This is a genomic window from Nocardia sp. NPDC051911, from assembly GCF_040681035.1.
GTDB classification, from domain to species: Bacteria; Actinomycetota; Actinomycetes; order Mycobacteriales; family Mycobacteriaceae; genus Nocardia; species Nocardia sichangensis.
On record NZ_JBFAXY010000023.1, the window covers coordinates 1 to 115,343 of the forward strand.

Sequence of the window (115,343 nt, forward strand, 5' to 3'; positions counted from 1 at the left end):
CAGTCGACGACGCCGCGGAAGCTCGGGCCCGAGCGACCGCCGCTGGCGACTTCGTCGCGGACGCGGCGGCCACTCGGACGCGAGCCGGGCCGCGAACGGCGGATGCTCGGTCTCGCTTCGCTCGAAAGTCGTGGTTGAGGTGGTGTGGTTCCGTCAGGAATTAGCGCGCGAATTACGTGCGCCGTGGTGGGCGTGGCGAAGATGCCGCCACACCCCCCGCTCCGGCTTTCTCGCGGCCTGCGCCGAATCGAGGGACGCCTAGCCTAGGGACCTCTTGTGGAAGTCACGGATCAGCGGGACACAGACGACCGTGTTTGTATCGATCGATCCACTGCCGAAACGGCTGGTACGACCTCAGCTGGCTGTATGGGCGGGATGTCTCGAACCAGCCCGGCCCAGCGGGGGCCGGGTCAGGCGGCGGGCAGTAGCAACTTGGTGCGGCCGGGGTGGTTCGTGGCGATCCAGCTGACGCCGAGGTCGGCGCACAATTGGACGTCGTCGGGGTCGTCGACGGTCCAGCAGTAGGTGGCGCGGCCGGCGGCGGCGGCCTTGTCGACCAGGTCGGGGTGCTCGCGCAGTGTTTTCACCGAGGGGCCGACGGCTGTGGCGCCGACGGTGGTGGCCGCCGATCCGCCCAGGTAGCGCGACGATTCGCCGAGCAGGACGGTGGGCAGCAGCGGGGCGGCGCGGCGGATGCGCCACACGGCGGTGGCCGCGAACGACATGACGACCGCGCGGGAATGATCCGCCGAGGCGGGGGTGGCGATGCCGAAGCGCTGGAGCTCGGCGAGCAGCTTGTTCTCCACCAGCGCGCCGTAGCGGACCGGGTGCTTGGTCTCGATGAACAGCTTGGTCGGCCTGCTACGCCAGTCCAGCACCAGGCTGATCAGCTCGCTGAGGGTCAGCACCGAGGCCGGATCGCCGTCGGCGCCGAAATCCAGTGCCCGCAGCTCCTCCAACGTCATCTCGCTGACCAGACCGCTGCCCGAGGAGGTCCGGTCGACGGTGCGGTCGTGCACGCACACCAGATGTCCGTCCCTGGTCAGCCGGACATCGCACTCGACGCCGTCGGCGCCCTCCTGGAGCGCCAACTCGTAGGCGGCGAGCGTGTGCTCGGGGCGCGCCGCCGAGGCGCCTCGATGCGCGACGACGAACGGCGCGCGACTGCCCTGGCTCACTTGGCCATAACCTCCTCCTGCTCACGGTCCTCAGCACCGTTGTCCTCGTGCGCGTCGGCGCCCGCCTGTGCACGTCCGCCGGGATGCACCGGCTCGATCACCGGCACCGCGGGGTCGACCGCGATCAGCCAGCGGCGCGCGGTCCGGCTGCGACCGAGTAGGTCATGCCCCTCGATCGTGCGCAACACCCAGAGGGTCAGCAACGCGACCGCGGCGGCGACCGCGTCGGTGAACGCGGTGAACAGCACCCCGTCCGCCTCGGCTTGCAACGAATCCGCGGTCCGCCACAGTAGCGCGGCCACCGTGACGAGGCCGCCGAAGACCCACGCGGCCCACCAGATCCGGACCGCCCGTCCCGTCCTGGGATCACCCTGCAATGCGGCCACTTCGCTCAGGAAGACCCCCGGCCACAGCAGGTTGACCACCGGAATCAGGCAGCCGAGCGCGAGCGCTCGCGGCGAACGCGGGTCGCGCCTGCCCGTGGCGGCGTAGGCCGAGCGCCTGATCTCGATCAGTCTTCCGACGGTGGCCGCGGCCGCCAGCAGCGCGAGCACGACCGCGAGCACTCCGGCGCCGATCACGAACGCGTCGGAGGCGAAGAGGACGGCGGGGTGGATCAGGCGCGTCCGGTTGCGCAGCAACACCCCGTAGCGCGCCAGTTCCGCGACGGCCGCGAGTCCGAAGACGACGGCGGTCGCGACGAGCAATCTGATCACCGAGTGGGTCAACTTGCCGAACGGGCGACGCGCCGCGCCGCCCGCGTGCGGTGGCGGGTCGATCAGGCCCCAGCGCGGGATCTGCGTGTACCGAGGCGTGCGGCTCGGCGGGGCCGGTCGGACGGCCGACTGCGCTCGCCGACCGCGCTGGTCGGGCTTGCGCGCCACCCAGCGGTAGTTGCGACGGTCGGCGGGCGCGTCGATCGGCCCCGGCGAGAGGAGTACGCCGCGGCAGCGCGGGCACCAGTGCATCGGCGCCCCTTGCACGGCCCAGCGCGCACCGCAGCGCGCACAAGGTTGCACCACCGTACTCACCCGCGCACCTCGTTCTTTCGTCAGTAGATCTTCGCCTCGTGGTCGCCCTCCGCGACCAGCGGGCGGCCGGCGTGCTGCCATGCCACCATGCCCCCGTTGACCTGGATGGCCTCATAGCCGATGTGCGTGAGATATTCGACCACCTGAAGCGACCGACCGCCCTGCCTGCAGATGATGTAGAGATCCGCGTCGTACTCCAGCTCGTCGATCCGGGCGGGAACGTCGACCATCGGGATGTGGATCGCGCCCGGGGCGTGTCCGAGCCGCCACTCGTCGTCCTCACGGACGTCGAGCAGGATCGATCGCGGCGTGTCGGCCGACGCGGGCGCGCTGCTGTCGAATTCGGCAGGCACGTCCTCCACCGTGACCGACGGAACGTGGGGGCTCGTCACAGATTCGATCCTGCCATGCGTGGCGGACCGCCGTGCAGTTCCATGCCAGGGGAGCGACCTCGACAGCGAGCCACGACTTCGGGTATGTTCTCCCCTCCGGAACTCGACCGCGCACCCGCCCGATGCTGGTTGTGCATAACTCGGGCGAAGTTATCCACATAATCCACAGCTCGATCCACAAGGCGCAGGTGTCGAAGGCGTTTCGCCGGATTGAACCGGCTTTCTAGCAACTGATCAGCTATCGACCTGGGGTCGTTGCGAACCCTTGGTCCGTTCTCGGCATGCTTTACCTGATCGAAGTACGGATCAGTCCCTAACGGTCGAGCGATGCGAATGGCCGATCCGGGACTCCCCTCCATACCAATCCCGGAGCGGCCATTCGTCGCCGACATCGGAACCCGCGGCCGAAGAGGGCCCGATATCTACTTGGACGGCGCCGAGGCGCATTCGGTTCCATCGAATCCAGAACGCCGCCGAAATCCCGCGATCCGGCGAAGACGATCGGTAGCCTGGGCGCATGAACGTGAGCAGGGGGCTACGCCACGGAATGGACATCGCAGGGCTCAATATCGCGTTGTCCGAGGCCACGTGCCTCGGCCTCGCGATCGACGAGGCCGCCGCAGAACTGCGACTCGACCTCGAAGTGCTGACTCTTCCCGAACGCGGAACGGCGGCGGAGGACTATCGGGTGCAGGTGACGTTCACCGGCGTGAGCCGGGTCGCCGCGTCACTGCGGACGCAGCATTGGGACGACCTGGAACCCAGGGTGCTGCCGCTGCGACTGGAAGGCCTGGACGAGGCGATCCGGAGTTTCGGCGGCGGGCGGCTGCACGGTTGGGAGTTCATCGATCTCGACGACAGCAGTTGGGCGCTGTGGAGCGAGTTGCTCAGCTTCGACACCCGCATCGGTGATCGCGAATCCGCACACGTTCTGGAGTTCTCCCAGGAGGAGGGCATCGATCCGCGCGAATTGGACGTCCGGGTGTGGTTCGACGGCATCACCGTGTACGACGCGCGGGGCAAGCAGATCCCGCTGGCGGACTTCGTCGCGGGCGGCGCGCGGTGGTGGCGGGCGCACGATGCGGGCGACCCGCGAGCCAGTCGTCCGGGAATCGCGCCGCCGCTCTGAGCGCCGAACCGTCGCGAGTGAACCGCACTTTTGGGTGCGGTTCGTCGCACCTCGGCGCTCAGGCGCCCGTGCCCACCGGGCAACTCACTCCGGTGGCGTGAACGGGGCAGTATCCCCCGGGATTCTTGGCCAGGTACTGCTGGTGATAGCCCTCGGCATAGTAGAAGGCCGCCAGCCCGGGCAGCGGCGTGATCTCCGTGGTGATCTGCCCGTATCCCGCCGCGGCCAGCCGCTTACCGTAGGACTCGGCCGTCGAGCCGACGAGGTCGGCCTGCTCGGCGCCGAAGGTGAAGACGGCCGAACGATATTGGGTGCCGCGGTCGTTTCCCTGCCGCATGCCTTGGGTGGGATCGTGGTTCTCCCAGAAGTGTTCGAGGATGCCCGCGTAGTCGATCACCGCGGGATCGAACACGACGAGCACCGCTTCCGCGTGACCCGTCCGTCCGCTGCATACCTCTTCGTAGGTGGGATTCGGCGTGTACCCGCCGACATAACCGACTGCCGTGGAGTAGACGCCGTCGAGTTCCCAGAAGCCTTTCTCCGCGCCCCAGAAGCAGCCCATCGCGACGACCGCGAGCTGGAGCCCCTCAGGAAACGGCGGGCGGATCGGGTGACCGTTGACGTAGTGGGTATCCGGCACGTCGAGCGGTTCCGCCCGGCCGGGCAGGGCTTGCTCGGGAGCGACCATGACGGGTTCGGGGAGGCTCAGGCGCCCCACTAGTTCGTCGTACCACGACATGGTTCGATGCTACGCGTGCGTTTCCAGTGGGGCCGATGTGCGTGATGTGACGGTGCGCGACCCGCTAGGTGTGAGCGGCGTCACCGGAATGCGCGAGCGTGGGCCCGAGTTGGAATCGACCGGGTGTACGAATGATGGTTGGCTGTGTCCGGAACGGGGCACAACCAGCCCGACATAGGAAGGGACAACGTGGCCGAGTACACGCTGCCAGATCTGGATTACGACTACAGCGCCCTGGAGCCCCACATCTCCGGGCAGATCAACGAGCTTCATCATTCCAAGCACCACGCCGCTTACGTCGCGGGCGCGAACACCGCACTGGAGAAGCTGGAGGCCGCTCGCGAGTCGGGCGATCACAGCGCCATCTTCCTGCACGAGAAGAACCTCGCGTTCCACCTGGGTGGGCACGTCAACCACTCCATCTGGTGGAAGAACCTCTCCCCCAACGGCGGCGACAAGCCGGTCGGCGAACTGGCCGCGGCCATCGACGACCAGTTCGGTTCGTTCGACAAGTTCCGCGCGCAGTTCACCGCCGCGGCCAACGGCCTGCAGGGTTCCGGCTGGGCGGTGCTCGGCTTCGACACCCTCGGCCAGAAGCTGCTGACCTTCCAGCTCTACGACCAGCAGGCCAACGTCCCGTTGGGCATCATCCCGCTGCTGCAGGTCGACATGTGGGAGCACGCTTTCTACCTGCAGTACAAGAACGTCAAGGCGGACTACGTCACCGCGTTCTGGAACGTCGTCAACTGGGCCGACGTGCAGGAGCGCTTCGCCAAGGCGACTTCGCAGGCCAAGGGCCTCATCTTCGGCTGAGCCTGTTCGGCACGCCGGAACCGGGTCCGCGAATCCGTCCGCCACGCGCGGCCGGATTCGCGGGCCCGTTCTGTTCTCCGGTGACGCGGACATGTTGCCGGGAACGCCACCCGCCCCGCGTGTATCCGGAGTCCCTGAGGTGGGGCGGGATCCGTCGAGTGCGCAGCCGGATTGCCCTCCTCCACGCCCCCGGCCGCCCGATTGGCACTCTTTGGTACTTGTGTGCCAGGTGACTCGTGGTTCATATTCGGGAAATCCACCCCAAAGGAACGGGCAAGGTCGCCCCCGGGTACGACAACGGGAGGCAGGAATGCGCACGAACGAACCGATCGGCATCACGCCGTTCCATTCGCGCGGGTCGCTGCGTGGCTTCTTGATTTCCGGCCGCTGGCCGGACACCACCAAGGAGTGGGCGCAGGTGCTGGTCCTAGCGGTGCGTGTGGCCACGTTACCCGGGCTGCTGACCACCTCGACGGTGTTCGGAGTCCGTGAGGACCTGCCCGACGACCCCGCCCCGGGCACGGTCGGCTTGGTGCTGGCCGAAGGGCCCGTGCTCGGCGACGAGGCCGTGGAACCCGGACGTTTCGCCGACCATGTGCCACCGGCGTTGCTGATGCTGCATCCGCCGTCCGAAACCCGCCCGACGCTGCCCGAATGCGCGGGTGCGGCCTCCGGCTGCGTCTTGCTGCCCGGCGTGCCCCACCTGGGGCTGGAACACCGTGCCGCGTGGGTCGAGGCGGAGTCGGACGGAACCGTGACCTCGCTGGTCAGCCGGGTCGGACTGGACCCGATCAGCGATCCCGACACCGCGGTTCTGGCTATGCTGCTGGCCGCGTGAGGGTAACCGAAATTCCGCACGTGGATCGCCAAACTTATTGTGCGCATTGCGATTTCGATTACAGCGGGTTGGCACGAGCGGAACGTGGCGGTAGAGTCGCAAGCAGCGAAGGGGAGTAGCCCCCAATCACACAGTCGACATACTGACCCGCCGAGCCCGCTCGGGCCGGGTCCGGCTGTGTGAACCGGCTTCCGGCCGGTGGGCGAGACCTTCGGCCTGGACAACCATTTCGTTGTCGGCCGGAGCGTCCCATATCTCCGGTCGGCAGGCCGGAGACCTTGGAGCCGCCACACATGATCGCCACCGTATTGCTCACCATCGGCGTCGTCTTCCTCGCCGAGCTCGGTGACAAGTCCCAGCTGATGGCGCTGACGTTCGCGCTGCGCTACCGCTGGTGGGTGGTGCTCGGCGGCATCGCGACAGCCTCCGCGGCGGTGCACCTGATCTCGGTCGGCATCGGCTATTTCCTCGGTGCGGCGCTGCCCACCACGGCGATCGCGCTGATCGCCGCCGTCACCTTCCTGGCCGTCGGCCTGTGGACGTTGCGCGAGCACTTCGGCACCGGCGAGCAAGACCCGGAGCCGAAGGCGCCGAAAGTGGGCGGTGCGCCGTTCTTCGTGGTGCTGTCCGCGTTCCTGCTCGCCGAGCTGGGCGATCGCACCATGTTCGCGACCGCCGCGCTGGCCACGGACTACGACTGGGTAGGCGTCTGGCTGGGCTCGACCATCGGCATGGTCGCCGCCGACGCGCTCGCCATCGCGGTGGGCATTCTGGTCGGCAAGCATCTGCCGGAGCACACGATCGGCATCGGCTCGGGCCTGCTGTTCCTCTACTTCGGCGCGGCGACCCTGCTCGGCGCGACCGCACCGGCCCTCGGCGGTGTCGCCGTCGCCGGGCTCGCGGCGCTGGTTCCCGCGCTGGCCGGTGCGGCGCTGCTGCTCACGCGGATGGCTCGCCGCTCGAGTCCAGCGCAGCCCCGTACAGTCCGCCACCCTGACGCAACAGCTCCAGCAGTGGTTCCCGCAGCGCCTGCAGACCGCTCGAGTCTCCGGCCGCGATCCGAGCGGTGACCATCGAACCGACCGCCGCGGCCAGGGCCTGACAGGCGAAACGCTGCTGGTCGGTCCGCGCGTCGAGCACGGCGGCGATCAACTCAACGAATCGCTCTTGCAGCTGGGCCCGGCGCGCGATGGCGGCCGACCCCACCGCGAAGACCTCGACCAAGAACAACCGCGCGCTGGCCGGGTAGTCCACCAGATACTGGAGATAGGCGCGCAGGATCCGATCCATCCGAGCCACGGCGTCGGTATCGGCCGCCGCGTCTTCCCTCTCGGTGGCGTCGGCGATCCGGTCGAGCAACAAATGCACCGCGCGCTGATAGGCCGCTTCGAAACAGTCTTCTTTGGAGCGGAACTGCTCGTAGAACGTCTCCCTGGACACGCAAGCCCGCTTGAGGATCGCCGCGACCGACGTTCCGATGTAACCGTTCTCGGCCATGGCCTCCGCCGTCGCGACGAGGATTCGTTCGCGCTGCGAAGCGATCACCTGCTCCCGTGGCAGGCCGTGCCTACCTCGGGGGAGGCGTGCGCTGGTGGCCGATTCGGTCATTCGGTGACTCCGGGTGTTCGGTCGAGCTGACTGGGCTGTTCCATTCTGCTCGGTCGGTTCCGCCGACTTGCCGGAAAGGGCCCGCGCCGGAAACGAGTCGCGGGAGCCGTGCAGGGCCGTTCGCCGCGTACCGGTTAGGGTGCCATTGACGAAGGGCCAACTGGCTGTCACAAACGAGAGGACCATCGTGGAGATTTCGGGTTCCGCCGCCATTGTCACCGGAGGCGCATCGGGCCTCGGCGCCGCCACCGCCAAGCGTCTCGCCGATCTCGGCGCCACCGTCTTCGGGCTGGATGTGCCGCAGTCGATCGAGCGCGCCGGCGACAACGTGCCCGCCGGGGTCACCCTCATTCCCGCCGATGTCACCAGCAACGACGAGGTCGGCGCGGCCGTCGCGCAGGTCGTCGAGTCCGGCGCCCCGCTGCGCATCGTGGTCAACTGCGCCGGTGTCGGCTGGGCGGGCCGCATCCTGTCCAAGAACGGCCCGCACGACCTGGAGCTGTTCCGCACGGTCATCACGGTCAACCTGCTCGGCACCTTCAACGTCATGCGGCTGGCCGCCGACGCGATCGCCAAGACCGACGCCGTGGACGAGTACGGCCAGCGCGGCGTCATCATCAACACCGCCTCGGTCGCCGCGTTCGAGGGGCAGATCGGTCAGATCGCCTACTCGGCGTCCAAGGGCGGCGTGCACGGTATGACGGTTCCGGCAGCGCGCGATCTGGCCCAGTTCGGCATCCGGGTGAACACCATCGCTCCCGGCATCATCGACACCCCGATGCTCGCCGGCGTCACCGAGGAGTACCGCAAAGGCCTCGAGGCGGGCGTGCCCTTCCCGTCCCGCCTCGGCCGTCCGGACGAGTACGCGCAGCTGACGCAGTACATCGTCGAGCACGACTACCTCAACGGCGAGACCATCCGCATGGACGGCGCGCTGCGCATGGCGCCGCGGTAATTCCGCTCCGCAGTCCCGGCAGCGCGTGACCCTTCACCGAAGGGTCGCGCGCTGTTCTCATTCCCCCGATTTGTGGCCGATGCCGAGGTAGGCCGTGGTGGACAACGGGCAGTGCGGCCGGTACTTCTCGGCGAGAAACGCTTTCATGACGGCGGCGCGCCGCGCCCAGACCTCCGCGCTCACGTTGTGGCGCATGAGTTCCAACGGGGCGCTGCTGCGCACCATGGTCTCCCACATCTCCTCGGGGCTGCCGAAGGTGAGCGCGATCGAATGCCGCTGGATGGACACGGCTTCGAAGCCCGCACCGCGCATCTCCGATTCGAAGACCTCCGGGTTCTCCAGGCTCAGGAAGTTCGGTTGCGGCTCCTGGATGTCCGGGTCGGCCGCGGTCAAGGCACCGAACATCATCCGCATCAGCGGCGAGTCCGCGATCGGCGCCCAGCTCGACACCACCGCCGTCCCGCCCGGCCGCAACACTCGGAACAGCTCGGCGAACCCACGAGCGCGGTCCGGGAAGAACATCAGTCCGAACATGGAGAACCCGGCGTCGAAATGGTCGGATTCGTACGGCAGTTCTTGTCCGTCACCCACTTGCGCCCGGATATTCACCAGCCCGGCGGCAGCGGCGTTCTTCGCCAAGCGCGCGATCATCGACTCCGCGAAATCGATGGCGTCGACCTGCGCCACGTGACCCGCGGCCAGCAGGCTGAGCGTGCCCGGCCCCGCCGCGACATCCACGATGCGCGATTCCGGCGAGAGCGATGCGAACTCGAGCGCCCGCGCCGAGAACGGTTGCATTATCGCGGGTGCGAACTCGTCATATCCGTCGGCGACGAGATCCCACGGCTCGGCGACGGCAAGCGGGTTTGCGGACATGTCGTGACGATCCTTTCAGGCATCCACATCTAACCGCGCCACCCGGGGGCGAACTCCCCAGTCCTGCGAATATGCCATCCCGCCCGTCACCGTAACCGAGAAATGGCCGAAACGCCGCCGACCGCACCGGCCGCGACCGGAGGACATTGCCGGTCCTCCGGTCGCGGATGGTTCAGAGAGTGCGAGTGAGCCGATCGGTGAGGATGTGGGCGAAGTGCGCCGGATCCTTGAGTTCACCGCCCTCGGCGAGCACCGCCGTGCCGAACAGCAGTTCGGCGGTTTCCGACAGCTCGGTCGCCGTGCCGGCGTCGGCCTTCTCCCGCTCGGCCGCGTACGCGTCGCGCAGGCCGGTGACCAGCGGGTGGGTCGGGTTGAGTTCCAGAATCCGCTTGCTCTCCGGCAGCGCCTGGCCCGAGGCGCGATACATCCGCTCCAGCATCGGCGTGAAGTCGAACACGTCACCGACCAGGCAAGCCGGAGAGGTGGTGAGCCGGTTGGTCAGGCGCACCTCCTTGACGTTCTCCTCCAGCGTCTTGCCCAGCCACGTGAGGACATCGGCGAAGTCCTTGTCCTGCTGCTCGCGCAGCGCCTCGGAGGCCTTCTTCTCCTCCTCGGTCTCCAGATCGACCTCGCCCTTGGCGATGGACTGGAACGCCTTGCCGTCGAATTCCGGTACGGAACCGACCCACATCTCGTCGACCGGGTCGGTCAGGATCAGCACCTCGCGGCCCTTGGCCTTGAACGCCTCCAGATGCGGGGAGCTCTCGACCTGCTGACGGGTCTCGCCGGTCATGTAGTAGATCGTGTCCTGCCCCTCGGGCATCCGCTCCACGTACTGGGCCAGCGTGGTCAGCTCGGTCTCGGAGTTCGTCGAGGCGAACGAGGAGACCTGGAGGATGGTGTCGCGGTTGTCGAAGTCCGAGAGCAGGCCCTCCTTCAGGACGCGGCCGAACTCCTTCCAGAAGGTCTGGTAGCCGGCCTGGTCCTCGGCGCCCTGCAGATCCTTGACCGTGGACAGCACCTTCTTCACCAGACGCTTGCGGATCATCTGGATCTGCCGGTCCTGCTGGAGAATCTCCCGGGAGACGTTGAGCGACAGATCCTGCGCGTCCACCACGCCCTTGACGAAGCGCAGGTACTCCGGCATCAGCTCTTCGCAGTTGTCCATGATGAACACCCGCTTGACGTAGAGCTGGACGCCGCGCTTGTGCTCGCGGGTGAACAGGTCGAACGGCGCGTGCGAGGGGATGAACAGCAGCGCCTGGTACTCGAACGTGCCCTCGGCCTTCAGCGGGATGATCTCCAGCGGATCGTCCCAGCCGTGACTGACGTGCTTGTAGAACTCCTTGTACTCCTCGTCGGAGACCTCGCTCTTGGGGCGCGTCCACAGCGCCTTCATGGAGTTGAGCGTCTGGTCCTCGAGGATCGTCTTCTCCTCGGCGGCCTCGCCTTCGCCCTCGGTGACGGTCCGCTCCACCTGCATGCGGATCGGCCAGGAGATGAAGTCGGAGTACTTCTTGACGATCTCGCGCAGCTTCCACTCCAGCGTGTAGTCGAAGAGGTGATCCTCCTCGTCCACCGGCTTGAGGTGGAGCGCGACCGACGTGCCCTGCGGGGCCTCGTCGAGTTCGGAGATCGTGTAAGTGGAGCTGCCCGCGTTCGACTCCCACCGGGTGGCGGTGGCCTCGCCCGCGCGGCGGGTGGTCAGGGTGACCTTGTCGGCCACCATGAAGGTCGAATAGAAACCGATGCCGAACTGGCCGATCAGCTCCTCGGCGGCGGCCTCGGACTTGGCCTCGTTCAGCTTCCTGCGCAGCTCGGCGGTACCGGACTTGGCGAGGGTGCCGATCAGATCGACCACCTCGGCGCGCGACATGCCGATGCCGTTGTCCCGGACGGTCAGGATCCGCTCGTCCTTGTCGACCTCCAGTTCGATGTGCAGGTCGGAGGTGTCGACGTGCAGATCCTTGTCTCGGAAGGACTCCAGCCGCAGCTTGTCCAGCGCGTCGGAGGAGTTCGAGATCAGCTCCCGCAGGAAGGTGTCCTTGTTGGAGTAGACGGAATGGATCATCAGCTCGAGCAGCTGATGGGTCTCTGCCTGGAACTCGAGTTGTTCGACGTGCTCTGTCACGGTCGCGATGGTACCGCCGTGCGCTGACTACGGAGCCGAAGGTGGGGCCGCCGCGTAACCCGCGACGGTCCCGGGCGACCGCGCATCGGGAACCTGCCGGAAATCGGCGAGACCGGCAACCTCCGCGTCGGCGCGGGTGGTCATCCATTCGCGCAGCACCTGGGTGGCGCGGACGTCGTCCTCGTTGTACTCCAGCAAACGGGTGCGCTGGGTCGCGTCGGGCGTGGCGCCGTCGTAGCCGACCGCGAGCCGGTACCAGCTCATCGACGCCTCGCCGCTCGCCTCGGGATCACGCCACGAGAACCCGGCGACCGGCGCGATCTTCTTCAACCCCTTGCCGTTCGGGCAGATGAACTGGTCGGAGACGGCTTGGAACATGTCCACCCATTGCGGTCCGTCCACGAACGCGCGCACCTGCTCCACCGTCGGCACGCCGGGCCTGCCCGCGAACCGGCGCGCCGATTCGTACAGCCACTTGTCTTCCGCCGTGCGCGAATAGCAGTACGCGGCAAATGTTCTGCCCGTCGCGGTCGCCTCGGCGCGCACCGTCATCAGCCAGGTCCAGAACTCGCCGAAAGAGCGGCCCTCGTCCTCGGTGGGCAACGGATCCCAGGTGACGAACGGGCGGTACACGCCGTTCAGCAGCGTTCCCCACAGGTACGCGCCGTACTCCTGGAAGCTCTCCAGATCGACGTCGACCTCCACATCCGCCCGCCGCACTTGCACGCTCTCGACCCGCCGCACCAGCGGGGCGCCGACGATCCACGCCCGCGCGGTGACCACGGCCTCGTCGAACGGGCCGTGCTGCCAATCCTCGGGCTCCTCACCCACCCACGCGGCGAGTTCATCGATGGTCTCGACGTTGTGCCTGCGCAGCACCTCGGCGCGGGAGCCGGGCGCCACCAGGCTGACGTCACGATGCTCGATCAGCCAGCCCTCGCAGCTCGGGCCATCGACTCCTCGCGTCCACCACGGGCACTGCCTGCACTCGGGCACCTTCGACGGGATGGTGGGCAGCTCGCCGCGCACCACCGCGATCCGGTCGGCGTAGCGGCGGTCGTAATCGGCCAGCAGCGGCGCCAGGTCGTGGACCAGGATGCGATCGAAATCGAAGCCGATGACGCCGCCGACCAGCGCGGGGCTGGCCAGGCCGTGCCGTTGCAGCATCCGGTGCAGGTGGGCGAGCCGCTGTTGGTCGCGGGGCTGCTGGCGTAGCTTGCGGTGCGGATCCGGTTGCGGGTCCCAGTGATACGGGTCCGAGGTGGTGGGGTGGAAGTCGGCGCGCTCGGGTTGACGCGGGTCGGTCACCTTGTGGTTCACCACGATGATCGGGATGTAGCCGCCGCGTTCGACGTCGCGCAGCAGGATCTCCGAACCTCCGCGCCTGCCGGTGTCCGGCTCCTGCGGTAGCAGTCCGCCCCAGATGTGCCGTGCCCCGATTTCGCACGCGCGCATCGTCGCTTCGGCGCGCTCGGCGGCGCGCAGTCCGGGATCGATCACCACCCAGGCATCGGGGTCCGCGCCGACCAGCGCGTCGCGCACTCGGGCGCGGTGTGCGACGGCGGCGTCCCGGCGCTGGCGTACGCCCGCGTCCTCGACGATCCCCGCCAATGCCTCAGGGTGCGCGGCGTCCATACGCAGGCGATGGCGGCAGCCGATCAGCGCCCTGGCATCGATGAAGGCGGCCGGCACGTCGGTGGCCCGATCCACGGCCGTTCCGTTGCGCTTGCGACCATCCCGGTCACCGATGTCCGAATCCACGCTAAGCAGTATGGTCCCTCCCCCCGACAGTGTTGAATTTCAGCGCTGTGTTGGTCTGGCCGCGACTTCGTCGCGGCGTGTTCGCGACCCCCTTGTGGCTCACGTCCGAGCGACCGCCGCTGGCGACTGCGTCGCGAACGCGGCGGCCACTCGGACGTGAGCCGGGCCGCGAACGGCGCATGCTCGGTCTCGCTTCGCTCGAAACCGGGGGTACGGTGCGCTGGGCGCGTAGGGCGGTGACCCGCACATACGCGGTACTCACATTGGCGATCGCGTCGACCCCACTGCCGAGTCGCTCGGCTGGGATGGGAATTGCCGGGCGCCGTGCGCGCGGGCCGCACTACTCTCGCAGCTGACGGCGTGGACCCGATAGGGTAACGGCAAAGCGTGTGACATGGGCGGACGGGCTTCCCCGGCGTCGTACTGCCATGGCGAACCAGCATGACGGAGGGCCTTCGATGGGGTTGTTCACGAAGCGCAAGCGGCGGCCGAGCCGCAGGGCCGAGGCGAAAGCCCTCAAGCACAAGGCCGTGATGGAGGCCAAGCTCGTCGCGAAGAACGACCGCAAAGCGCGCCGGGCCGAGGCCCGCACCCAGCGCAAGGTCGCCAAGGCGCAGATCGCGACGTTCCAGGCGGAGGAGAAGGCCGCGCTCAAGGTGGCGGCCAAGGCCGAACGCGATCCGTTCAGCGCCGGTCAGGTGAAGAAATACCTCGGGGTGGCCCGTGTGCTCATCCCGGTACTCGCTCCGCTCGCCTACCGCGGCGCGACCTTCCTGCGCGGACAGCTCGACACCCGCCGCGCCCAACAGCTCGGCGTCGGCATCGACCAGCTCGGCGACTTCACCGGACACGGCGCGAAGCTGCAGGCGCGGATCACGAATGCCGAAGCGGCGCTGACGAAGATCGGCTCGCAGGACGGCAAGGACAAGGGCGAGGCGCAGAAGTTCGTCGCCGCCACCAAGGACCGCCTCGGCAGCCTGACGGCCGCCGTGCACACCTCCGACCAGATGCCCGCCAATCGCCGCCGTTCCGTGCACGCGTCGATCTCCCACGAGCTGTCCGGGATCGAGTCGGACATTCTGGCCCGGCTCGGCGTGCGCTGAGTTTCCTCGTCCCGATGTCTCCGCACCCGATCACCGGCCACCTGCGTGGCGGCCTGGTCGGCGTGCTGGTCGGCGTGCTCGCCGTCGCCGCACACGGTGCGGCGGGTGGCGGTGCGCCGGGCTCCACCGAGCTGACGCTGCTGTTGCTGATCGCCGCCGGAGTCGGCTCGGCCGCGGGAACCGCACGAGCGTGCCCGCGCCCGTCCGTCGTGGCCGGGCTGCTCGGCGCGGGCCAGCTGCTGAGCCACGCCGCGCTGTCGGTGCTGGTCGACCACGACCATTCCGGCCCCACGGACGCCACAACGATTTCCCCGCTGCCGACCGGATGGATGCTGCTCGCGCACACCGTCGCGACGGTCGCTTGCGCGGCACTGATCATCCTCGCCGAGCGGCTTTCCGCCGCCGCCTCCGGTGCACTGCGCGTGATTCTCGCTCCGCCGCGGCGGATGCGAATCGCCGGCGCGCCGCTCTGGGCTGATCCCGGCCTACCGCCCTATCGCTGTGCTCCGCTGGGTGCGCTCGGTCCTCGCGCGCCGCCGGTGTCGGTCTGATCCTCCGACACCCATTCCTCTCGCACAGGAGACCTCAGCATGCCCAGCTCGATTTCGCGCGCCGTCACGACGACGGTCGCCACAACGGCACTCGTTCTGCTCGCGGGCGGCGCCGCCGCGGCACACGTCACGGTGGACGCGCCCGGCGCGGCGCAAGGCGGATACGCCGTCGCCACCTTCCGGGTGCCCACCGAATCGGACACCGCCAGCACCACCGCGCTCACCGTCACCCTGCCCAACCTGAAATCCGCTCGGAACGAACCGATTCCGGGATGGTCGGCCAAGGTCGAACGCAACGACAAGAAGGAGATCACCGCGATCACCTGGACCGCCGATCCCGGCGCACCGGGCATTCCGCCCGGACAGTTCCAGCGTTTCGCGCTGTCCGTCGGCCCACTGCCCGCCCTGGACTCGGTGAGCTTCCCCGCCAAGCAGACCTATTCCGACGGCAAGGTGGTCAACTGGGATCAACCGGTCCAGCAGAACGGCGACGAACCGGAACATCCGGCCCCGTCGATCACCCTGGCCGCCGCGAAAGACCACGCGGACGGGCACGCGGTGAGCAGCGAAGCCGAAGACGAAGACGCCGACCACGAGGACCAGACGGCCCGCTGGCTCGGCGGGATCGGTCTGGCCCTCGGCTTGCTCGGTGTCGCGCTCGGCGTCGGCAACGTGATCCGCGGGCGGCGCGCATGAGCCGCCGCCTCCTCGCCGCCCTCGTGGCGGGACTGTTTCTGCTCGGGTTCGGCATCGCCGCAACGGGAGTCGCCGCCGCGCACTCCGCCGCGACTGGCAGCGTCCCGGAGGACAACGCGACCGTAGACGCGGGCCCGGACCGCGCCAGCGTCACGTTCAACGAGGAACTCCAGCCCAGCTTCCCGTCGCTCACCGTCGTCGGACCGGACGGCAATCTGTGGTCCAAGGGCGATCCGGTGGTCGAGGGCAAGACGGTAAGCGTCGCCGTAGGCGAGCTGGGCCCGGTCGGCGAATACACCATCGCCTATCGGGTGACCTCGGCCGACGGCCACCCGGTCAGCGGCAAACGGCACTTCACGCTGGGCAAGCCGGGCAACGGCACGCCGGGGCCGAAGCCGAACGCGAAGGCGAACGACAGCTCGGACGGCTCGGACGGGATCCCGCTGTGGGTGTTCGTCGTCGGCGCGGTCGTGTTGTTCGGCGGCGGGCTCGCGTTCGCCTTGTTCGGCGGCAGGAGCCGCGACCAGAAGCGGTGAGCGACGTGAAGACCGGCGGCCGGGACGGCGCTCGGCGCGCCCCCGGCCGGATGCCATGGCCCGCGGTGTTGCTGACCTTCCCGGCGGGGCTGCTTGGCGTCGTACTCGCCTGGGTCCTGATCCTTCCTGGACCGCTGCCGGGGGAGGCCGTGGTCCGGGTGGTCGCCGACGGCATCGGGGCCACCGCGCTCGGGTTGGCCGCGCTGCCCAGGGTGGCGCCGCGCTCGCGGACACCATGGCGGTTGCTCGCGGTACTCGCCGGGGTTTGGGCGGTGGCCGAATTCGCCGTGCTGGTCTTCGAGGCCGCGGAGGTGGTCGGCGTTCCGGTGAGCCGACTCGGCGCCGGAGAGTTCGGCACCTATCTGGTCGACGTCAGCGGCGGGCAGGTCGGGATCGCGATCCTGGTCGGCGTCGCGACGGTGGCAGGTGGATCGGCGCTGGCCTTCCGGCGGCCCGAGTCCGCCTCCGCCGATCTGGTGCTGGTGTTCGCGGCGGTCGCGCTGGCGTTGCGGCCGATCACCGGGCACATGTCGCAACAGGCGTTCGGGTCGGTTCTCGCCGCGGTGCACGCGTTGGCGGCGGGCGCCTGGTTCGGGTTGCTGGTCGCGCTGGCGCTGGTCGTGCGGACCCGCGGCGAGTGGGCGGCCGTGCTGCCCAGGTATTCGGCGGTGGCGCTGCCCCTGGTGGCGGTCGTGGCGGTGACGGGGCTGCTCAACGGGCTGATCCGGGTCGGTGGGGTGGCTCCGTTCGTCAGCACCGGTTACGGCCGGATTCTGCTCGCCAAGACCGTGGTGCTGCTCGGCTTGCTGGCGCTCGGCTGGTGGTGGCGGCGCAGTTGGGTGCCGAAGGCGGCGGACCACCGGATGGACGCGAAGGACTCGCTGCGCCGCGCGGTAGCCGAGGTGGTCGTGATGGCGCTCGCCTTCGGCCTCGCCGCGACTCTCGCGGTAACAGCCTGAGCCGCGGCTCCGCGTCCCGGTTACGCGTACCTCCGCCGTCGCTCCGGCCATGCGCGGGCCGAGGACGGACTGCGTCCGACCGCACCCGTTAAGGTCTGCGCATGACCGAAGTGAAGATCGTCGAGGATTGCGTGGCCTCGGCGGAGTCCGCGTTCGCCTACGTGAACGACTACCGGAACCTGTCGCGGTTCCTGCACGGTATCCAGTCCTTCACCCCGGTCGGGGAGCAGACCGAAGGCGTCGGCGCCACCTTCGACGGGCACATGAAACTGGGGCCCGCCTCGCTGAAGTCGCGGATCCGAGTGATCCGCTGGGAGAGGGACTTCGCCATCGGCGTCGAGTCCATCAAGGGTTTCGACGTCGAATCCACCTTCTTGTTCCACGCCAAGGGCGACAGGTTGTGCACGGTCGACGCGATCGTGGACTTCCGGGTGCCAGGCGGCTTGGCGGGACGGGCCCTCGGCAAGACCATCGAGCCGTTCGTCAAGATCGCCGTGCAGCACACCACCCACAACCTCGTCACCCAGATAGCGGCGTTCCACGCGCGCTCTGTTTGATTTGCCGCGACTTCGTCGCGGCGTGTTCGCATGCTCGGTCTCGCTTCGCTCGAAACCGGAGGTTGCGGTGCGCTGAGCGCGGGAGGCGGTAACTGCACCACGTGCGTTCGGGGTGCGGCTCGGGCTGCCACCGGCCGTCAGACCGTAGGTGAGGCTCGGGCTGTCATGCTGGAGGGGTGAGTGCTACACCCTCGGTCGGACAGCGGATCGGTTATATCTTCGGCAGGACCCTGCCGGAATCGATGTCCGGTTGGGTGCGGGAGGATCTGGTCGGGCCGGGCGCTACGCGGCGTTACCTGCTGCGGTTTCTGGTGCCGGTGCTTCCGGTGCTCATGCTGTTCCTGTTGCTGCCCGGCCCCCTGTGGATGGGTCTGGCGATGATGGCGCTGTTGTACATCCCGCTGATCTACTTCACCGTGGCGCTGCTGTACGTCTACCGGCGCCATCGGCTGATCAAGCACGGTCTCGACCCCGCGCTCGCGGATGCCGACGCCCGCCGCCGGGGCGAGCGTGAGCGGCTGGAGTACGAGCGCCGACACGGACGTGGATGACCCGCATCGAGACCTGGCGGTGCCTTATACCACAGGCATAGCCTGGAGGAATGAAAACCCCCACGTTGACGCAGCGGATCGCCTACGATCTCGGCCGCGAGCTCCCCGAGGAGCTGCACGAGTGGGTTACCCACGACCTCGTCGGACACGGGGCCATGGAACGCTATCTCGTCCGCTTCATCGGGCCGATCATCCCGTTCTTCGCCCTGGTACTGCTGTTCCCCGGGCCGATGCCGCTGAAGATCGGCTTGATCGTGATGATGATCGTTCCGCTGATCGTCTTCACGGTCGCGCTGAGTTACGTCTGGCGCCGCTTCCGCTTGGTCCAGCACGGCCTGAACCCCGACCTGGTCGACCACGGAAAGTGCACCGAACACGACCGCGACCTGTACGAACTGCGCTACGGCCACAGATAACGCCGCCGCCCCCAGAAGTAACGCGCCGATCGACCACGCGCGAGGGCAGCCGACGCCCATCGACCGAAGCCTGACGCTCGGACGCGAGCCATAGGGGGGCCGCAAACACCCAGCGCCGCAGGCGCTGGAAAATGAACGCCATGACGGAATCGCAGAATGTAATCGCCACCGCAGATCTGGCCGACGAGATCGGCCCGGAGATCCGCAGCTGCGACACGCAGTTCATCCAGTTCGGCGGGCGGGCGGCATTCTCCGGACGCATCACCACAATCCGTTGCTTCCAGGACAATCTGCTGGTCAAGCAGACGCTCGGCGAGCCGGGCGACGGCAAGGTACTGGTGGTGGACGGCGGTGCGAGCGTGCACACGGCGCTGGTCGGCGACATCATCGCCGGGCGCGGCGTGGAGAACGGCTGGGCGGGCGTCATCGTCAACGGCGCCGTTCGCGACTCCGCCATCCTGCGCACCCTGAACATCGGCATCAAGGCGCTGGGCACCAACCCACGCAAGAGCACCCAGACCGGCAGCGGCGACCGCGATGTACCGGTCGAGTTCGGCGGGGTCACCTTCGTCCCCGGCGACATGCTCTACAGCGACCACGACGGCATCGTGGTACGCGCCGAGGATTGAGCCGGTGCGGCGGCGCGCCCGAATCCGCCCGTTCGCCGCGACCCGGCGGCGATCAGGCGGACACGATCGCCTTGTGACCGGCGAGCGCGACCACATCACCGATGTGCAGTTGCCGCCCGCGCCGCAGTTCCACCTCGTCGTTCACCCGCACCAATCCGGCGGCGATCACCGTCTTCGCCTCCGAACCCGAATCGATCAGGTTGGCCAGCTTCAGAAACTGGCCGAGCCGAATAACGTCGTCATCGATCGGTACTTCGACTGGTTCCGACATGGGGTAAATACTTACTACCCCATCCGAACTCGCCGAACACCGCCCCAGGTCCCCAGCGATCTCCGGGCAACTATGCCGCACTCCCGCTCCGCGCAGAAATCGGAACGTCTCTACCGTATGCAACGAATTCACACCGATTTGGTCGGCCGCTCCGCCCAGGTCAGCGCGGAATCACAAAAGTTCGTCGTCGAGCCTTCTCGGCGGCGAACACGCCGCGCTCGAGTCCGGACCGTACAAACACCGCACAAACACGCGCGCCGCAGGCTTGGCAAATCCGACACACTCACGTACACACTGGTTCCGTGACCTCCACGCAAGCCCAGCAACACCTCGACACCGCACCACCGGCGGATAAACCGACTCCGCCGGTTCCACACCGTGGTCATGGCCGACTTTCGGAAGTGCCGCATATCGCGGGTTTGACGCTCGGTGTATTCGCGGTGCTGTGCTTCCTGTGGAGCCTCTCGCCCGCGCTGCGTTTCCTGACCCAGGTGCCGCGCCGCTATATCGATACCTATTACTTCGACGCGCCGGACACGAACCTGATGTGGGCGCTGGTGGTCGGGCTGACGGCCGGCGCGATCACCAGCCGCAAACGGATCGCCTGGTGGTTGCTGATCGGCTATCTCGCGATCTACACGGTGGTCAACGCCATGGCCTTCGCCGAGCGCGGCAGTATTCACGCGCTGGTGGCGATGGTGGTGCACCTAGCCGTGATCGGCGTGCTCATCGCGGCATGGCCGGAGTTCTACACCAAGGTGCGCCGCGGCGCCGGGTGGAAAGCGCTCGGCGTGCTGGTCGGTGGACTGGCGATCGGCGCGCTGCTGGGGTGGGGACTCGTGGAAATGTTCCCCGGCAGTCTTCCGCCGGGCCTGCAGCGGCCTGGGTGGGCGATCTACCGGGTGACCGCGGCGGTGCTGGCGGACAACGAGCACTTCGACGGACATCCACGACCGTTCGTCAACTTCCTGCTCGGCCTGTTCGGCGCTGTCGCGCTGCTGGCCGCGGTGGTCATCCTGCTGCGCTCGCAGCGGGCGGCGAACGCGATGACCGGCACCGACGAGTCGGCGCTGCGCGGACTGCTGGAGCGCTCGGACGTGGAGGATTCGCTCGGCTACTTCGCCACCCGCCGGGACAAGGGGGTGGTGTTCGCGCCGAGCGGCAAGGCGGCGGTGACCTATCGGGTGGAACTGGGCGTCTCCCTGGCCAGTGGTGACCCGATCGGCATCCGCGAGGCATGGCCGCAGGCCATCGATGCCTGGCTGCGGGAGGCCGATCAGTTCGGTTGGGCGCCCGCGGTGATGGGCGCGAGCGAGGTCGGGGCGACGGCGTACCGGCGGGCGGGTCTTTCCGCGCTGCGCCTCGGTGACGAAGCCATTCTGGATACCAGGAACTTCTCGCTGGCCGGACCCGAGATGAAGCCGGTGCGTCAGGCCGCCAACCGGCTGCGCAAGCACGGTGTCGTGGTCCGCATCCGCAGGCATCGCGATATCCCCGCCGAAGAGTTCCGCAGGATCATCGCCCGCGCCGATGCCTGGCGCGACACCGAGACCGAGCGCGGGTTCTCCATGGCGCTGGGCAGGCTGGGCGATGCGCTGGACGGCGACTGCTTGCTGGTCGAGGCCGTCAATCCGCAGGACCGGGTGCTCGGCATGCTGTCGCTGGTGCCGTGGGGCCGCACCGGCGTCTCGCTGGAGCTGATGCGCCGCGACCCCGGGGGTCCCAACGGCGTGATGGAGCTGATGATCTCGCAGCTCGCGCTGCATTCCGAGCTGTACGGCATCACCAAGGTATCGCTGAACTTCGCGGTGTTCCGCTCGGTGTTCGAGGAGGGCGGCCGGATCGGAGCCGGTCCCGTGCTGCGCTTGTGGCGCGGCGTGCTGCTGTTCTTCTCCCGCTGGTGGCAGTTGGAGGCGCTGTATCGCTCGAATGTGAAGTATCAGCCGCACTGGGTGCCCCGGTTCTTCCTGTTCGAAGATCGCAGGCACCTCCCCCGCGTCGCGATGGCCAGCGCGCTGGCGGAGGGCTTCCTGCCCCGGTTCGGCAAGGAGCCGGACACCGCGATCCACACCGGCGAACATGTCGCGGTGCCCGCCACCGTGACGGGCCTGCACACCGACGGCAGCGCGCCGGATATCCCCGAGCACGAGAGTGCGGAGCAGTTGCCACGCAGACCCGAACAGGTTCGCGTGCGCATGGACAAACTGGCGCGGCTGACGGATTCCGGCATAGATCCCTATCCCGTCGCCTACCCGCCGACGCACACCGTCGCCGATGCGCGGCGTTCCCCGCGCGGCACCACGGTCCGGGTCTGCGGCAGGTTGCTGCGCATCCGCGACTACGGCGGCGTGATCTTCGCGGTGGTCCGCGACTGGACCGACGACATCCAACTCGTCATCGATCGCGACCGGGTCGGCGCCGCCCGAAGCGCCGAGTTCGGCGAGTTCTTCGATCTGGGCGACCTGATCGAGGTGAGCGGTCAGATCGGGGCCAGCAGGCGCGGTGAGCTGTCGCTGCTCGCGGCGGACTGGCGGATGCTGGGCAAATGCCTGCACCCGCTACCGGACAAGTGGAAGGGACTGGCCGATCCCGAGGCCAGGGTGCGGCAGCGCTACGTCGACATGGCGATCAACACCGAGATCCGCGAGGTGCTGGCCAAACGGAGCGCGGTGATGCGCTCGCTGCGGGACTCGCTGAACTCCCTGGGTTACCTGGAAGTGGAGACGCCGATCCTGCAACAGGTGCACGGCGGCGCCAACGCCACGCCGTTCCTCACCCACATCAACGCCTACGACCTCGACCTGTACCTGCGCATCGCCCCCGAGCTGTATCTGAAGCGGCTGTGCGTCGGCGGAATGGAGAAGGTGTTCGAGATCGGGCGCACCTTCCGCAACGAGGGCGTCGACTTCAGCCACAATCCCGAGTTCACCATTCTCGAGGCCTATGAGGCGCACAGCGACTACGAGCGCATGATGCACACCTGCCGACGGCTGATCCAGAACGCCGCGATCGCGGCCAACGGCGCCATGGTGGCCCTGCGGCCCCGTGGCGACGGGACCTTCGAGGAGGTGGACATCTCCGGCGAGTGGCGGGTGCGGACGGTGCACGGCGCGGTGTCGGAGGCGATCGGTACGGAGATCACACCCGAGACCCAGGTCGAGGAGTTGCGCCAACTGTGCGAAAAGGCCGAGGTGCCCTGTCAGCACGGCTGGGACGCCGGACAGGTGGTGCTGGAGATGTACGAGCACTTGGTCGAATCCCACACCCAGGAGCCGACTTTCTACATAAACTTCCCGACTTCGGTGTCCCCGTTGACCAGACAGCACCGCAGCATCCCGGGCGTGACCGAGCGCTGGGACCTGGTCGCCTGGGGTGTCGAACTCGGCACCGCCTATAGCGAACTCACCGATCCCGTGGAGCAGCGCCGCAGGCTCACCGAGCAGTCACTGCTCGCGGCCAACGGTGACCCCGAGGCGATGGAGCTCGACGAGGACTTCTTACAGGCGCTCGAGCACGCCATGCCGCCGACCGGCGGGCTCGGCATGGGCGTGGACCGGATCGTCATGCTGATCACCGGACGCAGCATCCGCGAGACACTGCCGTTCCCCTTGGTGAAACCACGCTGACCGAGCCTTCGTCCTGGAAGGATCCTCATCGAACGAATCGGACCGCTACCCTTGGAGATTCGGCCCCGGGAGGAGGCCGCGACACCGAAGGGGTTCGGATATGTACCTTGATCTGCTGACGAACGCGAGTCTGCTGGACCACACCGTATGGGCCAGCCCCGACACCTGGAACTCCGCGCTCGAGTTGGCCGCCAAAAAGAAGAAGAGCAGGGGCGGCGGCGGGCTGATCATCGGCGCACTCTGCTGCCTGCTGGTGGTCGCCCTGATCATCGGCGGCATCTACCTGCTGACCAAGCGCAGGAAGAACAACTAACGGCAGACACCGACGGCCCGGCTTCTCGATACGAACCGGGCCGTCGTCGCTGTGGTCTCAGGCGCGGTCGGATGCCGATTCCGTCGCCACTGGCGGCTCTTGGCCGTGGTCGGCCAACCGAGCCGAACCGACCTTTCTACAACCGATCGATCTCGGTGAGATCGATATCCAGATCGAACGGCACGGTCAGCTTCAGGCGATCGTGGTGAATTCCGGTAAGCGCGTACGTCTTCGTGGCCGGATCCAGTTCGTACACGTAGACGACGGGGCGGCCATCCACGTTCTCCACTCGCCAGAAGTGAGCGATGCCCGCGCGGGCATAGAGTTGCGGCTTCCGCTCGCGATCCCGGGTGCGGGATTCCGCCGACACCACCTCGACTGCCAAGACGACGTCATCGGCGAGATAGGAGGTGAGTTCGGGACCGCCGTCACGGTCGGCGTGGATGACGACCAGGTCGGGTTCCGGACGTTGGTCCCGCCCGAGCGTCACTGTCATTTCCCGCCGCACCCGAAGGTGCGCCGGGGCGAAATGGCGGAGCACGGAGTCGAGCAGCGTGATCACCAACATATGGAACTTCGCCTGCGGACTTACGAAGACGAGACTCCCGTCGATCAGCTCGGTGTGCGGGGGAAGGTCTGGCAGGCGATCGAGATCCTCGGCGACGAACCCGCCCGGCGGCGGGCGCAGCCACTGCGGAAACGGCTCGACGGTCATGGTTCGAGTATGTCACCCCTGGTGGGCCGGACGAAGGGTCGATGGGGCCGGATGGAGTGGGCCAAGGGTATGCGGCAGAGTGGGGTGGGTGCAGTTGATTCTCGTTCGCCATGCCCAGCCGGTCCGGATGCTGACTTCGGGTGGGCCCGCCGATCCGGAGTTGGCCCCGGTAGGGCTGGAGCAGGCCGAGCGGGTGCCCGCGGCTCTCGGCCATCACCGGATCTCCCGGGTGGTGAGCAGCCCGCAGCGCCGGGCTCGGGAGACGGCGGCGCCGACCGCCACGAAACTGGGGCTCGGTGTCGATGTCGTCGACGACCTCGCCGAATACGATCGCGATCTACCGGCCTACATTCCCATCGAGGACGCGAAGGTCGAATTCCGCGACGCCTATGACCGGATCAAGGCCGGGCATCTTCCGGTGCAGGTGGACGGTGCGGCATTCAAGGCCAGGGTGTACGCCGCGGTCGCCGATATCGTCGCGGCCACCGATCCGGCCGACACTGTCGTCGCGTTCGCGCACGGCGGTGTGATCAACGTGCTGCTGCAAGAGGTCCTCGAGCTGGAGAGGCCGCTGACCTTCCCCATCGACTACTGCTCGATCACCCGCATCCTGTTCTCCCGCACGGGGCGCCGCACGGCCGCCACCGTCAACGAGAACGGGCACGTCTGGGACCTGTTGCCCCGCAATATCGCCTCGAGCTGAGCACTCACGAGGATTGCCAGGCCGACCGCACCGGTGTCCCAGTCACGGGAGGGCCCTACGTTTTCGGTGCCTGCTCAGACCATGCCGGCGATCCGCTGATCGCCACGCCCTGAGTTATTCACAGCCGATTGCCAGGCCCGTCGCACCGATGTCCCAGTGACCGAACCTTCGATAGGACCGGTGAGCCGCTGCCGAACGGCGACTCACGGTTCGAGAGAAAGGAATTCCGTGTCGCTCTCCAAAACCGCTACGCCGCTGCGGCGTCTGGCCGGGGTCGCCGCGGCCGGTGCGCTGATCACCGTCCCCCTCGCGGCCCTCGCGGCGACCGCGTCCGCCGAAACCACCGCCGACCAGGCGCAGATCCAGCTAGTGGACGCGCCGCAGCAGGGCACCGGCATCGACGGCGGCCCTCGTCATTTCGAACGTTTCGAACGGCACGACGGGCCGGACAACGGGCCTCGTCTTTTCGAACATTTCGAACGGCACGACGGCCCGGACTGTGGGCCGGACAACGGCCCGTGGCGGGATGGCCCGCGGCAGAAGCACTTCTTCCATGTGCTTCCGCCCACCGGGTCCAGCTAGACCCTCCGGCCGCATCGAAAAGGGCCCACTTCCGAGTTCGGAGGTGGGCCCTGTGGTTTCGGTGCCAGGTCAGGCCATGCCCGCGATCCAGTTGTGCATCCAGGAGATGGCCGTCTGGCCGCCACCCACCGGGTAGCTGCCGTACAGGGTGTGCGCCTGCGACTTGTAGAAACGCTCCAGGTCCTTGACTCGCTGCTCGTTGGCCGAGTCGGTCAGCTGCGCCTGCAGGACCGGGACACCGCCCGAACTCATCAGATCGCCGAAGATGTTGCCCGCCTCGATCTGGTAGCGCCACATGTTGGCCGGATTGGCGTCCGACGCCTGGGCGAGGAAACCGGCGAACCGTGTGACGAAGTCCTCGGTCGCGGTGGCGCAGTAGAGGTCGTCGAGCGCGCAGATGGTGCGGGTGCGGTCACTGATCCAGCCGAAGCCGCCGACACGGGGACCACCGGCGCCCGCTCCCGGCGCGACCGGGCCGACCTGGATGTCGGTGGGCGAACGACGCGGATCGGAGATCAGGCCCACGCCGGCGATGCGGTCGGGCGGCACGACACCGAGGCCGGTGCCGATCTCGGCGGCGAGGTCACCGGCGGCGTCCGCGCCCTGGCTGTAGCCGACCAGCGCGATCTTGGTCGCACCGCACTGCTGCGCCATGTTCGCGATCAGGCCACGCGCGTTGTCGACCGCTTCTTTCTTGGAGTTGCCGTAAACCTCGCCCTCCCAGGGGAAGGCGGTCGCGGCGTAGGTCACGTAATCGACCTCCGCGGAGGACGGCAGGCCACGGGTGACGCCGGACAGCATGCCCGGCTGCGGGTTCTTTTCGTGCCCGGTCTCCCAGGTACCCGGGATCGCCACCACGTACAGGCTCGGGCAGCCGGGGGCGGCGTTCGCCGAACCGCTACCGAGAACCAATCCGGACATCACGGTCGCGGACGCACCCAGAGCCGCGACGACCTTCTTCCACTGCATACCGCTCCAAACCTCGCCCTCGTCGACTTCCCGCCGAGTTGCCGCGTCAATGCTGAACGCACTGGATGTCGTTCCAGTGCACGCCGGGTGAACAGAAGTCACCCGACCGGATGAGGTGCGCTCGTAACCACATCCCAAGATCAGCAGTACGCCGGAGATCACAATAAGGCCACGCCCGCCGCAATGCCATTCGAACCCCGCAGTGTGTCGGATTTCCGTGGCCGGGGCGACTCGAAGCCGGGAAATCGCACGCGAAAAGGCGCCTGTGGACGAGTTGTCCACAGGCGCCTTTCGTTTCCGCTCCGGTAAGAGAGGGGACCTAGCGCTGAGCCACCATGGTGGGGGTGATCGGCGCCGGGAGGGCGGTCTCGCCTTCCAGGTACCGGTCCACGCCCGCGGCCGCGGCGCGGCCTTCGGCGATGGCCCAGACGATGAGCGACTGGCCGCGGCCCATGTCACCCGCGACGAAGACGCCGGGAACGTTGGTCGCCCAGTTCTTGTCGCGCTGCACGTTGCCGCGCTGGTCGTAGCCGACGCCGAGATCGCTGAGCAGGCCCGGCTTCTCGGGACCGACGAAGCCCATGGCCAGCAGCACCAGGTCGGCCTCGAGCGTGAAGTCGGTGCCCTCCACCTTCTCGAACCGGCCGTTGACCATCTTGACCTCGTGCGCCTCCAGGCCGGTCACCTTGCCGTCCGCGCCGACGAAGCGCTCGGTGTTCACCGAGAACACGCGCTCGCCGCCCTCCTCGTGCGCCGAGGAGACCCGGTACATCAGCGGGTAGGTCGGCCACGGGGTGGACGCGGCCCGCTCCTCCGGGGGACGCGGCATGATCTCGAACTGGTGGATGCTCGCCGCGCCCTGCCGGTGCGAGGTGCCGAGGCAGTCGGCGCCGGTGTCGCCACCGCCGATGATGACGACCTTCTTGTCCTTCGCGTGGATGGGCGGCAGGCCCGCTTCGTCGGTGACGTCGTCGCCGAGCTGCACCCGGTTGGCCCAGGGCAGGAACTCCATGGCCTGGTGGATGCCGTCCAGATCGCGGCCCGGGATCGGCAGGTCACGCGCCAGCGTGGCGCCGCCGGCCAGCACGATCGCGTCGTACTGCTCGCGCAACTGCTCGGCGGTGATGTCGACGCCCACGTTCACACCGGTCTTGAAGATGGTGCCCTCGGCCTCCATCTGCGCGAGACGGCGATCGATGAAGCGCTTCTCCATCTTGAATTCCGGGATGCCGTAGCGCAGCAGACCGCCGATGCGGTCGGCCCGCTCGAACACGGTCACGGTGTGCCCGGCGCGGGTCAGCTGCTGCGCCGCGGCCAGACCGGCCGGACCGGAACCGACGACGGCGACCTTCTTGCCGGTGAGGCGGGTCGGGTAGACCGGGGTCACCCAGCCCTCGTCGAAGGCGTTCTCGATGATCTCGACCTCGACCTGCTTGATCGTGACCGGATCCTGGTTGATGCCGAGCACGCAGGACGCCTCACACGGCGCGGGACACAACCGCCCGGTGAACTCCGGGAAGTTGTTGGTCGCGTGCAGCCGGTCGATGCCTTCGCGCCAGCGGTCCTTGTAGACCAGGTCGTTCCACTCGGGGATCAGGTTCCCCAGCGGACAGCCGTTGTGGCAGAACGGGATACCGCAGTCCATGCACCGGCTGGCCTGGGTCTGCAAGGTCTGGTGGGAGAAGTTCTCCTCGTAGACCTCTTTCCAGTCCATCAGGCGCAGCGGCACCGGGCGCCGCTTGGGCAGTTCCCGTGCGGTGTGCTTCAGAAAACCCTGGGGGTCAGCCACGAGCGGCCTCCATAATCGCTTCGTCCACGTCCTTGCCGCTCTTCTCAGCTTCGGAGATGGCGAGCAAAACCTTCTTGTATTCGCGCGGCATGACCTTCACGAAATGGTTCACCTGCTGCGACCAGTCGCTCAGAATGCGCTCGGCCACCGGGGAACCGGTCTGGTCACGGTGCTGGGTGATGATGTCGTGCAGCCAGGTGAAATCGTCACCGGCCAGCTGCTCGACGGCGTCGGCCTGCTCAGGGTTGAGCTTGGACGCGAAGGTGCCGTTCGGGTCGAAGACGAACGCCACGCCGCCGGACATACCGGCGCCGAAGTTGCGTCCGGTCTCACCCAGGATGACCACCCGGCCGCCGGTCATGTACTCGCAGCCGTGGTCGCCCACGCCCTCGACCACCGCGGTGGCGCCGGAGTTGCGCACGGCGAACCGCTCGCCGACCACACCGCTGAGGAAGACCTGGCCGCTGGTGGCGCCGAACAGGATCACGTTGCCCGCGATGATGTTCTGCTCGGCGACGAACTCGCCGGGCGCGTTCAGCGACGGGCGCACCACCAGGCGGCCGCCGGAAAGACCCTTGCCGACATAGTCGTTCGCGTCACCCTGCACGCGCAGCGTGATGCCGGCGGGCACGAAGGCGCCGAAGCTGTTGCCCGCCGACCCGGTGAAGGTGATGTCGATGGTGTCGTCGGGCAGGCCCGCGCCACCGTAGAGCTTGGTCACCTCGTGGCCGAGCATGGTGCCGACGGTGCGGTTCACGTTCGTGATCTTGGTCTCGAACTTCACCGCCTGACCGCGCTCGAGCGCGTCGCGGCTCTGCACGATCAGCTGCTGGTCCAGCGCCTTGTCCAGGCCGTGGTCCTGCGCCTTGGTGCAGCGGCGGTCCTGGTACATGAACGCCGTCTCGACGTCGTCCAGGATCGGCGAGAGGTCCAGCTTGCTGGCCTTCCAGTGCTGCTTGGCGCGCGAGGTGTCGAGCAGGTCCACCCGGCCGATCGCCTCGTCCAGCGAGCGGAAGCCCAACTGCGCCAGCAGTTCCCTGACCTCTTCCGCGATGAACCGGAAGAAGTTCTCGACGAATTCCGGCTTGCCGGTGAACCGCTCGCGCAGCACCGGGTTCTGCGTCGCGACGCCGACCGGGCAGGTGTCCAGGTGGCAGACGCGCATCATGATGCAGCCCGACACCACCAGCGGTGCGGTGGCGAAGCCGTACTCCTCGGCGCCGAGCAGCGCGGCGATCATCACATCGCGGCCGGTCTTCATCTGGCCGTCGACCTGCACGACGATGCGGTCACGCAGCCCGTTGAGCAGCAGCGTCTGCTGGGTCTCGGCCAAGCCGAGTTCCCAGGGGCCGCCCGCGTGCTTCAGCGAGGTCAGCGGCGAAGCACCGGTGCCGCCGTCGTGGCCCGAGATCAGCACGACATCGGCGTGCGCCTTGGAGACGCCCGCCGCGACGGTGCCGACGCCCGGCTCGGCGACCAGCTTCACGTGGATGCGCGCCTGCGGGTTCGCGTTCTTCAGGTCGTGGATCAGCTGCGCCAGATCCTCGATCGAGTAGATGTCGTGGTGCGGCGGCGGCGAGATCAGGCCGACGCCCGGCGTCGAGTGCCGCACCTCGGCGACCCACGGGTACACCTTGTGCGCCGGAAGCTGGCCGCCCTCACCGGGCTTCGCGCCCTGCGCCATCTTGATCTGGATGTCGGTGCAGTTGGTCAGGTAGTGCGCGGTCACGCCGAAGCGGCCGGAGGCCACCTGCTTGATCGCGCTGCGCCGCCAGTCGCCGTTCTCCTCCGGCTCGAAGCGCGCGGGGGACTCGCCGCCCTCGCCCGAGTTCGACCGGCCGCCGAGACGGTTCATCGCGATCGCCAGGGTTTCGTGCGCCTCCGCCGAGATGGAGCCGTAGCTCATCGCGCCGGTGGAGAACCGCTTCACGATCGCCGATACCGGCTCGACCTCGTCGATGGAGATCGGGGAACGCGCGTTTTGCTTGAACTTGAACAGACCGCGCAGCGATGCCAGCCGCTCGGACTGGTCGTCGACCAGCTTGGTGTACTCCTTGAAGATCGAGTACTGGCCGGACCGGGTGGCGTGCTGCAGTTTGAACACCGTGTCCGGGTTGAACAGGTGGTATTCGCCCTCGCGCCGCCACTGGTACTCGCCGCCGACCTCGAGCTCGCGGTGCGCGCGCTCGTTGCGGTTCTCCAGGAACGCGATGCGGTGCCGCTGCGCGACGTCGTCGGCGATCTCGTCCAGGCCGATGCCGTCCAAGTGCGAGCGCAGGCCGGTGAAGTACTCGTCCACCAGGTCCTGCGACAGGCCGATCACCTGGAACAGCTGGGCGCCGTTGTAGGAGGCCAGCGTGGAGATGCCCATCTTGGACATCACCTTCAGCACACCCTTGCCCGCGGCCTTGTTGTAGTTCGCGACCGCCTTGCGGTAGTCGGCGGCCAGGTCGCCGGTGCTGCCCGGTACCTCGAGCGCGCCGCGCTCGAGCATGTCCTCGATGCTCTCGAAGGCCATGTAGGGGTTGATCGCGGCGGCGCCGAAGCCGACCAGGGTGGCCATGTGGTGCACCTCGCGGGCGTCACCGGCCTCCACGACCAGGCCGACCTTGGTACGGGTGCGCTCGCGCACCAGGTGGTGGTGCACCGACGAGGTCAGCAGCAGCGAAGGGATCGGCGCCAGCTTCTCGTTGGACTCGCGGTCGGACAGCACGATGATCCGCGCGCCGCCGTCGATGGCGGCCGACACCTGGGTGTTGATCGCCTCCAGCGCCCTGCGCAGGCCCTTGCCGCCCTTCTTCACGGGGTACAGGCCGCGCACGACCACCGAGCGCAGCTCGGGGTGCGATCCGTCGTCGTTGATGTGCACGAGCTTGGCCAGCTCGTCGTTGTCCAGGATCGGCTGCTCGAGCGCGATCATGTTGCAGGACTCCGGTCCCGGGTGCAGCAGGTCGGCCTCCGGGCCGATGTTGCGCTTGAGGCTGGTGACCACCTCTTCCCGGATCGCGTCCAGCGGCGGGTTGGTGACCTGCGCGAACAGCTGGGAGAAGTAGTCGAACAGCAGGCGCGGACGGGCCGAGAGCACCGCGATCGGGGTGTCGGTGCCCATCGAGCCGAGCGCTTCGCCTCCGGTCTTGGCCATCGGCGAGATCAGTAGGTTGAGCTCCTCGGTGGTGTATCCGAAGATCTGCTGGCGGATCAGCACGCGGTCGTGCGACATGTGCACGTGCGGGCGGTCGGGCAGGTCGGCCAGGCGGGAGACGCCCGCGTCCAGCCACTCCTGGTAGGGCTGCTCGGCGGCGAGCAGGGACTTGACCTCTTCGTCACCGACGATGCGGCCCTGGGCGGTGTCGACCAGGAACATGCGGCCCGGCTGCAAGCGCGCCTTCTTGACCACCTTGGACGGGTCGATGTCCAGGACGCCGACCTCGGAGGCCATCACGACCAGGCCGTCGTCGGTCACCCAGATGCGGCTCGGCCGCAGGCCGTTGCGGTCGAGCACGGCGCCGACGACGGTGCCGTCGGTGAAGCACACCGACGCGGGGCCGTCCCACGGCTCCATCAGCATCGAGTGGTACTCGTAGAAGGCCCGCTGCTGCGGGTTCATGTTCTCGTTGCGTTCCCAGGCCTCGGGAATCATCATCAGCACGGCGTGGGGCAAGCTGCGGCCGCCGAGGTGCAGCAGTTCCAGCACCTCGTCGAACCGGGCGGTGTCGCTCGCCCCCGGGGTACAGACGGGGAAGATCTTCTCCAGCCGGTTCTTGCCCGCCGAGTCGACGCCGAAGACGTCGCTGCGCAGCAGCGCCTCGCGGGCGCGCATCCAGTTCTCGTTGCCGGTGACGGTGTTGATCTCACCGTTGTGCGCCACCCGGCGGAACGGGTGCGCCAGCGGCCAGGACGGGAAGGTGTTGGTGGAGAACCGGGAGTGCACGATTCCGAGGGCGCTCTCCACCCGGGAGTCCTGCAGATCCAGGTAGAACGCGCGCAGCTGCGGCGTGGTGAACATGCCCTTGTAGACGAAGGTCTGCCCCGACAGGCTCGGGAAGTAGACCGACTCCCTGCCGACCGCACCCTCACCGGCTCCGGCCGACCCCAGCTCACGCTCGACGCGCTTGCGCACCACGTAGGCGCGACGCTCCAGATCCATATCCGACAGCGGATCGGAGGCGTTCTTCGGCGATGCGATGAAGATCTGCCGGAAGCTCGGCATGGCGTCGCGCGCCAGCGCGCCCAGCGACGACTCGTCGATCGGCACCTCGCGCCAGCCGAGGACGTCGAGGCCCTCTTCCTTGACGATCTTCTCCACGCCGTAGGCGGCGCGCGCGGCTTCGCGGCGGGCCTGCGGCAGGAAGGCGATACCGGTGGCGTAGGAACCCTCCGGCGGCAACTCGAAGTCCACGATGGCGCGGAAGAAGCGGTCCGGGACCTGGATCAGGATGCCCGCACCGTCGCCGCTGTTGGGCTCGGCGCCCGCGGCGCCACGGTGCTCCAGGTTCAACAGAGCCGTAATAGCCTTGTCGACGATGTCGCGGCTGCGGCGGCCGTGCATGTCGACGACGAATGCGACGCCGCAGGCGTCGTGCTCGTTCGCCGGGTCGTAGAGCCCGATGGGTCCAGGTGACCGGTGGCCAGGAAGTTGCGTCATGCCTCTGCCTTCAGGAAAGTCGGCCTTCGAAGAAAACGGCCTTTCGTCGAACGCCTCCGTACAAGACTGCGCCCGTACGTTCCGAAGCCAGCCGCGCTGATGGTCTTCGGCGTGCAGTCAGGTCTGCAGTTTTTTCCACCCGCTTCTGTGACGTAGTGGGTGCCCTTCGGTAACGGATCCCTAACAAGATCCTTACCTCCGAGCGGGTGCTCGACCGCTACGCTGAGCACCTGGCTAGGGCTGCCCGAGCGGGCGAGGTAGCCGAACGTTCTGTGTTCGGCGTAAGAGCAAACGATAAGTCAGGTCCAGGGCCCAACCAACTTAGGTTGCGCTAATAACCAGGTTTAGCTGGGCTTCTGCATTGGGTCCTCCACGTGTGCGCGCCGTCCAGTGTAAAGCAGCGAGCGCCATGCGATCGATCCCCATGGCACCCGGTGCCAGCTGGGAAAACCGACGCGCGACACCTACCCGAGACCTTCCTCACAAGACCCGGAAACCGCCCTCACCTGCGTCGAAATGGATTTCCCCCGCTGGACGCCCGGCAAACCAAGTGGCGGCGGCTAACTCGGCGCTGTGACCGATGAGAGATTCCCGACAGCTGCGTGACAAGCAATGAATATGATCCGACCGTCCGGACTCTTTTGCCCACTGTGGGGTTCAGCACATATCCAGCAAATATCAAGAAGTGGTGTTGGACACATCTTTCCGCGCGAGGTCGCCCGGCGGGCCCGGCCGCGGCCTACGCCGCGCAGAGCGACACGGCGGCCCGCACCAGCGCCGCTCGGTGCAGGACATCGGCGCGGTCCGCGACGACCACGCCGAAGACGCTGCGCGCCAACTGTTCCGCGCAATCCGGCGCGGTCAGCTCCGCTCGGTGCCCGGCGAGCTGATCGAGGATCTCGACGTTCACCCGGTCGATGACCGGGCGCACCGAGTCGAGTCCCACCGGCGCGGTGGGCGCCGCGGCCGGGTCGAAGCGCCACCTCGTCATCAGCCCCCGCTGCACCGTCTTACTGGCCTCGATCTGCCCGAGGAAAACCTGCCGCACCCAGTTCTCCGACAGCTCACGGTCGTGGCCGAGCCGGATCATGACCTCGTAGACCTCCGCCTCACGGACCGGATCGTCGATGGTCGGCTCGATGCCGGGCTCACCCGCGGTCGACCACTTCGCGGCGGCCACCGCGTCGGCGGTGTCCAAGCGCTCGACCACGAGGGCGACCAGCCGGTCGAGCGACCGGTCGGCCGGAGCGGCCCCCGCGCTGACCGGCCAAGTCAGCGCCGCCGCCAAGAGCGTCAACCAGACTCCGCGCACGTTGTGACCTCCTGGAATCGCCCACCCCGGATACGAAGCACCGGATGATCTGTGAGCCTTACCACATCCGACCGTCCCTGCTCGCTGCGAACCGGGCGAGCCTGTCACGCTGTCACAACGAATCCGTGACAGTTTCGTCGCGCCCGTGAAAGCGCCTGGGACGTAGAGGATGTGCATTCCGATGACCGTCACCGGCTTGTTCACCTGGCTCGGCGGCGGCCGGACCAGCGCGATCAGCGATCGTCACGAGCGTGCCGGATACGCCGTCACCGGTGCTGTGGTGCTGTTGTTCGCCACGATCTCCGGTGTGGTCGCCGCCCTGGCCGCGGCCTCGGCGTGGCCGTGGTCGGCCGCGCTGGCCTCGGGCATCGTGGTCGCCGCGCTCACCGGCGCGCTCGCCAGGGCACTGGCGACCGCGCGGCCGAGCGGCGGACCGGATCGGCTCGGGCTGGTCGCGCGCATCGCGGTCGCCGTGCTGGCCGGTGGGCTACTCGCGGAACTGGCCGCGATCGTGCTGTTCAGCGGGTCCGTCGACCGGGTGCTGGCGGAGAAGGCGCAGCGCTCGCTCGATTCCGCGCCGCGGGTCGTCGCGGCGCAGGCGGAACTGGACCGGGCGAAAGCCGACCGGGCCGCGCTCGAACAGGCGATCGCGATGGCCCAGAACGATATCGACCACGCCCTGGTGATCGCACGCTGCGAATTCAATCCGACCCCGGAGTGCCCGCGGACCAGGATCACCGGCGTGCCGGGCCGTGGGCCGGAAGCGCAGACGGCCAACGCCATGCTCGACGACGCCCGCAAGCATCTCGCCACCGCGCAGGACCGAGTGGACGCGGCCGATCGCCGGATCGACGCCGACCAGGCCGCCCTGTCGGCCGCGCGCACCGCCGCCTTCGACGACGCCGACCGTGGGCTCGGCGCGCGCTGGCAGGCGATGAACGACTACACCGTGCACGACGCGCTGCCGCTGCGCATTCTCACCATCCTGGCGTTCGTCGCCTTCGCGCTGCTGCCGCTGGTGCTGCGCTGGTGGCGTGGCGAGACCTCGTTCGACCGGCACAACGCGGCGCGCACCGTGCACGACCGCGCCGAGCGGGAAGCCGACGCGGTGATCGCGGTCAAACAGGCCGAGGTACGCGCCGAGGCCGAGACCCTGCGCGCCGAGCAGCAGCTCACCGCCGCCCGCCTCGCCGTCGAGGCGGACACCGCCATCGATCGGGAACGGCAGCGCACCCGCATCATCGCGGCCATCGGCGGCATCGAGATCGGCATCACCGAGCCGCCGCGCCGCCCCGAACTTCCCGCCGCCACGGCGGACGACCGAAAGGACAGCGCCATGCCCGACGAGGCGACGCCGAACCTACCCGCGCCCACCGGCGTGCACCCGCAGGTGCCCGCCGTCGCATCCGCACCGGCAGCGCCGAGTGGCGGCGGTCTCGAGCTGCCGCTGATCGGCACGGTCCCGTTCACCGACACCGCGGCGCGTTTCATCCGGCCGCTCGTTCCGTCCTTCGTCGCCAACGCGATCGATACGGCCACGCATCCGTTGCGCACGGCGCGGCAGGCGTTCGAGGAGGTCGAGGAGATCACCTTCACGCTGCGGCGCACCCGCAAGGTCACCGTCGACGGCCAGACCTCGCATCCGCAGGCGGTCGGCTACCAGTTGCCGCCCGGCGCGCCCGAGATCGCGCATGCCCAGCACATCGCCGCCACCGTCGTGGACGCCGCGTACTCCGCGCCGCACGCCCCGCGCTATTCCTCGCTTCCGCCCACCGGCGCAGCCGGCTACGGTCTGCCCACCGGCGCCCACCGTGACGAACTGCCGGGCCACCACCGCCCCGAACTCCCCGAGCCCGGCCGCCGCGAACTGCCGCCGGGTCGCTGACCGCACCACTGCCACCCACGGCCCACCCGGCGCCGGATCCGGCCGAGTGCGGCCTACGGCGCTGGGGCGCTCCGCGGCTTACGCTGCACCCATGCAACACAGGGAGGTGACGCTCGCCGCGGCGCCGTGGGGGTCGCGATTGCTCGGGTCCGCCGAGGAGTCGTCGGGGCTACGACGCATTCGCGTCCAGCTGTTGCTCACCGTGCCCACGCTGTTGGGCAATCTGACGGGCATGGTCGTGTCGATCGTCCTGGTCGGCTTCGTCTTGCCGGGCCCGTCGGTGTTCACCCGGGATCTCCTGCTGCTCGACGTGCTCGCCGCACCGCTGTACGCGACCTGCGCGCTGTTGCTCGGCCTGTGGTGGGGCACCACCCGCGAATTGCGCGCGCTGCGGTGGGCCACCGATCCGGACCGCGTGCCGACCGAGGAGGAGATGGCCGCGGCCACGGCGGTGCCGCGCAGGCTGGTGCGCGACCAAGCGCTGCTGTGGTTCGGCGGGCTCGTGTTGCTGACCACGCTGTACGGGCTGGCCGAACCGCAACTGATCCCGAAGGTGGCCTTCGGCATCGCGATCAGTGCCATCGTGGTGTGCGCGAACAGCTACCTGATCATCGAGTTCGCGCTGCGGCCCGTCACCGCCCGGGTGCTGGAAGCCGCGGATTCCGGTCGGCGCCGCGGCATCGGCGTCTTCGGACGCTCGCTCGTCGTCTGGGTGGTCGGCTCCGGCGTGCCGGTGGCCGGAATGATGGTGCTCGCGGTGCTGGCGCTCACGATGGATGACGTCACCAAGGCGCGACTGGCGGTCTGCGTGCTGTCGCTCGGCGGCGCGACACTGGTCTTCGGTCTCCTGCTGATGACGCAGACCTTGGCCGCGACCGTCGCGCCCATCCTCGGCGTGCGCCGCGCGATGCGTCAGGTGGAGGATGGCGATCTCGATGTCGCGCTGGCCGTTTACGACGGCACCGAGCTGGGTGAGCTGCAGAGCGGTTTCAACCACATGGTGGAGGGACTGCGCGAGCGCGAGCAGATCAGGGACCTGTTCGGCAGGCATGTCGGCCGTGAGGTCGCCGCGGCCGCGTTGGCGGGCGACCCGGCGCTCGGCGGTGTGGAGACCGACGCCGCGGCCCTGTTCATCGACATCGTCGGCTCGACGACCATGGCCGCGACCATTCCCGCGCCGGAGATGGTCGCCATTCTCAATCGGTTCTTCGGCATCGTGGTCGACGAGGTGGAACACCACGGCGGGCTGGTCAACAAGTTCGAGGGTGACGCGGCCCTGGCCGTCTTCGGCACGCCCGCTCCGCTGGCCGACGCCCCGGGCGCGGCGCTGGCCACCGCCCGCGCGATCCTGGCTCGGCTCGACAGCACCGCGACCGATTTCGTCGCGGCCATCGGCGTGGCCGCGGGCCGGGTGGTCGCGGGCAATGTCGGCGCGCATCAGCGCTACGAGTTCACCGTCATCGGCGACGCCGTCAACGAAGCGGCTCGCCTGTGCGAACTCGCCAAGCAGCAGGGCCTGCTGCTCGCCTCCGGCGCAACCGTCGCGGCGTCCGCCGAGTCCGAAGCCGGACACTGGCGGCTCGGTGAATCCGTCACCCTTCGCGGCCGCCTCGCGCCGACCCGGCTCGCCCGCCCGGCCTGACGCTCCTCGCTACCGCCCGCTGTTCGCGCGCCCCGACTCCGCACTCGATCGCCGGACACGGCCCGACCTTGCATCGGGACGAGCTGAGCTGCGGCCGGCGCCACCACCGAGGCCGGATCCACCTTCTGCCGGGGTCAGGCGCGGGTCTTGGCAAGATTTTCGACGATCTCGGCGGTGCAACCGGTTTCGCCGAGGAGGGGGAAGATCCGTTCGATGCTGTTGCGGTGCGCCTCCACGTTCAGATCGGCCATGGCGTCCGTCGCGAGCGTGACGTGGTAGCCGTGTTCGAAGGCGGCGCGAGCGGTCGACTCCACGCCGATGCTGGTGGTGAGCCCGGCCAGCACGATCTGTGTGACGCGGCGGCGGCGCAGTTGCAGATCGAGGTCGGTTCCGTGGAAGGCACCCCAAGTGCGCTTGGTCACCGTGATGTCGTCAGGGTGACCGGCGAGGTCGTCGACGATGACATCCCAGCCGTCGGGCAATGAACCTGGTGGGCTCGAGATGTCGCTGCGACCTGGAGCGGCATCCGCTCCGTCCGCACGGGCCGTCACCCGCACCAGGACGACCGGGGCGCTGTGCTCGTGGAAAGCACGGGCCAGCTCGACCGCCCGGGCGACCACTTCTCGACCGGTATAGGGGACGGTCGGCGCGTCGATGAGGGCGTTCTGCAAGTCGACGAGGACCAGCGCGCTGGACGGGTCGAGTGCGGTGACAGTCATGAATTTTGCCTGGCTTCCTGCGAAACGCTTGCCGTTTGTGGTTGAAGGGTTGTCGCCACCGCAAGGTCGGGTGCAGGTGCGGATTCCTGGCGACGGGGTAGCAGCAGCGGGCTGACGAGGATCAGCAGTCCCGCGACCGTGATAGCCGTGCGCGGGCTGGTCACGTCGGCGAGCAGTCCGCCGAGCGCGCTGAGCACTGCGATGGAAGCGCTGCTGCTGATCGACCAGGCCGACAGGGTGCGGGCGACGCGGTCTTCGGGTGTGTGCTCGAGTCGATAGGTGGCCAGTACCGGGTTGTACAGGCTCATGCTGATGATGATCGCGAGCTCGACAGCGATCACTGTCGCGAGGCCTGCGACACCGGGCTGGACGAACGCGAGGCCGATCAGCCAGATCGCGCGCAGCGTGCCGACGGTGCGCAGGACCCGGTGCCTGCCGTATCGCTCCACGACACGGCCGGCAAGGCGTGAGCCGATGAGTCCGCCGACGCAGGGGGCGGCGAAGGCGAGGCCGTACTGCCAGGGTGGGAATCCGAGCTCGCGGAGCAGCAGTACGGCCAGGAGCGGCTCGGTGGCCATGATCAGTCCGCCCACGAGCAGCTGGTTGAGGTAAAGCGCCCGTAATCCCGGATGAGCCAGCAGGTACCGCCAGCCTTCGAGCAACTCACCGGCCCGCAGCCGGGGCTTGCCGGTCCGCCGCGGAGGTTCTTCCCTGCCGCGAATCGCCATGACCGCCAGCGCGGAGAGCAGGTAACTCAGCGCGTCGGCCACCACGGTGGTGACCGGCCCGAACAAACCGATCGCCGCTCCGCCCAGCGGCGGCCCTACGGCGGTGGAACTCCACGTCGTCGACTCGAATCGCGCGTTGGCCACGAGCAGGTCCTCGGGCCGCGCAAGGGCTTTGAGATAGGCGCCGCTCGCCGCGTTGAAGGCGATCTTGGCCGCGGCGACCACGGCCGAGACGACCAGCAGCTGGACGAAACCGAGTCGGCCGAAGGCATAGGCGAGCGGGATCGTCGTCATGACCGCGAACCGGGTGAGGTCCATCGCGATCATCACCGGTCGCTTGCGGCGATATTCCACCCACGGCCCGAGCGGCAACGCGATCAGCGCGCCCACCGCCGGCCCCACCGCCGACAGCGCGGACACTTGTCCGGTGCCTGCGTGCAGCACCAGCACGGCGATCAGCGGCAACGCACCGAACCCAAGACCCGACCCGTAGGCGCTGACCGCGTAGGCCGCCCACAACCATCCGAACTGCCGACCGAGAGATCGTCCGGTCCCCAAGCTTCGCACCTCTCGATCGCACAACTCACTGTTGACCGCCATGGATCAAAGCAAGGCGCGGAGGTGTGATCAAACAACCGAATCAGCGATGATCCACAACCAAATGTTGTGCGATTCGAACGCAGCGACTACCTCGACTTCACACGAGCGGACGCGCCCGACACCCAGGTCCGGGTATTGCATGGGCGCAGCGCATCCCGCGCATCACGGCGACGGCCGGCTTGATCGGCACCGCAGTCGGTCCGATGTCGCGCGGTGAACCCTCATGATCGTCTTCAGCGGGCTCACCGCCGCCGACCGGGCAGTGGTGGTTCCGCAGCCGGCGGGTCGGCCGCGGCCTCGAACACCGGCGTGGGCAGCGCCGCGCAATCCGGCCCGCGAAATCACCCGCGCGCATGGCGCAAACGGAACGCCACCGCGGCCGCGATCAACAAGATCGCGGTGGTACCGAGGGCCGCGAAGTGGATGCCCGAGACGAAGGACTCGTGCACCGAGGCGAGGAACGCGCGCCCGGCGGCCTCCGGCAATTCACGTGCGAAAGCCGTGGCGGCGCCCAGGGATTCCGAGGCGGCAGCCATCCGGTCGCCCGGCACGTGCGTCGGATCGAGACCGTCGCGGAAGATCGCCATGACCACGCTGCCGAGGATCGCGACGCCCAGCGCGACGCCGGTCTCGTACGCGGTCTCCGACACGGCGGCGGCCGCGCCCGCGCGCTCCGGCGGCGCCGAGCCGACCACCAGGTCGGAGGACACGGTGAGCGCGACGCCCACGCCTGCCCCGATGAACAGGAAACCGAGTACGAACGGCGTGGTACTGGTGGCCGCGTCGGGGCCGAGCAGGCCGAACAGCGCCGCGCCCACCGCCGCCGTGATCAGCGCGCCGCCCAGCACCGTGCCCGGCCGCAGCCGCCGCACCAGCCAGGCCGCGGCGAGCGAGGCGATCATCCCGGCCGACAAACCGGGCAGCAACAGCAATCCCGCTTGCAGTGGGGAGCGTCCCAGCACCAACTGGAGGTACTGCGAGCCGAAGAAGAGCACACCGGCCAGCGCGAACACCGCGAGCAGATTGGTCAGCACCGCCGTACGGAACTTCGGCAGCGCGAACAGCGCCAGGTCCAGCATCGGTTGCTCCAATCGTCGCTGCCTGCGCACGAACCACGCCCCGGCAAGCAGGCCGATCAGACTGATCACCGCGACCCGGACACTCGGCCCGTGCGCCGCGAATTCCTTCACCGCGTACACCACCGGCACCAGCGCGAGCATCGACAGCACGGCGCTGAGCAGGTCGAAACGACCGGGCCGCGGATCACGCGACTCCGGGATCAGCAGCGGACCGAGCCCGATCAGCACCAGCATGACCGGCAGGTTCACCAGGAAGACCGAACCCCACCAGTAGTGCTCGAGCAGCCAGCCGCCCAGCAGCGGTCCCGCCGCGGCGCCACCGCCCGCCATCGCGCTCCACACCGCGATCGCGACGGTTCGCTGCCGCGGATCGAGGAACATCGACCTGATCAGTGCCAGTGTCGCGGGCATCAGCGTCGCACCGGCGACACCCTGCAGTACGCGCGCCGCGATGAGCATTTCCGGCGTCAGGGACCACGCCGCGAGTATCGATGCGACACCGAATCCCGCCGCGCCGAGCAGCAGCAATTTGCGCCGCCCGATCCGGTCGCCGAGGTTGCCCATGACGACGAGCAATCCGGCGAGCACGAACGAGTAGACGTCGATGATCCACAGCAGTTGCGGTGTGGTCGGCGCGAGATCGGCGCTGATCGCGGGCACGGCCAGATCGAGCACCGTCGCGTCGACGGCCAGCAGCAGTAGCGCGAGCGCCAGCACGGACAACCCCACCCACTCGCGTGTCCCCGCTCGAGGTGGGGCGTTGGTCGATCGTTCGGCGGGTTGCGCGGTCTGGGTGGTCATGACTTTCTCGACTTCCGTCGTCTGTTTCTTACCGTCCAGACGGTATAGTACTCACATAACCGTCCGGACGGTATAGTCAACCGGGTGACGGCTGACACCCGCGACCGAATCCTGGATGCGCTCGAGACCTTGCTCCTGGAGAAAGGCATGTCGCACGTGACTCTGGAGAATGTCGCGGCCACCGCGGGCGTTTCCAAAGGCGGCTTGCTCTATCACTTCAAGAGCAAGGACGCGCTGCTCGCGGGCTTGGTCCGCAGACTGGCCGACCGTGCGGGCCAGCAGTTGGACAACTCGGTCGCCAAAGGCGGCTCGGTAGCCGAGTGGTACCTGCAGACGCCGAACCCGGCCGTCGAGGCGGAGGCGGTGGAGCTGGAACTCTACCGGTCCATGCTCGCGACCATGCGCACCATCGACGCCACGCCCGAGCCGGACGAGGTGCAGCAGGCGTTGGTGGACCTGATGAATTCCTGGTCGGACGGTCTGGACGAGGAGGTCGCCGACCCGGTTCAGGCCGACCTCATCCGACTGGTCGGCGACGGCGTGTACCTGCGCGCGCTGCTCGGTCTTCCGCCCATCGATCCCGTTCGCTACCGGCACGTGGTGGACCGCTTACTGCGGCGCTGACGGTTAGACTCGGCCCGTGCTGCCAGCCGCCGAACCGGCCGGCGCCGTCGGGGCGGGAACAGATCCGGTACCGGGGTCTCCTGGAGCGACGGTGCCGATCCGACCGCTGAGTTTCCGCGAACTGCTCGATGTGCCGTTCGCGCTGATCCAGGCGAACATCCGCGCCCTGGCCGGGTTGAGCGCGACGGGCTTGCTGCTCGCCGAAGCCGTGGTCGTCGCGGTGACCGCGGGCGCCTCCGCGCTCACCGACGGCTCCGACCCCGGCACCGCGTGGGCGGCGATCCTGTCCACCGCGGCCTGCGCGTGGCTGCTGCGGTTCGCGTTACGCGGCACGACCGTGGCCCTGGGGCTCGCGACCGTCGACGGAACCCCGATCGGCCGACGGACCGCGCTGCGCCGATTCGGTGGGACGCTCGGTCCGTTGCTGGTCTTCCAACTGCTGTTCACCATGGTGGGCGTCGGCGTGCTCGCGGTGGGCGGCCTGCTGATCGTGACGCTGCCGCTCGCGGCGATCTGGCTGGGCCGGCTGCGCGCCCGCCGCTGGGTCGCGGTGCCGGTGCTGTTGGTCGAACGCACGTCGCATCGCGACGGCGTCGCGCGCGCGAAACTGCTCGCCGAAGGCGCGGAGTGGCCGACCACCGGGCTCTGGATCGCCCAGCGGGCCCTGTTCACGCTGCTCGCCATCCCACTGCTCGGCATCCCGCTGTTCGTCTCGGACTTCTCCGGCACGCACCGGTGGCCGGTGATCGTGCTGACCACGTCGGCGGTGCTGCTGCTGACGGCATTCGGCGAAGTGGTCGAGGCTTCGTCGCGGGTGGTGTGCTACGTCGATCGCCGCTGCCGCAGAGAGGGTTTGGACATTCGCATTCCGAGGCGGGAGGCGCGATGAGCGATCCCGTGCCGATGGAGCCGCGAACGGCCGACCCCGCGCCCGGCACCCCGCGGCTCGGCGCCGCCGCCGATCATCGCGCCGCCGCCGAAACAGCCGCCGCGAAGCGGGATTTCGACCGCGCCCTGCGGGAACGTTTCCGCGCCGTGCTGCGCGGCCTGGAACAAGGCGGTGTGCTGGAGGTGCGGCGGTCGCGGACCGCGCGGGAGACCGCCGACGACGTGACGACCGCGTTGCCGCTCGAGACCGCCACCGAGTTCCAGCCCGCCGCACGAAGCTTCGACGAGGTGGTCTACGGCGGACGCCGCGCCACCGAGGACGAATATCGCAGGCTGGAATACGCCGACCGGTTCTCCGGGTCCGCGCCGCCCCCCGCACCGGAACCGGTCGAGATCGAGGCGGTCGAGCAGGAGCCGCGCACCAGGCGAAAACTGCCGCCGCTGCCGAACCTGGTGCGCGATCCCAGGTTCTGGGCGGTGCTCGCCGCGACGGCCGCGTTGTTGCTGCTGGTCTACGGCGTCGCGCAGTCCTGCGGCGCGCCGATCGCGCCTACCGCCCCGCCGCCGCAACCGCCGCCGGATCTGCCCGACGTCCCTCCGCCGGACCGCCCCGGCTTCGGGGCGGGTGACGACGCGATCTGGGACCGGCTGCCCGCACCGGTCTTCTACGGCGGCGTGCAGTTCCTGATCGCCGCCGCGCTGGTGGTGTGGTGGCGTGCCCGCAGACGGGGCGCTCTGGTGCGCGAACCCCGCCCCGTCGAAGTGGCCGCGAACGAACTGCTCGGCGGCCAGGCCGCGCTGTATCGCCGCTCGAAGGATCACGATCACGTCGCCGGAAAGCTGCGGGCGGCCGCGCTGCGCCGCATCCGCACCCCTCTCGGCATCACGGCCGACACCCCGCCGGACCGGATCGTCGCCGTGATCGCCGCGCGCGTCGGCGCCGACCCGGCCCAGATCGGCGCCGCCCTGTTCGGCCCGGTTCCCGATCCCGAGACCCTCCGGGTGGTCGCCGCTCAGCTCGAATGGATCGAATCGGAGGTCGGATGAGAAGCCCTCGCCCGGTCCTCGCCCGGCTCACCGCCCGCGGGAACGCCCGCGAACCACAGGAGATGGAATGACCAGCACCGAGACCACCCCGACGGCCGAGCAGGCGAGCGCCGCGTTCCATGCTCTGCGCGCCGAGATCGGCAAGGCGGTGGTCGGCAACGACAACGCGGTCATGTACCTGGTGCTCGCGCTGCTGTGCCGCGGCCACGTCCTGCTCGAAGGCGTGCCGGGGGTGGCCAAGACGCTGCTGGTGCGGGCGCTGGCCACGGCGCTGGACCTGGAGCACGCGCGGGTGCAGTTCACCCCCGACCTGATGCCCGGCGACGTCACCGGGTCGCAGATCTACGATCCGCACTCCGCCGAGTTCACCTTCCGGCACGGCCCGGTGTTCACCAACCTGCTGCTCGCCGACGAGATCAACCGCACGCCGCCGAAGACCCAGTCGGCCCTGCTCGAGTCGATGGAGGAGCGCCAGGTCTCGGTGGACGGGAAACCACGGCCGCTGCCCGATCCGTTCGTCGTCGTCGCCACCCAGAATCCGATCGAACAGGAGGGCACCTATCCGCTGCCGGAGGCGCAGCTGGACCGGTTCCTGTTCAAGGTGGACATCCACCTGCCCGGTCGCGACGACGAATTCCGCATCCTGCAACGCCACGCCTCGGGTTTCGATCCGCGCGACCTCACCGCCGCGGGACTGCGTCCGGTCGCGGGCCCGGCGCACATCGCCGCCGCCCGCACCGCGATCGCGCAGACCACGATCAGCCCCGAGGTGCTCGCCTACACCGTCGACGTGTGCCGGGCCACCCGCATCTCGCCCGCTGTACAGCACGGCGCGTCGACCCGTGGCGCGACCGCCCTGATGGCGGCCGCCCGCGCGTTCGCCTGGCTCAACGGGCGCGGGTTCGTCACGCCGGACGATGTGAAGATCGTCGCCGTCGCCGTGCTGCGGCACCGCCTGCACCTGCGCCCGGAGGCCGAACTGGACGGTGTGACCGCCGAAGGCGTGCTGTCGTCGCTGCTGCTCTCGGTCCCGGTCCCGGTGTAGCCGATGGTCGTCACCGGTCGGCTGGCCGCCGCGGCAGGCGTGGCGGCCCTGTTCGTCACCCTGGTCCTGCCCTCGGTGGTCGGCGTGGTCGTGGTGACCTGCGTCCTGGCCGCCGGGCTGCTCGTCGATCTCGGCGCTGGGGGGCGGGCGCGCGACCTGTCGCTGTCCCGCGAGGCATTGACCACGGTGCGGCTCGGCCGCTCCGCCGAGGTGGAACTCGTCGCGGTCAACACCGGAGCCCGCAGGCTGCGCGGGACGGTGTGGGACGACTGGCCCGACAGCGCACGCGCCGAGAACGGCGCGCACGTACTGGATCTCGCCCCTGGTACCAAGGTCCGTTTCCGCACCGTGCTCACGCCCACCTACCGCGGCGATCGGGTCGCGGGCCGGATCACGGTGCGACTGATCGGCCCGCTCGGACTGGCGGGCAGGCAGACGAGGCGGGACGTGCCCGCCCGGGTGCGGGCGCTGCCCGCGTTCCGCGCCGAACGGCTGCTGCGGTCGAAAGTCAAAAGGTTGCAGCACCTCGACGGCCGCAATCTGGCCAACCTGCGCGGGCAGGGCACCGAATTCGACTCGTTCCGCGAGTACGTCGCCGGTGACGACGTGCGCGCGATCGACTGGCGCGCCACCGCCCGCGCCACCGACGTCCTGGTCCGCACCTGGCGGCCGGAGCGCAACCGGCACGTGCTGATGCTGCTGGACACCGGCCGGGTCAGCGCGGGCCGGGTCGGTGACGGTACGCGCTTGGACGCGAGCATCGAGGCGGCCCTGCTGCTCGGCGGTCTCGCCGCCGCCGCGGGGGATTCGGTCGACCTGCTCGCCTTCGACCGCCGAGCGCGCGCCGAGGTCCGAGGTGTCGGCGGAAAGGGTCTCCAGCTGAAGTTGATGCACGCGATGGCCGGAATCACTCCCGCCCTCGTCGACACCGACAGCGCCGGACTGGTGCGAGCGGCCATTCAGCGCACTCGCAGGCGCAGCCTGGTCGTCTGGTTCACCAGCTTGGACGGCGCCGCGGTGGAGGAGAACCTGTTGCCCGTGCTGCCGGTCCTGGCGCAACGGCACCGCGTGCTCATCGTCTCGGTGACCGACCCCGATGTCGCCGCGGCGGCCACCCGGCGCGACAACCTGTCCGACCTGTACGCCGCGGCCGCGGCCGAATCCGTGCTCGCCGAACGCGCGCTGGTCCAGGAATCGCTGCGGCGCACCGGGATCGCGGTCGTCGCGGCGTCTCCGGAACGACTGCCGGAGGCCCTGGCGGACGAATATCTGGAGCTGAAACAATCCGGAGCCCTTTGAGTCTTTTCCGCCGGGCGCCGCGGTCTCGTCGAAGCGCGTCCTCGCGCGCCCGCCGAGGAGGATCATGACCCCATGGCCTCAGATCTCGCCGCCTTCGTCCGCGGATTGCCCAAAGCGGAACTGCACCTGCATCTGGAAGGGACGCTGGAGCCGGAGCTGAAGTTCCGCCTCGCCCGGCGCAACGGCATCGAGCTGCCGGAGAAGAGCGTGGAAGAGGTCAAGCAGACCTACCGATTCCATGACCTGACGTCATTCCTCCAGGTCTACTACCCCGCGATGCGCGTGCTACAGCGCCCGGAGGACTTCCACGACCTCGCCTTCGACTATCTGCGCCGAGCGCACGGCCAAGGCGTGCGTCACGCCGAGTTGTTCTTCGATCCGCAGGCGCACACCGGGCGCGGAGTCCCGTTCCCCACGGTGATCAGCGGATACCGGTCGGCGATCGCACGGGCGCGGCGGGAGCTGGGGATATCCGCCGAACTGATTTTGTGCTTCCTGCGCGACCATTCCGCGGAGTACGCCATGGCGACGCTGCTGGAAGCGCTGCCGTACAAGAGCTGGATCCTCGGTGTGGGGCTGGATTCCGACGAGCGGGGCAACCCGCCGAGCAAGTTCGCCGCCGTCTTCGAGCGCGCCCGCGCGGAAGGGTTCCTGCTGACGATGCACTGCGACATCGACCAGCCGGATTCGATCGAGCACATCCGCCAGGCGCTGGAGGACATCGCCGTCGACCGCATCGACCACGGCACCAACATCGTGGAGGACGACCGTCTGGTCGAACTGGCCGGGTCCAAGGGGATCGCGCTCACCTGCTGTCCGGTGTCGAACTCCTTCGTCACGGCGCAGATGAAAGCCGAGGAGATCGTCGGTCTACTGAGCCGTGGGCTGACGGTGACGGTCAACAGCGACGACCCCGCGTACTTCGCCGCCTACGTTGCCGACAACTACCTCGCGCTCGCCGAGCAAGGTGGTCTCGGGACCGAGCAGGTGGTCGAGTTGGCCCGGAACTCCTTCCGTGCCTCGTGGATCACGCCCGCACGGCAGGACGCCTATCTGCGCGAGATCGACGACTACGTGGCGGCGAACGGCTGACCGGCGCGCGGCGGGAAGACCGGGTACAGCGGCCACGGCAGCACTCGGCGCTGCCGTTCGGCGATGACCGCGCCGAGAATCTGCGACGGCGGACAACCGGCCGGTGGCGCGACGCGCAGCCGGCCGCACACCTCGGCAACGAGCGCCGTCCCCAGCCGGTGTTGCGCCGCGGGCGTCAGGGTGCGCAAGCGGGTCAGGTACTGCCGCACCGCCAGCGCCAGATCTTCCGGTAGTCCGGACAGCTCGAGCTGCGCGCTCCAGCCGGTCAGCCACGGCGGCGCGATCGCGAGCGCGGGCGGCGGCAGCGGGCGCTGCGCGTGCACGACCACGGTGCCGGCGAGCACGTCACCGACCCGCCGCGCATGCGGCGAGCACATCGAGGTGAGCACCGCGATGGCGCCGAACCCGCCCAGCATCCAGAAATCGACGATCGCGCCCGCCAGGCCGCGGGTGAGCGCGTGCCGGAAATCGATCGGCCCGCCGTCCTCGCGCACCACCCGCAGCCCGAGCATCAGCTTGCCCAGTGTTCGTCCCCGCCAAGCGGTCTCACAGGTCACGGGGTACCCGACCAGCACGGTCACGATGGTCACCAGTGCGACCACGTCCAACCAGGCCGAGTCGACGCCCGCGGGCAGCAGCAACGTGACGATCGCGAACAACAGCACGAACCCGAGCGTGCACTGGGCCAGCACGTCGATCAGGAACGCGGTGGCCCTGGTGGGGATGCGGGCGATCGGCAGTTCCAGGGCCACTGCTTCGCCGGTGGTGAACTCAGCCATGTCGATAGCATTCTTGCGACCGGCGGGAGTGGGAGGCAACCGAATGGACGTGGACGCATACAGCCTGGCGCACCGCAGGGCGTGGGACCGGCTCGACTACCTGTCCACCCGGAGCAAGCTCACCGGCGCGGAGGCGGACGAACTCGTCATGCTCTACCGCCGCACCTCCCAGCAGCTGGCGCGGCTGCAGTCACACAGCCCGGACCCGGAGCTGATCGCCGGGCTGAGCGCGCTGCTGGCACGTGCGCGCGGCCGGGTGCTGGGCACGCGAGCCGACACTTGGCAGGAGATCGGACGGTTCTTCAGTCACCGTTTCCCGGCGGCGCTCTATCGGGCATGGCCGTGGTGGGTCGGCGTCGCCGCGGTGTTCCTGTCGGTGTCGGCCGGGTTGGCAGTCTGGGTGGACCGGTTCGATTCGGCCCGCGAGGTGCTCGGAATTCCCGAGGACACAAGGAGCCTCACCGCGCCGGGCGGCGCGTTCGAGACGTACTACTCGGAGCATCCGCAGGAGGCCTTCGCCGCGCAGGTATGGACGAACAACGCATGGGTGACGGCGATCGCCTTGTTCACCGGCGTCTTGATCCTGCCCGCGGTCTACCTGCTGTTCATGAACGCGCTCAACCTGGGTGTCAGCGCGGGCCTGATGGCTGATGCGGGGCGGCTGGATTCGTTCTTCGGCTTCATCCTTCCGCACGGCACGCTGGAGCTGACCGCGGTATTCGTCGCGGGCGGCGTCGGCCTGAAACTCGGTTGGACGCTGATCGATCCGGGTCGGCTCAGCCGGGTGGAGGCGGTGGCCAGGCAGGGCCGGGCGACCGCGACCGTAGCGCTCGGCCTGGTGGGAGTGTTGCTGATCTGTGGCTTCATCGAAGGTTTCGTGACGCCGAGCCCGTTGCCCACACCGATTCGCATCGCGATCGGATTCACTGCCGAGGCGTTGTTCCTGGTGTACGTGTTCGGGGTGGGACGCCGCGCGGTCACGGAGCAGGCGAAGCCGGGTGCCGAGTCATCGGGCGATCATCTGACCACTGTGACGCAGCCAACATTCAGCACACGCTGGGTGAAGTGACTGGGACAATCGGCAGCTAAGCGGCGCCAGATCGGTTCGGAAGTCCCCCATTTGAGTTCCGCTGGCCGCAGCGAGTCGCTGCTCTAGCTGCGGCCAGCGTTACCGTCAACTCTACACAACCGTTATCCCTACGCAACCCTGCCTGTCGAGGTCAAGCGTATAAAGCAGCACCCCAGCAAACCCTTGCGGCAGCACCTTTTCGCCCCGTGCCAGCTAACCGCATGCGACTAGGGCGACCATGATTTCGGCGACCGGGCACCGCTCCGGCGACTCCGCCGGAATAGTCACGGGGAATACGTCACGGCAATGAATCGGAACTCGCCTCGGGCGTTAGCGGAGCGTTTCAATAGACCCCTCCATGGTTGCTGACACCCCTTCCCACCTGCACGTTCATTTGCACGAAAGGACAGTTGCTGGTCACCGCCCAATGGAAAGAGACCAGAAGTTTGTTTACGCGGTAATAAACCGGGTAAAGACATAGCGGCACGCCGGGAAGACCGGACAGTTCCCCGACAGGCTCCGCATTAACCAGGGAGTGAAAAGGGTTCAGTTCACCCACTCGGCACGCCCGATTCAGCACCGGAGCCGCAACCATAACGAGGCATGTGATCTTCGCCTCACCTGCCGTTACCGAGTGTCGAGTCGCGCGAAATCGACGCCGTGACACCCGACTTGGAGTGACCCGCGTCACCGTCGACGCACGGCCATGCCGCACTCCAACGCCCGAACCGGACCGCCGCGACGGCAGTCCGCGACTCGAATCACTCCGCGAAAGTGACCTGAATCACCTTGAAGGTGATAGGGGGCTCAACCGACGCGCAGTATCCCGGTGACCGTGCCTTGCAACAGACGGCCGTCGTGTGTGATCAACGGTGCGGTCTCCAGCGGATCGTCGACGATGGCGCCGGGCAGCGGATGCGATGCGGTGACCGCACCGGTTTCGGGGTCGAGAACGGTGAACGCGTACCCGTCCACGGGCGTGGCGTGATCGGAACCGACGCGAGCGACCGTGTAGAGCGCGCCGTCGGCGGTGGACAGCCGCGGAACGGCGGCACTCCGAACCTTGTTCTCCCACATCACGAGGCATCCGTCAGCGGAGACGTCGACTCGCGTCATCCCCCCGGTAAAAGGAGCGTTCGGCGGCGACGCGGGCCCCGCCCCTTCGGGCAGCGCCGGATACGGGTAGCCGTATGTGCTCGCCACGAAGATCGAGCGGCCGATGCCGACGGGTGAATTCTCGCTGCCGGCCCCACCTTCGCCGAGCACCGGAACTGTGCACATCAATTCGCCTGTTCCGGAACGGAATACCAAGGCATGCACCTGCCCGTCGGCGTTGTCGACGATGGTCAGATAGTCCGCACCGGTCTCGGGACCGAAGTAGGTGGGCGTCGACCCGGTGCCCCAGCTGAGCTGTCCCGGCTTGCGCGCCGATCCCCGGTCGTAGGCCGCGCGCCACGCGATCTCCGGAGCGCCGGACGGGCCGACGCGCAGTTCGTACAGCGCGTGCGTCGTCGCCACCGCGACCTGTCCACGCGGAGCCGCCGAGATGCTGTTCGCCACCTGCTCCCCCGCGGGCAGCGTCAACGCGGTGACCAGCCCGGCCGGGGTGACGAATCCGACCACTCCCCGGCCGGTCGCGAACCACACGTTGCCCGACCAGTCCGGAACGAGTCCCGTCACGTTGTCTCCCGACGGGATCACCGACCCGAGGTCGGCGGACTCTTCGCTGATCAGCCGCCACGCTCCCGCCGCGTCACGCTCGTGCCGCACCCGGAGCAACCGGTCGGTGCCGTCCACGACCACCAGACGGTCGTCCCGATCGAGGTAGGCGTACACACCGCCGAGCAGACTGCCCTTGGTCAACGGCAGCGCGGCGAGCGATGGCGCCAACAGGCCCGGCGCCGCCGGATCGAGCAAATGCACCGTCGGGGTCTGTCCCGCGATCGCGGTGCACAGGGCGACCACGAGTCGGTCCGATCCCTCCAGCAGGGTGGGGCACGCCGAGGCCAGCGGGTACGCGCCGATCGCTGCGGCGCGGGCGTCCGGACCGGCGAGCGGTGTCGCGTCCGAGGACCCCGCGTCACCGTGCATGGTGGCGGTGCCGGTCGGCCCGATGAAAGGATTCGGCGGCGCGAGCGGACCCCATGGCCCGGCCGCCGACGCGGGCTGAGCGGACAGCAATGCCAGCACGCACGCGGCGAGGAGGGTCATCGGCCGACGCATCGCGGTCCTCTTTCGCTGGGCAACGCGGTATCCGAACGGATACCGGAGAGAACAGTATTCGGGTATTCGCCGCGCCCCCGGGACAGCGGGGGCCGATACGATGACGCGCATGAACTCGGTTCGGGGCCGTCTGTTGTCCACACTCGCCGGTCAACTCGGGAATCCCCACGGCGTGCTCGGCAAAGGTGTCGCCTTCGTGCTCAATCGCAGCAACAAGCCCGCCATTACGGGGGCGGTGGAGGCCGCCGCCGTCGCGCCGGGCGGCACCGTGGCCGACGTCGGGTTCGGTGGTGGAGCGGGGCTTTCCCGGTTGCTCGAGCGGGTCGGCGCGGGAGGCGTCGTGCACGGCGTGGAGATCTCCGCCGACATGCTGGCACGCGCGCGCTCGAGTCATGGCAGCGACATCGATGCCGGTCGCCTGCGGCTGGTGGAGGGCTCGCTCACCGCGCTGCCGCTGCCGGACGACAGCCTCGATGCCGCGATCACCGTCAACACCGTGTACTTCGTGCCGGACCTGGCTGCGGCCTGCGCCGAACTCGCCAGGGTGGTCCGGCCGGGCGGCCGTCTGGTGATCGGCATCGGCGATCCGGACGCGATGGCAAAGCTTCCGTTCACGTCGTACGGGTTCACCCTGCGCCCGGTCCCGGAGGTGGTCGCGGCGCTGGAACAGGCGGGCTGCACCGTCGAGCAACGGAGGCTCGCGAGCACGCCGATTCCGCACCATTTGCTGGTGGCGACGCCCCGCTGACTACATCAGCGCGCCGCCATCGACCCGGATCTCGGTGCCGGTCATGTATTTGCCGTCGTCGGAGGCGACCATCGCGACCACCCCGGCGATGTCCTCCGGGCTGCCCAGCGCTCCCCCGTTGAGCCATCCGGTCATCCGGGAGAACAGCTGCGGATCGAAACCCTCGGGCTGATCCAAGATGGACTTCGTCGTGATACCGCTGGTGATGCCTGCCGGAACGATGTTCACCGCGCGCAAACCCTGCTTGGCGTACTCCAGGGCGATCGCGTGTGTGAAGGCGTTCACGCCGCCCTTCGACGCCGCGTAGGAGGCGAGGTAGGGCGCCGCGCTGAAGGCCGCGGTAGAGGAGATGTTGACCACCACGCCGCGTCCGGTGTCCAGCAGAGCGGGCAGCGCGGCCTGGGTCATGAGGAAGGTGCCGGTGAGATTCACCCGGATCACCTGGTCCCACACCTCGAGCGGCATCTCGTGGGTGCGCGCGGGCCGCAGGATGCCCGCCGCGTTCACCAGCACGTCCAGTCCACCGAGGAACTCCAGCGCCGCTGCGGTCGCGGTGCGCACCGACTCCGGGTCGGCGGTGTCGACCGCTACCGTTCGCAGTCGTTCCGCGCCGTCGCCCGCCTTCTCCGCGGTGGCCGCCAGGCCCGCCGCGTCGATGTCGGCGGCGACCAACTGCGCCCCCTCGTCCAGCAGCCGCAGGGCGATGCCCTGACCGATGCCGGATCCCGCTCCCGTCACCACCACGCGGCGGCCGTCAAATCTGCGCATGCCAAAAATTAGAACACGTTCTCATCGAGCGTCAAGGGACTTCGCCGCGCTCCCCGGCTATTCGCAGCACCATCGCCGCCGTCGCGGCGCCGTACGCACGGCTGGCCGAGCCCGGCCGATCCGCCGGATAGTTGGAGCGATGCGTGACGACGACGCCGTTGGGCAGGGTGACCGTCTTGTCCGGCACGGTCGCGACGCAGTTGCCGCCCGCCTTGGCCACCAGGTCGACGATCACGGTTCCCGAGCCGAGCAGGTCCAGCGCCGCCGGTCCGAGCAGGCGAGGCGCCGGGGATCCGCGGTGCACGGCCGTGCAGACGACCAGATCGGGCGGCGTCGCGGCGAGCGTGTCCAGCAGTGCCGCGTTGTCGTCCCGGTTCGGCACGAATTTCCCCGCGCCCGCCCCGATCGCGGCCACTCGTTGTTCGATGCGGTTGCCGACCGCCGTCGGCCGCTCGTCGCCGAACGTGCGCGCGGCCGCGATGGCGGCGAGACCGGCGGCCCCGCACCCCAGCACGAAGGCACGGACCGGGCCGGCCAGCCGCCCGGGAGCGAGCAGCCGCCTGCCTTCGGCGTAACCCACCGCGCCCGCGATCCGGCTCATGGTGGACAGCGCGTCGAACTCGGTGGTCGTGTCGTCGCGTGGCACCGCGTCGAAGGCGACCGATTCGATGCCGCGGCGGCGCAACCGGTCGATCTCGTCGCGCCGGTGGTGCGGATCCTGGAAGCCGAGCAGCGTCGTCCCCGCGCGCAGCGGCATCGAGTCGAGTTCGAACGCGGGCGGTTTCACCCAGACGACGATGCCCGCGCGCTCGAACACCGCCGCGCGATCCTCGAGGACGACCGCCCCGGACGCGCTGTAGTCCTCGTCCGCGAAACCCGCGCCTTGTCCCGCGCCTTCCTGCACGAGAACGCGGAGTCCCGCTGCCGACAGCGTGCGCACCTCGTCCGGGGTGAGCGCCACGCGAGTCTCCCGCGACGCGGTCTCGCGCAGCACTCCGACGATCATCGCGCGGCCCCGGGCTCCGCCACCAGAGCGGTCAGGCCGCGATCGGCGAGCGCGTCGCGATAGGTGAGCCCGCCGACGATGTCGCGAATCAATTGCTCCAGCCGGTCGAACAGTTCCTCGATCAAAGCGGGCGACTCGTGTCGCGGCGCCTTACGTGGAGCGAGGACGTTCAACCGGACACCGGGACGCAGCGAGCCGGTCCGGTCCAGCGCGACGCTGTCGACGCCGGCCACGGCGAGCAACAGGTCCTCCACCTGCGCACTCGTGTGCACACCCGCCTTGTCGAGCAGCGCGGGGTCGAAAACCACCGAGACGAACATGCCTTCCGGGTTGCCCAACGGTCGCAGCACGTCGGTTCCCAGCCGGGTGTTGATCGCGGCGATCCGGCCGCATGTCCGATCGATCTGCGCGCGCATCAGCACGTGATTGCGGTCGAAATAGTCCTCAGAGGTGTGCTCCAGGATGGCGCGGGCCAGATGGGTGGTCTCGCGCTGGAACGAAATCGTGAGCCGTTCCCTGATCCGCGCCAGCCACGCGCCGTCGCCGGTGCAGGCGGCACCCATTTTGCACGGGCCGAAGGCGTTGTAGCCCTTCGAGTTCCCCGTGATGGTCAGCACCACGTCGTACAGCCGCCGGATGCCCTGCTCGGTCTCCACGTGCAGTGCCGCGATCGGGATGTGCGAGGCCACCAGCCGGTCGAAGGCCATGTCGCAGATCACCGGAACACCGCAGTCGAGCAGCACCCGCCCGAGTTCCGCCAGCTCCGTGGCCGTGTAATCCGCGACGACGGGGTTGCCCGGCAGCGTGAGCAGCACGCCGCACAGTTCGCCCGTCGCCCGCAGTTCCGCGAGGCAGCGGGCCAGCCGTGCCGGATCGATCTTGAACGCGTCGTCCGGAGCCACCGGGCACGAGACGACTCGCAAGCCGAATTTCTCCACGTGGATGCTGGAACTCTTGTAGAAGCCCTCCGGGCACACGATCACCCCGCCCGGCCTGGCGAGGGTGGCCACCGCCTCCTCGAGCAACATCGTGCTCGAGTACGGGCAGACGATCACCTCCTCCGGGCGCACCCGGACGCCGGGCACCCCTTCCACCGGATGCGACAGGCGCTCGAACAGCTTGCGGGCCGCGAGTTCCCGCAGAATCAGCGGCTGCCGCTTGTCGTAGAGCCTGCCGTCGAGGTAGTCCGCCGGGGGTGCGATGTGCAGGCTTTCGCGCCATGCCCGGTCCAGCGCCGCGACCGCATGCGCGTCCGGAGCCCGGCCGGTTTCGCCGTGGTAGGCGTCGATGACGCCCGAGTAGCGGCGGCCACCGGTCCCGGCGAACCAGGTGTCTCTCGAAAGGTGGCCGCGCACTTCACGTTTCCTGGCCTCGGAGCGATTGGTCAGCCTCGCCAGGTCGGCGAGCGGATCGGTGAGCACCTGGCTCTGAGTCACGGAACCTCGCCTTCTGAAGAGTCTCCCGGTGCGGGCATGGTGTTCCATTTCTCCTGGAGTGCGGCGCGGAACAGGCTGCGGCAGTTGCCCTCGGTGAGTCGTTCGAACTCCGCCAGCGGCGGCTGCGCGACGATCTGGTCCACCACGATGGCCGAACCGGCGCGCCGGAGGTCGTAGAGTTTCTCGAACCGCCGGACCGCGAACGCGACATCGTGCTTCAGCGCGGAGAAGCGCGTCGCGACCCGAGCCTGACGCGAGTAGTCGTACTCGCCCACCGCGACGTAGCGATCATCGACTACGAGCATGCTCTGCGCGTTGCGCGCATATTCGCGCTTGACCAGCACGCTTTCCACGCCCGATCGGGCTTGCTTCCACAGTTTGTCGTCGTAGGGCCAGACGTCCGAGATGTCGTCGAGCACATACATCCGCCGTACATCGATCTTCGGTGGATGGGTCGTGTCGGCCAGGCGCAGAATCGCCGCGTGATAGTCGTCGCCGACGTCGCCGCCGATCGTGCCCAGGTCCGCGGTGTGAATCGCGCGCACCGACGTGGTGGCCTGCTCCAGGATCGTCAGCCAGTCGGTGACGGTATTCCATTCCCATACCGTCGCGCTGCGCGAGGGAATCTGCGCGAGGATCTCCTCGGCGCGCTCCAATTGCCGATCGGCGACCAGGCGCAGCGGCTCGATCTCCGCCCGCGCTCCGGAGGCATCGATCAGGCTCTGCGCGATACTCAGTGCGCGCGAGACCAATTGAGGGTCCTTGCCGAGCAGGACGTTGAATCGCATCCGCAGGTCGTAGTAGGCGCTGCTGGTCGGATCGGTCGCGGGATCGGCGCTGCCATCGGTCGGCAACTCCGCGCCGAGCGCCAGACTCAGACGTTCGCGCAGCGCCAGCGGCGGAATCCTGCTGCCGTTCTCGATCTGCTGAATCAGGCTGCGGGAGCAGCCCGCTCTGGTGGCGAGCGACGCTTGGGTGTAACCGCGCTCCAGTCGTAGCCTGCGGACCAGGTTGCCGACCTGCTCGTCCGAGCCCGAGTCAGCCATTCCGCGCCTCCCATTCTGCGCCTTGCATACGCATGCTCACGGAGTATCACGATGCGACATTTTAGTCGTCAAGTGTCAAGTGGCGGCGGATGTATCGCGTTCGCCGAATTTCGTTGTCAACCAGCAATCCAGCTGGATGATCAATGTCCCGCCGCCGCAGGATCGAAGACGCTCACAAACACGCTTTTCGGACTCCACCAGGTAGCGGATAGCGCAACTTCCGCCGACCAGCGACATGTTCTGAGCGGCATGACTATTGTCGAGCAGAAATGCTCATAAGATATCGTCACGAAGCGCTAAAGCTTCGTTGACAGCATGGGGTGTCACTACCTAGCCTTGGTCTCGAAGCCATCGCAATTCGACTTCGCCGCAGGGGTTTTCCGACCTGCCGCGCTCGGTGGCTCGATAACTCGAGGAGGTGCCGGATACGGATACCTCGTTACCGTGCGAGCCCAGCCGAGCCGGCCGCATCCGTGGCCTTACATGACAACGCCGCCTTCGACGCTCGCGCCTTCCCTGAGCATTAGTGCACCGAGTAATTCCGGCACGGACGAAGTCATCATGTTCGAGCCGTGGCCGAGCGCGGGTCACCGCACTCCGGGCGAGCCCGGCGGGTCCCGCGTCATACCGAACAGAGTGAATGAGAGCGGATCATGGCACTCGACATCACCGATTCGATCATCACCAGCGATATCACCCCGGAAACGGCGCGGCTGCTCCCCTATTCCTCTGACACAGGTTGGGAACTCAGCTGGCTGCCGACAGTCACTCTTACCCGCGAGCAAGCCGTCAGCGGGATGGTGCTCGACGAAATGCTCAGCGATCCCCGCACACTCGCCAGCGACCTCGCGCTCGAGTTGGCCGCCATGCACGCCGACGACCTCGGCATCACCTTGCGTGAGGTGCTGCTCCGGCTGTACGTCCGCATCACCGAACGCGACAATGCGCCCAGCTGTCGCGATCACACGCCCCTGCCCGCCTGATCGCGACCCGGCGTGGCCTCGGTCCGGCACGACGATGGCACACTACCGATCGGTGCACCGGCGTCAGGACGGTGCGCGCGGGTCCGCGCGGCGCACGCTCGACTCGAGCCGACCACCGTGCGGAGTCCCACCGTCGATGGACCACGATGCGACGAGGGCGAAGGTTCCTTCCCAACTTCGGGAACAGAGCACACGGGGCCGGAACGATCCTGGCGGACAATGTTCTCTCTCGGTGTCGTTGACGCGGGTGAAGGGTTTACCGGGGCATGGCTCAATCGTTGCGGGTGGACACGGACCTGCTCCGAGCCATCACTCCTGAACTGGCCGCCATCGCCGACACCGCGCAAGGAGAACTGGCGCGCCTGAAGGAAAGACTCGCCGCCGAGGGCAAATGCTGGGGCGACGACGAGCCGGGCCGGGCCTTCGGCGACAGCTACGAGCCGGCGTCCGAAAAAGGGATCACCGGCTTCGAGAACCTGGTCCACAATCTGCACGGGATGAGCAGCAGCGTCGCCGAGGCGGGCGAGGCGCTGCACGACCAGGACCACAACAGCGGCTCCCGGCTCCGCGAGCAGAACCCGTTCGACTCCATGCCGGTCAGCAACACTCCTTACGGCCAGCCGCAGTCGCTTAGTCCGGTGCCGTCGCAGTCCGGCTCCACGCCGAACACCGAGCCGGGATCCGCCGGCGACACCACTGTGCCCACCTCGGCTGACAATCCCACCCCCCAAGCCGACAACCCCGCCACCCAGGTCGACAACCCTACCGCTACGGCGAGTGGCCCTACTGCCGCACATGGAACAGGACAGCCCGGCTATCAACCGACCAGCAACCCGATCGCGCCCGGCTCGACGAACCCCGGCGACTACGGCCCGGCCGGTACTCCCGACTCGTCCGGGCAGGAGCCGTCCGCCAACTTCCCCTCGCCGCCTTCCGTCCAGGACCGGGCGACGCCAACGGCGCGAGACGCCGCGCGCAACCCTACATCACCGGCCACTGCCACACCTGCCGCCGCCGAACCATCCCCTGCGGCGACATCCAAGCCCGGCGCGTCCGGACCCGCGGCCGTCCCGCGTACGCCGGAGACCCGATGGACGAGGCCGCCCGCTGATTCGCCATGGATGCGAAACACATCCGGCACGCCGTGGTCGCGCAGCCCGGGCGGTCCGGCACAGAATCAGGCCTTCCCGCCACGCCGCAAGGGGCCGAGGCCCGACGCGGCGAAACCCGGCAAGGACCCGAAAGCGCGCAAGCCGAAACCGGCACCGGCGGAAGCGAAGCACTCCCGGGTACGGACGGACCCGGATGCCGTGGCCGCCGCGCGGGCGCTGGCCGCTCGCCACGGCCTCCGGATCGCCGGATTCGAAGACTCCGGTGTGTCGAAACCTACGGTCGACGAGATCTCGGCGGCCGTCGACGGCATCCTCGGCAAATATCCTTTCATTCGGCCGGGCGGGATCGAGATCACCGACCTGCGGGATGGCACGGTGTCGCGTGTGGTGCCGAGTCGCGTGCCCGACGGCACAGCGGACGTGGTCACCGGCGGGTGGATTCTGCTGGACCGGGTCGCGGTGGCGAACCCCGTACTGCTCGCCGAAAGGGTGGAGGCCGCGGCTGGCTCGGGTGAGCGGGTGGCCGGGTCCGTGGACCGGCCGATGTATTCGACGATCGTTCGCGACCTGGGCCGGATACTCGAGGCGGGGGCCGGGCTGCATGTGCGGCAGTCGGCGCACCGGTCGCTGCTCATGGAGTACCGGCGCATCAGCGGGCCGTGGGATCGCGGCGACACGCTGGCCGCGATCGTGCGCGGTTACCGGCAGTGGCGCGCCCAGCTGATCCGCGCGTGCTTCTGCGGTGACCTTTTCGACCCTGGTGCGGCGGTGGTGGAAGGGTTCACCGAAGTCGAACTGCGTGGCAGCCGCGCCTGCGGGCCCGCGAAAGTACTGCATCGGTTGGTCATCGAGCACGCCCGCGGACGATCGAGCGCCTGATGGTGCAGATCCCGGATTATTTCCCCGACTGGCTGACCGACATGGTGTTGGGGCACTTTCCGGAGGGGGACCCGGAGGCGATGCGGCGCGACGCCGACGCCTGGTCGGACGCGGCGAACGCGCTGGTGCCAGTGGCGCATCGGCTCCGCGCGGCGTTGGAGCGGTTGGACGAGGCGGTCGAGGGCGAGACCGGTACGGAAATACAGAAGCAGTACCGCAAGATCCTCGACCAGGTAGAGGCGCAGATCGAGTTCAACAACTCGATGGCCCGGAAGCTGTATGCCAACGCCACGGATACCGAGTACGGGCAGTACGTCCTGATCGGCATTGCAGCAGCGCTGCTGGCGCAGTGGATCATCGACATGGCCATGCCGCCGCCCGGCAGCATCGTGAAGGCGATCTCCGATCGCGCCGAGGCCAGGGTGGGGATGGAACTCGCGCAGCGCGATCTGGTTTTGACCATATTGGGCAGGGTCGCGCGGTTCGTCGCGGAGCACCCGCGGCTGATGCTGGCTACGAAGGGTGTGTTCTTCGGGACGGTGGTCGGCGGCGGAGTGCCCTATGTCGCCCAACGTGTCCAGATCGCGCAGGGCCACCGGGAGAAGGTGGATTGGCAGAAGGTCGGGATCGGAGCCGCCGCCGGTGCCGTCGGTGGTCTGGTCGGTGTCGAGGTCGGTCGTCGCGTCGCGCCGTTGGCGATCAAAGCGGGCGGGCGTGTGCTGGGCACCGTGGCGGCCGGCGGCGTGGGCGGTATGGCCGGTGGTCTGGCGGGTGGGCTGACCGCGTGGGGTTTGACGGGCGGCGACCTGCGCGGCAAGGACCTGGCCACCATGGTGTGGACGGGTTTCGGCTCCGGCCTCGTCGGCGGAATCGGGGCGGGGGTGCGCGCCGGGCGGGCCGGGGCGAACGCGAGTTCGATCGAACCGGTGCCCTCTCTCGATTCGGGGCCGCCCCCCGACGCGGCGCCATCGGCCAGAATTTCCGCGCCCGGGGATGGTCGTCCGCCGCAAACACAGACGGCGACGCCCGAGTCCACGTCCACCACCAGTGACGTGGACGCACCGCGAGCGAGGCGTCCCGAGTCCGGCGATGGTTCGATGGACCGGCCCGAGAACCTGTCCGAGGCGAGGATGGCGGAGGGCGATCAGATCCTCCGCGACATGGTCGACGACGCCATCGCCCGAATCCTACGCGGCGAGGGCCCTGGCCAGTCGCTGGACGGCGGCGGCGGAATCGCACCTAGGAGCACGCCCGACTACCCGTCGGGAGGGTCGTCGCCTTCGTCGTCGCGCGGTGGCGGCACCGGATGGTCCGGCTGGAACATGACCGAGACCGCACGAGGCGGTGTCGCCGTGGCCGCCCATCCCGAAGGCGGTTCGGCCACACCGATGCCGACCCGTCAGGCACAGATCAGCGATCCTCAGGTGCGCCCGGAGCAGCGGGGAATGAATGTGACCGCCGAAGGGTCCGCTACCCGGCCGGGCACGGAAGTCCTTCTCGACGACGGCAGCAGTTCTTACGCGAGCCCACTCATGGTCGAACACGGACCTGCCGGAGAGATGTACTTGGTCGCGCCGGAACAGACCGCGGGCAACGCCTCCCCGGACATGGCGGGGCCCCGACCGGCCGGTGGCACACTGGACGAGGGCGCGACCACCCACGAGGGACAGCCTCTGCACAGGGTCGATTTCGACGCGGAGATCGCCAAGCTGGAAGCGGAGCTGGCTCAGACTTCACTGCCAGCGAGTGCGGGTACCACCGCACCATCGGTGGAAGCGCCGATACCGGCCGCGGACACCACACCACCGCCCTCGACGCACACCGGAACGGAAGACGCCGTGGCGGGGCACGCACCGTCCGTTCCGGATGCCGCGCCCGCGACACCTGTTGGTTCCGATACGCAGAATCCGGTCGCGCAGGCCAGTGCTCCGCCACCGAACACCGACCCCGCAGGGTATGCCTCCGCCACGCCCGAGCCGCGAAACCCCGTTCCCCCGTCGACCGCATCCCAGGCAGCCGGCGCCCCGGCGGCAAGCAATACCTCGCACACCGGCGAGCCGAGACCGTCTGTTGGGCCGACAACGTCCAGCGGCACGCGCAGTTCGGGCGGCACCAGCCCGCTCGCGGCACCACTGGCGGGCCACACACCGAATGCCAACAGCCCTACCGCCCACACGAACGCGCCGACGGCATCGGCGGCAGCGGCAGGATTTCCGTCAGCGGATCTGGGAAACTCTGTCGCTCGGAACTCGCCGACAGCATCGACTTCGCCAACGGGGTTCCTGCCGACCGATCCCGGAGAAACTCCCCACTCCGCCGCGGCAGCCCCGGCGGCCGCAACCGGCCGACCGGGCGACGACGAACCCGACGCCGATCCAGAGGAGTTCCCCACCCCACCGGGCACCGTCGTGGACGACCCCCGGGAACACAACATCCAAAAGGACCCCCGGGAGCACAGCGTCCAACAGGACCCGCGGGAACACAGTGTCCAGAAGAAGCCCGCCGGGGATTACGTAGTCATCCCCGGCGTCTCCTACCCGCTGGAGGACGAACCACCCGCCGACGCGATACCCGTCATACCGCACACCCCCTCTTTGACTCCCCTGCCCAACGATTCCGTCGGCTTGGGGCGCCTCGTCCAAAACCCCGACGACCCCGAGAACACCCCTGGTCCCACCTCACCGCGCGCTCCGGATATCACCAACCCCCTGTCGGATCGCCATATGGCCGCGCCGGAAACGAATCTGGACGCCGGGCTCGGCAAAACGCCCGACTCACTCTCGATGCCATCCCGGTACGCGACCGAACCGAGCCCCGACGTCCCCGGTGCGCCCCAGAAACCCGCTACCCCGCAACTGAACCCGCATTCTCTCGAATACAGCGACGACCCCAGCCGCCTGCCGGCCGTCGGCGGAGTCCCACACCTGCAACCTGCCCCACCGCCGAAGAAGACGGAGCGGAAGCGCCTGGTCACCCGAATGGGTGCCGATCCAGACGAACCCAAACGGCGCAAACGTACGCGCAAACAACAACCACCCCCGCCCCCACCCGAACCGCCACAGCCGTCACCCGAGCCACCGGCGCCGGTCCCGAAGCCGACGCCGCAGCCGAAGCCGAAGCCGCGCAACCAGCCGTCCGCACCGCTGGCCCACGAGGAGTTCGTCGTCCGCGATGTCGGCGAAGCGATCGGCGAGATCGGTGACGAAGGCCCGCGAGTCGCCCCCGCCGCGAAGACCCGGCGATGGGTGAGGTCGCTGCCGCAGAAGCTCCCCTGGCTCACCGAAGTCCAGATCGAAACCGCGGAACTGCTGATTTCGGAGATGGTGGCGAATGCCCTGCGGTGGACCGAGGGCAAGGTCGCGGTCGTCGCCACGGCAACGGATACCGACGACACCCGCAAAACCCGATTCACCGTCACCGACGACAGCACAGTCGTTCCGGAGCGAACCGGCATGCCGGACTGGGATGCCGAACGTGGCCGCGGCGGCGAGTTCGTCGCCATGATGTCGGACGCCCACGGGGCCACCACGCACGAGAACGGCAAATCCACCTGGTTCGAGCTGCATGGGCCACGCGGTGACGACCTCGATTCCATTGAGGCGGACAACTCACCGAACGGAGGGCGCCCCGGTGCCCCAGGCTCCGAAACCACAACCGAGAGCGCGACCGCGCCGGCCCACACGGACGGCGATCAGACGCCCGACGCGGAAAGCGACCCTCCAGCGACCCCCGACGATCAAATCGGCGATCCCGCGAATAGTCGACTCCCAAGCGAAAGCTTCCTCCAGGATGAGCAGGCCACCGAACAAGCCAGCACGGCGGAATCCGAAGTGCCGGTCGCGACCGAGTCCACACATGGACGTGAAACACAGGCCGAGAAGGGACAGACCGAGCCTGTTCCGGACCCGACCGAGGCACAGTTCGAGTCGATAGGAGACTGGCTCAAGGCCGTCCGGGAGCATCGGGGGCTGACTCGAGAAGAAGTCGCCGATCTCATGGGCCGCAACAGGGAGGCTCCGCGCAATGCCGAAAACGGGCGGCGCATCACGCCCAGTCTCCTGCGCGACCTCGGAGACGCCCTCGACGTACCTGAAAGCACTCTGCTGGTGGCCGTTCAACGGTTCGAACCCCACATGGCACAGCGTCTGGGCATATCGCCCCCCGACCTGACCGACCCGATGCTCCAGTCGATCGGAGACTGGCTCAAGGCTTACCGCCAGTACCGCAATCTCACTCTCCAACAATTGGCCGACCGCCTGAATGGCGCTCAAAGCAACGTGGTGCGAACAGAGAACGGCGGTAGCGTCACCTCCGATTACCTCCGGGCCGTCAGTGAAGCCCTCGGCATATCCGACAACGACCTGCGTTCCGCTGTCCAGCACTTCACGCCCGAACTCGCCGATCATTTCCTCGAATCGACTCCGACCCCGGCCGATCCCAGATACCGGACGATCGGCGACTGGTACAGAGCCAACCGCATGCGCCATAACCTGTCCGTGGTCCAGCTCGCCGAGCGTATGAACGTCGATCGCGGAACTGTCACAACCGTGGAGAACGGCGGAAGCGTCACCTCACATTATCGACGGGCATTCGGCGAGACGCTCGGCATACCGGACGAAACGCTGCAGTATGTCGAGCAATACTTCACCGCCCCCGACCCGGCCGATCTCGAATACCAGTCGATCAGCGACTGGCTCACCGCTATTCGTCATCATCGTGAGCTGACTCAGCAGCAGCTCACCGAGCGTATCGGACGGAGCCTCGGTGCCGTTCGGAACGCCGAAAGCGGACGCCGCGTCACAGCAGATTATCTGGGCGCATTCCGGGAGGGGCTCGGCATACCGGAACCCACGATTCTGTCCGCTGTCCTACGCTTCGTACCCAGGCTGGCGGATCATTTCCGCGAACCTGTCCCAGACCCGGCCGACTCCGCATTCCAGTCGATAGGAGACTGGCTCGAGGCCGTCCGCACACACCATGAATGGACTCAGCAAGAACTCGCCGATCGGGCAGATCGATCTGTTTTCACGGTAATGAGCGCGGAGGACGGCCGTAGACAAGTCACGCCCGACCACTTGCGGTCTGTCGGCACAGCCCTCGCCATCTCCGACGCCACGCTGTTGTCCGCTGTTCAGCGCTTCATTCCTCGGCTCGAGCACCATTTCAGCGACTCGGCTCCAGACCCGACCAACCCCGAATACCGGTCGCTGGGTGACTGGCTGAAGGCCAACCGCCAGCGCCGGGGTTGGAGTCAGGAAGAGCTTGCCCGGCACATGGCTCGCGGTGAGTCGACGGTCTGGCGAGCAGAAAACGGCGGACCCATCACTGCCGAATTCCTGCGGGCCTTCGGTGCAGCCGTGGGAATCTCTGAAGAAGCCCTCCGATCCGCCGAGCAAAGTTTCACCATTCCCAACCCGGACGACCCAGAATTCCGGACGTTGGGCGAATGGATCAAGGAAATTCGACAACGCCGTGGATGGAGCGTACAAGAGCTCGCCGACAGCATCGAGCGCCCCCGCATTCTAGTGTGGATGACAGAGGATAGCGATCGCCCAGTCGGGATCAAGTTACTGCGCGAGATAGTGGACGCTCTCGGAATCCCTTACGACGTCGTTCGAACAGCCCTGACGCGGTTCGAAACCCGCGCTGTAGATTACTTCAGAGAAACAACTCCGCTTCCAGGCGACTACCCGGCGATCGGGGACTGGGTCAAGGCGGTTCGCATCTTCCGCGAACTCTCTCGGTCCGAACTTGCTCAGCGCGTAGGCCGCACCACTTGGACCGTGTCGTCAGTGGAGAACGGCGGAACAGTCACGCTCGACTTCGTGCGGAGATTCCGTTTCGCGACCAATATTCCCTGGGAAATTACGCGATCCGCGATCGAGATATTCATTCAGCCTGAACATCGACCTGGCGAATCACTCGAAGACCGAGCGGATGAGTCTATTTTCTGGGATCTCATCGATACTGCGCCGGGCTCAGCGGAAGAATTGGCCATTCGCAACCGAATTTGGGAGCAATACGACTGGATCGCACACGCCGCCGCTCATCGCTGGCGGACATTACCCGAATCCAGAGAAGACCTCACGCAACGCTTCCGCCTCGCTATTCGGGGCGCGATCACTAACCATGTACCGGGCGGACCTCCATTCGCTGCCCATGCCTGGCGTTCGGCTCGCGGGGCGATGCTGAGTGCGTACTTCGAATCGAGATTCCCGAACCTCGACAGACCGACACGTCTGCAGGTGATCAGGGTCTATACCTATGTCAACAAACGAAGCGAAGGCAATCCAGGGTACATGCCCGAGAAGGGCGAAATCGCACGCGCACTCGATCTGACACCCGCCGAAGTCTCCTTCGCACAGCAGATAATTCACGGGAAAACCACGTCCTTCAATGCATCGGAGAAGGGAGAAGATCGGTCCCTCGATATCGCCGACCGCGATACGGATCCGGGCACAGCGGGCGAGCCCGACCCTACGCTCGCCACCATCGACAGCGAGTTCTCGAATGTGATTCGTTCGGCTCTAGCTGATCTCCCGAATCCGAGTACTGCTGAACGTCTGGTCGAACTGGTCTTCCTTCAAGAAGTTCCGCTGCCCGACGCCGCCGAGGAGTTGGGCATAGGTATCGCCGACGCAGGTGGGATACTCCAGCAGGCGAGCGGCGTGCTGCGTGCGGTATTCGACCGGCCCGACCCAGCCGACCAGGACGAGCCCGAAGAGCGTGCATCCACCAGCGAGACAGCGGAGAGCACCGAGCCCGAGCAGCGCGACGACCGGGAGGTATCCCCGCCGGATCGGCAGGCCCAAGGCGGTGGTGCGCCGTCCCCCGACGCACCACTGTATTTCTACGACGACGTCGATCCGAATGCGATATTCGATCGCCCCGCCCGCAACCAGCGCATCGGACGCAGAGTCGGGCTCGACCACCGCGTCTTCCATCACAACGAGGACGATCCGCTGGGCCGCGACTATTCGGCCGTACCGCCTGCCCGGGCCGCCGCTGAGCACGAACCGTCGGCCACTGCGCCAGCCGACACAAACGAGGGCACCGCTCACTCGGAGCTCTCGCCGTCTGCCCCCGATCCTGCGGCCGACCAGCGCAGCCGAGCCGATGTCGGCGATCGTCGAGAGCAACTGGTGCGCATGGTCCGGGAACAGGCGGGACTGCCACCGGAAGACGCGGACGGGCACGAAGACCTCCGGGCGCAGCGTGTCCGAGAAATGCGCCAGATCCGGGACATGGACAACCGCTACGCGGAGCATGGACCAGAAGGCGCCGCGCACACCGATGCGGACGGGAAGGGTAGCCGGGATCGGCTTCGGAGCGAACCCGCATCCGATCTTCCCGCACTACTGAGCGATATCCAGGGATCCGGTGTCGAGGCACGGCTCGTGGTCGGCGGCGGTCACACCTATCGGCTGGCCGAGCCCGGCGAGGTTTTCGTCAATATCGCTGCACAGGTCCAGCCGGATATCGTCGCGGATGTCCGTGATCTGTCCGCCATCCCGGATTCTGTTTTCGACGTCGTCTATCTGGAACGGGCACCGATGGCGGTGCTCCTGGAGTCGCCCGGCGCGATGACCGAAGTAAACCGGGTCCTGAAACCTGGCGGCAAGCTGATGATGAGCCCGGGCATCAGGAACATGACACATGCGTCGGCCCGCGGCGCCACCATCCACAGACTCGAAGAAGCGGGGTTCGGACAGATCGAATTCCGAATCGGCAAGGAAGATATTTTCTCATCGGAGCGTCCAGACGACTGGTACGAAATAACCGCTGTCAAAAGAGCAGAATTTCGATCAGCTCCCGCACTACCAGTTCACACGACTGAGGAGGGTCGCGAATCCCATTCAGCTACGAACCCTCCTGATACACCTGTGGATGCGACTGCTCAATCGGACGAATCCTTGGTGCAGCAGTTGCTCGCCTCCGTCGATCCCGGACTGCTGGAGTTGGTTCGCGAGGGCGTCGCGGCCGAACGTGATGCCGCCATCCTCGATACGGGTGTGGCCGCGGAACCTGCCGACGTGGCCCGCTTCCGGAGACTGGACGACATGCTCGGGCACCTCGACGAGCTGCGTGCGGTGCTGGGTCGAACGGAAGAGACCGTCGCATCGGATCGACTCCGTCCGCTGGTCCACCATTTCCATGCCGCCGCGGAATGGCTGGCGGCCTTGATGGACGCGCACCATGCCACCGACGGCCAGGTGTACCCGGGCGTCGAAGACCAGAAGCGGCTTGCGGTGGAGGCCGTGAACCGTCACCGAGCGGCTGACGAACGGGTCGAGCAAGTGTTGGCCGAGTTGCGCGACGCGCCGACGGAGGCCCGGCCGAGTCTCGGTTTCTTCAGCCTACTGGCCACTGTCGACCTGGACGCGCTCCGGCTGGTGCGCGAAGGCATCGCGGCCGAACTCGATGCCGCCACCGAAGACACCGCGGCGACGGACGCGGACAGGGCACGTAATCGGAAGTTGCAGCACATGCTCGGCCACCTCGATGAATTGGTGGCCGCGATGCGGCAGACGAATACGACCGTTCCCCGAGAACGCCTCACGCTGCTGGTCCACCACTTCGATGCCGCGAAGGAGTGGCTGGCCGCGTTGATGGACGCGAACAACGCGGCGAGCAGGCAGGTCTATCCGGACCTGTCCACGCAGATCCGGATGGCGACCGAAGCGGTGAACCGCTATCACTCAGCCGACACCCGGGTTACCCAGATGCAAACAGCGTTGGGCCCGCCCCAGCAGAACGATGTGGAGGCTGGACCGGCCGAGTTCGCGGCACAAGACGGTCCACCGCAAACCGATGTACCCCGAGAACGACTGGCCGCGTATGTCCAGCTCGGAGACTCCCAACCGGGGACGCCCGAGCACGAGCGGCTGGCCGCCGACAAAGCTCGACTCGACGCACTCGCCCACCGTTGGCTCACACTGGAGCTGGCGGTCCTCGGCTTGGAGCATCGGCTCGCCGACCCGGACCTTTCCCCCGCCGCCGTCGCCGAGCTGACGCGTCGGCGCGACGACCTGCGCGCCGAGCGCGACCGCACCGGCCGGGCACTCGCACCGAGGCACACCGATCCGTCCGCTCTGCGCGGAACGCCACCTGGTGAGCGTGCCGAATTAATCATCCAGCCAGAAGAGGCGCGACTGGCATTCCAGGTGGTCAACGACCGCTACGGACGACAGGTCGTCACCATTCCCACCGGAGTGCGGGATACCAGCCCCATTTACTCCCGAGGAGACCTCGCGCGGGCGGTGGGCGACCAGAACCTGCATCAGCTCGATTCGTTGACCGAGGCTTTCGACCTCGTCGACCAGATGCCCGCCAAGGCGACCGCGATCGTGCGATTGCTGACGAAATTCAATACCGACACGGTGCTGGTACTGACGAAGGACAGCGGCGGCCCGATCATCGAGATCAACCCCGCTGTGGCCCAGTTGCGGCCGATCGAGCGCGCCACGAACGCAGCGCGATTGGACACGATTCTACGAAAGGCCTGGGTCGCCCTCTTCGACGAGAACGGGGTGCTGATCCCTCCCCCACCTCCGAACGCGGACGGCGACGGCGCTCCGTCGGCCGGCCCGAACAAGCCGAGTCCGACGCCCTGGCAGCAAGGCACGGCGCCCGATCCCCGCATCGCACCACCACCCGCGCCCCAACAGAACGGTACGCCTGATCCGCGTATCGCCACGCCGCCGAACTCCGCACAGGGGCAGCCCGAGCCGGCGAACCGTGCGCCGGTACAGCCGCAGCAAGTCGTGTGGCCCGAAGCGCCCCGTGAGCCCGAGGACGCCGTCCCCAACCCAGAGGCACCAGCCGAGCCGCAACAGGCACCGCAGCCCGAACCCGTGAAATGGCCGGAGGCCGGACAGACATCGAGTTCAGCCGAGCAGCGGCCGGTACGAGTCGGGCCGGACCCAGCGTATCCGGGTGACCCGGAACCTCGCCCTCACGTCGAATCGAATCTGGTTCGAGTCGCCGGTCTGAGCGACATAGGCGGCGGACCCGACGGACGACATCCGACGAACATGGATGCGTTCGCGATCGCCACTGTCGAGGTCGACGGCAAGCCGGTGACCGTGGCGGTCCTGACGGATGGCACATCCGGTTCGAAGGAAAGCCATCGAGCTGCCCGCGGCGCGGCCGATAAGGCCCGTGACCATGCGGTCGAGGCTTTGTCCCGGATCGAAGCGGGAAGCGAATTCGATCCGTTGGCTATCGCACAGGAGTCGACGGCTGCGGCACAGCAGTTCGTGCTCGACCTGGCGGCTTCGGACTACGCCGGTTACGACAATCCGCCGGTGTGCACCATCGTGCTGGCGCTGATCGAGGAAGACCGGGTCACGGTGGACTGGGTCGGCGACAGCAGGGCGTACTGGCTCCCACTGGACGGCGGTCCCGCGAAACAACTCACCAGAGACGACTCCAATATCCCCGATCTGATGGACATGTTCGGGTGGTCCGAGGAGGAGGCGTCACGGTCGGCATTGGCCGAGGGAATCAATCGCGCGCTCGGCAGGAAAGCAATCGGAATGGAGTCCCACGCCAGGACCTTCGACGACCTGGAAGGGGACGGTATCGTCGCGCTGATTTCCGATGGTGTGCTGGATGAGTTCCCTACCGCGGATGATCTCGCGCATGTCGTCCGCCAGGCGTGGGCCGCGTCTCCCGGCGACCTGCTCGCCGTGTCCGCGGCCCTCGTACAACTCGGTTTCGACGCCGGGACGAAAGACAACATCACCGCTGTAGCTGCCCAACGTGCGAAGTTCCCGCCTGGCGACAACGCTCCGTCGAGCCGTCCCGAGCAGCGATGGCGGCCCGGCGGCGGCAGTCCGTCTCCCGGCCCAGTGGTGTCCTTTCAGGCCGTCGATCCGTTCGCACCGGAGCGTCCCGCACGCAAGCGCCACCGGACAACGACAAGCGGCATCGGACCGGACGGACTCGAGTGGGGCGTGGTCAACTACAAGAACCCCGTCACCGGCCAGCTCTCGGGTATGGACGAACCCGAGGAACCCACCGGCAACTCGCACCCGGGGAGCGACGAAACCACCTCGCCCAACGACACCGCTGAGTCACCCGAATCCACACACAACGGGGACAACCAGCCCCCGGCCGCCGACAGTCCCGTACCGGAGTTTCGTCGGCCGAGCGACGAAGCTGTGGAGCTGTTCCACCGGATCCTCGATGCGGAGAAAGCGGATGATCCGCAGGCGCAGGAGCTGCGGGCCGAGGCGGAACGGCGCATCCCCGACGACGGGGAGCGTGCTTACGCCGAGCGTTACGTCGGCAATGAGCGCAGGGCCGCGGCGTTGGCGGCGGAGTTGGACATCACGCCGGAGCGACTCCGCGCTCTGATGACCGAGGAGCTACAACGGGCATTCAGCGGCGAGATCGTCATTCGGGTCAGAGCCGCGACTCTCCAGCGCATCATCGCCAGTCGCAGGTTCAAGACAGTCTTCGAAACCGCGGCTCGAAGCCTACTCGGGCGAACGTATTTGGAGCGCAGGGCGGAACTCGAACAGGAGCTGTTCGGTTACGCGCGTGATCTCGCGGTGGAATTGCGGCCGGTATACGCACGTGTCCGCACGACCCGTGGCTCGTGGGAGCACGAGGGCGATATGGCAGACGAGCACGGCGACGTGGACGTCGTACTCAAATCGGCGGTGGCGTCGAGGACGACGGCGAGCATCGGCAGTCCCTGGGGCGTGAAGGCCATCCCGAGCAGGGTCACCGATCCGCAGCCCGAGTCGTTCGCGGCCACCCCGAGCAACCATGGCGAGCTCGCCTACTTCGGACTCGAAGGCATCGACCGCGACTACGCCGGAGAGCGGTTCCTTCGCAACAGTTACATCGAGGCCCAGATCCACGATGGTGTCACGCTCGCCGATATCGCCCATGTGGTGTTCCATCGAGAGCCTCCGGACGCGACATTACAGGCAGCCCTGGCCGAGGCAGGCATCCCCTGGTCGATGGCCTCCGAGTACTCGAGCGGCCCGCGACAGCTGTCGGAGGGGCACCCATCGGACAGCCCGCAGAGCATTCCGACCGCGACCGACTCCGAAACGCATACGTCAACCAGCGCGCCCGGTGACCAGCCTTCGGGGAATCCCGAAGCTCCCGCCGCCCGTCCGGTACCTCCGTATCAGGGACCGGTGCGCCCCGAAGACGCGATGGAGAGCCGCCCTCGGAGAAAGCCTCGTCGAAACGACATCCCCGGCACCCTCACAGGCTACGGCGACGATGTCGGACTGGACGCCTGGGCACTCGGAAGGCCCGGACGGGACCGGCCCGAGCGGCTGGAGGTGGTGCGCCAGGAACTTGCGGAGGCCGAGGCGCGGCGTGATGAGGCGCGCGCGGAGCGCGACGACATAGCCGAACTGCTGGAGGTCGATCCGGCCGAATTGGTCGAGCTGACCCGCGAACGCGACGAATTGCGCGAAGAACTGGGCATCCCCGAAGACGCGACCCCGGATGAAGTGACCCAGCGCCTCGAGGCGGTGATCCTCGAGACGAGTAGCGGACCGGTCGATAACCGGTCGCCGGAGGACGCACGGCTGCTCCAGATCGCCGAGGAGCGGTATCCGCAGCTGAATACGGTGGTCGAGCAGGCCGAACTGGTAGCTGTTTGGGATGCGCACGCCGGGCGGCTCGCGGACGCCGTCCACGCGTATTCCCGGCGTGAGCAGACGCGTGAGTTGCGCGACAACCTCGCCGAGGACACCGCGGAGTTGCTGGACGGCTTGACGCCGGACTCGCCGCCGGAACAGTTGACGCGCAAGCGCGACGAAGTTCTCGACGAGCTGGCGATTCCGCCCGGTCTCGACCCGGACGAAGTGGCCACGCGGCTGGAGCAGATGATCGCCGAGGCAACCTCGCCCGCGGATGCCGATCGGGCCGGCGCAGCGCTGGAGCTCACCAGTCTGGTTGCACACGCCGTTTCGTTCCACGAGCTGAATGCGGAAGCCCAGCGTCTCGACAAGTTGGCCCACGACCATCTCGACAGCGCCCCGGAATCACACCCGGTCTCGGCAGTGCCTGTGGACGACGATGGCGAGAGGCAAGGAGATCGTGACGTCCACGTCAGGGCCGTGCGGCCGGAGCGGTTCGACACCCTGACCGTTGCGGAAAAGCATTTTGCCGCGATCGCCGAATTGACCTCTGATATAGCAACTTTCGATACCGCGGAAGCGGCCGTCGAATTCGCGCGCGACCGGTGGAACCGCATTGTCGCCGGCCTCGACGAAAAGACCCTTCAAGCATTGCAGTGGGCGAAGGACCCGACCTCCGGCCTGTTCGGGTACAGGGCGATCAACGATTACGCCCGCACATCCGTAGGGGCCGACCGCGAGGATCCGGATCGCGTGCGACGCGTCGTTCGCGCGATGGGACTGATGCCGCTCCCCCACGACATGATGATCATGGTCCCGCTCGACCCGGATGCCGTCAGGGATCCCCAATCCCTGGTCGATGCGACACTGCCGATCGCCGAATACTCTCCCGCCGAGATCGGCACCATACCGTCCGACCGGCTTCGAGACAGCAACATCGGTTTCCTGCTGGCCCGAAAAGGCACGCCGGCCCTCTGGGTGGAATCGGTGCCGATCACCGGCAAACCGGAGCTGCTCATCCGGATCCCGGGCGCCGTCGGCCGGGTGACTTACGCGTTCGAAGCCGACGACACAGTGCAGGTGTACGGCTACCTCCGGCCGCCTCTCACTGACGGCGGTGACGAACGAACACCGTCGGCAGAGGTCGCGACTCGCGACGTCGCGCCGTCTGCGCAGGCCGAATCGACCGCGATCGCGACCACCACGACCGAACGCCATACGGCACGAGAGGACGTGGCCGCACGGCTCGGTGTCTCCGCAGAGTCGCTGGACGATCCGGCGGTGCTCCTGAATGCGATCGACCACATCCAGGCCCAATTGCGCCTGCTGGACGAGCAAGGCTGGAGCCGAGTGGCGGCCCGTGCGGAAATCGCACAGCTTCTCCAGTGGATCGCGCGGCGTATAGCGGTCGGCGTCGAGTTGGCGATGGCGCGCCGAGGGCTTGCGGATTGGGGTCATGCCTCCAGGCGTTACGACCGCCTCGACGGGGAGCTGGCCGACATTCTCGGTGTGACGAAGCGGTATACGGACCGCCCGGACCCGGCGACCGAAGACCTGCTGTTCGAATTCCGACGACTGGGCCGCGAAGCGGTCGCGGCTCCACAGATGGCCGGTCTGGTTGACGCCGTGACGCGATTGCTCGAACTGGAGTTCCGAGCCGATGTAGTGGCCGACCGTCTCGAGCACCCGATCGCTAACCGGCCGACTGTTATCGGCGAAATGGAGCCGCCGACTCCTGGCAATATCGAAATGGCAGAGCGAGCGTTGCTCATGACGGAATCGGATGCGCTCGTCGCATGGATGACGCGACCCTACGACCCTCACAGTGAATCTCCGGCCGACACAGAGATCTCCGAGTGGTGGGAAGACCTGAGCCCGGAAGAGCAACCCGCAGTGGTCGAGGTGTATCCACGCCAGATCGGTTCGCAGGCGTTCCTGCTCCCGGAATGGGCCACGAACAAGGCGAACGAGCGGGCCCTGAAATCGCTCGTACAGACTCTCGGTTCGCGCTCGCCTATGGATCTCACTGCGGCCGAGCGGCAACAACTGCGGTACGCGACACGCTTGTGGGAGGGCTTGGTGCGGGCCGAACGCAGAGCGAACGCGGGAAACTACGCGTTCAGCGTGCCCCTCATCGCGTTCGACCCGACGACCTTGGTCAGCCGGGTCGGGCTTCACCTGCATGCTCCCGGGGTAACGCAGGGCCGTCTCTGGCATGTGCGAGTGGGACCGGACGACACCACATGGGTCGACCGGCTCCTGGAACCCGGACCGGCTGGAGACGCCCTGATGGTGAATCCAGGACGGCGCAGCGGCCGTCCTGGATTCGAGCTTTCGGTCGGCCCCCGAGGTGCGGATGGCGAACGGCTGCCCACCGCCGCGATGATGGATGCCGCGTTGGACGCGGCCAAAGCCGTAGCCGAGTGGTTGTCTGTGGTGCGGGTCTGGCGCAGCGCCGAGCAGATATCGAAAGTGCAGTCCGCTGTCGCGGAACTCGTGTGGCATGCATTCACCACCAGCAGCGGCGAAGTTCGCGTTACCGCGCGCACCAAGGGGACGACGCACGGTGAGCGCGCATTCGTCGTCGAGGTGATCGACAACAACCCGAAGTGGCCTGCGGTACACGAACTGACGGCGTTGCGACACGCGGACGACGGCGACGTTGTGTTGCTCCAAGGGGTCAGAGGTATCTGGCTCGAGTTCGGCGAGGCGATGATTCACTCCCTGCTGCCACCTCGCGCCCTGGCTTACGAGGTGCTCGGAGAGCGACAGGTCCGGAATATGGGCGACGATCCGGGATTCGTGTCCGGTCGTCTGGCGTTGGGGCGTCTAGGGCTCTCCGCGGCTGACGCGCCCGGATTCGAAGCCCAGCTCCGCCCCTTCGGACCGCTGCCATGGCCATCGGGCGTGGTCGGCGCTATCACTCCCTTGTTCGCGCTCGACAATTACGCCGCGGCAGTAGTCGGGCCCGCCGAGTATTTCCGGGCAATAGGCATCGGTGTCGGAGCGAATGAGCCATTCTCGGTTCGAGGCGTCCCCGACGGAGAACCGATGGAGTTCGCCACCCCCGCTGAATGGACGCGGCTGCAACGTGCCGGAAACTCCTCAGGGGTACACGGTGGAATGCAATTGGAAAGGCTGCTGCGGGCGGCCAAAGACAGTGTCAGCGAGGCCACGGACGCCTTGGTGCGGGAGCCGATATCCGAGACGGACATCGACATCGCTTTCGACCTGGGCACAGGCACGTTCCTGGCCCAGCTACCTACCGATGGCGTGGAGTTCCTGGGCCCGCCCGTACAACAGGTATGGGGCCGCTTCCTTGTACGAGATGGCATCGTGCTGGCTGTCGCCTGGGTGCCGAGGGAGGACGTGGTAGCTGCCCCGGCCGTCGGTGATCAGGCGGGCTCCACGAGAGAGCAGCCCACTGAGCTGTCGAACGCGTCCGCAGGAAAAACGGAGTCAGCAACACAACCTCACCCGAATACTCCATGGAGCCGTGAGCGCGATGCGGCGACAACGTCCCAAGCGGCCGCGGTCACCCGCACCCCCTGGGATCGAGCTGCGCGGAGCAACCCCGCGACCAGCGCGCCCAGCCAGCAGGCCGATGCCGCACTACCGCAGGCTCGCAATGCCTCGCACGGCACCCCGTGGCACGCCAAGACGCCGGCCGCATCTCCGCACAGCACTGCGCCGCCCGCCAACGTCGACAGATCGGCCGAGGGCCCACAGCAGCCGCAGTCAGCGGAAAGCGCGGCACCGGAACCGAGATCACGTCGCATCCCCCTGATCGGTGTCGCGAATATGGACACCAACCCCTTGGACGAGGGCGTCGAACTCATCCTTACCCGCGAGCAAGCGGCCGAACTCGGTATGGTCCGTAACGACGGCGGCGGCGCGCAACGCCGAAACCGCGAAAGCGCACCCGGCACGACCGGCGCACAGGGCGACCACCCCGCAGTCGTCACCGACCGCACTCCGCCGGAAGACCGTCCGAAATCGGTGGAGCGTCCCCGCAAACGAGCGAAACCGATGGGCGACATCGGAATCCTCCCGCGCGAGGTCGAAGTGCTGAATCTGACCCTCGAAGGCCTGTCGCGCAATGAGATCGCGGCGAGGCTCGGGTTGACGCCCGAGACGGTCACGAATTACCGCACCACTGCCGCTAAAAAGCTCGGCACCGTGGGCGTGATCGCCACCGTGGTCGAAGCCAAGCGCTGGGGATTTCTCACCGAGACCGGTACGGAGGAATCGACTCTTTTCAACGTGTCCGAAGAGGATAGAGAGCTGCTGCAGCTGCTCGCCGAAGGGAAGACTTACCAGCAGATCGCCCACAAGTGGCGGGCGTCCCCAGAGAGCGTCGAGCGACGCGCTGTGCGGATCGGTGCGGAACTCGGGATTTCCGAACAGGTGCCGATGGCCATGAAGGCCCTGCGTCTCGGACTGATCACTGTCGATAGCGGTGTGATCGTAGGCGAGTCAACCGGGCGGAGTGCGTCGCACGGTGCTGAGAACGGTGTTATTGCCGGAGCTCCCGCGCCCTTGATCCAACACGTGCTGCCCGCTGACGTGCATGGCGTCCAGATTTCTGACAGTCAGCGCAGCCCGGCGCTCACCGTGCGGTTGACGGCCGAGCAAGCGCTGCGTGATCTCGGGCTGCAGAACGAGCCCATCCCATTGGCGCCCAACGGAGAACCACGCTGGCCGGCGAGTCTGGTGGGCGATACCACCGGCACCGACAGGTACGCAGCCGCTGCGTTCGCCCCAGCCCAGGACTACCGCGCGGTCGGCCTCGACGCCAAAGATCACGTGCCGGTGAGCCGTTCTGCGATTCCGGGCCTCGCACGGCACCAGGAACGTTTCCACCTGCGGGACCTCGCTTCCGCGTATCCCGGGATCTATTGGACCCAAGTTCTGGCCTCGGTCAAAGACAACGCGATCGACGTGCAATTCCGGCTGGACGGGACCGAGCTACATCACAACGATATGGAGGTCACCCTCAGTCCCGCCCCTTCGCGCCCCAATTCCGGCTCCTTCGAGATACATCCGGCGACCAAAGAAAGTTCCGCCGCTACACCGGCGCTGTTTTACGGGAACTTCGACGTCAATGGCGGCACGGTGCTCACCGCGATCACAGTCCGGCACGGCTCCGGCGAGCCTTCCCCTGGTCCGGCTCAGCAATCCGGCATGCACCTCGGGAATCCGGAAGCGATCGCGGATGACGCCACGGGATTCGGACTGGATACTCCCGAACGAAAAGCCTGGGGCGTCGGGACGGTGCCGCCGCAACGCGGGCAGAGATTCGACCCCGGCCTGGTACATGCGATCGGCCGCCATCCGAAAGGACGAGCGGTCGGTGGGCGCGGTCCCCGTCTCGAACCCCCGCCCACAACCGGCGCCCGCACGCCCGATAACGAATCTCTGCATGCAAGTCGGCACGCACCGGACGCCTTCGCGGTGGTCAAGGAAGCGGCCGAGGCAGCCCTGGAAGCGGCCGCCCGTGGGGACGAGGGCCAGTTCCGGCGGCTCCGGCACACCATCCGGCAACTCGACAACCCCGACTACACGCGGTATCTGGAGCTTCGTTTCCTGCAAGGTCGGACGGTTGCCGATGCCACCGCCGCGATCAGCGAAAACCGTACAGCTGATGCTGCCAAGTCGCTGAGGTACCGCGCCGTGCACGCTCTTGCCAGGAGACTTCCATTGAGCGCGGCGGAGTTACTGCGGAATCTCGACGGGGCAACTCTGGCGGAGCTTGTCGCGAATATCGGTTGGACACCTGCGGTGACCCAGAGTTTGCGGGGGGCGATTTTATCGGGTCGGCTGGCCGAAGGGCGCATGCTGCCCAACTCCGCTGCCCTCGCCGAGCAGCTGGGCCTCACGTCGAGAGCCGTCGTGGACAATGCGTATGGGCAGCTCTCCCGCGAGGGCTACGTGGTATCTACCCGTGGGATCGGAACCACGGTGGCGAGCCGCGATCAATGGCCCAGCGCACCACCACCGAATCTCGCCCTGCCGGTCACCACCGAAGAGATGCTGCAGATCTTCACAGCGGAGGCGTCGATACGAGAGCTGCTGGACGCAGCCGGGGGCGAACTGCACGTAATGGTCCTGTCCGCGTTGCGTCATGCACTGCTATCGGACCGGTTGACCGGCCGATTGCTGCCCAAGGCCGAGCAACTCGGTGCAGCTCTGCACATGTCGAGACACCCTGTGGAGAAGGCATATCGGCACCTGAGCACCGAGGGGTACCTGGTCAGCACACCCGGGTTGGGCACGAGGGTAAAAAGCCGAGCCCAATGGCCGATCGCGCGCGCTGAGGCGCAACCGTCCCCACGACATGGTCTGACCGGACTCGAATTCGAAGTGCTCGAGCTGACCGCGAAAGGCCTATCGGCAAGCGAGGTCGCGGAGGCAGCCCACATCTCCCGCTACAAGGTGCATTACAGCTTCGAACGGATTCGGCTCAAGCTGGGAGTCCATGGTGACCATGCCGCGCTCGTGGCGGCAGCCGAGCAAAGAGGCATTATCGGACGCGACGATGATCCCAGTCCACGGGATGTCCCGACCGAGAGTGGAAACGCTTCGGAAGAAGCATCGCTCCCGACAGCGGGGATGCCCGAGGGCGACACCCCTGCCGGACCCGCCCGCAACCCTGTCGCGGGACGACCTCCGGCGAAGCCGCTGCCGCGGGGCTGGATACCCGACAACCGCGCGGCCTTCGGAATCGATGCCTTCGGCCCCAGAGCCTGGAACGACCAGCTGGATGTGGTGCCACAACCACCCGAGCAACCATTTGGCCCCATCCATGTGAAAGGCCCGAACCCGGAGGGATGGGGAGTCGGGGGCCGACCTGCCCGGCAAGCCGAACCACAGGCCGAAAACCCCTCCACCGCGCACCCTCCGGTCGACCGAACTGAGCCGGACGCACGGAACGACAGCGACTCCGCAACAACACGATCCCCGAGCACTAAACCACCGCGCGGCACTGACCAGCCCAGCGATGCCGAAGCAACTATGGCGGCCCGGCAGTTGACCACCGATGTCGACGATAACGAAGGCGATGGGTCCTCCCGCGGCGGCAATCCGGCGACGCATGAACCCCTCGCATTGATCGAGACCGCAGAGCGCACCGATTCGCAGGAGAAGGACGCGTCGGTGCTGCCGGACGGCCTCGACCCGGCGACGAACCCCGTGATGGCAGCGGTGCTGGACCCAGCCGGCGATCCGGCCTTCGATCGCATGGAAGCGGAGCATTTCCTGCCCGTGTTCGAATATGCGATGCGGGTGCACCTTGCCGCCATCGGGAAGATCGTCGCGAACCCAGGGCCGTGGACCGCGGACAACACGCTGCGCCCGTTCGCCGAATCAGGCCTGTTACTCGGCGCGGTGAGACAACTCTTCGCCCAGAAAGCAGCGGCCGATCGGGATGCGGCGACCGCGGAAGCCGAGCCGGTGATCGCGGGCTTGAAGGATGCGCATGAAAGCCGGATCTTCGCCGATCCGGCGTTGGCGAGGATTTTCGAGTACCTGCATGAACACAGAGACGATCTGGATATCAGCGAAACAGAATCCGGATACGTGGAGAGAAGGTACCGGGATTTCAAAAATTCGGGAATATATCTCTCCGTCCAGGAAAAGCGAAGGCTCGTCGAAATAAACTCGGAACTATCGGCACTGCAGACCGCCTACAATGACAATCAGGAAAAGTCTCTCAAAAAGTTCGAAATCCGCGTCGACGACGCCGACGCACTGCGCGGTCTGACCGGAGACCAGATAGAAAGCGCCCGAGCGCGCGCCGGGGAGGACGGCGGTTACGTCCTACCGAAGCCCCCTACCGTCAGTGGGATCGGGTATCCCTTCTTGACTTATCTGGAAGATCCCACGCTGCGTCAGTGGATCCTCGAGAAGATCATCGCATTGGGCGTCGGCGACCACGACAACTCCCAGAATGTTCTGGATCAAGTGCGGAGATCGGCCGAACGGGCGGAAATAAGAGGTCATCGCAATCACGCCGAGTATGTGATGTCCTCCGGCATCTTCGACTCGATCCCGACCGTGAAGTACATTTTGGACAGGATCGCCCGCGCGGCGGCGACGGCAGCGCGGATCGATTTCCCGCTTCTCGCCGAAGCCATCGGCGAAGAGAGTATCCGGCCGTGGGATCGATATCGCGCCATCGACATCCTGGTCCGTCGCCGAGTCGGAATCGACGAGCAGAGGATGAGCGAGTTCTTCGAGCTCGACCGCGTACTGGAAGATGGTGTATTCCGACTTGCCAAGGATTTGTTCGAACTCGATATCGCAGAATTCGATGGACATAGCAAGCCACCGGTCTGGCACGAAGACGTCCGCGTATTCGCCGTCCGCGACAAGCAAGGACAGCACCTCACCAACTTCTACTTCGACCCGTACGCACGTGAGGGCAAGAATGGTGGCGCATGGACCGACCCGATTCGCCTGAAATTCACACCGAACGGCCAGAGACCGCTGATCGGCGTCCACCTGAACATCGGGAAGCCACCCACCGGAAGACCGACCTTGCTGGCTCCGAACGAGGTGGACACGCTGTTTCACGAGTTCGGGCACGCACTGCACTATCTGCTCGGCGAGGGCACCCGCGATCCGGCCAAGCGCCACCTGAGTTTCGCCTGGATCGAGTTCGTGGCCAAGGTTTTCCAGCAGTTCTGGAAGCATCCCGACGTAGTCGCGAACTACGCGGTGCACCACGGAACCGGCGAACCGATGCCACCCGAGATGCTCGAGAAACTGGACGAGTGGCGAACGGCGTACCGGGGCAGTGGCACGATTGTCCGACTCGCGGGCGCGTACATCGACCTGGCGTGGAGCTCGTTGTCTTCCGCACAGGTCCCTCGAGGGGACGACCCCCGGATAATAGTGGAGGAATTCGAGAAAGCCGTACTCACCGACGCGGGAATATTTTTTCCGGAGGTCGGAAATCCCTATCCCTCCCAATGGTTCCGCCACCTCTTCGTCGAATGGGGCTCCTTCGGCACATATGCGGGTCAATATTGGTCGTACCTGCTGAGTGATGTCCTCGCGTTGATAGTGTTCGGCACACGGATCGGTCCGAGTATCGAACGACACGGTGGACTCACGCCGGACACCGGGAGAATCATCCTCGATGAGATATTGCGGTACGAGGAGGACCATCTCGCCCAGGCAATCCATCGGCTGATCGGACCGCGACCCGCGGTCGAGCATTTCCTCACGGACCAGCGCCTCCTGTGGGCGGACGCGCTGCTGGAACTCGGAACGGACGCGACACCCGAATGGCTGACCACACCCGGCATACGCCCACCGGGGACCGACCTCGCGGCGTGGTGGAACGACCGGCTGACACCGGCATTACGAGCGGCAATGATCCAGGCGTTCCCATCCGAGGTACTGGCGATGGACATCGCGCATTCGCCGGAGACCGTGGCCGCCGCCGAACAGCGACGGACAAAGCTGCTCGAATACTCACGAGGTGCCCGGACCGGCTCGACGCCAACCGAATCCGAGACCACCGCGACCAGGTCCGCGGCAACTATGAAAAATATTGCCCGGCAGAACCGGGCGGTCGTACCGCAGGAAAGCCAACCCGACCATAGTCAGGCAATGGGAGCAGACCCCGTCCCACTGGCGCTCGATATTCCCGATCGAAAAGCCTGGGGCATCGGGGCAGTGCCGCCTACACGCGGACAGCGATTCGACCCCGGCATGGTCCATGCTGTCGGCCCGAACGTGAGGCCGGACGGGCATGCGTTCCGACCGCCCGGTGGGCGGGCCGACCCCGCGCCGGAAGTAGAGCCCACAGCCGCAACCCATTCCGGCGCCTACGAGACCGCATCTCGTACGGTCGGCAGCACTGGGCAGCCCGGTGAACGCGAGGACGCCGGCAACGGCATTCGAGTGACTCCCAGTGGCCTGATCGTGCCCGCCGACCCGGCCAACAGCCTGATCGTGCCCGCCGCGCACGTGATACCCGCCGATCCATCGCTCGAAGAACTCATGGAACGGCTGCGCCCGTGGAAGGAGATCTTCCATTACTTCTGGGAATTCCCGCTGCCTCGGGAGGGCGAGCTGTCCGGCCGGGAGTGGATCGAAAGCGATGTGCGAAAAACATGGATGAGGAGGCGGGCGATCCGGCGGACCCCGCTCTATGCGGGGCTCGACGCGGCCGTGCGGTTGACGCTCGGAGCCGAGAGACTGCTCGGGGTGCCCAATACGACTCCCGGGCCGCCGACGATCGCGCAGCGACGGGTCATTCCGGGCCGTGGGGAGATCGACGCCGGGAAGAACCGGACCATGCCGTATGACACGGAGGTACGCGAGGCATCGCGCGCGAATGTCGAGGAGAGATCGCCGTTCGGGCGTTTCTGGGCGGCGGTGTCGGGGGATGAGTTACCTCAGACCAAGCTGATCCGCCAGGGAAAGATGGCCTACAACGGCGGGCGATTGTTACGCGCGGAGGGCCACAACCTCATGGTGGCGGGGCGCTATGTAGAAGGTTACGAACTACTGGTGGGAGGGCACGACCCCGTCCTCACTCCGGAAGAGTACGCACTGTGGCTGATGTTCGACCACGACGCGCTGTGGACGCTGCACTTCCCCGGCTGCCGCGAATTGGAGCCGCAGTCGCCGGATTTCCTGCTCACCCGCTACCTGACGGTCGCCATCTTCGACAAGATCGCCTCCAAGCGGCTGGAAGTGCAGTACTTGGATGATGTCGTCCGTCCATACCTCCGCGGCCAGGGTGTAGCGGCTGGACGGGTACTGCTCCACGAACTCTCCCATTACCTACCGCAGGCGTGCCGCACCACAGCGGAGCGGCTCGGCACGTGGGTGCTCAGAGGTCTGGGACGCAGGGTCGGCGCCGAGGTCAAGGATCACTTGGACAGCTGTGCGGCTTGCCGGAAAATCGCTGAGGCTCTACCAGAGGCGCACCGCAGCCTGGGCGGCCGCAAACTGATCGTTACGCCCGGCCCAGCCGGGGACGGCGCCGCGGAGTACCGTCCCCATCCGTCTACTCGCCGAGCCCTGTCCGTTGCCGCCGCCCCAGTCGAGACCGGTGACCACTCACAGCAAGTAGCGCAGCAAAAGGCCGTCACCACACTCGAAGCCGAACCCAGCACAGTGCAGTCACCGCATGCGCCTGGCGCGGAGCCGGTACCCGGCGATGAACCGATCGAGGGGGGCCGCGAGTCCCGTAGCCGTCCCGCGCCACCGGGCGACCCGCGAAGTGTGGCGCGTGGCCAACGGACCGCCCCGCGGGCGCACGCGTTCCGACCCGGCACCGATCCGCGGGCGGCCTTCGATCCGGCTGTGGTGCTGGATCTTCCACCGCAACGTGCCCGTGGTCTGGATGGGCTCGGTTTCGGTCCGGGCCCGGCGGTAACGGATCCCTTGGGCGGCGTGCGGCGCGGTGTGCCCGCCGGCGTAGTGGCGCATGCCGCGAATCCAGCTGACCCGAACGGCGGCGTGTTCGGCGACGGACGAAGCGAAGCCGAGCGAATCGCCCGCGCTGCGCTGTCGACCTTCCGTGTCGAGGCCACATTCGACGGCCTCAGGGATTGGGCCGCACGCCTCTCCGACGACAACCTTCGCCACCTGCTGGCCATGTTCACCCACACGGTCACCGAGCGGATAGCGGCTATTCATCGCGGCGGTCCGGCACCGGTGACCGACCATGTGATCGATCCCGCACGCCTTTTGGGCGCGATCGTGACGGAAGTGACTTTCCGCTTCAGCGACAGTGTTCCTGCTACCACCCCGACCACTTACCGGGAGTTGTTCGCTATCGCGCCTTGGCTGCAAGCGAACCGACGTACCGTTGCCGACCTGCACAGCGCCATGACCGCCGTGCTCGACGCCGCATACGCTGTGACCCGCACATCCACTGCGCACCGCTGGTCTGTGGCTGCGGGGCAGCATACGGTCCCGGCGCATGTCGCGGAAATAGCACGCCATATCGAGGAGGCCGACCAGCCCGGCATCGGGCTCGAGGAGAGTTCATTCCCACCGGGTGACGCCCTCGTTCCGGAACATTCGCGGCTGGTGGAGTCCTTCCTGGGGGACGGGGTGCGCGGCGGGACGGTGGCTCGAATGGTCGCGGACTGGGCATATGTCATGGACGCGCTGCTACAGCTGCGATCCGGTGAGGTCTTCTCACCGAGGTACGAGGCAATCTTCGAGTCGCTGCCCGTCCACGCCGCTGCGCTCGATCGGGCGCGAACCGGCTCGGACCGACTGTTCGCCGCGACGATCGCCACTGCCCTGCCGGATCTACTCGATGCGGCGTTCTACCTGCTCCCCACGAGCAATTCCGCCTTGGGGCTGGATTACCTGAGGCAGGTCGACGACTTGCTGGCCGACGCCACCACTCGCTTCACAGACAACTTTGCCATCTATGCGCTCCAGGACGCCGCCGACAGCGTACACAGACTGTACGAAGACATCGTCGACGCGAATTCCCACCGTCCGCTCGAAGTTCGAGCGCGGCAAATGCACGAAATCCTGTCGGACTATTTCAGCGACGAATTGGACTCCGCCCTCAACCTGTCATTCCGCTGGGGAGTACGGGCGCTGTGGGGACTGGGCAGTCAGAGTCCGGGGATCGACTACGCTCGCGAGTGGCACCGTCTGGACGCCGACCTACCGTGGGACTGGCGTACCACCGCTGACGAACGTGCACACGCAGCAACCGCGCTCGACTTGCTGCAACAAGTCCACGGTTCGGAGGCCGATATTCGGTCATTGCTGCGCCACAGCGACTCCCCTGATCTGTTCGATGGCGTGTTCGACAGCGTCGGGAAGAACATGCGCTGGTGGTACAAACTCGGAAGATGGACCAGCGGGCACGTACCGATCGGCACCCTGCTGGCGGGAGCCACGGACTTTTCGGTGTCGCAGATGCAATTGGCGGTGCTGAGACAGTATCCACACCTCATCGGGGCTGCCGCAGGCATCCAGTATCGAGCCCGCGATCTGGCGAATCGGCTGTCGCTCGCCCGTGACCTCGAATCTCCCCGGGTCGCGCCCGAGCGCCGACTCGAACTCGCCGTGCTCCGCGACGAGTTGGCAGAACTCAGACGCGGTGCCCACGGACTCGCCATCCCCGGATCCAGTTCGCCACCCGTACTGCTGGTCTCCTACGATCCCGTAGCGGAAGGCGGCACGGGCCGAGCTGTCGTCTCGATCGGCGAAGCCGACAGCGCGTCGTTCACGGCGTTCAACGTCACCGGCGCCGACACACCTCTCACCGATCTGTCGCACTGGTCGGTTCGCGCCTGCCAGCAGTACGAGAAGGCGCGGGAGCACGCGCCCCGCGACTCCCGCGTAGCGATCATGTTCACTGTCGGCTCACCGCGTGGGGTCGCCGCGCCTTCGCACACCGCGGGGCCGCACGCTGTGGCAACGGACAACGTCGTGGAAGCCCGAGACGTAGCCGGGGACATCGTGGCGCGGGAACTCATCGTCTATGACGCAACCCGCGAATTGGCCCTCGACGACCGCGACGACAGCTGGTCTCATGCGCTGCGACTGTTCACCGTGATCGGGCACGGCGACGGCATCGGTGTACTGCGCTCCGCCACCGATACTCTGCTGCTCAGTCGAGCCGTGGACCAGATCGTTCTCGTCCCCGGCTCGTCCGGCGACCGGCTACTCACCGCCAGTCAGCTCCATATCGGCACCGAACATGTGTACACGCTCAACCCCCACCGCGACCAGAACGGGGACCCGAACACCATAGGGTTGATCACTGTCGGACAAGACGCCGACATCGAAACCGCGCCCGACGTCTCCAGCCGATCAACTGCTCCGCTGATCGAGACGCCCACCGCCGTCCGCGATCTCTCTCAGCTGCTCTCCGCGCACGAATACCGACCGCTGGAGGGCAGCCGGGGATCGACCATGACTCGCGACGAGGGCCTGGCGGTGTACCGAGCAGCGCAACCACTGCTCCACGATGCGCTGTCGGGGACATATAACACGACTGTCGTCCTCGAAGACCTCGGCTTGGTCCTGCGCATCGGTCACTCCGGCACCGGCAGCTACGACCCACGTTTCGGCCCCGAACACAGAACCCTCCCCGCGATCTCCCGATACGTTCGGAACGCACCTCAACTGCTGCAAGTCGTCACCGGCCGCATGCCGGACGGGCGCGTCATCGACGAATCGGCGCCGATTCTCATCGAAAGGCTCGCGCGGGGAAACAATCTCGCCGAGACATTCCGGCGAGCCGACGTGAGGACGATCCGATCCCATCATGGTCTGATACTGCGGACCTTCGCGAACATCCACGAGCAGCTACGCGCGATGCCGGAGAACCATCCGCTGCTGGTTCAACTGACACCACCGGGCGTCGCGAGGGGTGACACCGGCGGGTGGTACCTGAACCATATCGATTGGTACACAGAAAATTTCTATCGACCGCACTATGACCAGTTCGGTCGCCTATTCGATGAGTTCGGCCTGCTCCCTGGAAATCCTTTCGAGCCCCTGATCGATGATGCTCGATTGATGCGGGACTCCCGCCACCACATCCTGCATGCCGACCCGAACGGGGGAAACTTCCTCATCAGCAACGAGCTCCACGTAACACTGCTCGACTGGGAACTCGCCGTCACCGGCCCGGGCGCCTACGACTGGGCCCGGTTGGGCCATCTCATTTCCGGGATCGAGGTGCCCCGCGAACTCGGTGGCCCCGACATGGTCAGATTCGCCCGGGTCGAAAAATTCAAGCGGGTCATGAACGACACCGTCAAACTGGCGCCGCTCGCTGCCGCCGGACAACTCACTCCTCAACTGATCGAATTCATCGACACCGAATTCACTGAGGCCGTGATCCAGGTACGTCAGCTATCCGGTCATACCAAGTTGCTGCCGCCACGCGCGCAACTCGAAATTCTCCGCTCATGGCGACCGTGAAGCAGATTGACACCCGTCGCGTCCCGGCTATCTTCGACGTTCGCGTCGCCGGCACAGACGGATACTGCTTACCCGGCCGTGTGCGGCGCGACCAGTAGCTCGGTATCGATACGGAGGACGATGTGCCAGACGAACCCGGTGGGCTGACCGCCGAACACCCGCTTGCTCGTGCGCTGGCGGCGCACGCGCCGACGGGCTGGCAGCGGGTGGACGCGGTGTTCGCGGTCACGGTGGCGGGTGAACTCGCCCAGCTCGTGTACACAGTCGGCGAGCAAGTGATGCCGGTGGACCCGCCGGAGCCGACGCTTGCCCTGGTGCGAGAGCATCGTGCGGTCGCCGCAAGCTCCGGTCGGGAACCGTGGTGGCGGATGACGATCGCGCTGCGGATTTCCGGCGAGATCGACGTCGAATACGACTACGGCGACGAGCCCTTCCCGGACGGTCAGCTGTTCGTCCCGGAGGCATATCGGGCCGATCTCGAGGCGTATCCGCGCCGGAAAGTACCTGTGTGGTTGGCCGCCTATATCGGCCACGGCGACCGGCAGCGGCGCACTCCACAGCAGGCCGCCGCCCAAGCGCGCGCCGACCGGGCCGAGCAGGTGTGGGCGGTGCTCGCGGAAAACGAGTTCCCGCCGTTCCCGCAGATGTGGGCCCGATGGACGACCATCGCGGCGGCCTTCGTGGCCGCGAAGTCGGAATGGGGTCCGCGGATGCTGCCCTGGGTCGGCGTGTTCGAAGGCACCGCACGCGGTGGGTCGACGTTGCACGCGCTTCCGGCCGGGCGAGCCGTGTTGTCCGGCGGAGTATGGAATGCGCCGATCTTGGACGCCGTGTACAACGCGGGCGCACCGATGCCGGAGCTGTACGGCGGCGCGCCGGATTGGGTCGCCGACCCGGTTTTGAATCCGCGGGCTGCTTCGGGCCTGCTGTCCTTCTGCTACTGGTGGGAAGCGGGGCGCTGGTACCGCGGGCAGTCACCGTCCGCGCAGGAATGCGCGCCCGCGGTGCCGGGCGTGTGGACGCGGGAAACGACCATCAAGATCGTGGCGGGCCTGCTCCCGGATCAGGACGCGTCGGAGGCCATCGGAGCCTTACTGTCCGCCGCCGAGACGGGAGGGGTGACGCGAGCGGCGCTGATCGCAGTCTTCGGCGATGACAGCCGTTTCGACATCGACGGCGCGCTCTATCAATTCTCGGCCGCAGGACTGCTGTCCACGGCGCCCGAGCCGATGCCCGCCGAACAGGCGATCAGCCAGGTACGGGACTACATCACCGGTCGGCAGCTGGACACCACCGGATACCCGCTGGCGCAGCTGACCGCCGACCGCTTGCGCTTCGGCTGGATGGTGCACGTGCCCGCTCCCGAGAACACACCAGCCCACCGAGCGGTGTTCTATATCGCCGACGACGGCGAATTCGTGCACTCGTCGTCGGCCATCGATCATAGGCAATTCGTCGCCGCGTTCGAACAGCGCTTCCTCGACCGCCACGGGCTGGTGGTCTGACGCGGCGCAATATATTTGCTGATAGTTCGCCATAAATCTTGTTGGGTATGCCCATCTCGAATGAGATAGGTTGCTGCCACGCGACGCGAGACTCGGCGAACCGCCTCGACGGTTCGCTCGACCCGCGAGGAGGAGGCCCGATCATGTCGCTGGAAACCAACAAGGCACTGGTCCGCAGGTTCTATCGGGAGATCGACGCGGGAAACATCGACGCCATGGACGACCTCGTCGCGGAGGACTACATCGATCACTCGCCGCCGCCGTTTCCCGGCATCGGCACCGGCCGAGAAGGCCTGAAGCAGGCCTTTCGCATGTTCTGGGCCGCCACTCCAGGGCGGCACGAGATCGAGGACCAAGTCGCGGAAGGCGACCGGGTCGTCACGCGGCTGACCGCGTACGGGCGTCACACCAGGGACCTGCCCGGCATACGGGCGACCGGGCGCGAACTGACGGTGACGGGTACCTCGATCCACCGGATCGCCGACGGCAAGCTCGCCGAGAAGTGGTCCGACAAGGACGTGCTCGGGTTCTTGCAACAGTTGGGAGTGCTACCCGCGGTGGGAAGACACTGACCGGCCGGGTCGGGACATCCGTCACACGATCGACGCGGCCTTCCGACTGCAAAGAGAAAGCCGCGCATCAGCACTTGATGCACGGCTTCCGTCTGTGGGCGAAGGGGGACTTGAACCCCCACGTCCCGAAGGACACTGGCACCTGAAGCCAGCGCGTCTGCCATTCCGCCACTCGCCCGAGCGACTGGGAGACAGTATCACGGCCGCGCGCTGGATACGAAATCGCCATTTCAGAGGCCTGACCGGGGGGCTGAACGGGTCCGGGAACCTGGGGCCGTCGCCAAGAGTTACAGGTGTGGACGATCGTGGATATCATGCAATGAACGTGGTCGATTAACGACACGCCATACACGCGTGTCGTTGTTACGAATCAGGAAGAGACGCGCACCGAAGGGAGGCCGAGATGGGCATCGTTTCGCGATTCGAGCGTCGCCTGCAAGGCGCCGTCGGTGACGTGTTCGCCAGAGTCTTCGGCGGCAGTGTCGTACCCCAGGAGGTGGAGGCGGCGCTGCAACGCGAGGCCGCCGATCATGTCCAGGACCTGGGCGGCGGGCACCTGCTGGCACCCAACAGCTATGTGATCACGATCAACACCTCCGATCACCAGCAGTTGGATGCCGACCACGACCTCACCACCCGCGCATTCGCCAAACATCTACAGGACTACATCCGCGAGCAAGGCTGGCAGACCTACGGCGAAGTACACGTGGCGTTCGAGGCATCACCTACGCTGCACACCGGACAGTTCAGGGCGAGTGGCCGCGTCGATCCCGACGCCGGACACAGAGCCAGCGCGGCTCGCGGCCCCGAATCACCGCCACAACGACCTGCACACCCGCAACCAGGAGCTGGCCCCATGACGCAGAACTCAGGCTACGACCCGAGCCGTGAGCCCGCGGAGTCCGATCCACGCAACCGCGGGTACGCTCCACCGCCTGCCGGACGCGGCGGCCCGCAGAACGGCGCGTACCGCGACGACTACGGCCGTGGCGGCGCATACGGGGCGGATTACCAGGCTCCGGACGCGCAGCAGGGTTACGGCGACTATCAGAACGGCTACGACTACCCGCAGGGTGGCCAGGGCTACGGGCAGCAGGGTGGTTACGGCGAGTCCGGCTACGGTGGCCAGCAGGGCGGCTACGGCGAGTCCGGCTACGGCCAGCAGAGCGGCTACGGCGAGCGCGGGTACGGCCAGCAAGGCTACGGCGACCAGGCCTACGGCCAGCAGGGCTACAGCGACCAGGGCTACGGCCAGCAGGGCTACAGCGACCAGGGTTACGGCCAGCAGGGCTACGCCGACCAAGGCTACGGCCAGCAAGGGTACGGTCAGCCCGGCTACGGGCAGTCGGGGTACACCGATCCGAGCTACGGCGATCAGAACTACGCCGACCAAGGCGGCTACGCTCAGGACGACCAGGGCGGCTACGGTCAGGCGTACTCGCAGCAACCGGGGTATGGCGCGCAGCAGGGCTACGCGGGCGGGCAAGGCTACGGCGCCGCCCCGCAGGCCGGTTCGGGCTATTCGGCGACGCTTCAGCTGGACGACGGCAGCGGCCGCACTTACCAGCTGCGGGAAGGCAGCAACATCATCGGCCGCGGCCAGGACGCGCACTTCCGGCTGCCCGACACAGGCGTCTCTCGCAGGCACATCGAGGTGCGCTGGGACGGGCAGACCGCGATGTTGTCCGACCTCGGCTCCACCAACGGCACCCTGGTGAACGGCTCCCCCGTGCAGGATTGGCAGCTCGCCGACGGTGACGTCATCCGTGCCGGGCACTCCGAGATCCTGATCCGTATCGTCTGATCCCGTAAGCTCGCGGTGCAGGTCACGACATGGCTCTCGAGGGAATCGTCGGTCGTATCGTGATCGAAATCGACCGACGGCCCTATGATGCTGCCAACACACGCGCGGCGCCGACACCGGGGCCGGCAAGACCAGCAGGCTGGTGGGGGTGGTCGAACCGCACCTACGGCACCGACGTACACGGTCGAACAGGAGGTGGAGCGCCGTGCAGGGACTGATCCTGCAACTGACCCGTGCGGGGTTCCTTCTGCTGTTGTGGTTGTTCGTGTGGGCTGTGCTGCGCACGTTGCGCAGCGACATCTACGCGGCATCCGGCATTCGGATCCAGCCCAGGGCCGCACGCGGTTCCGCGGTGCTGCCTTCCTTCAGCCGGGGCCAGAAGGGCGCCAAATTTCTTGTGGTGACTCAGGGTTCACTCGCCGGCACTCGCATCTCGCTCGGCACCCAACCGGTGCTGATCGGGCGTGCGGACGACTCCACGCTGGTACTCACCGATGACTACGCCTCGACCAGGCATGCGCGACTGTCTCCGCGTGGTGACGACTGGTACGTCGAGGACCTCGGCTCGACGAACGGCACCTACCTCGATCGCGCGAAAGTCACCACCGCCGTCCGTGTTCCACTCGGCACGCCTGTCCGTGTCGGCAAAACAGTGATCGAGCTGCGATCGTGACACTTGTTCTCCGCTACGCAGCGCGCAGCGACCGCGGTCTCGTCCGAGGCAACAACGAAGATTCCGTGTACGCGGGCGCCCGGCTGCTCGCACTCGCCGACGGCATGGGCGGCCATGCCGCGGGAGAAGTCGCGTCCCAGTTGATGATCGCCGCGCTCGCCCACCTCGACGACGACGAGCCCGGCGACGATCTGCTCGGCAAGCTCGACGCGGCCACCCGAGAAGGCAACGCCGCCATCGCCGATCAGGTCGAGGAGGAGCCCGAGCTCGACGGCATGGGCACCACGCTCACCGCGATCCTGTTCGCGGGCAAGAAACTCGGCCTCGTGCACATCGGCGACTCGCGCGCCTACCTGCTGCGCGGCGGCGAGCTCGGCCAGATCACGCGGGACGACACCTTCGTCCAATCGCTGGTCGACGAGGGCAGGATCACACCGGAGCAGGCGCACACGCACCCGCAGCGCTCGCTGATCATGCGCGCGCTCACCGGCAACGAGATCGAGCCGACGCTGATCATGCGCGAAGCGCGCGCCGGTGACCGCTACCTGCTGTGTTCCGACGGTCTCTCCGACGTGGTCAGCGACGAGACCATCGCGAACACGATGCGCGAGGGCAGCACCGACGAGTGCGCCGACCGGCTCATCGAGCTGGCGTTGCGCAGCGGCGGTCCGGACAACGTGACCGTCGTCGTCGCCGATGTCATCGACCTGGACTACGGCCAGAGCCACCCGATCGTCGCGGGCGCCGCCTCCGGCGTCGACGAGGACACGCCGCCGCCGAACACCGCCGCAGGCCGGGCCTCCGCGTTGCGCCCGCCGCGCGCCGCGCCGCGCCGGGCCGCCGCCGCGCCCGAGCCGCCCGCGAAGAAGTCGCACCGGTTGCGCTGGATCGTGCTCGCGCTGGCGCTCATCGTCGCGGTCTGCGTGGGGCTCGTGGTCGGCTACAAGATGATCCGCAGCAACTACTACGTCGGCGCCGACGACGGTTCGGTGGTGATCCTGCGCGGGCTGCCCGGTTCGATCCTCGGTTACTCGATCCACGACGTGAATCTCGTCGGATGTGTGACCCGCAACGGGGAACTCACCCTGACCGACCCCGGCGAAAGTCTGCCGTCGGCGTGCAAGCCGCTGAAGGTCACCGATCTGAAGCAGACCGGCCGCGAGCAGGTGGACAAGGGCTTGCCGCCGGGCTCGCTGGACAAGGCCAGGGACTCGATGACCTACCTCGCCCAGCGAGAACTGCTGCCGCCGTGCCCGGTCAAGGAATCGGCGCCACAGCCGGGTGTCGTCCCGTCGCCTGCCGAAACCCCGGCCCCCGCGCCCAACGGCGCTCAGCCCGCTCCGGCCACCGCCGCGCCCGCGCCCGCGCCGGCTCCGGCGCCGGAACAGGGCGACGCCAGGGGCACCGAAATCAAGACACCGACGAAGTCGGAGGCTCCTGTCCCGCCGTCGAGCGCGTCGCCCGCCCCCCAGACCGCGGGGGAGAACTGCCGGGTGACGGACTGATGTCCGCGCCGGCACCGCCGTCGGCTGGGGCTTTTCCCAGTCCCCCGGGCGGCTTCGCTCCCGCGCCACCGCCGAGCACCAGACGCAACGTCGAACTTCTGCTGCTCGGGGCGGCGGCGGTGATCACCACGGTGTCCCTGTTCCTGGTCGAGGCCAGTCAGGAACAGTCGATCACCTTGGATATCGCCAAATACGGCTTGGCCTACCTGGCGTTGTTCGCGGTGGCGCACCTGGCCGTGCGGCGGTTCGCCCCGTTCGCCGACCCCCTGCTGTTGCCGATCGTGGCGTTGCTCAACGGACTCGGTCTCGTGCTGATCCACCGGCTCGACTTGGCCGACCAGCAGACCGCCGCCTACAACTCGTGGGCGACCCCCTCCCCCGACGCCAATCAGCAGATCCTGTGGACCGCGCTGGGCACGCTCGTGTTCATCACGCTGCTGATCGCGCTGCGCGACTACCGCACCCTGGCCCGCTACAGCTACACCCTCGGCCTCATCGGCCTTGTCGCGCTGGCCATTCCGGCTCTGCTGCCGAGCGCGTTCTCCGAGACCAACGGCGCGAAGATCTGGATCCGGCTGCCCGGGTTCAGTGTCCAGCCGGGTGAGTTCGCGAAGATCCTGCTGATCATCTTCTTCGCCTCGGTCCTGGTGGCCAAGCGCGAGATCTTCACCGCCGCCGGTCGCCATGTGCTCGGCATGGAGTTCCCGCGCGGCCGCGACCTCGGACCGATCCTGGCCGTCTGGGTCGTCTGCATCGGCGTGCTCGTGTTCGAGAAGGATCTCGGCACCTCGCTGCTGATCTTCAGCACGGTGCTCGTGATGCTCTACATCGCCACCGAACGGGTCGGCTGGCTGGTCATCGGCGGCGGACTGCTCGCGCTCGGATTCGTCTTCGCCTATCAATTGTTCGGCCACGTGCGGGTCCGGGTGGAGACCTGGCTGCACCCGTTCGACGACTACAACAACACCGGCTATCAGATCTCGCAGTCGCTGTTCGGCCTGGCCACCGGCGGTCTCGCCGGGACCGGCCTCGGCAGCGGCAGGCCGAACCAGGTGCCGTTCGCCAAGACCGACTTCATCGTCACCACCATCGGCGAGGAACTCGGCCTGATCGGGCTCGCCGCGGTGCTGGCGCTGTTCCTGGTATTCGTCGTGCGCGGGCTGCGCACCGCACTCGCGGTGCGCGACAGCTTCGGCAAATTGCTCGCGGCCGGCCTGTCGTTCACCATCGCGATCCAGCTGTTCGTCGTGGTCGGGGGTGTGACCAAGCTGATTCCGCTGACCGGTCTCACCACCCCGTTCATGTCCTACGGCGGGTCTTCGCTGCTGGCCAACTACGCGTTGCTGGCGTTGCTGATCAAGATCTCCGACGCCGCCCGCGCACCCGCCCCGGTGCGCAAGAAGGAACCGGCGCCGATCGCCGACGCGCAGACCGAACTGCTGCGGCGCGATGGCGGGCGACCGGAGGCGGGGCCGCTGACATGAACACTCCACTACGCCGAGTCGCGATCGCGGTGATGGTGATGGTCGTCGCACTGCTGGCGAACGCCACCTACGTCCAAGTGATCAAGGCCGACGACCTGCGCTCCGATCCGCGCAACTCCCGGGTTCTGCTGGACGAGTACGCCCGCCAGCGCGGGCAGATCTCGGCAGGCGGCACCGTGCTGGCCGGCTCGGTCGCGACCGATGACCGCTACAAGTACTTGCGCACGTACCCGAGCGAGCCGGAGGCGTACGCACCCGCCACCGGTTTCTACTCGATGCAGTACGGCAGCACCGGACTGGAACGTGCTGAGGACTCGGTGCTCAACGGGTCCGACAGTCAACTGTTCGGCAGCCGCCTCGTCGACCTCATCTCCGGCCGCGACCCGCGCGGCGGCAACGTGGTCACCACGCTCAACCCGCTGATGCAGCAGGTGGCCTACGACCAGATGACCAGCAAGGGCTACACCGGTTCGGTGGTGGCGATCGAGCCGAGCACCGGCAAGATCCTGACCATGGTCTCCACGCCCAGCTACGACCCGAACCTGCTGTCCGGGCACGACGGTGCGCGCGGCACCCAGGCGTGGGAAACGCTGAGCGCGGATCCGCGCCACCCCATGCTGAATCGCGCCATCTCGCAGACCTATCCGCCCGGATCCACGTTCAAAGTCGTGGTCACCGCCGCCGCGCTGTCCAACGGCGCCGCGACTCCCGACGACCAGTTCACCGCCGCGCCGAACATCACGCTGCCCGGCACCAGCACCACGCTGGAGAACTACAACGGCTCCACGTGCGGTCCCAACCCGACAGCTCCGCTGTTCGAAGCGTTCCGTCGCTCGTGCAACACCGCGTTCGCCGAACTCGGCGTCAAGGTGGGTGCCGCGAATCTCAAGGACGAGGCGGCCGCGTTCGGCATCGGCCCGCACCGAGGGATCCCGATGCCGGTGGCGGAGAGCACCGTCGGCACCATCTCCGACGACGCCGCCCTGGCCCAGAGCAGCATCGGGCAGCGCGACGTGGCGTTGACCCCGCTGCAGAACGCGGTCGTCGCGGCGACCATCGCCAACGGCGGCGTCCGGATGGAGCCCTACCTGGTCGATCAGTTGCAGGGCCCGGATCTGAGCGAGCTGTCGAAGACCAAGCCGGTCTCGGTCGGCCAAGCCGTCAGCGCCGATGTAGCGTCGACCGTGACCAACCTGATGATCGCGTCGGAGGGCAACACCTCTGGAGGTAACCAGACCCGTTATCAGATCGCGTCCAAGACCGGCACCGCGGAGCACGGGAGCAACCCGCGCAACACGCCGCCGCATGCTTGGTACATCGCGTTCGCCCCCGCGCAGAACCCGAAGATCGCCATCGCGGTGATCGTGGAGAACGGTGGGGACCGGGCGCTTGCCGCGACCGGTGGCTCGGTCGCCGCGCCGGTGGCTCGCGCGGTTCTCGACGCCGGTCTTCGAGGGGGCTGAACGATATGGATGTGCGAGTGAAGGTACGGGGACCTCGATGCTGAACAACGGTGCGATGATCGCCGACCGGTACCGGCTGCAGCGACTGATCGCGACCGGCGGCATGGGCCAGGTCTGGGAAGCGCTGGACACCAGGTTGGACCGCAGGGTCGCGGTCAAGGTGCTGAAGTCGGAGTTCTCGGCCGACCCGACGTTCCGGCATCGATTCCGCACCGAGGCGAAGACCACCGCCCAGCTGAATCACCCCGGCATCGCGGGCATCTACGACTACGGCGAGACGATCGACCCGCAGGGCAGCGAGATCGCCTACCTGGTCATGGAATTCGTCCAGGGTGAGCCGCTGAACACGGTGCTCAACCGCCTGGGCAGGCTATCGGTCGCCCAGGGCCTCGACCTGCTCGAGCAGACCGGCCGTGCCCTGGAGGTGGCGCACCGCGCGGGCGTGGTGCACCGCGACGTGAAGCCGGGCAACATCCTGGTCACCCCGACCGGTCAGGCGAAGATCACCGACTTCGGTATCGCCAAGGCGGTGGACGCCTCCCCGGTGACCAAGACCGGCATGGTGATGGGCACCGCGCAGTACATCGCACCGGAACAGGCGGTCGGCGAGGACGCCACCGCGGCCAGCGACGTCTACTCCCTCGCCGTGGTCGGCTACGAAGTGCTGGCAGGCCAGCGGCCGTTCACCGGCGACGGCGCGCTCACCGTCGCCATGAAGCACGTGCGTGAGACGCCGCCCCCGATGCCGGCCGATCTGCCCGGCAACGTGCGCGAACTGGTCGAGATCACGATGGAGAAGGACCCGGCGCGCCGCTACGCCAGTGGCGGCGAGTTCGCCGACGCGGTCGCCGCGGTGCGCGCGGGCCGGCGTCCGCCGCCGCCGAGTGGTACCCATTCCGCCGCGCCCTTGACCGGCGCCACGCGGGTGCTCCCGCCGGGCCCGACCGCCGTGATCCCCTCCACGCCACCCGACTTCGACGGGGCGACGGTGCGCTACTCGACGCCCGCGGCCGGCGCGGTGGGCGCGGCGAATCGCGGGGGCACGATCGCGGCTCCGGCCACCGTGCTGAGCCGTGGCACGGCGGGCGATCGACCGCCCGGTGGCGACAAGCGGTTCACCACTGCCCAGAAATGGCTGACCGGGCTCGGCATCGGCGCCGTCCTGCTCGCCGCGCTCACGGCCTACCTGCTCTTCGGTGGCGACACCAATCCGGATTCCACGCCGTCGCCGACCGCGACGGTCGCACCGAACCCGAAGCCGGTCCCGCCGGTGGCCACCACGACCACCCCCAAGCCCGCGCCCGCGCCGGTGGAAACCGAGACGTACGAACCGACCACCACCGAGCCGAAGACCACGACACCGGAGCCGACGACGACCACCGCGCCGCCCACCACCACGGCACCGAGCACGACGAAGCCGACGACCACCGCGCCCACTGCCACCGCAACGCGCCCGCGCATCCCGACTCTCGACCTACCATTCCCGGAGATTCCCGGTGCCCGGGGGCCCTCGGCCACTCGCAGCGGATCCGCCACTTCTTCGCAAGGACTGCCATGACGACCCCGAAGAATCTCTCGTCTCGCTACGAGCTGGGCGAGATCATCGGGTTCGGCGGTATGTCCGAGGTGCACAAGGCCCGCGACATCCGGCTGAGCCGCGACGTGGCGATCAAGGTGCTGCGGGCGGACCTCGCCCGCGATCCCACGTTCTACCTGCGGTTCAAGCGCGAAGCGCAGAATGCCGCCGCACTGAATCATCCGGCCATCGTCGCGGTCTACGACACCGGTGAGGCCGAGGTGGACGGCGGCCCGCTGCCGTACATCGTGATGGAGTACGTCGACGGCGACACACTGCGTGACATCGTGCGCGGCAAGGGGCCGCTGCCGCCGCGCCGAGCGATGGAAGTCGTCGCTGACGTCTGCGCCGCCTTGGATTTCAGCCACAAGGCCGGGATCGTGCACCGCGACATGAAGCCCGCCAACATCATGATCAATCGGTCCGGCGCGGTGAAGGTGATGGACTTCGGCATCGCGCGCGCGATCGCCGACAGCTCCAACCCGATGACGCAGACCGCGGCGGTGATCGGCACCGCGCAGTACCTCTCGCCGGAACAGGCGCGCGGAGAGACAGTGGACGCCCGCTCGGACGTCTACTCCGTGGGTTGTGTGCTGTTCGAAATCCTCACCGGGGAGCCGCCTTTCACGGGTGACTCCCCGGTCGCCGTCGCCTACCAGCACGTCCGGGAAGATCCGCGGCTGCCATCGCACGTGCACGCGGGGGTGCCCCGCGAGCTGGACTCGGTCGTGCTCAAGGCGATGAGCAAGAACCCGGCCAACCGGTACCAGTCCGCCGCCGAGATGCGCGCCGACCTGATCCGGGTACTCGGCGGCCAGAAGCCCAGCGCCCCCATGGTGATGACCGACGAGGACCGCACCACCTTCATGAGCGCGGACGAGCCTCCGCCGCGGAACTACCGCACCGTCGAACGCCACGACGACACCGCAGAGCAGGATCCGGCCGAACCGAACGGCCAGCGCCGAACCGCCTACATCGCGCTCGGCGCAGTCGCGGCCGTCGCCGTGGCTTTCGCTTTGTTCTGGGTGCTGCTCGGGCCTGGCAGCAGGCCGGACCAGGTAGCCGTTCCCGATCTGTCCAACAAGTCCTCGCAACAGGCGCAGGACGCGCTGCAGAAGCTCGGCTTCACGGTGGCGATCCAGCAGAAGCCCGACGGCAAGGTCGCCACGGGCAACGTCATCGCGACCCAACCCTTGGGCGGCTCGCGGATCGACGAGGGAAGCACCGTCACGGTTCAGGTGTCCTCCGGGCCCGCCCAAGTGCAGGTGCCGAAGCTCACGGGGCTGACCCAGGAGCAGGCCGAGCAGGTGTTGAATTCCAAAGGCCTGCGGATCAACTCGAACATCGAGCGCAAACCGTCGAGCACCGCCGAGAAGGATCAGGTGATCGAGCAGAATCCGTCGCCGGGTTCGAAGGTCGACGTGGACTGGGAAGTCGTCGTCACGATCGGCACCGGCCCGGAAGCGGTTCGCGTCCCCTACGTCGTCGGCCAGACGATCGACGTGGCTCAGCCGAATATCGAGGGCAACGGTTTCAAGGTCGTCGTGCAAGAGGTGCAGTCCTCGAAGCCGAAGGGCGAGGTGGTCGCCTCCAGCCCGGCCGGCGGCAGCAACGCGGAGAAGGGCTCCACGGTTACCGTCCAGGTGTCCGCGGGCGATCTGAAGATGCCGTCGCTGGTCGGTCTCACCGTCTCGCAGGCGGTGGAGAAGCTGCGCGCGGAAGGTTGGACCGGCAGCACCAGCCAGATCAGCCAGTCACCGCAGGGAACCTTCGACGCGGGCAATGTCGGACGCATACTCAGTCAGCAGCCGTCCGCGGGCAGTTCGATCCAGAAGAACAGCGCCATCCTGGTCGGTGTGGGGGTACTGGGTCCGCCGTGATCGGGCGTGGTCACCGGTATCCAGAAAACGAGACCAACCGGTGTGAATTGCGGGAGAATGATGCTGCTCCATCCCAATCAGCGCAGCTGAGCACGAGGAGGTAGCTCATGACCACTGCCAGGGACATCATGAAACCCGGCGTTCAGTGGATCTCCAAGGACACGACTATCGAGCAGGCCGCGCGCACCATGGCCGAACTCAACGTCGGGTCGCTGATCGTCTCGGACGACAACGAACGGATGTGCGGCATCGTCACCGACCGCGACATCGTGGTGAAGTGCATCGCTCAGGGCAAGATCCCCGCGAACTGCCGGGTCGAGGAACTGTGCGAAGCGACGCCGCGGTGGGTCGATGCCAACGCCGACATCGAGGAAGTCCTCGATGAAATGGAGAGCAACCGGGTCAAGCGCATGCCCGTCATCGAGGACAAGCGGCTGGTCGGCATGATCAGCGAAGCGGACCTGGCCAGGCATCTGGACGATAACCAGCTCGGCGAGTTCGTGACCGCCGTCTACGGGCGTCCGTAGCTTTCGAACCGGTGCGGAGGGCGGTATCCCACCGCCCTCTCGGATCGACCTGTGCACTTCGACAACGGTCTGCCGTCCGGCGATGCGAACTCGAGGGAGTTAGGGCGGGCAGCACAATCCGGTCGAGGTGTGGTGTTAGCCGACGCCCGGCCGCGGACGACGGACCGTCGTCCGCGGTGCGTCGCCCCTTTGTCGTGGCACGACCCGCCGTCAGATCCGGTCGGCCTTCGGCAGATACCGCAGCACGGCGACATCGCCGACTTGCGTCACGCCCGCCAGCCGCATCCTGCGGTGGGGCGCCCCCGGGAAATCGGCCGGGTCGAGGAAGCGCGGAGCCGCGACGTCACCCACCAGGATCGGGGCCACCGCAAGGTGCAGTTCGTCGGCCAGATCGGCGGCGAGGAACGCGGTATGGATGCGGGTGCCGCCCTCCACCATGAGACGGTCGACGCCCCGGCGGCCCAGATCGTCCAACAGCGCACCGAAGTCGAGTTCGGTGCCGAGATCCACCACATCGGCCAGTCCGCTCAGCCGGGTGGTGAGCTTCGCCGCACCCGCCGCGGTGGTGTAGACGAGCTTGCCGCCGCCGTGGTGCCAGAACCGCAGTTCGGGATCGAGCTCGCCGCTCGCGGAGACCGTGACCTTCAACGGATACTCCGGCTTGCCCGCGGCGAGGCGGGCCGCCCTGCGCTCGGCGCTGCCGACGAGCAGTCGCGGATTGTCGCTGCGCAGGGTCTGCGCTCCGATCAGAATGGCATCGGAGTCCGCGCGGACTTGGTCGACCCGATCGAAGTCCGCCGCGTCGGACAAGTGCAGCCGCTCGGGGCTCGCGTCGTCGATGTACCCGTCGATACTCGTCGCGACCGACAGGAGCACATGCGGACGGGTCACTGCAGCACCAGCGCGGCGACCTCCGCCTCCAGCGTCTGCACCAACCCTTCGGCGGGACGCTCACCGCACACGCCCAACCAGTTCGCCAGCATTCGGTGCCCGCCCTGGGTGAGCACCGATTCCGGGTGGAACTGCACACCGTGGATGGGCAAGGTGCGATGCCGCATCGCCATCACGATCCCGCTCTCGGTGCGCCCGAGCACCTCGATCTCCTCCGGCAGGGTGTCCTCGAGCACGGTGAGGGAGTGGTACCGCGTGGCGGTGAACGGGTCGGAAAGACCGGCCAGCACGCCGGCGCCGATGTGGAAGACCTCGCTCGTCTTCCCGTGCAGCAACTCGGGAGCCCTGGTGACGGTGGCGCCGAAGGCCTCGCCGATCGCCTGATGGCCGAGGCACACGCCCAGCAGCGGGACATTTTCTTCCGCGCAGGCGCGCACCAACGGGATACTGGCGCCCGCACGGTCCGGAGTGCCGGGGCCTGGACTGATCAGAATGCCGTCGAAGTCACGGACCACCGCCGCGACGTCGGCCAGATTCGGATCGTCGTTACGCCAGACGACCGCGTCGACACCCAGTTGACCGAGGTACTGCACCAGGTTGAAGACGAAGCTGTCGTAATTGTCGACGACCAGAACACGCATGGCATCGAGATTACGTGCCCGCACGGCACCGCGTCGCATCCATTACCTGTTGGGATAGCCTAGAGACCACGACCTGCACGCCGAATACGAGGACGTCATGCCCAAGTCGAAGGTCCGTAAGAAGACCGACTATACGATCAACCCCGCCAGCCGGACGCCGGTGAAGGTGAAGGCCGGGCCGTCGCCGGTCTGGTATGTCGCCATCATGCTCGGATTCATGCTCGCTGGGCTGGCCTGGCTGCTCGTCTACTACTTGGCGGCCGAGCAGATCAGCTGGATGAACGATCTCAACGCCTGGAACTTCCTGATCGGCTTCGGTCTGATGGTGGTGGGCCTGATCATGACGATGCGCTGGCGCTGAGCGGCGACATCGCGCAGATTACAGACGTGTCATTCATGCACACCTGTGGATGAGCCTGTGGACAACTCGAGGAGCGATTGGGGAGTGCCGTGAGTTCGGAGTCCGCGGTCCCCGGCTCGCCGGACCATGACGAGCCGGGCCTGGTCTGGACAACGCCGACCTCCGCGCTCGTCGCGGTCGCCGCGGGCGGCGTCGCGTTGGCCGTCGCGGCGGTGGTCACCAACGAGGCGGCGAGCCGCCTGCTCGTAGGACTGGCAGCGGCCGGATTGCTCGCCCTCGCCGCGCTCGGGTTCCGGCAACGCCCGCGACTGTCCGTGGTGCCCGGCGCACAACCACGCATGGTCGTCCGCACTCTGACGGGACCTGACGAATACACCCCCGAGCAAATCGTGCGCGCCCGTGTGGTGAGCTACCGCCGTCTCGGGCGGAAGATGCCGATGCTGGAACTCGACGTCCAGCACGACGGAGTGGACCGGCTGCTGATCTTCGGCCGCTGGGATCTGGGCGCCAATCCCGAGTTCGTATATCAAGACCTGGTCGAAGCCCTGCGGCTCACCCAGGACAAGACCCGCTGACGACGCTGCGGCCGGGACATTCGGCAAACCCGGCCGCGAATGTTTCACGTGAAGCGAATCCCGCTGTCAGGCAGTCGAAGTGATCGCGCCCACAGCCACCAGCCCCAGCGCCGCGAACGCGACGAGCGCCACCGCGATCCAGCCGACCGTCCGTGCCGCTTGCGGAGTGCGCACTCGCAGCCAACCCGGCAGGAACAGAATGCCGAGCGTGGCGACGGTGCCCGCGGCCAGACCGCCGAGATGACCCCAGAGCGAGATGCCGGGCAGTGAGAGGCTGATGAAGACGTTGATGCCGATGATGATCAGCATCTGATTCGGGTTCTGCCGCAACCGGAGCAGAATGATCGTGATCGCACCGAACAGGCCGTACACCGCGCCCGACGCACCCGCCGTGAGACTGTTCTGGGACAACAGCATGACCCCGGCGGCCCCGCCGAGCAACGAGACCAGGTACACCGCCAGGTAGCGCAGCCGGCCCAGCACCAATTCGGCATCCCGGCCCACCACATACAGCGCGAACATGTTCAGCAGCAGGTGGATGGGGCCGTAGTGCAGGAACCCGGAACCGAGCACCCGCCACCATTCGCCGTCCGCGACCGCCGGTGCGAACAGCACCCAATCGAAGAACAGCGCGGAGCCACGCTGGTTGTCCATCAGGCTCTTGGCCTGCGCCGCGGTGATCGCGTAGATCACCACGTTGATCGCGATCAGCGCATAGGTCACATAAGGTGCGGACATCCGGGGCGCTGCCGCGCCCGAGACCGTCCGCACCGGCGCGACGTCGCGCTGATCCGCGCGCAGACAGTCGACACAGTGCTGACCGACGGCCGCGGGTCGCAGGCACTCCGCACAGGACGGCCGCCCGCACCGCGTGCAGGCCAGGCCGGTCGGGCGATTCGGATGGCGGACGCAGGTGGGTGCGGGCGGCTGGGGGTTCATAGTCTCATTCGATCGTGATCTTGGTGATGACGACGGGCTCCACGGGCCGGTCGTTGCGATCGGTCCTGGTGGTCGCGATGGCGTCGACGACCTTCCGGGATTCCGGGTCCACGACTTCACCGAAGATGGTGTGCTTGCGGTTGAGGTGCGGCTGCGGTCGAACGGTGATGAAGAACTGGGAGCCGTTGGTGCCGGGCCCCGCGTTGGCCATCGCCAACAGGTAGCCACGGTCGAACCGCAGCTCGGGGTGGAACTCGTCACCGAATTCGTATCCGGGGCCGCCGCGACCGGTCCCGGTGGGATCGCCACCCTGAATCATGAAACCGGCCATCACGCGATGGAACAGGGCGCCGTCATAGAACGGGCCGCTGTTGCCTCCGCTGGCGTTCGCGGTGGTGTAGGGAGCAGAACCGTCGGCGAGACCTAGGAAGTTGCGGACCGTCTTGGGCGCGTGGTTACCGAAAAGCGCGAGCTTGATATCGCCGTGATTCGTGTGCAGCGTTGCCACGGATGTCTGATTCGGTGAGGTCACGCCGCCCATCGTGCCACGGTCGGCGACGCGGCCGCGGAACTGGGCCGGACCGTGCTGTGAGCTGGGCCTCCTGCGCGAATCACCGGGCTGTGCATAGAGTGGTCCAATGACCTCTGGGCGCCTGCATGTCTCGTCGCGTTCACGTAATCGGCTCCTTCTCGCCGCCGCCGTCGCGCTGGCGGGTGGCGTGGCCTATCTGGCCCGCACCCGGCGGCCGCAGCCGCCGGAACCCGCGCCCGCGCCGCCGCGCATCGGATACTCCCGCAACGGCTCCACGCCGACTCCATTGGCGGAGACCGGCGTGGAGACCGAGCACTGACGAGACAGCGGCGGATCAGCGACTGACCGTCTTCCTGTACTGGCGCAGGGCCAGCGGCACGAACACCACCAGGATCACCACCACCCAGGCCAGCGAAGTGATCACCGGGTGCTGCAACGACCAGGCATCCGGCGTCGGCGCGAGCGGACTCGTGTTCCCGAACAGCTCACGCGTCGCCTGGGTCAACGCGGACACCGGGTTCCATTCCGCGATCACCCGCAGGACGGTGGGCAGTTTCTCGCTGGGGACGAACGTGTTGGCGATGAACGTGAGCGGGAAGATCACCATGAAGCTGGCGTTGTTGAACACCTCCGGCGCACGCACCAGCAGCCCGACCACGGCCATGATCCAGGACACCGCGTAGGCGAACAGCAGCAACAGGATGTAGGCCAGCACCGCGTCCAGGAACGAACCGCGGATGCGCCAACCCACGAGCAGACCGGTCAGCGACATGACGGTCAGGCTGACCACGTTGATCACCACATCGCTGATCGTGCGGCCGACCAGCACCGCCGACGAGGCCATCGGCAGCGAGCGGAATCGGTCGATGATGCCCTTCTGCATGTCCTCGGCCAGCCCGGCGCCGGTGAAGGTCGCACCGAACACTACGGTCTGCGCGAAGATGCCCGCGATGAGGAACTCGCGATATCCGCCGGAGAGGCCTGGGACGTCGATGGCCGCGCCGAAGACATAGGCGAACAGCAGCACGAACATGATCGGCGAGAGCGTGGAGAAGATCAGGACGTCGGGGACCCGCTTGATCTTGATGACGTTGCGTTTCGCGATGGTCACACTGTCGCTGACCACAATGGACAGTCGCGCGCCCAGCGAGGGCCTGCCCAGGACCGGGGCGGTGGCGGTCATCGGATCGTTCCTTCCGTAGCTCCCAGCTCGTCGTTCACCGCGTCACCGGCGGCGATCGCCTCCGCCTCATGACCGGTGAGGGTGAGGAAGACGTCGTCCAGCGACGGGCGGCGCAGACCTACGTCGTGGATCTGCACGCTGTGCTCGGCCAGCCGCCCCACTGCCTCCACCAGTGCCTGCGACCCGTCGGAGACCGGGACGATGATCCGGCGCAACCCTGGTTCCAGATGAATCTCCCCGTCCGCCAAACTCTTCAGCGCGGCCTCGGCCGTCGCGAGATTGTCCACGCGATCGACGGTCAACTCGATGCGGTCGCCGCCGACCATGGTCTTGAGTTCGTCCGCGGTGCCCTTGGCGATCACCTTGCCGTGGTCGATCACCGCGATCGAATCGGCGAGCCGATCCGCCTCCTCCATGTACTGGGTGGTGAGCAGCAACGTTGTCCCACCCGCGACCAATTCCTCGATCACGTCCCAAAGATCCAGGCGCGCACGAGGGTCCAGTCCGGTGGTGGGCTCGTCGAGGAACAGCACGGGAGGGTTCGCGACCAACGCGCCCGCCAGATCGAGGCGACGGCGCATGCCGCCGGAGTAACCCTTGACCGGACGGTCCGCGGCGTCGGTGAGCCGGAATCGTTCGAGCAATTCGCGCGCGCGTTCCTTACTTCGCTGCACCCCCATGTGATAAAGACGTCCCACCATTTCCAAATTCTCGAAACCGGTGAGGTATTCGTCGACCGCGGCATACTGTCCCGACGCCCCGATGCGGGAACGCAACGTCTGCGGATCGCGCAGCACATCGATTCCGGCGACCGTCGCGCGTCCGGCATCCGGCACCAGCAGAGTGGTGAACACGCGGACGGTGGTGGTCTTGCCTGCGCCATTGGGTCCGAGCAGTGCGGTGACGGTGCCTTCCGGGACTCGCAGATCGAGTCCGTCGAGGGCCACCAGCTGGCCGTATCGTTTGACCAGACCCTCGGCGACTATTGCGTCGGGCATGATTCTCCTGAAGTTGACGAGTTCGATGCGAATGAGTGCGACCCCAGGAGCCCCGGGCGCCGATCAATTCGCTGGATCGGATCACCGGCCGATACTCGGCACAGTATCGTCCCGCTCGCCGACAATTTCATCCGATTTGTTTCCGGAGACCTGTCTGCCCCGGAAGGACGACTCGTGCAACGCGAGAAGGCCGCATTCCGATCCGGTCGGTGCTCGGGGGTACCGGATCGGAATGCGACCGGTTCGATGATCCCGCGCGCACGGGTACCCGAGCGCGCGTAGCGGACTACCCGAATCGCCGAGGACCCGTACTCGGATGACGGAAATTCGCATGCGCGTTGTCGCGGCGAGCGGGGTCGCTCCGCGCGAACGGTCCAGTCGGTGATCACGAACACATGTTCGCATCGGGGTACGACACATTCGGTCCATGCGCGCGGGCGGCACCACGCCCGGAATGGCGGACACGCCCGAACGTTCTCGTGGATTCCTTTCTTCGGCGACCGGTCGGCATGTTGTGCACAACGCGTATCCGCAGCAGGTCATGCTGCCGTACAGCCCTGGAAACGCTTGCTTTACAACACTTTTGGCAAACACTAAGCCAACAGGCGGGAATGGCGTTGGCGACCGAGGGGCCAGGGACAACTGCCATGCGGCATCCAGAAAGTAAGCCCACCCAAAAAAACTTGGAGCGCGGCCGTCCCCCCGCACACACAAACACACATCATCGAGTAGCATCGTTCTCGTCGGCCCCTCCCCCCCGGGCCGACCCTACGCGGGCCTCGGCTAACTCCCCCCCTTCGCCGAGGCCCGCTCCCCATTCTCAGACCAGGTCAGACCCCTGTTCCCGCTTGGTGGTCGCCCGGTTCCACCGCCCGCCACGCGGCGGCGAGGCGTTGCGCGCGCACGCGCCCGGCGGTGGCGAGCAGCGGCCGGTCACGCTCCCACCGCTGCCGTGTCACGGGGTCGGCGGACTGCCACAAAGGCTCGAGCTCGGCCAGCACGTCACCGAACGAATCGAAGACCCCGCCGAGGGCGATGTGCACCCCGGCAGCACCCGGCGCATCGATGTCCAGGCCGCGCACGGCGGCCACCAGTGTCAACAGTCGTTGCCGACTCGCGCGCGGCCACTGCGACACCCGAGCCACCCGCACCAGCCAGCCCAGCGTGGCGGCCAGCACGTGGATGTCCTCGATCGTCCGGAACGGCTTGAGGTAGTCCAGATATCCGTCACCGGGAAGCGGCAGCGCCGGCACGCCGGTCAGCACGACCGACGCGTGCGGGACCTCGGGCGCGAACGACAGCGCGGGATGATCGGTCAGGCGCACGCCTGGTTCCCCCGTCTCGACCGTGCAGGCGCGCAACCGGTTCCGCCCGTCCGGCGCCGTGCCGACACTGGCGATCACCACCAGCTGTCGGGCGTAAGAGCCCATGGTCGCGAACGACTTGGTGCCGTCGAGCAGCCAGACACCGTCGCGCTCGGTGAGCTTGGCGCGGATCGCGGCGGGGTGACCGCCGCCTTCCTCGGTGGCGCACATCGCGACCAGTTCGTCGTCCGGCAGGTCGGGAATCAGCGTCCGCAGCGCTTCCTGATAACCGGACAGGAAGGCGAACCCGAGCCGGTCGGCTCCGAAGCCGCCCGCGATCGACACCTCCACCGGCTGCTCGAAACGATTCGCCGCCACACGATGTCGCGTCCACGCCGCGGCGACGTCATCGAGCGGCGCGGCCGCCACCGGCTCGGTCAGCAGGAAGTCGAGCAGAGTATCCACCTCAGCACGGTAACCGAGCAGCGACTCGCTCGAGAGGGCTCGGTGCGGACGACGGCCCGCCGACCAGGGTGAAACGGCGCTTCGATATCGCGTGGGAGCATGCGTCGACGGAACGTGCCCGGAATGCCGGCGATCTATGAGCAACGGTCGGCCCTGCGTGGGCCGATTCCGTCGACGAGCCTGCTTGACTGAACTGCCGCGCCGTACCGGAAGGAGTTCGACCTGTGCCGGAACTGGAAGAAGATCGCAAGAAGGCACTTTTCGACTCCGAAGCCAGACTGTCCTGGGTGCTGGCGGCACTCGCCGGGCTGATCGGTGCGGCGGCGTTCATGCATACCGCCGGCTATTTCGTCACTTTCATGACGGGCAATACCGAACGGGCCGTCCTCGGGTACTTTCACGACGAATCGGACATGGGTTTGGCGGCCGCCGGATTGCTGATGTCCTTCCTGTCCGGTGTCGTGGTGGCCTCATGGTGCCGCAGACGCTACTGGTCCGGGCACCCGCACGGGCCCACTCTGCTCACCACTGTCTGCCTGGCGCTGGCCTCGGCCGTCGACCTGCTCGAATACCAGACGTCCAGCAAGCCGATCGGTCTGCTGCCGATCTTGTTCGTCGCCTTCGGCGTCGGCGCGCTCAACACATCGTTCGTCCGCAACGGTGAGGTCTCCATACCGCTCAGCTACGTCACCGGGACGCTCGTCAAGCTGGGGCAAGGTGTCGAACGCCACCTCAGCGGTGGCGACTACGCGGACTGGCTCGGGTACTTCCTGCTCTATGCCGGTTTCTCGCTCGGCGCGCTGCTCGGCGGACTGCTGAGCCTGCTGGTCGCCGGCTGGGCCATGCTGATCACCGCGACAGTCGTGTGCCTGCTCGTCACCGGCTACACCTATCTGCACCTGGATCGGCACGGTCCCCTCCCGCGGTAAGCCACCGCCGGGTGACCGCGGGACTTCGCGACTACCGTGGCCGCGTGCAGAATATCGAAGACGAAGCCGCCGCCTTCGCCGCGCTCGTCATGCAGCATCTGGCGGCGCTGGGCGAAACCGATGTCGAATACGAACCGGACGAGTTCGCGATACACGTCGGCGATCTGTTTCTCGACCTGCACAACATCTTTCGCGAAACGCGTGAGCTCGATGCCACGGAGCGCGATGCCCGGGTCGCACAGCACTGCGACGCTGTGCGTGAGCTACGCGCCCCCGCGCCGGGTTGGCCTTCGGTGCGGTCCATGCTGCGGCCGGTATTGCGTCCCAACAGCTTCGGCGCAGGCGTCGAACCGGAGTCGCGGCCGATCGCTCGCTCCGCGTTTCCATTCGTGGACGAGATGGTGGCCATCGATTTGCCCCACACCCGATCGATCGTCACCTACGCGTCGTTGCGCGAATGGGATGTGAGTCCCGAGGAGGTTTTCGCGGCGGCGCGCGAGAACCTCGGCGCGATAGTGAGTTTCACCGACATAGAGGAAGACGGCATCCTGCAATTCGTCGACGACGGCGACGGCTACTGCACATCATGGCCGCTGTTCCCCGGCTGGCTAGCCGGTTCCGGCTTCGGAACCCGACCACCTGTCGCCTTCATGCCCGATGTCGACACGCTCATCCTCGCGACCGGTGCGGACGATCTCGAGCCGATCTTCGAGGTGGTGGAAGAGCAGTACCGTGACGCGTCCCGGCCGGTCTCGCCACAGGGGTACACCGTGGACGACAGTGGCGCGGTCATTCCGCTCGATCGTTCGCCCGCGCACCGCCACCTGCCCGCCGTGCAGCGGGCCCGATGCGGTTTGGCGGTCACCGAATACGACGCGCAGGCTCAGATTCTCAATGAGATCGTCGAGCGCGATCTGGAATTCACGCCCTATGACCTCGAGTCCGCCTATGTCGGTTCGGTCATGTACGGCCATGGCGACAACGGTCCCTTCACGATCACCGTCTGGGGGGAGGGTGTCGACTACTTGCTCCCGGAGGCCGACTACGTCGCCTTCTGCCGTGACGACCGAGGTGAATTGGAGCGTCTTTTCGAGGTCCCGTTCGATGCTGTCGTGGGACTGACCGGCCTCACTCCGGTCCCGGATCTCTCACCTCGCCGCTACGAAATCCGCCACTGGCCGGATGCCGAGACGCTGGCCGCACTGGAAGCGGCGGCGGTCTCTCCCTGACCTGCGAACTGCGGTGCGGCTGCACCAAAGGGAATCAGAATCGGCGGGCGCCTGTCACCGGCATCGAGGAGAGGGGGGAAGTGGTCACGCCCGTGCCGTATGTCGATGCGTGGATGACTTTGCCGTCGCCTGCGTAGAGGGCGGAGTGGCTTCCGCCGTAGAACGAGACCATGTCGCCGGGACGCAGTTCGTCGAGCGGTACCGGCGTTCCGGCGGCGAGCTGGTCGTAGCTGGTGCGTGGCAGCTCCACGCCGGCCTGCTCGTAGGACCACTGCACCAGCCCGGAGCAATCGAAGGAGTCTGGGCCGACGGCGCCATAGCTGTAATCGGAACCGAGTTTGGTTCGTGCCGCGTCGACGGCCATCTCACCGGCGGTCCTCTGCGGAATCACCGCGGCGGGCGGAGTGGGCGCCCGAGGCATGATCTGCGGGAGGTCACCGAGGAAAGGGATCTCGATCTCCGGAAGCACGCCGATCAGTGGGATCTCGATCGCGGGCACAGTCGTCGGTAACGGCAGCTCGATTACGGGAATCTTCACCGAAACCGGGGACTCGATCGCCGGGCCGAGCGTGGCAGGCGCGATCTCGATCTGCGGAACCGGGGTACCCGCGATGTTCTCGATATCCGAGAACCCCGCGGTCACCGGAGATTCGGTGACGGGGAGTATGGCGTTGTTCAGGGGAATGTAGTCGGAAATCTCGAACGTTCCCACGCCCGGAATGGTCACCGGCTGGGCCGATGCCTCCCCTGCGTTGCACAACACGCCGATGAATGCGGCCGCTCCGGTGGCGAGTGCCCAGAGCACAGCACGTCGCAGGTAGCGGATATATCGGTCGTCGGTCGATGATGCCATGATGCGGTCCTCCGATGCTCATATCGCCGGCCTCCGGCGGAGCCATACGACGCCGCCATGCGTGGCGCGACGGACTTCACCAAAGACCTCGAATTGATTCGAAAACCATCACGGTGCTTCGTCAGTCCAGCGGATCCGATCCGAGTATTCACCTTTCGGCATAGTTTGCATCACGTAAAGCACAACACACCTTTATTTCCATAACGAAATAATAACTCGTTCCGGCACCCGCAACGATAATTCCGCGTCTCGCAATTCGTTCCCCTATACGCAATGACCCCGCAGGGAAAACATTCCGCTGCGGGGCCGTCGCCGACTGGGATTTCACGCGGTGATCTGTTCCTCGATCTGCTCGGCGATCGTACGGAGCTTGGCCGCGAACTCGCGCGCCGCGCGTGGGTCGTCGCTGGATCCTTTGACCACGCGCTTCGTCAGCGCCGCGAGCCGGGATTCCATGGCGGTGAAGATGTCGGCGGAGCGATCGGTCGGGTCGCCCGGCAGTTCGCCGCGCAGCCACGCTTGGAGACGCTCGACCACCACTTCTTCGTCATAGCGTTCGGGCAGCAGCGCCACCGCCTGCCGGAGCTTTCCCGCGGTGACCTTCACGTCGGCACCCGCCGCCACGGTGGTGTAGATGGTGACCGCAGCGTCTTCCCCGTATTCGGCCGCCACCGGCAGCAGTTCGCGGACCTGGCCCTCGTTGATCGCGGGCGCGACCGGCTGCAGCCGCGCGGCGAGCGGCCAAGCGCGAATCAGCTTGTGCGCGTATGACCGCTGCATATCCCACCGCTGTTCCACGTAGTCGTCGAACGTCTCGTGGCTGTCGCGGTAGAGCCTGCCGTCCCGCACGATCTGCAGCGCACGCCCGGCGGCCCAGAATGCGATCCGCAGCGTGTCGATCGACGACTCGCACGCCGTCAACTGCGCCCGTTCTCGGTCGCTCAGGGGTCCGTCACCCGCGTCCGGCACCGGCATGGTCAAGACATTCGGGCTCACGGCCGGCTTCGACCGCCGCCATTCGGCGTCGCGCAGCGGGGACACCGGTGGCGTGTGCTCGGCGCCGTCGGATAGCGGATTCGCCCCGCCGATCGAACCCTTCCTGCGTTGTGGAGGCATCAGGCAGGCACCTCCAGCAGGGCGCGATACGCGCTCAGCAGCTCGTCGCCCACCTTGCGGTACTCGCCCAAATCCTCGATCGGATTCTCGGCGCCCTCCCCCACCTCCCCGTCGGCCGCCTCCCGATACCATTTCCAGGCGCTCAAATAGGAATCGAATACGTCGTAGCCCGCGCTTTCCAAATGGCCCCGCTGCGCACGGTATTCGGTCGAGACATTGACGCCTTTCTTCATGATCACCGGGACTTTGGTCATCAGCACCCGCACCCGGATTTCCCGGTCGGTGTCGGCCGCCGCCTCCTCAGCGGCTTTGAACGTACTCGGCACGCGTTTGACTTCCGACGGGCTCACACTCGTCAACAGCAACAGCTCGTCGCTCTCCGGAACAGCGGCCTTGAAGATATCGGCCGACTCACCCCCGGCATCCACGATGATGACGTCGAAATCGGCGGCATTGTCCGTTATGCAGTCGCCGACATGCCGCGACGGGAACGCGACCAGATGGAACGGCACTTCGATCCCCCCCTTGACCAGCCGCCGGTACCAGGAGTAGCCGGTCTGGCTGAGCGGGTCGGCGTCGATCACCAGCACCCGCAGTTCGTGAACAGAAGCGAAGTAGCTCGCCAAGAAGAACGCTGATGTCGTTTTGCCGACACCGCCCTTGAGATTCCCCAGCGTGATGACCAGAGGTTCGGGCAATTCGAGTGGCGCAACAGAATTCGTCATTGACGTTCCTCCGAGGGTGAGGAGTGTATTACTGTGCCGGGCCAGTCTGGCACAGTATCGACGAATATCGTCTGATTGCGGCGCCTTGTCGCGGCTGTGCCGCTGCCGCTCTGTGTCCAATTGGACACAAAGGTTCCGGCTATCCGGCCGGAAATTTCACCACCCCGCCGGGACGGCGAGCCCGTGTTCCCGCTGCTGCCGACTCGAAATTCGTCGGGGGGACGCCCGTTATCCGTATCGGCCTCGAAGCTCGGGTGCGTACACCAACGCACCAGCGGTAGGCCGCCGCACCGGAACGAAGCGTTTCAGGTCATCAGTGGAGCCTAGGGGAATCGAACCCCTAACCCCTGCCTTGCAAAGGCAGTGCTCTGCCAATTGAGCTAAGGCCCCTCCCGGGATCAGCGGGTGGTCACCTCGTGCCACATGTCCGCGTCGCTGCGCTGGCGCAGCTTGGAGATGCCGAAGAGAACCAGAACCACGACACCGGCGGTGAGAAGAAGTTTCATGGTTTCCACCCTACTGCGGTGCCCGAAGCCCGCCCAGAAAGACCCGAGCCGGATCTCTGATGGATTCGTCAAGACTGAACAATGAGCCATGACGATCGTGGCCGGAGCCGCTCTGTGTCTCGGCCAGTTATTGCCCGATCACCCCGACCGTGACGACGCCGCCGCCACCGATCAGGTCATCGAAGACCTGCTTCGGATGTTCGGCGTTCTGGCCGACGAGGCGGACGAGATCTGCTCACGCCCCCTGCCTTCCCTCGCCGAGGTGCTCGAGCGCGCCGCCTGACCGGGCGTCACCCGGGGCGCGGCCGACGGCGCTCGGTTGACGCGACAACCTGCCGTTTTGACCATCTCAGCGGCGAGAAGGTAACGTTTTGCAGGCGTATGTACGCGCGGGGCCTTAGCTCAATTGGCAGAGCACTGCCTTTGCAAGGCAGGGGTTAGGGGTTCGATTCCCCTAGGCTCCACTCGTCGAAGGCTCATGCTCGAGGAGCGTGAGCCTTTTTCGTGTGGTTCCGGTGTGGACCGTTCAGTTCTCCGGCGGGAACTGCCCGTTCGCCTGCACGGTGGTGCCGTTCAGGGTGAATGTCACGACGCTCGGTCCTCCTTGCGGGCAGCACAGCGCGTCGTCCTTCAACGGCCAGCGGTACTGCACGGACACGGTGTCGCGGGTCTTGCCCAGAACTGTCGTGTACCCGTATGGCCGCGCGCTCGCGGTCCCGAGATACTTCCCGCCGGTGAAGAAGAGAACGTGTGTGCCGGGATGAATTCCCGGCCATTCCACAGTCATCCACGACAGCACCCCGGAACATCCTGCCGCGATGGGATCCTCGCTCGCCCCTTGGATCGTCCACGACCCGCCACCGGGCGGCGCGGCCAACGTGGCGACCGAGGACGCCGCGAGCGCCGAGTTGACGTCGAAGCACAGGCCGTGGCCGCTACCTTCCGGCGCCGACTGCGTAGCGGGAGACGAGGTCGCCGCAACGGATGGTTCCGGGACCGCGGTGGCCCCGGGAGCCGGTTGTTGCGCCGTCGCCGGCTGTGGCGCCCCTCCCGCTTGTGGTAACCCTCCCGGTTGTGGCGCCGCCCCCGGTTGTTCGCCGATCGCTGTTGTCCGCGTCGCCGCCGGACCCGCCGATGACGCGGTGGTCGTACTTCCCGCCGACGTCGCGGACCCGGCCGATGTGCTCGAGTCGGTCCCGCACGCGGCGGTTGCGACCACAACGGTGGCCGCGATCGACAGCACAGCCGATAGTCTGACGTTCATTGCGCACCCCTCGAAATTGCTGACCGAGCTTCGGTTTCGATATTCGTTCGGGCCGCGATCACCGGCGCGCCGAAGCGACGCGTGCGGCATCGCAGCGCGACGAATGTTCTTGTCCCTCAACTGTTGTCAGAGATGTCGGACCGACCGCCCGTGGTGTTACAGGGGTGCGTCCAGCGGGAGTCTCCGGTCTGAACAGCAAGTGCCGATACGCGGAGACATCTCGGGCACGCGCGAGCCCTCCAGGAAATCGCCCAGGCCCAGAACACCGTCCCGCAGGAGATCATTCTGGGCCGGCGCAGCGTTCGGAGGGCGAACGGTCGTTGGATAACACCGCTGTAACGGCGGAAGTGGAGCCGCCGATGGACTTGGCGGTACGCCTCGGCGGACCGAAAACCCAAGAGAGAAAGGAAGATTCGACATGACTCG

Annotated in this window: 80 protein-coding genes, 3 tRNA genes and 3 pseudogenes (1 of these 86 running past the window's edge); 49 read left to right on the top strand and 37 right to left on the bottom strand. The window is 67.3% G+C overall.

All coding sequences use genetic code 11. The features are described 5' to 3' along the window. Positions 1–410 precede the first annotated feature (410 nt). The 3 genes from AB0L97_RS25585 to AB0L97_RS25595 are packed head-to-tail and all read right to left on the bottom strand — an operon-like array spanning position 411 to position 2,562. Positions 411–1,178, bottom strand: a complete 768-nt coding sequence (locus AB0L97_RS25585) for a glycerophosphodiester phosphodiesterase (RefSeq protein WP_364434018.1) — start codon at positions 1,176–1,178, stop codon at positions 411–413. Beyond that, positions 1,175–2,209 carry a DUF4328 domain-containing protein gene (locus AB0L97_RS25590; RefSeq protein ID WP_355073297.1) on the bottom strand — a complete coding sequence of 345 codons (1,035 nt, stop codon included), beginning with the start codon at positions 2,207–2,209 and terminating at the stop codon, positions 1,175–1,177. The genes AB0L97_RS25585 and AB0L97_RS25590 overlap by 4 nt, the downstream gene beginning before the upstream one ends. 20 nt (positions 2,210–2,229) lie before the next feature. After that, a complete protein-coding gene (locus AB0L97_RS25595) occupies positions 2,230–2,562 on the bottom strand; it encodes a rhodanese-like domain-containing protein (protein ID WP_355073756.1) in 333 nt (110 codons plus the stop codon). 556 nt (positions 2,563–3,118) lie between these two features. Between AB0L97_RS25595 and AB0L97_RS25600 the strand changes: the two genes are divergently transcribed. Continuing rightward, a complete protein-coding gene (locus AB0L97_RS25600; RefSeq protein ID WP_364434023.1) occupies positions 3,119–3,730 on the top strand; it encodes a hypothetical protein in 612 nt (203 codons plus the stop codon). Between the two features lie 58 nt (positions 3,731–3,788). Here AB0L97_RS25600 and msrA read toward each other — a convergent pair whose 3' ends face one another. Continuing rightward, complete coding sequence (gene msrA, locus AB0L97_RS25605; RefSeq protein WP_364434026.1) at positions 3,789–4,469, bottom strand: peptide-methionine (S)-S-oxide reductase MsrA; 681 nt, start codon at positions 4,467–4,469, stop codon at positions 3,789–3,791. 189 nt (positions 4,470–4,658) lie between these two features. On the opposite strand from msrA, the gene AB0L97_RS25610 reads away from it, so the two are divergent. From AB0L97_RS25610 to AB0L97_RS25620, 3 genes are all read left to right on the top strand, one after another. Continuing rightward, complete coding sequence (locus tag AB0L97_RS25610; protein WP_039794275.1) at positions 4,659–5,282, top strand: superoxide dismutase; 624 nt, start codon at positions 4,659–4,661, stop codon at positions 5,280–5,282. A 310-nt stretch (positions 5,283–5,592) separates the two neighbouring features. Continuing rightward, positions 5,593–6,120, top strand: a complete 528-nt coding sequence (locus tag AB0L97_RS25615; RefSeq protein WP_355073302.1) for a peptidase — start codon at positions 5,593–5,595, stop codon at positions 6,118–6,120. 293 nt (positions 6,121–6,413) lie between these two features. Continuing rightward, positions 6,414–7,190 carry a TMEM165/GDT1 family protein gene (locus AB0L97_RS25620; protein WP_364434031.1) on the top strand — a complete coding sequence of 259 codons (777 nt, stop codon included), beginning with the start codon at positions 6,414–6,416 and terminating at the stop codon, positions 7,188–7,190. A 322-nt stretch (positions 7,191–7,512) separates the two neighbouring features. Here AB0L97_RS25620 and AB0L97_RS25625 read toward each other — a convergent pair. Then, a pseudogene (locus AB0L97_RS25625) lies at positions 7,513–7,941 on the bottom strand (helix-turn-helix domain-containing protein); the annotation flags it as partial. On the opposite strand from AB0L97_RS25625, the gene AB0L97_RS25630 reads away from it, so the two are divergent. Continuing rightward, the gene (locus AB0L97_RS25630) at positions 7,916–8,683 is read left to right on the top strand and encodes an SDR family NAD(P)-dependent oxidoreductase (protein ID WP_355073304.1); all 768 of its coding nucleotides are present in this window, start codon (positions 7,916–7,918) and stop codon (positions 8,681–8,683) included. The pseudogene AB0L97_RS25625 and the gene AB0L97_RS25630 overlap by 26 nt on opposite strands. 57 nt (positions 8,684–8,740) lie before the next feature. Here AB0L97_RS25630 and AB0L97_RS25635 read toward each other — a convergent pair whose 3' ends face one another. From AB0L97_RS25635 to AB0L97_RS25645, 3 genes are all read right to left on the bottom strand, one after another. After that, positions 8,741–9,559 (bottom strand): methyltransferase domain-containing protein, encoded by an 819-nt coding sequence (locus AB0L97_RS25635; RefSeq protein WP_355073305.1) that lies wholly within the window; start codon positions 9,557–9,559, stop codon positions 8,741–8,743. Between the two features lie 172 nt (positions 9,560–9,731). Then, entirely contained in the window at positions 9,732–11,690 is a 1,959-nt protein-coding gene (htpG, locus tag AB0L97_RS25640) for a molecular chaperone HtpG (protein ID WP_355073307.1), read from the bottom strand. Positions 11,691–11,717: 27 nt separating this feature from the next. After that, positions 11,718–13,325, bottom strand: coding sequence for a TM0106 family RecB-like putative nuclease (locus AB0L97_RS25645; RefSeq protein WP_355073760.1), 1,608 nt, complete (start codon positions 13,323–13,325; stop codon positions 11,718–11,720). Between the two features lie 584 nt (positions 13,326–13,909). On the opposite strand from AB0L97_RS25645, the gene AB0L97_RS25650 reads away from it, so the two are divergent. The 9 genes from AB0L97_RS25650 to rraA all read left to right on the top strand — a co-directional run bounded on the left by AB0L97_RS25650 (position 13,910) and on the right by rraA (position 19,449). Continuing rightward, complete coding sequence (locus AB0L97_RS25650) at positions 13,910–14,554, top strand: DUF6474 family protein (protein ID WP_355073309.1); 645 nt, start codon at positions 13,910–13,912, stop codon at positions 14,552–14,554. 14 nt (positions 14,555–14,568) lie between these two features. After that, complete coding sequence (locus AB0L97_RS25655; protein WP_364434037.1) at positions 14,569–15,105, top strand: hypothetical protein; 537 nt, start codon at positions 14,569–14,571, stop codon at positions 15,103–15,105. A 39-nt stretch (positions 15,106–15,144) separates the two neighbouring features. Further along, positions 15,145–15,801: a YcnI family protein gene (locus AB0L97_RS25660; RefSeq protein ID WP_364434040.1), complete on the top strand. Its 657-nt coding sequence runs from the start codon at positions 15,145–15,147 to the stop codon at positions 15,799–15,801. Further along, entirely contained in the window at positions 15,798–16,337 is a 540-nt protein-coding gene (locus AB0L97_RS25665; protein ID WP_364434043.1) for a copper resistance CopC family protein, read from the top strand. The genes AB0L97_RS25660 and AB0L97_RS25665 overlap by 4 nt, the downstream gene beginning before the upstream one ends. Beyond that, complete coding sequence (locus tag AB0L97_RS25670; RefSeq protein WP_364434046.1) at positions 16,334–17,296, top strand: CopD family protein; 963 nt, start codon at positions 16,334–16,336, stop codon at positions 17,294–17,296. The genes AB0L97_RS25665 and AB0L97_RS25670 overlap by 4 nt, the downstream gene beginning before the upstream one ends. 101 nt (positions 17,297–17,397) lie before the next feature. Then, complete coding sequence (locus AB0L97_RS25675) at positions 17,398–17,853, top strand: SRPBCC family protein (RefSeq protein WP_355073317.1); 456 nt, start codon at positions 17,398–17,400, stop codon at positions 17,851–17,853. Positions 17,854–18,029: 176 nt separating this feature from the next. After that, positions 18,030–18,404 carry a DUF5313 family protein gene (locus tag AB0L97_RS25680; RefSeq protein ID WP_364434050.1) on the top strand — a complete coding sequence of 125 codons (375 nt, stop codon included), beginning with the start codon at positions 18,030–18,032 and terminating at the stop codon, positions 18,402–18,404. Positions 18,405–18,454: 50 nt separating this feature from the next. Beyond that, positions 18,455–18,820: a DUF5313 family protein gene (locus tag AB0L97_RS25685; RefSeq protein ID WP_355073320.1), complete on the top strand. Its 366-nt coding sequence runs from the start codon at positions 18,455–18,457 to the stop codon at positions 18,818–18,820. Positions 18,821–18,960: 140 nt separating this feature from the next. Continuing rightward, positions 18,961–19,449 carry a ribonuclease E activity regulator RraA gene (gene rraA / locus AB0L97_RS25690; protein WP_364434054.1) on the top strand — a complete coding sequence of 163 codons (489 nt, stop codon included), beginning with the start codon at positions 18,961–18,963 and terminating at the stop codon, positions 19,447–19,449. A gap of 52 nt (positions 19,450–19,501) precedes the next feature. Here the strand turns inward: rraA and AB0L97_RS25695 are convergent, their stop codons facing one another. Further along, a complete protein-coding gene (locus AB0L97_RS25695) occupies positions 19,502–19,720 on the bottom strand; it encodes an RNA-binding S4 domain-containing protein (protein ID WP_039794186.1) in 219 nt (72 codons plus the stop codon). Between the two features lie 302 nt (positions 19,721–20,022). Here AB0L97_RS25695 and lysX point away from each other — a divergent pair, with 302 nt between their 5' ends. Both lysX and AB0L97_RS25705 read left to right on the top strand, forming a co-directional pair. Next, complete coding sequence (gene lysX, locus AB0L97_RS25700; protein ID WP_364434058.1) at positions 20,023–23,346, top strand: bifunctional lysylphosphatidylglycerol synthetase/lysine--tRNA ligase LysX; 3,324 nt, start codon at positions 20,023–20,025, stop codon at positions 23,344–23,346. Between the two features lie 100 nt (positions 23,347–23,446). After that, positions 23,447–23,659 (top strand): hypothetical protein, encoded by a 213-nt coding sequence (locus AB0L97_RS25705; RefSeq protein WP_355073325.1) that lies wholly within the window; start codon positions 23,447–23,449, stop codon positions 23,657–23,659. A 136-nt stretch (positions 23,660–23,795) separates the two neighbouring features. Here AB0L97_RS25705 and AB0L97_RS25710 read toward each other — a convergent pair whose 3' ends face one another. Next, positions 23,796–24,374, bottom strand: a complete 579-nt coding sequence (locus AB0L97_RS25710) for a Uma2 family endonuclease (RefSeq protein ID WP_356963275.1) — start codon at positions 24,372–24,374, stop codon at positions 23,796–23,798. An 88-nt stretch (positions 24,375–24,462) separates the two neighbouring features. On the opposite strand from AB0L97_RS25710, the gene AB0L97_RS25715 reads away from it, so the two are divergent. Then, positions 24,463–25,077, top strand: a complete 615-nt coding sequence (locus tag AB0L97_RS25715) for a histidine phosphatase family protein (protein ID WP_364434063.1) — start codon at positions 24,463–24,465, stop codon at positions 25,075–25,077. A 228-nt stretch (positions 25,078–25,305) separates the two neighbouring features. Next, positions 25,306–25,659, top strand: a complete 354-nt coding sequence (locus tag AB0L97_RS25720) for a hypothetical protein (protein WP_364434066.1) — start codon at positions 25,306–25,308, stop codon at positions 25,657–25,659. 69 nt (positions 25,660–25,728) lie between these two features. On the opposite strand, the gene AB0L97_RS25725 is transcribed toward AB0L97_RS25720, so the two are convergent. From AB0L97_RS25725 to aroQ, 4 genes are all read right to left on the bottom strand, one after another. Then, positions 25,729–26,628, bottom strand: coding sequence for a cutinase family protein (locus tag AB0L97_RS25725; RefSeq protein ID WP_355073331.1), 900 nt, complete (start codon positions 26,626–26,628; stop codon positions 25,729–25,731). Between the two features lie 319 nt (positions 26,629–26,947). Further along, the gene (locus AB0L97_RS25730; protein WP_355073333.1) at positions 26,948–28,417 is read right to left on the bottom strand and encodes a glutamate synthase subunit beta; all 1,470 of its coding nucleotides are present in this window, start codon (positions 28,415–28,417) and stop codon (positions 26,948–26,950) included. Then, on the bottom strand, positions 28,410–33,062 hold the full coding sequence (gene gltB, locus AB0L97_RS25735) for a glutamate synthase large subunit (protein ID WP_364434071.1): 4,653 nt from the start codon (positions 33,060–33,062) through the stop codon (positions 28,410–28,412). Before gltB ends, AB0L97_RS25730 begins: the two co-directional genes overlap by 8 nt. Before the next feature lie 739 nt (positions 33,063–33,801). Beyond that, the gene (gene aroQ, locus AB0L97_RS25740) at positions 33,802–34,374 is read right to left on the bottom strand and encodes a gamma subclass chorismate mutase AroQ (protein WP_364434074.1); all 573 of its coding nucleotides are present in this window, start codon (positions 34,372–34,374) and stop codon (positions 33,802–33,804) included. A gap of 181 nt (positions 34,375–34,555) precedes the next feature. Between aroQ and AB0L97_RS25745 the strand changes: the two genes are divergently transcribed. Continuing rightward, positions 34,556–36,259, top strand: a complete 1,704-nt coding sequence (locus AB0L97_RS25745; protein ID WP_355073337.1) for a DUF4407 domain-containing protein — start codon at positions 34,556–34,558, stop codon at positions 36,257–36,259. A 91-nt stretch (positions 36,260–36,350) separates the two neighbouring features. Continuing rightward, positions 36,351–37,901 carry an adenylate/guanylate cyclase domain-containing protein gene (locus AB0L97_RS25750; RefSeq protein ID WP_364434078.1) on the top strand — a complete coding sequence of 517 codons (1,551 nt, stop codon included), beginning with the start codon at positions 36,351–36,353 and terminating at the stop codon, positions 37,899–37,901. A gap of 134 nt (positions 37,902–38,035) precedes the next feature. Here the strand turns inward: AB0L97_RS25750 and AB0L97_RS25755 are convergent, their stop codons facing one another. The 3 genes from AB0L97_RS25755 to AB0L97_RS25765 form a co-directional block, all read right to left on the bottom strand. Further along, positions 38,036–38,620: an isochorismatase family protein gene (locus tag AB0L97_RS25755; protein ID WP_364434081.1), complete on the bottom strand. Its 585-nt coding sequence runs from the start codon at positions 38,618–38,620 to the stop codon at positions 38,036–38,038. Further along, complete coding sequence (locus tag AB0L97_RS25760) at positions 38,617–39,906, bottom strand: MFS transporter (RefSeq protein ID WP_364434084.1); 1,290 nt, start codon at positions 39,904–39,906, stop codon at positions 38,617–38,619. The genes AB0L97_RS25755 and AB0L97_RS25760 overlap by 4 nt, the downstream gene beginning before the upstream one ends. 383 nt (positions 39,907–40,289) lie before the next feature. Continuing rightward, positions 40,290–41,828 carry an MFS transporter gene (locus tag AB0L97_RS25765; RefSeq protein ID WP_364434087.1) on the bottom strand — a complete coding sequence of 513 codons (1,539 nt, stop codon included), beginning with the start codon at positions 41,826–41,828 and terminating at the stop codon, positions 40,290–40,292. Positions 41,829–41,912: 84 nt separating this feature from the next. Here AB0L97_RS25765 and AB0L97_RS25770 point away from each other — a divergent pair, with 84 nt between their 5' ends. From AB0L97_RS25770 to add, 6 genes are all read left to right on the top strand, one after another. After that, positions 41,913–42,452, top strand: coding sequence for a TetR/AcrR family transcriptional regulator (locus AB0L97_RS25770; protein ID WP_355073346.1), 540 nt, complete (start codon positions 41,913–41,915; stop codon positions 42,450–42,452). 91 nt (positions 42,453–42,543) lie between these two features. Then, positions 42,544–43,341 (top strand): hypothetical protein, encoded by a 798-nt coding sequence (locus AB0L97_RS25775; protein ID WP_364434091.1) that lies wholly within the window; start codon positions 42,544–42,546, stop codon positions 43,339–43,341. Continuing rightward, positions 43,338–44,387 (top strand): DUF4129 domain-containing protein, encoded by a 1,050-nt coding sequence (locus tag AB0L97_RS25780; RefSeq protein WP_364434094.1) that lies wholly within the window; start codon positions 43,338–43,340, stop codon positions 44,385–44,387. Before AB0L97_RS25775 ends, AB0L97_RS25780 begins: the two co-directional genes overlap by 4 nt. Before the next feature lie 67 nt (positions 44,388–44,454). Then, entirely contained in the window at positions 44,455–45,432 is a 978-nt protein-coding gene (locus AB0L97_RS25785) for a MoxR family ATPase (RefSeq protein ID WP_364434097.1), read from the top strand. Positions 45,433–45,435: 3 nt separating this feature from the next. Then, entirely contained in the window at positions 45,436–46,731 is a 1,296-nt protein-coding gene (locus AB0L97_RS25790; protein WP_364434100.1) for a DUF58 domain-containing protein, read from the top strand. A 72-nt stretch (positions 46,732–46,803) separates the two neighbouring features. Beyond that, on the top strand, positions 46,804–47,823 hold the full coding sequence (add, locus tag AB0L97_RS25795) for an adenosine deaminase (protein ID WP_364434103.1): 1,020 nt from the start codon (positions 46,804–46,806) through the stop codon (positions 47,821–47,823). Here add and AB0L97_RS25800 read toward each other — a convergent pair. Then, positions 47,802–48,602 (bottom strand): RDD family protein, encoded by an 801-nt coding sequence (locus AB0L97_RS25800; RefSeq protein ID WP_364434106.1) that lies wholly within the window; start codon positions 48,600–48,602, stop codon positions 47,802–47,804. The genes add and AB0L97_RS25800 overlap by 22 nt on opposite strands. A gap of 43 nt (positions 48,603–48,645) precedes the next feature. Here AB0L97_RS25800 and AB0L97_RS25805 point away from each other — a divergent pair, with 43 nt between their 5' ends. Next, positions 48,646–49,671, top strand: coding sequence for a stage II sporulation protein M (locus AB0L97_RS25805; protein ID WP_364434108.1), 1,026 nt, complete (start codon positions 48,646–48,648; stop codon positions 49,669–49,671). Between the two features lie 807 nt (positions 49,672–50,478). Here AB0L97_RS25805 and AB0L97_RS25810 read toward each other — a convergent pair. Beyond that, positions 50,479–51,894 (bottom strand): hypothetical protein, encoded by a 1,416-nt coding sequence (locus AB0L97_RS25810; protein WP_364434111.1) that lies wholly within the window; start codon positions 51,892–51,894, stop codon positions 50,479–50,481. A gap of 109 nt (positions 51,895–52,003) precedes the next feature. Here AB0L97_RS25810 and AB0L97_RS25815 point away from each other — a divergent pair, with 109 nt between their 5' ends. Beyond that, positions 52,004–52,642, top strand: a complete 639-nt coding sequence (locus AB0L97_RS25815; RefSeq protein ID WP_364434114.1) for a methyltransferase domain-containing protein — start codon at positions 52,004–52,006, stop codon at positions 52,640–52,642. On the opposite strand, the gene AB0L97_RS25820 is transcribed toward AB0L97_RS25815, so the two are convergent. The 4 genes from AB0L97_RS25820 to AB0L97_RS25835 are packed head-to-tail and all read right to left on the bottom strand — an operon-like array spanning position 52,643 to position 56,898. After that, positions 52,643–53,410, bottom strand: coding sequence for an SDR family NAD(P)-dependent oxidoreductase (locus AB0L97_RS25820; RefSeq protein ID WP_356963256.1), 768 nt, complete (start codon positions 53,408–53,410; stop codon positions 52,643–52,645). Positions 53,411–53,441: 31 nt separating this feature from the next. Beyond that, on the bottom strand, positions 53,442–54,416 hold the full coding sequence (locus tag AB0L97_RS25825) for a hypothetical protein (protein ID WP_364434118.1): 975 nt from the start codon (positions 54,414–54,416) through the stop codon (positions 53,442–53,444). Beyond that, the gene (locus AB0L97_RS25830; protein ID WP_364434121.1) at positions 54,413–55,852 is read right to left on the bottom strand and encodes a pyridoxal phosphate-dependent aminotransferase; all 1,440 of its coding nucleotides are present in this window, start codon (positions 55,850–55,852) and stop codon (positions 54,413–54,415) included. The genes AB0L97_RS25825 and AB0L97_RS25830 overlap by 4 nt, the downstream gene beginning before the upstream one ends. Further along, positions 55,849–56,898: a helix-turn-helix transcriptional regulator gene (locus AB0L97_RS25835; protein WP_355073368.1), complete on the bottom strand. Its 1,050-nt coding sequence runs from the start codon at positions 56,896–56,898 to the stop codon at positions 55,849–55,851. Before AB0L97_RS25835 ends, AB0L97_RS25830 begins: the two co-directional genes overlap by 4 nt. 653 nt (positions 56,899–57,551) lie before the next feature. Between AB0L97_RS25835 and AB0L97_RS25840 the strand changes: the two genes are divergently transcribed. Continuing rightward, positions 57,552–57,881, top strand: a complete 330-nt coding sequence (locus AB0L97_RS25840; RefSeq protein WP_364434126.1) for a hypothetical protein — start codon at positions 57,552–57,554, stop codon at positions 57,879–57,881. 266 nt (positions 57,882–58,147) lie between these two features. Beyond that, complete coding sequence (locus AB0L97_RS25845) at positions 58,148–59,872, top strand: hypothetical protein (protein ID WP_364434129.1); 1,725 nt, start codon at positions 58,148–58,150, stop codon at positions 59,870–59,872. 16 nt (positions 59,873–59,888) lie between these two features. Here AB0L97_RS25845 and AB0L97_RS25850 read toward each other — a convergent pair whose 3' ends face one another. Then, positions 59,889–60,335 (bottom strand): hypothetical protein, encoded by a 447-nt coding sequence (locus AB0L97_RS25850; protein ID WP_364434132.1) that lies wholly within the window; start codon positions 60,333–60,335, stop codon positions 59,889–59,891. A 2,860-nt stretch (positions 60,336–63,195) separates the two neighbouring features. Between AB0L97_RS25850 and AB0L97_RS25855 the strand changes: the two genes are divergently transcribed. From AB0L97_RS25855 to AB0L97_RS25865, 3 genes are all read left to right on the top strand, one after another. Then, on the top strand, positions 63,196–87,417 hold the full coding sequence (locus tag AB0L97_RS25855) for a M3 family metallopeptidase (RefSeq protein WP_364434135.1): 24,222 nt from the start codon (positions 63,196–63,198) through the stop codon (positions 87,415–87,417). Between the two features lie 122 nt (positions 87,418–87,539). Continuing rightward, a complete protein-coding gene (locus AB0L97_RS25860) occupies positions 87,540–88,922 on the top strand; it encodes a hypothetical protein (protein WP_364434138.1) in 1,383 nt (460 codons plus the stop codon). Between the two features lie 143 nt (positions 88,923–89,065). Further along, positions 89,066–89,494: an ester cyclase gene (locus tag AB0L97_RS25865; RefSeq protein WP_364434141.1), complete on the top strand. Its 429-nt coding sequence runs from the start codon at positions 89,066–89,068 to the stop codon at positions 89,492–89,494. Between the two features lie 95 nt (positions 89,495–89,589). On the opposite strand, the gene AB0L97_RS25870 is transcribed toward AB0L97_RS25865, so the two are convergent. After that, positions 89,590–89,672, bottom strand: a tRNA-Leu gene (locus tag AB0L97_RS25870). A 225-nt stretch (positions 89,673–89,897) separates the two neighbouring features. Between AB0L97_RS25870 and AB0L97_RS25875 the strand changes: the two genes are divergently transcribed. The 8 genes from AB0L97_RS25875 to AB0L97_RS25910 all read left to right on the top strand — a co-directional run bounded on the left by AB0L97_RS25875 (position 89,898) and on the right by AB0L97_RS25910 (position 100,406). Further along, the gene (locus AB0L97_RS25875; protein ID WP_364434144.1) at positions 89,898–91,298 is read left to right on the top strand and encodes an FhaA domain-containing protein; all 1,401 of its coding nucleotides are present in this window, start codon (positions 89,898–89,900) and stop codon (positions 91,296–91,298) included. Positions 91,299–91,503: 205 nt separating this feature from the next. Then, complete coding sequence (locus AB0L97_RS25880) at positions 91,504–91,971, top strand: FHA domain-containing protein (protein ID WP_014980860.1); 468 nt, start codon at positions 91,504–91,506, stop codon at positions 91,969–91,971. Beyond that, positions 91,968–93,476 carry a PP2C family serine/threonine-protein phosphatase gene (locus AB0L97_RS25885; RefSeq protein ID WP_364434147.1) on the top strand — a complete coding sequence of 503 codons (1,509 nt, stop codon included), beginning with the start codon at positions 91,968–91,970 and terminating at the stop codon, positions 93,474–93,476. Before AB0L97_RS25880 ends, AB0L97_RS25885 begins: the two co-directional genes overlap by 4 nt. Then, the gene (locus AB0L97_RS25890) at positions 93,476–94,960 is read left to right on the top strand and encodes an FtsW/RodA/SpoVE family cell cycle protein (RefSeq protein WP_355073382.1); all 1,485 of its coding nucleotides are present in this window, start codon (positions 93,476–93,478) and stop codon (positions 94,958–94,960) included. Before AB0L97_RS25885 ends, AB0L97_RS25890 begins: the two co-directional genes overlap by 1 nt. Further along, positions 94,957–96,423, top strand: a complete 1,467-nt coding sequence (locus AB0L97_RS25895; RefSeq protein ID WP_364434149.1) for a penicillin-binding protein 2 — start codon at positions 94,957–94,959, stop codon at positions 96,421–96,423. The genes AB0L97_RS25890 and AB0L97_RS25895 overlap by 4 nt, the downstream gene beginning before the upstream one ends. Before the next feature lie 37 nt (positions 96,424–96,460). Further along, on the top strand, positions 96,461–97,981 hold the full coding sequence (locus tag AB0L97_RS25900) for a protein kinase (protein ID WP_364434152.1): 1,521 nt from the start codon (positions 96,461–96,463) through the stop codon (positions 97,979–97,981). Continuing rightward, on the top strand, positions 97,978–99,879 hold the full coding sequence (gene pknB, locus AB0L97_RS25905) for a Stk1 family PASTA domain-containing Ser/Thr kinase (protein WP_355073387.1): 1,902 nt from the start codon (positions 97,978–97,980) through the stop codon (positions 99,877–99,879). Before AB0L97_RS25900 ends, pknB begins: the two co-directional genes overlap by 4 nt. A gap of 107 nt (positions 99,880–99,986) precedes the next feature. Next, positions 99,987–100,406: a CBS domain-containing protein gene (locus AB0L97_RS25910; RefSeq protein ID WP_355073389.1), complete on the top strand. Its 420-nt coding sequence runs from the start codon at positions 99,987–99,989 to the stop codon at positions 100,404–100,406. Positions 100,407–100,616: 210 nt separating this feature from the next. Here the strand turns inward: AB0L97_RS25910 and AB0L97_RS25915 are convergent, their stop codons facing one another. Together AB0L97_RS25915 and AB0L97_RS25920 are read right to left on the bottom strand one after the other, a co-directional pair. Beyond that, a complete protein-coding gene (locus AB0L97_RS25915) occupies positions 100,617–101,297 on the bottom strand; it encodes a dihydrofolate reductase family protein (RefSeq protein ID WP_355073390.1) in 681 nt (226 codons plus the stop codon). Further along, complete coding sequence (locus tag AB0L97_RS25920; RefSeq protein WP_355073392.1) at positions 101,294–101,938, bottom strand: aminodeoxychorismate/anthranilate synthase component II; 645 nt, start codon at positions 101,936–101,938, stop codon at positions 101,294–101,296. Before AB0L97_RS25920 ends, AB0L97_RS25915 begins: the two co-directional genes overlap by 4 nt. 97 nt (positions 101,939–102,035) lie before the next feature. Between AB0L97_RS25920 and crgA the strand changes: the two genes are divergently transcribed. Continuing rightward, the gene (gene crgA / locus AB0L97_RS25925) at positions 102,036–102,299 is read left to right on the top strand and encodes a cell division protein CrgA (RefSeq protein ID WP_039803465.1); all 264 of its coding nucleotides are present in this window, start codon (positions 102,036–102,038) and stop codon (positions 102,297–102,299) included. Between the two features lie 89 nt (positions 102,300–102,388). Beyond that, positions 102,389–102,874 (top strand): PH domain-containing protein, encoded by a 486-nt coding sequence (locus tag AB0L97_RS25930; RefSeq protein ID WP_355073394.1) that lies wholly within the window; start codon positions 102,389–102,391, stop codon positions 102,872–102,874. 66 nt (positions 102,875–102,940) lie between these two features. Here the strand turns inward: AB0L97_RS25930 and AB0L97_RS25935 are convergent, their stop codons facing one another. Both AB0L97_RS25935 and AB0L97_RS25940 read right to left on the bottom strand, forming a co-directional pair. Then, positions 102,941–103,813 (bottom strand): rhomboid family intramembrane serine protease, encoded by an 873-nt coding sequence (locus AB0L97_RS25935; RefSeq protein WP_356963241.1) that lies wholly within the window; start codon positions 103,811–103,813, stop codon positions 102,941–102,943. A 4-nt stretch (positions 103,814–103,817) separates the two neighbouring features. Then, positions 103,818–104,345: a peptidylprolyl isomerase gene (locus tag AB0L97_RS25940; RefSeq protein WP_356963240.1), complete on the bottom strand. Its 528-nt coding sequence runs from the start codon at positions 104,343–104,345 to the stop codon at positions 103,818–103,820. A gap of 106 nt (positions 104,346–104,451) precedes the next feature. Between AB0L97_RS25940 and AB0L97_RS25945 the strand changes: the two genes are divergently transcribed. Beyond that, entirely contained in the window at positions 104,452–104,664 is a 213-nt protein-coding gene (locus AB0L97_RS25945) for a hypothetical protein (RefSeq protein ID WP_355073399.1), read from the top strand. A gap of 15 nt (positions 104,665–104,679) precedes the next feature. On the opposite strand, the gene AB0L97_RS25950 is transcribed toward AB0L97_RS25945, so the two are convergent. From AB0L97_RS25950 to AB0L97_RS25960, 3 genes are all read right to left on the bottom strand, one after another. Beyond that, positions 104,680–105,528, bottom strand: coding sequence for an ABC transporter permease (locus tag AB0L97_RS25950; protein ID WP_364434163.1), 849 nt, complete (start codon positions 105,526–105,528; stop codon positions 104,680–104,682). Then, positions 105,525–106,526: an ATP-binding cassette domain-containing protein gene (locus AB0L97_RS25955; protein ID WP_364434166.1), complete on the bottom strand. Its 1,002-nt coding sequence runs from the start codon at positions 106,524–106,526 to the stop codon at positions 105,525–105,527. The genes AB0L97_RS25950 and AB0L97_RS25955 overlap by 4 nt, the downstream gene beginning before the upstream one ends. 830 nt (positions 106,527–107,356) lie before the next feature. After that, positions 107,357–108,295 (bottom strand): acyl-CoA dehydrogenase family protein, encoded by a 939-nt coding sequence (locus AB0L97_RS25960; protein ID WP_364434169.1) that lies wholly within the window; start codon positions 108,293–108,295, stop codon positions 107,357–107,359. Between the two features lie 224 nt (positions 108,296–108,519). On the opposite strand from AB0L97_RS25960, the gene AB0L97_RS25965 reads away from it, so the two are divergent. Continuing rightward, positions 108,520–109,224, top strand: coding sequence for a YoaK family protein (locus AB0L97_RS25965; RefSeq protein ID WP_364434172.1), 705 nt, complete (start codon positions 108,520–108,522; stop codon positions 109,222–109,224). Positions 109,225–109,268: 44 nt separating this feature from the next. Further along, positions 109,269–110,453, top strand: a complete 1,185-nt coding sequence (locus AB0L97_RS25970) for a hypothetical protein (protein WP_364434175.1) — start codon at positions 109,269–109,271, stop codon at positions 110,451–110,453. 34 nt (positions 110,454–110,487) lie between these two features. Here the strand turns inward: AB0L97_RS25970 and AB0L97_RS25975 are convergent, their stop codons facing one another. The 4 genes and pseudogenes from AB0L97_RS25975 to AB0L97_RS25990 form a co-directional block, all read right to left on the bottom strand. Beyond that, on the bottom strand, positions 110,488–110,952 hold the full coding sequence (locus AB0L97_RS25975; RefSeq protein WP_356963494.1) for a C40 family peptidase: 465 nt from the start codon (positions 110,950–110,952) through the stop codon (positions 110,488–110,490). 678 nt (positions 110,953–111,630) lie between these two features. Then, the gene (locus AB0L97_RS25980; RefSeq protein WP_355073410.1) at positions 111,631–112,422 is read right to left on the bottom strand and encodes a hypothetical protein; all 792 of its coding nucleotides are present in this window, start codon (positions 112,420–112,422) and stop codon (positions 111,631–111,633) included. Beyond that, positions 112,422–113,114: pseudogene (locus AB0L97_RS25985) on the bottom strand (ParA family protein); the annotation flags it as partial. The pseudogene AB0L97_RS25985 and the gene AB0L97_RS25980, both read right to left, overlap by 1 nt. Positions 113,115–113,464: 350 nt before the next feature. After that, a tRNA-Ala gene (locus AB0L97_RS25990) sits at positions 113,465–113,537 on the bottom strand. Positions 113,538–113,732: 195 nt separating this feature from the next. Between AB0L97_RS25990 and AB0L97_RS25995 the strand changes: the two are divergent. Both AB0L97_RS25995 and AB0L97_RS26000 read left to right on the top strand, forming a co-directional pair. Beyond that, positions 113,733–113,936, top strand: a pseudogene (locus tag AB0L97_RS25995) (hypothetical protein); the annotation flags it as partial. Positions 113,937–114,044: 108 nt separating this feature from the next. Next, positions 114,045–114,117, top strand: a tRNA-Ala gene (locus AB0L97_RS26000). 62 nt (positions 114,118–114,179) lie between these two features. On the opposite strand, the gene AB0L97_RS26005 is transcribed toward AB0L97_RS26000, so the two are convergent. Further along, the gene (locus AB0L97_RS26005) at positions 114,180–114,440 is read right to left on the bottom strand and encodes an LppP/LprE family lipoprotein (protein WP_355073414.1); all 261 of its coding nucleotides are present in this window, start codon (positions 114,438–114,440) and stop codon (positions 114,180–114,182) included. Positions 114,441–115,335: 895 nt separating this feature from the next. Between AB0L97_RS26005 and AB0L97_RS26010 the strand changes: the two genes are divergently transcribed. Next, positions 115,336–115,343 carry the beginning of a hypothetical protein gene (locus tag AB0L97_RS26010; protein WP_355073416.1) on the top strand. It continues 208 nt past the right edge of the window, so 8 of the gene's 216 nt are visible here — the first part of the coding sequence; its start codon is at positions 115,336–115,338; the stop codon falls past the right edge of the window.

Coding starts and splice junctions, on each gene's coding strand:
- AB0L97_RS25935 (WP_356963241.1), bottom strand. CDS start 103,813: ATGAACCCCCAGCCGCCCGCACCCACCTGCGTCCGCCATCCGAATCGC.
- AB0L97_RS25865 (WP_364434141.1), top strand. CDS start 89,066: ATGTCGCTGGAAACCAACAAGGCACTGGTCCGCAGGTTCTATCGGGAG.
- msrA (WP_364434026.1), bottom strand. CDS start 4,469: ATGTCGTGGTACGACGAACTAGTGGGGCGCCTGAGCCTCCCCGAACCC.
- AB0L97_RS25945 (WP_355073399.1), top strand. CDS start 104,452: ATGACCTCTGGGCGCCTGCATGTCTCGTCGCGTTCACGTAATCGGCTC.
- AB0L97_RS25810 (WP_364434111.1), bottom strand. CDS start 51,894: ATGCGTCGGCCGATGACCCTCCTCGCCGCGTGCGTGCTGGCATTGCTG.
- AB0L97_RS25600 (WP_364434023.1), top strand. CDS start 3,119: ATGAACGTGAGCAGGGGGCTACGCCACGGAATGGACATCGCAGGGCTC.
- AB0L97_RS25710 (WP_356963275.1), bottom strand. CDS start 24,374: ATGACCGTCGAGCCGTTTCCGCAGTGGCTGCGCCCGCCGCCGGGCGGG.
- AB0L97_RS25800 (WP_364434106.1), bottom strand. CDS start 48,602: ATGGCTGAGTTCACCACCGGCGAAGCAGTGGCCCTGGAACTGCCGATC.
- AB0L97_RS25785 (WP_364434097.1), top strand. CDS start 44,455: ATGACCAGCACCGAGACCACCCCGACGGCCGAGCAGGCGAGCGCCGCG.
- AB0L97_RS25705 (WP_355073325.1), top strand. CDS start 23,447: ATGTACCTTGATCTGCTGACGAACGCGAGTCTGCTGGACCACACCGTA.
- AB0L97_RS25685 (WP_355073320.1), top strand. CDS start 18,455: ATGAAAACCCCCACGTTGACGCAGCGGATCGCCTACGATCTCGGCCGC.
- add (WP_364434103.1), top strand. CDS start 46,804: ATGGCCTCAGATCTCGCCGCCTTCGTCCGCGGATTGCCCAAAGCGGAA.
- pknB (WP_355073387.1), top strand. CDS start 97,978: ATGACGACCCCGAAGAATCTCTCGTCTCGCTACGAGCTGGGCGAGATC.
- crgA (WP_039803465.1), top strand. CDS start 102,036: ATGCCCAAGTCGAAGGTCCGTAAGAAGACCGACTATACGATCAACCCC.
- AB0L97_RS25895 (WP_364434149.1), top strand. CDS start 94,957: ATGAACACTCCACTACGCCGAGTCGCGATCGCGGTGATGGTGATGGTC.
- AB0L97_RS25835 (WP_355073368.1), bottom strand. CDS start 56,898: ATGGCTGACTCGGGCTCGGACGAGCAGGTCGGCAACCTGGTCCGCAGG.
- AB0L97_RS25790 (WP_364434100.1), top strand. CDS start 45,436: ATGGTCGTCACCGGTCGGCTGGCCGCCGCGGCAGGCGTGGCGGCCCTG.
- AB0L97_RS25920 (WP_355073392.1), bottom strand. CDS start 101,938: ATGCGTGTTCTGGTCGTCGACAATTACGACAGCTTCGTCTTCAACCTG.
- AB0L97_RS25650 (WP_355073309.1), top strand. CDS start 13,910: ATGGGGTTGTTCACGAAGCGCAAGCGGCGGCCGAGCCGCAGGGCCGAG.
- AB0L97_RS25695 (WP_039794186.1), bottom strand. CDS start 19,720: ATGTCGGAACCAGTCGAAGTACCGATCGATGACGACGTTATTCGGCTC.
- AB0L97_RS25765 (WP_364434087.1), bottom strand. CDS start 41,828: ATGACCACCCAGACCGCGCAACCCGCCGAACGATCGACCAACGCCCCA.
- AB0L97_RS25755 (WP_364434081.1), bottom strand. CDS start 38,620: ATGACTGTCACCGCACTCGACCCGTCCAGCGCGCTGGTCCTCGTCGAC.
- AB0L97_RS25900 (WP_364434152.1), top strand. CDS start 96,461: ATGCTGAACAACGGTGCGATGATCGCCGACCGGTACCGGCTGCAGCGA.
- AB0L97_RS25890 (WP_355073382.1), top strand. CDS start 93,476: ATGTCCGCGCCGGCACCGCCGTCGGCTGGGGCTTTTCCCAGTCCCCCG.
- AB0L97_RS25850 (WP_364434132.1), bottom strand. CDS start 60,335: ATGGTCAAAACCAGATCGCGCTGCGCGAGTTCCATCCCCACCCTGGCC.
- AB0L97_RS25660 (WP_364434040.1), top strand. CDS start 15,145: ATGCCCAGCTCGATTTCGCGCGCCGTCACGACGACGGTCGCCACAACG.
- AB0L97_RS25780 (WP_364434094.1), top strand. CDS start 43,338: ATGAGCGATCCCGTGCCGATGGAGCCGCGAACGGCCGACCCCGCGCCC.
- AB0L97_RS25635 (WP_355073305.1), bottom strand. CDS start 9,559: ATGTCCGCAAACCCGCTTGCCGTCGCCGAGCCGTGGGATCTCGTCGCC.
- AB0L97_RS25815 (WP_364434114.1), top strand. CDS start 52,004: ATGAACTCGGTTCGGGGCCGTCTGTTGTCCACACTCGCCGGTCAACTC.
- AB0L97_RS25805 (WP_364434108.1), top strand. CDS start 48,646: ATGGACGTGGACGCATACAGCCTGGCGCACCGCAGGGCGTGGGACCGG.
- AB0L97_RS25665 (WP_364434043.1), top strand. CDS start 15,798: ATGAGCCGCCGCCTCCTCGCCGCCCTCGTGGCGGGACTGTTTCTGCTC.
- AB0L97_RS25725 (WP_355073331.1), bottom strand. CDS start 26,628: ATGCAGTGGAAGAAGGTCGTCGCGGCTCTGGGTGCGTCCGCGACCGTG.
- AB0L97_RS25875 (WP_364434144.1), top strand. CDS start 89,898: ATGGGCATCGTTTCGCGATTCGAGCGTCGCCTGCAAGGCGCCGTCGGT.
- AB0L97_RS25620 (WP_364434031.1), top strand. CDS start 6,414: ATGATCGCCACCGTATTGCTCACCATCGGCGTCGTCTTCCTCGCCGAG.
- AB0L97_RS25655 (WP_364434037.1), top strand. CDS start 14,569: ATGTCTCCGCACCCGATCACCGGCCACCTGCGTGGCGGCCTGGTCGGC.
- AB0L97_RS25615 (WP_355073302.1), top strand. CDS start 5,593: ATGCGCACGAACGAACCGATCGGCATCACGCCGTTCCATTCGCGCGGG.
- gltB (WP_364434071.1), bottom strand. CDS start 33,062: ATGACGCAACTTCCTGGCCACCGGTCACCTGGACCCATCGGGCTCTAC.
- AB0L97_RS25840 (WP_364434126.1), top strand. CDS start 57,552: ATGGCACTCGACATCACCGATTCGATCATCACCAGCGATATCACCCCG.
- AB0L97_RS25980 (WP_355073410.1), bottom strand. CDS start 112,422: ATGCCTCCACAACGCAGGAAGGGTTCGATCGGCGGGGCGAATCCGCTA.
- AB0L97_RS25820 (WP_356963256.1), bottom strand. CDS start 53,410: ATGCGCAGATTTGACGGCCGCCGCGTGGTGGTGACGGGAGCGGGATCC.
- AB0L97_RS25675 (WP_355073317.1), top strand. CDS start 17,398: ATGACCGAAGTGAAGATCGTCGAGGATTGCGTGGCCTCGGCGGAGTCC.
- AB0L97_RS25845 (WP_364434129.1), top strand. CDS start 58,148: ATGGCTCAATCGTTGCGGGTGGACACGGACCTGCTCCGAGCCATCACT.
- AB0L97_RS25745 (WP_355073337.1), top strand. CDS start 34,556: ATGACCGTCACCGGCTTGTTCACCTGGCTCGGCGGCGGCCGGACCAGC.
- AB0L97_RS25950 (WP_364434163.1), bottom strand. CDS start 105,528: ATGACCGCCACCGCCCCGGTCCTGGGCAGGCCCTCGCTGGGCGCGCGA.
- AB0L97_RS26005 (WP_355073414.1), bottom strand. CDS start 114,440: ATGACTGTGGAATGGCCGGGAATTCATCCCGGCACACACGTTCTCTTC.
- AB0L97_RS25750 (WP_364434078.1), top strand. CDS start 36,351: ATGCAACACAGGGAGGTGACGCTCGCCGCGGCGCCGTGGGGGTCGCGA.
- rraA (WP_364434054.1), top strand. CDS start 18,961: ATGACGGAATCGCAGAATGTAATCGCCACCGCAGATCTGGCCGACGAG.
- AB0L97_RS25825 (WP_364434118.1), bottom strand. CDS start 54,416: ATGATCGTCGGAGTGCTGCGCGAGACCGCGTCGCGGGAGACTCGCGTG.
- AB0L97_RS25910 (WP_355073389.1), top strand. CDS start 99,987: ATGACCACTGCCAGGGACATCATGAAACCCGGCGTTCAGTGGATCTCC.
- AB0L97_RS25955 (WP_364434166.1), bottom strand. CDS start 106,526: ATGCCCGACGCAATAGTCGCCGAGGGTCTGGTCAAACGATACGGCCAG.
- AB0L97_RS25645 (WP_355073760.1), bottom strand. CDS start 13,325: ATGGACGCCGCGCACCCTGAGGCATTGGCGGGGATCGTCGAGGACGCG.